Here is a 109,917-nt window from a genome sequence, read left to right on the forward strand (position 1 = left end):
ATTTTTCTCCTGTTAGCACAGGCTATTCACAGCCAAAAAAGTGAGTCTTCCAAAGCCCCGCCTGGGCGGCTATCGAAAAAGGAACAAAAATCGAAGCGCAAAATCGCAGTTGTATTAAAACGAATGTCACATCTCTAACAGACAGGCTGAAAAAGTATCCCTTCAATGTGGCATCCCGGATTCAGGTTGTTTCTTTTAATCGTGGAATTTATTTATTGGATAGACAAATGGTAGAACAAGACAGTTTACCTCGAATCAATGACTCTATCATTTATGCAAAACTTCAAGAGATCAAAACATTAACCCATTTCCGGGTTGATCAACTGACTGATCTTTTCTATAATTATGGATACAAAGGGCCAATTTCACGTTTTAGTGAAGCGGGTTGTTATATGCCGAGAAACGCTATTCTTTTTTTAGACCCAAACGGTAAGATCATAGAGCTGATCGAAATCTGTTTTGAATGTGGCAAAATGTATGCGAGTTCTGAGAACGTATCTTTTGGAGATATGTGCGATCAGAAAATGGATATGCTATTTGATTTGTTTAAAAAAGCTGGCATAGCATACGGGATAACCAAGGGCAGATTTTTTGGTAATGAACGATAATGTAGTTGGGAAAAAATAAATTATGATAGAATGGAGGCCCATATCTTTAATAGAGCTTTATGATCAGATTTACAAAACGGAAACAAATCTGAATGGCGAGCTATGGAATTTTTGGCAACTGATTAAAATTGGACCTGTAAAATGGATAGAGACTGGATATGGTAGTGAGGGTGGTGGTTTTTGGGTGGTGGCCATTTGCGGAACGAAAATTATTTGGTACAATGATATCGAAGAAGGATTCAATATATCCAATTACAATGTCTATGGTGAGATCGATGGATATTTCTGTAACCAGGATGAATTAAATGAAGCAGTAACCCGGCTGTTTGACTTGGTAAAATTTGGCGGTGATGTTATTGGGCACGGAAGTTCACCTATAAATTTGGATTGAAATACTCTTTATAAATGAAAACACCGCAAGGCAATAGGTATCAGACGGGCACCAAACGATTGTTGGCTGCAATTATTGATGGCTTAGTTTTTATTCCCCTTCTCTTAATGGAGGATTGGATAGCTAAGAATGCTGCTCTTTCAATAGCGGTTGGCAGCATAATTATAATGGCGTTGCTACCTTTGGTATATTCAATTTTTTTACATTATAGATACGGGCAGACATTAGGAAAATGGATGGTGGGGGTGAAGGTATTGGATTCGACAGAAACAAGACGCTTAACATTAAAGCAGTCGGTGTTTAGGGATAGTTTTTTTCTGATCATTGAAATAGTTACGTTAGTGTATTTTTTATTTCAGGCTAACAAATTAAATTATCTGGAGGATGGATATAATGATTTCGCCGCTCAGCCTGTTTTCTGGTGGACCATTGTTGAGCTGGAGACCATGTTGACTAACAAAAAGAGAAGGTCAATACATGATTGGCTGGCGAGGTCAGTTGTTGTAAGATTGTAGATGCTGTTTTGTTTTTTAGAAAGGGAGGAAGCAACCGAATTGTGGTCTGTATAAATGATTAAAACAGTTGAGGGGATGTAAATGATATTAAATCGGGATTTAAAGGGTAGACGAGAAGTGCGATCAATCACATTCTATGAAAGAGGCTGTAGTATCAGTCCTGTTAGAGACGATATCTTGGTAGTTGATTCAAGGACGATTGCCCTGCGTGCCGTAGGTACGCAACCATAAGATTTTTATCTGTTATAGGGGAATTTACTTTGGGCGATAGGTTTTGTTTTGGGCGCTCAACCTATTCGGCGGGGTTCTTTATATATCCGATGGGGTTCTAAACCCCTCGCTTGGGGTTCTGAACCACTCCGTTGAGGTTGATGAACCTGTATTTTGGGGTTGTACAACCTCAACTTCGGGGTCTGGAACCACAAATCCGGGGTTCGGAACCGCAAAAATGAGGTTGCATAACCCCAGCGGACCTGCAAAAGACCGCTCCGGACATCTGTTTTATACATCCGGAGTAGTTGTGAACTCCGCCGGATAGGCTTTGTACCCCGCTGTTGAGGTTGAAAACCGAAACGGATAGGTTGCTCAGCCCCGATCGACAGGTGTCAAACCCGCTAGGAGCGGTTGTGTACATGTCGGGATCTATCTTGTATAACATCCTAAGCAGTAATGAACCCCATTGGATGAGTGTAGAATTCGCTGCCATAGTTATAAATGCAGGAAAAACAGCTAAATTAGCAAAACTGTTGAGGGCTGCAAGCGCGCCAAATTTCTAAACTGTCAATTGCTATTGTATGAAAGCTATAATCATAACACCGCTACTTTTATTTTTTGCATCGTATCTTTTTGCACAAACCCCTGTTATAAAATATCATGATAATGGAATAAAGAAATCGGAAGGATATGTAAAGAATGATGTTTATGACAGTACATTTATTTCTTACTACAGTAATGGTAACAAAGAGTCGGAAGGCAGTTTTAAAAACTGTAGCTACCGCACTAGTTCTTTGGCTATTGTACAGGCACCATTTTGCTATGTAGGTGAGGGTACAACGAAGCCGCTTAAAGGCATTAAAAATGGAGAGTGGAAATATTATTACGCTAATGGGATAGTTAAAAATATTGAAAACTTCAATTGTGGTATTAGTGTAGGGCAGGAGCTCCTGTACGATTCTGAAGGCAGGCTACTGGAGCGTGCGTTTTATAATGCCGGTGATTTAATTCAGCTACAGGAATATTACCCCGACGGAACCTTGAAAATGAGCTCCACCAAAGTATATGAAATAGACGAAAAAGGGCGTAAAAAGAATGGGTTCAAAGAAAACATATCGGAGTATTATGAAACCGGAATTCTTAAATGTTTAAAAACCGTTAATGAGGCCGGCCTGCCAACCAGCAGATATGTGGAGTACTGGGCTAACGGGTTTGTGAAAATGGAGGGCAATTACAGGGGCGGTAAAAAAGAGGGTGTTTTTAAAGAATACTATGAAAACGGAAATACAAAGTTTGAAGGTGTTATCAAAAGCGATATACCGCAAGACAAACAGTACTTTTCAAATGAGAAGGGCTCCGTTACGAAAGTAGAAACCTGGGAAAAGGGTAAACTGGTAAAGACTGAAGATAAGAGCGGGAGCTGATGTGAACTGAAATTCAAAATCATCAGTAAAATGCATATAGATAAACTTAAATCATTTTTAGAATTACAAATAATCTGGAAGGATGATAATATGTTTGAATTAAAAGTAACGGCTTCAAATGGTCGCTATTTTGGAATAACGGAAGTTTATGATACAACCGAGTCGCTGTTTAATTTTTCTCAAATGCTGATTAATTTTCCGCACGAAAACAATAAGGCATTTCATGAAGCGGGCTATAGAGAGAGTTATGCTTATTTTTCTGTGAGTTTTTATTGTATTGATAATGCAGGGCATATTGGAGTTCAGGTAAGTTTAGAAGATAGCGTAGCAACAGAATTCAGGCCAGAAGAAAAACATAAATTGAAATTAGAGATCGTTGTAGAACCTCAAGCAATTGTCGAATTTCAAAAACAATTAAGCCGACTTGCAATAAAACAGGAAGGTATAGTAACGCTTTATGGTAGGGATAATAGAATCGAGTATAGATAAATAAGATGAAAGGAGTTTTTACATTCATCATATTGTCACTATTTACTGTTAAAGTATTCTCACAGACCTCCATGCGTACAATTGAACAACTTATTGATACAACTGACCCCGGATGGCCATTGGTAAAGCAATGGATCGGCTCGGCAAAGAATAAGGTAGAAGTATTACCTGTTGATACGACAAAAGCAAAAGTGGCTTTGTACAACACACAGGTTACAACCCGCTCGCCGATGGGAGCCGTTGTATATATGACAGGCGGAATATTAGTTGACGATGGATGGATACGAATATTGGGTTCCGGAAGTGAAAAGCTGAGCAGATCTTTGCCGGAATGGAACAAAGGGAAGGCATTTAAAACGTATGGAGAACGGCCTCCATTTTTATTGATTGCGGATGATGTATTAGGTGGCTTCTTTATGATTAACGGAGGCGCTTTGGGCAGCGATCTGGGTAAAGTGTATTATTTAGCTCCAGATAATTTGGAGTACGAGCCACTAGATCTCACCTATACTGAGTTTTTAAACTTTTGCTTTAATAACGATCTGGAGGATTTTTACATAGGGTATCGCTGGCGCAACTGGAAAAACGATGTTTCAAAACTTACCGGAGACCAGGTATTTAATTTCTTCCCTTACCTATGGTCAAAAGAAGGGAAAGATATGAGTCGAGTTTCACGAAAGGCCGTTCCGGTTGAAGAGCAATATAATTTGAATCTTGATTTTAGAAAACAGCTTGGACCTGATAAAAAGTAAGGTGTAATTTTCAAAACAAAATATGATGGACCAAAACCACGAAACATTTGATACCTGGAACAAAATTGCATCCATATACCAGGATAAGTTTATGGACTTAAGCTTATATAACGAAACCTATGATTATATCTGTAATGCGGTGACTACTCCTAAAGCCAAATTATTAGAGATTGGCTGCGGACCGGGAAATATTACGAAGTATCTTTTATCTAAGCGGCCCGACTTTGATATTTTAGGAATTGATATTGCGCCCAATATGGTTGAGCTGGCAAAATCAAATAACCCCACAGCTCAGTTCGCCGTTATGGACACACGGGAGATTATATCCCTTGCCACAAAATACGACGCCATCATTGGAGGATTTTGTATGCCTTATTTATCACCTGTTGAAAGTGATGAATTAGTGACTCATTGTTATGATTTATTAAACGGGAACGGGTTGATTTATCTAAGCTTTGTAGAAGGCGAGCCTGCTCAATCTGGTTTTAAAGAAAGTAGCTATGGCCGGGTTTACTTCCATTATCATAATTTAGATAAGCTGAAAGCACAACTTGTTGCAACAGGATTTGGCGAAATAGAAATTTTCAAAGTGCCTTATAAAACATCGGACATAGATTTTGATATGCATACGATATTGATAGCTAGAAGAACTTCAATCTGATTTCTACTGGTAGAAAAAAATCCCCAATTAGAAACATAAAATATTTTCCTTAGTTTTGTATCCTGTAGGATACAATTTTAAAAATGTACTTTATTGAGAAAACACCAGAATTTGACAAGTGGTTCAGGAAGCTGAACGACTTGAAAGCAAAAGCAAAAATTTTGTTCAGACTTCAAAAATTGGAGGATGATGAATATTTTGGAGATTGTAAATCGGTCGGAAATGGAGTCAGTGAACTGAAAATAAACTATGCGAAAGGGTATAGAATTTATTTCAAAGAGACGCATGGAAGGATTATTATTTTGTTAATGGGTGGAGACAAATCAACTCAACAAGAAGATATCAAAAAAGCAAAAGAGATTTGGGAGAGATTAAAAAAGTAAAAAATGGGAACATCAAAATTTGATATAGCAGATTATTTGGATAGTAGCGAAATGATCGCCGAATATCTAAATACCGCTTTGGAAGAAGGAAATGACACTGAGATTGTAACGGCGATCGGCAATGTAGCTAAAGCCATCGGTATGACTAAAATAGCCGAACAAACCGGCATGAGCAGACCTAGTTTGTACAAGGCATTATCTGACGGGGGCAAACCACAATTTTCAACCATCATGAAAGTTTTAAAAGCTGTTGGCGGACAAATTAGAGTGGATCCGATATCTGCTTAATAAAACTACATCGATAATAACCCCGCTATGCGCATTTTTTAAAGATAGACATTGGTGGACATTACGCACATTCAAAATAAATCTGTTCAGGTTGAAAATTACCAAACAACTTTTCTGACGCTAAAAGTTGATGGCCGATTATTTCGTTTAGACTTTATTGATAAAAAGGAGTTCAAATTGAAAAAAGGTATACTTGGGCAACTTAGGATTTATGAAACCCGTCCATTACTTATTGATTACAACGAAAATATTGTGACGGCCTATATAAACTCAAAGCCAGAGCATTTTGATGATTTTGTAGCAGACTTTGCAAACGCAATAAACGAAATAACTAAAGGTTGGCGTAGCTGGGCAAATTATGTAACGGACAGAAAAATAAACTCTACACTAAACAATTTCTTAAACAATGTCAAAAGAGGAATAGGAAAATTGATGGAAGCTCCTTTTTCAATTACACAAATAGCAATCAAAGTCTGCGATAAACATAATGTTGCCACAAAGATGTTTGGAAATGAGTTAAAACGGGAGAATTTTAAATTAATGCTAATTGGTGGTGATAATTATGTAATTGCAAAGGAGTTTAGAATACGACAAAATTAACGATGGAAATAAATGCTATTGTGCGTTAAGTTCAGTCGGTTATAAATTGTAAATAGAGCAGAATACCTTTAATGTTAGCGGTGGTATGCTTGCTTCTCTCCTCAAAATCGAACTCAAAATCAAGCAGTTTTTTAGGGTGTATCTCTAGTCCCTGGGCAATCGCTACTAAAATAGATAAAGTAGCACTATGTTCTCCATTAATAATTCTGTACACCTGTTTGGTTTCAATACCTCCTAAAGCGGCCACCACTTCTGCAGTTTTTCGTTTTTGCTTAATGAGCTCCTTTAAGTGAGCACCAAATGCATTCAGGTATTTTTGATTTCTGACTTTCACTAAATGAAAGTGAAATTTATTTGCAGAAATAAATTGTCAAATTTGACAATTTAAAAATATTCTCTTAGCTTTACTATGTAATATATTTGCGATTCTTCATAAACTAATTTGAAGCAGTTCGCTTTGAGTCTCGCTTTTGAAACCTCGGAAATTTCTATAGCAACGAGATGATAAGATGAATAGCTCACGAACCTAGGCGTGAGCTCTCTTATTCGTTGCTGGGCCTCCGAGGGCCTCAAAAGCGGTAAGTTGAGCGCCACGCCTTTTTTGTGCGGGTGCTTTTAAAACCACCTGTTATGAACGCCGTTACTACACCTACACCACAACACCACTCTTTTAACGAGACCCAATGGCTGCGTATTTTATTTCTCATTGCCGATACGGAGCAATGGTTACAGCAATTGCATAAAGATATCTTTTACCAGCTGCCACTCAAACAGCATAAAAAGCTATTGCGTAATAACTGGTACCTGGGCCCCAGCACATTGGCGCATATACTGGAGCGGCATTACGCGCCTATGGCCCGCCACCCTGGCGCGGGTAAGTTTACTATTAGCGTGGAGCGAATTGTTTCAATTATCAAAGAGGCTTTTGCAGCCACGCCACAGCCCGTTCCGCAAAGCTGCCATTACCAAAGGGTTTGGAATGCGGGTAGTATCATCGGCTATGATGTGGCGGGGACTGCTACACAGTGGGTTACGGTTATTGCGGATGCCGCGGGGAGGATTGTTACGGCGTTTCCGGGAGTAATAGTTGACAGCTCACCGCCGTAATTGATCAATTAAATATTGTAGGGATGTCTAAGCTTGTTGAATACTTAACATGTATATACCCGATGTAAAATTTGTTTTTCCACGTTTTTTGCTTGCCCAAAAAGTGGAGCAAAAAGGGCACCGCCAATCGGTTGCCAGGGCGATTGGCGGGGGATATCTATTGAGCGGTGTGCTTGGCAAATGATCTATTAATATTTGCTGACACACGCCAGCTGCCTACCTACTTGCAATTAAAACACATTTAAGCCAAACGGATGCCAGGCGGCCTTAATGTATGAGCGTTAAGAAAATGGATGAAGTGGAGCGTAAAAATGCCTGCTGTCCGAGCCCGCGTGAACCTGGTGCCTGCCTCGCTCTGCGAAGCGAGTTCAGGCATTTTAGCGCAACGCAATTCATTTTTAGCGCAGACATCACAGCCCCGTCCGACCGGGTCATCCGGGCGGGCTTGATTTTTGGCTCCACCTTTTTATCCCCGCCTGACCACCAATGATATTTTGGTATGTAGTCGGGCAGGAAGAAAAAGGTGGAAAGATAAAAACGGGTTCGGATTTCAAAATCGGAACTGTAAAGCATATACGTTGGTGAGCCACCATACGCCGTAGGCAAAACCTGCACAAACAGTATAGCAGCTAACTGTAGAAACACTTGTTGCACATTAGAGATCTAAGAACTTTAAAATTGTTTTCGATTTCAGACATGGTTCGTCGCGTCCATCATGACATTGCTTTATAAATCAGCCCAACTTCCCTTATCTGCAATACAAAATCTTAAATCAACCATCATGAAAAAACACTTTCACTTTCACTTAATCCGCATAGAGGCAACATACAAAGGCAATCCATTAAAAGCATCGCCAATAGGCATATTACAAGAGTTCTTCAACTATGCTACGGCAGCAGAACATGCCAAAGCCTTTGATGAATTTTGCCTGGCCGCGCTCAGTAATCAGTATAGCTGGCGCAGGGGCAGCCCGGGCAATGCCCTGTTTTATAGCGAGCAGCTGGAGCTGTTAATAGAAGCGGCTTACTTGCTGCATCAGCAACCCGAACTCAAGGGCAGGCGTTTTAAGATGTTAAGAGACACGCTGCAATCCTTTTTCAATTATGCTTCATTAGCGAATTGGAAAAACGGCATTATGCTTTTACCCACGCTGCGCTTTCTAATAGTTCCGTGGCCGATGAGTTACCTTCTACAGTCATATACAAGCATATCGCTTATATGAAGAGATTGGTAACAGCGGCTGAAGAAATTATATTAGCGAACCATTAAAAGTTTTTAGAAATACCTATGCTGGCAGTTTTCCCAAAGGAAAGGCCAAAAGAGCTGGGCTTTTTATCACTATCTTTTTGTCCATATTTCTGGTACTCTATGCCGCCAATAGATACATTTAAACCAAAGTTCTTTTTGATATTGACAAATACAGCGGGAAATAGTCTCAACCGTACACCGTTAAAAGAGGATTCTTCCCTGGTTAGCTGGGTTACACCTTCCGGGTAGTCAGCGGAATAGCTCGTTTTCGTACCTAAATCTCTCTTCCCACTCATATAAAGACCTTCCAATTGGCCAAATACCGAAAAAATATCTGATAGTTTCTCAGTGTACCTTAAAAAAGGGCCCATAATCCAGTCTTTCCCTTTGGAGGTTGTTTCAAAATTCATATACCCAACACCCATGTAGTAAACGTCCCTGACATTTTCGTATTTACTTGATATTACAGAGAGCGTAGCACCCGCCGTCAGTTTTTCACTAAACTGGTAGCCGATATAGGGAGATAACTCACTGGAGCGACTGGTACCATTCGTTTCGGAGGTGGTGCCCATGATCAATATGTTATCCGTTTTTTTGAACTCAATATTTCCACCTATTAAAACCGTTCCTTTTTGAGCAAAGCTGATATTGCCTAGAGCAATACTCCTGCGGTTAGCAACAAAATTTTTTCATAATTTGTTAGTTTGATTTTGCTGCGCAAGATAACAAATTGCCTCTTTATGGGCAAAGACCGATGTTGAGGAAAAAATGTTTGCTGAAATTGCCGGTTTGGCATAAATTTAAATGGGAATACTATTGTTAAGCCATTTAAATTCAATTAAAAAGCGAAAATTATCATTTCCTTATCTGGCAATTGAAAAACTATAAAATAGAATCATATGAAATTATCTGAACTGAAAACCGGCGACTGGATATTATTAAACGACAATGGTGTGGAAAGGGAAGGCACTGTTTTACGTGTAAGCAATGAAGACAATAAAGTGTGTGTGGATAATGGGATACAGGAATTTTGGTATGAACTGGAATACATCAAGCCGCTTCCATTGAATGAAGAGCAGCTATTAAATCTTGGCTTTGAAAAACTGGATGTCGGAAATGGCGTAAAATATGGCAAAGGCGCCTTTAGAGTACATGTGCCATCTGAAACTGATTTTTCAAAAGTAGAAGTATGGTACCGTGAAGACCGGCGATTTTTCGATCATCCGATGTATGTACACCAGCTTCAAAATATTCATTTAGACATGACCAAAGTGCAGTTAGAAGCCTGATTATCAACAATTATATAAAAATATTAGTTGAGATGTGGAAGAAATTCCTGTAAACTTTTCAACATATCAACTTTTTTCTTACTTTGCGTAAGCGAAAGGCCTGTTCTGAAATTTATCGGAACAGGTTTTTTTATTCACCCAATCTCCGTATCTTTGCACCCCTAAAATTTTTATGGCTAAACAACCCTTAATAAAGCAAGACGGAGTCATTTTGGAAGCCTTGTCCAACGCAATGTTCAGGGTGAAACTGGACAATGGACATGAAATTTTAGCGACCATTTCAGGAAAGATGAGGATGCACTACATTCGTATTTTACCTGGTGACAAAGTAGGATTAGAAATGTCGCCTTACGATTTAACCCGCGGGCGCATCAATTTTAGGTATAAAAATTAAGCTTCAGATCTTAAAAACAAACAAGATGAGAGTAAGAGCATCAATAAAAAAACGCAGCGCGGATTGCAAAATTGTACGCCGTAAAGGAAAGCTGTACATCATTAACAAAAAGAATCCTCGTTACAAACAACGTCAGGGTTAATTTTTGATATTAGTATTTAAACTTTAGAATTTAATATTTATTTATGGCACGTATTGCCGGTGTTGATTTACCAAAAAATAAAAGGGGCGAAATAGGTTTGACCTATATCTACGGAATTGGCCCTTCTACGGCTAAATATATTCTGGATAAGAATAGCATTGACCGTAACAAAAAAGTAAATGATTGGAATGATGACGATTTGAACGCCATCCGTACCACTATTACTGAAGAGCTGAAAGTAGAAGGACAACTGCGTAGCGAAACCCAAATGAACATCAAACGTTTATTGGATATCGCTTGCTACCGTGGTCTTCGTCACAGAAAAGGGTTACCTGTTCGTGGTCAGCGTACTAAAACTAACAGCCGTACTCGTAAAGGTAAACGTAAGACAGTTGCCGGTAAGAAGAAAGCTGCTAAGAAATAATTAGTTAGTGAGTTAACAAGTTGATCAGTTGACAAGGTTGGTTATACCTGCTTTGTGAACCTTTCAACTTGTTAGCTTTTTTACTATATAGGCTTCACATTACTCAACTTCTCCGGATCGCAACCGAGGCCTGCGGGAGGGTAGGTTGGGGGTTCTGTTTCGAGGCTTCGGAACGGAATTTTATTATTTAATTTAAAGATTACCTCAGTTCTCATGGCAAAAGCACAATTAAGCGCGAAAGCAGCCGCAAAGAAAAGGATCGTAAAAGTAGATGCCTTCGGCGATGCGCACATTTCCGCAACATTCAACAACATTATCATCAGTCTTACCAACAAAACAGGCCAGGTTATTTCCTGGAGCAGTGCTGGTAAAATGGGCTTCCGTGGTTCTAAAAAGAACACTCCTTACGCGGCTCAGATGGCTGCTGCAGATGCTGCAAAAGTAGCATTGGATGCAGGTTTGAAAAGAGTAGACGTTTTCGTTAAAGGTCCTGGTTCTGGTAGAGAAGGTGCTATCCGCTCTTTATCTCAGTCTGGTATCGAGATCGTTACTATTAAAGATGTAACGCCGCTTCCGCACAACGGATGCCGTCCGCCTAAAAAGAGAAGAGTTTAATTTTATGTACGATGTGAGATGTACGGTGTGCGTTTTCGTATATCAAACATCTCACATCGTACATCTTACATATTTTTGAGCCATTTCGGTTTCATTTTTAATAAAGGGTACGCAATTAATTTTTTCCAAGGCTTTTTATCGATTGCAGTACCGGTTTCTAAAAAAGCTTAAATGAAAGTATAATTATGGCACGTTACAATGGTCCTAAGACCAAAATCTCCCGTATTTTCGGAGAGCCTATTTTAGGTAATGGTAAATGGTTGGGTAAAAACAGTAACCCTCCCGGTCAGCACGGTGAAAAACGCAAACGTAAAACTTTAGGTGAGTACGCTTTGCAGTTGCGCGAAAAACAAAAAGCTAAATACACTTATGGTGTTTTAGAGAAACAATTCCGCAAAACTTACGAAGAAGCTAACCGTCGTAAAGGTGTTACCGGTGAAAACCTTATCAAATTACTTGAGTCTCGTTTAGACAACACGGTATTCCGCATGGGTATTGCTCTAGCCGTCCTGCAGCACGCCAGTTGGTGAGCCACAAGCACATCGAAGTAAACGGCGAAGTAGTGAACATTCCTAGCTATTTATTAAAAGCTGGCGACGTTATCACTATTAAAGAAGGAAGCAGAAGCCGTACTTCTATTACCAGTGTTGTTACTCCTAAAAACCCTAAGTTCAGCTGGGTAGATTTTAACGAGACGACTCTTACCGGTACTTTCATCACTTATCCTGAAAGGGAAAGCGTTCCTGAGAACATTAAGGAACAACTGATTGTTGAATTGTATAACAAGTAATTTGTGTGAATGGTCAATAGTGAATGGTCAATTACTATTCTCACTATTCACTAATCACTACTCACTATAAAAATCTAAAATAGGTATGGCAATTTTGAATTTTCAGCAGCCTGATAAAATCATTTTACAAAAAGCATCTGATTTTGAAGCCCAGTTTGAGTTTGCACCATTGGAGCCAGGTTATGGCGTAACCGTTGGTAATGCACTTCGCCGGGTTTTATTAAGCTCTTTGGAAGGTTATGCTATTTCGGCTATTAAAATAGAAGGTGTTGACCATGAATTTGCTACCATCAAAGGTATCAGCGAAGACCTGGTTGAGATCATCCTGAACTTAAAACAAGTTCGTTTTAAGAAACTGGTTGATCATGAGGTAGCTAACGAGAAGATTTCATTGTCAGTTAAAAATCAGGCTCAGTTTACCGCAGGCGCAATCGCCGATGGTACTCAGTCTTTCCAGATCATGAATCCTGAGCTGGTAATCTGTACTTTAGATTCTTCTGCCAAACTGGACATCGAACTGACTATCGGTAAAGGCCGCGGTTATGTTCCTGCTGAAGAAAATGCAGTGAAAGATGCACCGGTTGGTTTAATTCCTATCGACTCTATTTACACTCCTATTAAGAATGTAAAATACAGCATCGAAAATACCCGTGTGGAACAACGTACTGACTATGAAAAATTAGTTATGGAAGTTGTTACAGATGGCACCATCCATCCTGAAGATGCGGTAAAGCAAGCTAGCCGTATCCTTATTCAGCACCTGATGATCATCACTGATGAGAACATCACTTTCGATAACAAAGAAGAGAAGAAAGAAGACTTAGTGGATGAGAATACGTTGCAATTGCGCAAAGTATTGAAAACTCCATTAGAAGATCTGGATCTTTCTGTACGTGCATTTAACTGCCTGAAAGCCGCTAAGATCAACTCTCTGAGCGAGCTGGTACAGTATGAGCAGGAAGACCTGATGAAGTTTAGAAACTTCGGTCAGAAATCTCTTTCTGAGATCGAGCAGGTATTAAACGAAAGAGGTCTTGGTTTCGGAATGGATCTTCAGAAATTAGGTATCGATAAAGACGATTATTAAAAAGAACAATTAGCTAATATGCTAATGTGGCAATTTGCTAATAAAAGCACGTTACAACATCAGCATATTAGCACATTAAATAGTAGGCTGCAATTCCCTGACTACGGTGCAGTTGAAATTATTAACCGGTTTGATTTTTTAACCTTAAACATCAAACCTTAAACAAGAACAAGTCATGCGTCACGGAGACAAAATCAAAAATTTAAGCCGCACTAAAGCGCACAGAGAAGCATTATTGGCTAATCTTTCTAATCAATTAATTGAGCACAAACGTATCGTAACTACTTTGGCTAAAGCTAAAGCATTGCGTGTGTTTGTTGAGCCTTTGATCACTAAAAGTAAGGAGAACACTACACATCAGCGTCGTATTGTTTTTAGTCACCTACAAGACAAAGAAACAGTTAAAGAATTATTTGACAATATTGCTGCTAAAGTAGGCGGTCGTCCTGGTGGTTATACCCGTATCATTAAACTAGGCGCTCGTCCTGGTGATAATGCGGAAAAAGCGATGATCGAATTAGTAGACTACAACGAAATTTACGGAAACGGTGTAGGCGAAGAAAAAACTGCTGCTAAGAAAACACGTCGTCGTGGTGGTAGCGGTAAAAAAGCTACAGCGGCTCCTGCTGAGAATGCAGAAGTAGTTGCAGAAGCTCCGGTAGTAGCTGAAGAAGCAAAAGCTGAAGAAGTAGTAGCTGCTGCACCTGCAGTAGAAGAAGCTCCTGAAGTTCCTGCTCAAGAAACAAAAGAAGAAGGTAACGAAGAAGCGAAAGCTTAATTGTAACCAGACTAATAAAGTTTAGCGCCTCACGAAAGTGGGGCGTTTTTTATTGCCATATAAAGAATGTCTCCGTATTATTGCAATTGTAGTACTGGATTGTTATGGCAAAAAGTGTTTGTTGAAGACAGAGGGTTTAATTACAGAAATCTGATATGCTTTATAATTATTTATAATAGGGGAGGCGATCAGCAAAGTAGCCAGTCGTTGGTGTTAACTTAGTAATACAATGATCCGGTACTGGTTTGGATTTGATTTTAGCAACTATAATCGAACAATACCACCGGGCCTAAGGTGGGGTTGCGGTATAACTGCGTATAATTATGAGCACGCCTTGATGTTATTGAAAAGCAAAGTGTTTAAGAATGATATATTGCCGGAGACCTTTAAATATATAAAGAATGTAAACATTAATACACTGGATCAGGGACATGTTATTTCCAATATGAAGCCTCCGATTTACTTGGGCGTTTGGTTTCCTATCGGATTTGATTAAAGCTGAAGCCGGGATTAACTATTCAAGAAAAGGCAATATTATGAATGTAGAGGAATTAAAGACGATATTAAAAAGCTTGAATGTACCAGACCAATGGTACGCTATAAATGATGGGTTAAAAGCAGATGCCTTGATATTGTACGAAAACTATAAGTGCTGGGAACTTTTTTATTATAGCGAAAGAGGAGATAGGCTAGATCATAAAGTGTTTGAAACGGAAGAGGAGGCCTGTTTGTATTTATTGGAGAGAATTAAAACACAGGCTAGCTTCTTAAAGCGGTAAGCGTTGTGTTAATTACACAAATAAAAAGAGGAGCCTGAAGACTCCTCTTTTATTTATAAATAATAGTTAAGGTTGGTTATAACCAACTTCCAACAAAGGACTCGCTAGCTCCTTTATCATTGGCTAGTTTTCTTCTCCTCGCATTTACTTTACGTTTCTGCCTGAACATGGTAATAAACATCAACGGGATAAAAAGGAAGATAGCTGGAGGAATTCCCAGGAAGGATATCCATTTACCGCCATACTGCTTCTGCATCGGACGTTTTAATCTTTCTGCAATCAGGTACATACTTGGTACCATAAACAGTGTCATAAAGAATGCGAAGATCAGACCGAAAATGATGGTCCAGGAAAGCGGCTTCCAGAAAGTTACGTTGTCACCTCCAAAGAAGATCCTTGGATTCAACTCTGCAAACAAAGTAACAAAGTTGATATTGAAACCAACGGCTAGCGGGATCAGGGCCAATATAGCGGCTAATGCGGTAAGTAATACCGGGATGATACGGGTTTTACCGGCTTCAATAACAGCCTCCCTGGTTTTCATGCCACGCGATCTTAACTCATCGGCAAACTCAATTACGAGGATACCATTCTTAATAACAATACCAGCCAGGCCGAGAATACCTACACCTGTCATCACCACTGAAACAGTCATGCCGGTCAATGTAAAGCCAAGCAATACACCAATGATACTAAAGACAATTTCAGTGAGGATGATAACGGATTTACTCATTGAATTAAACTGCATCACCAATATTAACAGGATAAGACCCAAGGCAATTACCAGGGCTTTACCTAAAAATGCTCCTGTTTCAGCCTGCTGCTCACCCTCACCGGTTTGTTTAATGGTAACGTCATCGCCGGTTTTACGGAATCCTTCAATGGCGTTAGCTATATCGGCATTTACTGCGGTTGGAGTATAGCCAGATAGTACGTTGCTTCTTAAAGTGATCACACGTTTCTGATTCTTACGCTGAACACTACCCAAGGTGTTGGAGTAATCAACCGTTACCAATGAACTGATCGGAACGCTTTTAACCTGGCCGCTTGCCATATCTCTAAAGCGAATGGTCATGTTCAGTAAATCGGTAAGACTTTTACGCTGTACTTCATTGCTGCGTACATATATTTTATACTCATCTTCACCATCTTTTATCTTACTGGCTTCATTTCCAAAAAGGGCTGTACGCAATTGCATGCCTATCTGTGCAGAAGAAACCCCTTCGCTTAAGGCACGCTCCCGATTTACGGTTAAAGCAATCTCAGGGCTAGCCAGATCCACGTTCATTTTCAACTCTTCCACACCGGGAACCTGTACGCTATCCAGGAAGTTTTTCAGGTCAACTGCTGTTTTGATCATATCATCAAACTGCTCGCTGGCTACTTCAATATTTACAGGCGGGTCAGTAGGTGGACCGTTTTGTTCCTGCTCTACCGATACCTCAGCCCCTGGTATATTTTTGATGGCGGCACGTATCTTATCCAGGTAAGGTCCTGTTTTTACGCCATGCCTTTTTTCATATTCTACAAATGATACCTGTACACGTCAAGCTCGCTTCGCGTACTCCTGTCTCCACTGTTAGGGTCTGCGGCACCTACAGCTACGTTGGCGATCACACTTTCGACAACCGGGTTTTTCTTGTTTTTAGCAGGATCAATCTCTAATGCCTGGTTTACTCTTGTTTCCAGATACCTGGTAACAGAATCGGTATACTCAACATCAGTACCTGTAGGCAGTTTCAAGTAAACATAAATAAAGTTGGGATCAGAGCTGGGGAAAAATACTACCTGCGTTCTGCCGCTTGCACTCGACATGCCGAACATGATAACCGACACAACCAGGAGGCCAAATGCCCCAACCAGCAACCATACCGGCTTCCAGCCATTTACGGCCCATTTTAGTAGAGACTCATAATGGTCCATGATCCAGGGGAGTACCCTGTTCTGGAAATTATGTATCCATCCTGTAAAGAAATAAGAGTTTAATGCAGTCAGTATTGCTAAGGCCAGCGATAAATTACCCACAAAGAAGAACATGCCGCCTTCAGGTCTTGAAGCAAAGCCTAGCAAATCGAACAGGATGCCTATTGCCACCATAACGATAAAGGCCCTGGATTTGAAAACATCTGATTTTTTCTTTTCATGATGATCTTCAGCATGGTTCATAAAATCTACTGCAAACACAGGGTTCATGATAAATGCTACCAGGAGAGATGCGGCTAAAGTAAAGATGAGCATCAACGGCAGGTAAACCATGAACTTTCCAATAATTCCGGGCCAGAACAATAGCGGGAAGAACGGAGCCAGCGTTGTTGCTGTACCAGCTAATACAGGAACAAATACTTCACCGGCCGCCATCATTGCAGATTTCTGGGAATCGAGTTTTCCTTTGGCCTCAACAAATATGCGGTGCGTATTTTCGATTACTACAATCGCATCATCCACGATAATGCCCAGGCCAAACAACAGCGCAAAGAGTACCATGAAGTTCAGCGTAATGCTACCTCCGATAATGATCTCTCCCAACGGGATAAACATAAAGGCCACGAACATACTTAGCGGTACACTCAATGCCACAAAGAAGGCGTTGGTTAATCCCATAAAGAACATCAGGATCACTAATACCAGTATAAACCCAATTACAATAGAGTTTACCAGGTCGTTAAAAGAAGTACGTGTAGAAATACTCTGGTCACCCGTAATCACAACGTTCAGATCTTTAGGAAAAAGATCTGCTTTCATTTCCTCGGTGATCTTCTTTACCGCATCACTGGTTTCTATCAGGTTCTCACCCGAACGTTTTACGATATTTAAGGTAACCACATTTTTGCCATCCAGGCGCGCATAGCTTTCGGTTTCTTTAATAGTATCTTTTATCGATGCGATATCTTTCAAATAAACCGGGTTGCCGCTGGTGTTACGTAGTATTACCTTTTCTATGTCGTAGGCTGTTTTAAACTGACCTTTCAGTTGCAGGTTACGTCTCATGTTACCCACCTCCAACAAGCCGCCACTAATATCCATGTTCTCATATTTAATGGCATTGGCAATGTCATCAAATGTAATGCCTGCAGCTTGCATGCGGGCATTATCCACGTTTACCTGGAACTCTCTTTCCGGTGCACCCACCATATCTACCCTGGTAATTTGAGGCAGCTCTTCCAGTCGATCCTGCATTTTGTCCGCGTATTCTTTCAGTCTTACTCCATCATAATCACCACTCAGGTTCACATACATGATGGGCATTTCTGAAAGGCTCACTTCCATGGCCGTAGGCTCCTGGGTTAGATCCGTTGGTAAATCCTGTTTGGCTTTGTCAATCGCATCTTTTACTTTTTGAACGGCTACATCCACCTTCACATCGGTTCCAAATTCTACCTGTATCGCAGAGTAATCCTGCACAGAGGTACTGGTTACTTTAGATACCTTTACGCCTGTGATACCTTTGATCTGTTTCTCAATAGGCTGCGTAACGAGGTTTTCCATATCCTTAGGTGAGTTACCTACGTATATAGTGGAAACATATACGGTAGGGATCACCACATCGGGAAAGCTTTCTTTAGGAAGGGTAACAAAAGTAGTTACTCCGAATATTGACACAAAAAGTATAAGCAGGTAAACCGTGGTGCGGTTTTTAACCGACCAGCTGGTAGGCTTAAACTCCTTGAATTTTTCAGTGAAATTTTCTAAAACACTCATATCCGAGTTTGTTTATAGTTTGAAATTATGTTTCAATAACAACAGTTGCCATAGTCAACTATCAACTGCATACCGGCAACTTATTGAACCGGTGTGGTAGTAATTACCTGACCATCATATACGCTCTGAAATCCTTCAGTGATTAACTGATCGCCATTGGCAAGCCCTGATTTGATTTCCAGCCGGTCTTTGTACAATTCACCCGGTATAACTCTTTTTTACGCGCAACTAGCTTTTTGTTTTCTGTAATGGCTACCAAAACGAACTTGCCCTGCTGGTCAGTTTGCAAAGTATTTACCGGAACCGTGATTGCATCCGGCCTTGAATAATCTTCAATCTGAACTCTTGCAATCTGGTTAGCACGGATAGCCGGATCAGAAGGTACATTAGCTTCAACATAAAAGCTACGTGTAGATGGGTCGATCAGCTTACTTACCACTGAAGCTTTAGTTTCAATTTTCTTGTCATTTGCTTCAGGTAATGTGACAGTGATAGAGGAACCCACATTAACACGGTCCAGGTAGTTCTCAGGTACATTTACCAACAGCTTGAGCTGAGAAGTATTTACAATGGAGATTTGTGCACCCGTAGCGCCCATACCTGTAAAAAGCTCACCCACTTTTATATTCAACTGGTCAATAGTACCATCGATATCTGCAGTGACATTCGAGAAGCTTAACTGCTCGCGTGCTGCACCAGCCTGTGCTTCTGCTGCCTGTACCTGAGCCGTTAGCTGATCTACATTGGCCTTGGCCTGTATCACCTGCATTTCAGCGCCAATATTATTATCCCAAAGATTTTTTTGACGCTGGTAAGTGGTTTTAGCCAGCTCCAGTTGCGTTTTAACTGTAGCTACTTGTTGTTGTGCTGCAGTTACCTGTTGGCGTAATAAGGCATCATCCAATTTAAGAAGGGTTTGTCCTCTTCTAACGCGGTCGCCCTGTTTTACATACAATGCGCGTACGATACCTCCCTGGCCGTTACGTGGAGCAACATAGGCATTTTTACGCGCATCAATTTTACCTTGCAAGTCAATGAAATGATCAAAATTGTCACTGCCGATTTTTTCAACGGATACCAGTTTTGCTTTTACGAAACCGGGGTCTAAAGCGGCAATTTCATCGTTCAATTTATTAATCTGATCCGATATTTTCTTTTGCTCGCCTTTTAGTTTTTCCAGCTCTACTTTTTTATCGTTTAGTGCGCTGTTTTGTTCTTTTTTACCACCACCGCAGGATGCTAAGATGGCCGTGAAGGCAACTATCGATGTTAGTTTTAATATATACTGCATATGAATTGATTTATAGTTTGGGGTTTATGGTTTATAGTTTGCCCGATGCTTTCAGGAAATCGACTTTTGCTATTACTGCATTATAGAGCGCATTGTAGTAGTTTGTTTGCGAAGATTGCAATTGTACACGGGCAGCGTCAATTTCTATTTGGCTGCCAGTTCCAATTTCATATTTCTTTTTAGTTTGTTGGTATACCTTTTCGGCCAATTGCATATTATTTTTCTGATAGTCCATATCTGTTAAGGCAGATCGGAAAGTGTTTAAAGCAGCTTCGCGCTCATTATCTATATTGTTTTTCAACGCCTCTACCTGGTTTTGGGTTTGTCTGAATTTAATCCTTGCCTGTTCTACACGAGCATTTGTGGCAAACCCATTAAAAATGGGTACTGATAATTTCAGAGAGAGGGCACTTACAGGGAACCAGAAGGCACTGGAATTATACATTTTTCCCAGAGTGCTCGCCATCGTCATTTGGTTCCAATATCCCGAGAAGGCTAGCGTTGGAATTTTACTTTTTATAACGCTGAATATCGTATTCATTTAATTTAAGGCCAAGCTCAGCGGTTTGATAATCCAGGCGTTGGGCATAATTAAAGCTGCCTGTTTCCAATGCCCCTTCTTTAATTTCATCATCACTTAAGTCGTCTGTCAGGATCAATTGATCTTTCACTGGCATACCCATTAAAACTTTTAGTCCGAGATAGCCATTATTAACCGAATTTAATACCTGAATTCGCTGGGACCTTACATTTGAAAGTTGTACTTCGAGCTTATCTATTTCCAGCTTTTCAACGAAACCATTGTCATACATGATCTTGGTATCATGTATGTTTTTCTCAATCAGCTTCATGTTAGAGTCGAGCAGAGCAATCTGTACCCTGCTTAACACAAGCTGGTAATAGACTTTAGTTAGAGAGGTGCGTATCTGTTCAGCTGTAACTTCGGCATTCTTTTCTTTAAAGTCAATAAGTGTCTTTCTTGCTTGCAAGCCTGTAAAAACCTGCCCGTCAAAGAGTATCTGGCTTACAGAAACACCTGCGGAGCTATTCCATTTGATGCCAAAAGCAAGTCGAAAATCTTCCGTACTGGGGGCCCCATTCTCGCCAAATCCGGGTGTTCCGGCAGGAATAATCGAGAATGGTATTTTCAGATTATCAGTAACATCTGCGCTTCCATTAATCTGAGGAAAGGCAGTTCCTGTTACTTCTCGGTTTACCTGCTCTTGCAATTTAATATCCAACAAAGCATTTTTCACCTGCACATTATTTTTTTGTGCATACTCTAAAGCCTGTTGCAGGGTAAATTGATGGGTTTGCTGGGAAAAGGTTGTTTGAGCAAAGACGATAAGCAGCAATGCCACCGTCGCTATTTTAGTTCGTATCATCAGTAAGTGGTTTTATTGGTTCGGTTTTGTATTTATTGATCATTCGGGTACCTTTTGGTGTTGCAATTCCGTAAAGGAACAGGATGAATATTTCTTTTTGTAAAGTGCCCAGGTCTGTTTTCATAGCGTCGTAAAAGCTGCGCTGAAAAGGCAAATTGATACTTTCTACTCTCAACCGGCTCACAAGGGCTACATCAACATCTTCTCTGAACAATCCATCCTTAACACCCCATTCTATGCTTTGATGAATGAATTTGTACAGGTAATCTTCTTTAAATTTTAAGAACTTTCTATACGCCGCAGGGTAATATTTCTGCATATCAAACAAGAGCACGGGATTCAATCTACGCATCATTTCAGATACAGAGGCTGTAGCCAAAAAACCTTCATGGATCGCATTTTTGGCTTTTTGCCTGCAGTTTTCACAATTGGCATGGTTGGTTTCCAGGATCATGCCGATGGTATCTGCAACCAGGGTTTCCTTATCGGTGTAATACTGATAAAGCGTCTTTTTGCTCATTCCTGTTGCAGCTGCAATATCATCCATGCTCACCCGCCGCATACCCAGTTGCATAAACAGTTCTTTTGCTTTTTCTCTTATCCTTGTTTTATTGTCTACCACCATTGCCATCGTGCCGCGAAACTAAGGAAACTTTTTCGGGGCTATAGTTTCCTTACGAAATTATTTTTTACCTGCACTGGTTTTGAAAACGGGCTCAAAAATAAATTACCTTAAAAAAGAACAAATATTTTTAGGTCAATGACCGTTTAAAGGGGGTAGGTGGTAAAATGGTCTCATTCCAGATCAATAAAAGATATAGTATCTTGCGCCTCAAATGCCTAAATATCTTTCCCATACCCCTAAGGATACCGTCCTGAAAACCTTGTTTCGCTACTTTGTTCAGGGGGTGATCATTCTTGCGCCTGTTACCATTACTGCCTATATTCTGTATGTTGTGTTCGACTGGATCGACAGCCTGCTGAGACCAGTATTCACTACGCCGGGAGTAGGTTTTGTGTTGATTATCGCATTTATTATTTTTATCGGTTGGTTAAGTAGCTACTTCATTATGGAGAGTGTGATCAACTTTTTTGATCATTGGCTGGAGCGGACACCAGGCATTAAGCTAATTTATAAATCGATCAAAGATTTTTTCCAGGCTTTTGCCGGGGATAAAAAGAAGTTTACCAAAGCCGTACTTGCTAACGTATTTAACAACGATGTCTGGATCGTAGGCTTCCTAACGGATGACGAAATGGATAAGTTTAATATGGGACATGAAATGGTAGGGGTGTATGTGCCTCAGGCATATAATTTTGCCGGCCAGTTATATATTTTGCCAAAAGAACGCGTAAAGCCTATTGAAAACCTTACTGCCGGCGATGCCATGAAGTATACAGTAACAGGCGGGGTGGTAGAAAGTTAGTTAGTATTAAATATATGGGAAGGAAAATTCTGATAGCAATAACTGGGGCAAGCGGATCTATTTACCCTGCCCAGATGATTGATAGGCTTTTAAAGCTAAAGGATCAATGGGAAACACTTGCGGTAGTGGCTACAGATAATGCCATGGAAGTGTGGCGGGTAGAAATGCAGGAGGCTTTTAAAGAAAAAGAAGGGGTCTTGTATTTTAATAAGCATGATTTCTCAGCGCCTTTTGCATCAGGTAGTGGCCAGTATGATACCATGATCATTGCTCCCTGCTCTATGGGTACTTTGGGGCGTATTGCGAACGGCATTTCCAATGATCTGATCACACGTGCGGCTGACGTGGTTCTGAAAGAACGCCGGAAGCTGATATGCGTGGCGAGGGAAACACCTTACAACCTGGTGCATATTCAAAATATGGAAAGGATCACCTTAGCCGGCGGGATCATCTGCCCGGCTACACCTTCATTCTACAGCTTGCCGCAAACTATTGAAGAGTTGGCTGCGACCGTAACAGATAGGGTATTGGATTTGGCGGGGTTCGATATTCAGAGCTTTAGATGGGGGCAGTAAAAAGCCGGCTCCTTTTAAGAAACCAGCTTATATATCTTAGGCGCCGTTTTACTTAGCCTAAATCGACTTTGAACGGAACTTTTTTAGGAGGCAGACACTGTTTGTCATCACATGTCTGATAAGTAACAGTTCCCGAAATATTAGTTTTGGCTGCCGCCTTCAGCGTTATTTTCTGAACAAAATTTACTGTTTTCGAGTATTGATTGGCACTGGCGCCTACGCTGGCATCATGAAACTTTTCCATTTTACCCACTTCTTTCACAGCTCCCTCCAGCTTCACTAACGGATTGCCGGTAAATGAAAACTTGGTCGGAATGTTGATCGCATCAGCAGGCTGTGTCTGCGAATACAAATGCCATCCATTATCCATAACGGCAGTCATGTGTATTTCGTAAACCTTTGCAGATATTTTTTGCTGGTAAATTTCCAGCTTACCGGATTCAATTGCGCTTGAGCAGCAGTAACCACTAATATGGTTGTCAAAAGGAAAACTAACTTTTTCATCTATACATTTATGTTTTTAAAGCAAATTAAGATACAAAATTAACTACTTGTAGATGCTTTTTACGCATCTTTGGTTGTCTTATGCCAGAGGATAACAATTTCAACTGCTTTTTGTTTTTTAAAACCTTGCAGCATTGGCATTAGCTACCACAAATTACTATACAGCTGATTGGCTACGATAAAAGCTATGGTTAGCCAAAATGATATTTTCGGGTATAGTTTTAATTCTGCATTTAAATAGCCATAGCCATGAAATGCAGCAACGGGCACTAAGGCTAACACCAGGTTTTCTGATGTTTTTCGATATCGAATAACCCCGCAACTATCGTCACTGCCAGGTAGCCAAGAAATAAGTACCACCCCTTTCGTATATGAACCAACATTTTAGCCGAATTAGCCTGCACATAATACATGCCGGCCAGTAATGGCGCCAGAAGCAAAAATAAAGCGCCGGCATGCCAAAGCGAATACCTGATGTCTGAACTCAGAAAAGAAAAGTGGTAAAAGTAGGAGGGTACTTCCAGCTTATCATTTAAAAACAAATAGGTACCATAGAAGTAATAAGGACTGATTAATCCTAACAAAAGTATAATCCAGTCCGAAAGCCTGAAAGGTCTTAGTACTAATAAAGCTAAAAAAGCCCAGGCGACGAAAAAGAGTGCCGGGAAGAAGAACAAAGAAGCCAGCCCAATAAGCAACGATGCATTGAAAATATGGTTTTTTACATGGTGCGATTGATAAAGCAACTTAAATGCTGTTAGCAATAATACAGATGCTACCAGGTTAGATGACAACATATTAAATGAAGGCAAAAAGGAGGTAATGAGCATATAAGCCATTCCAGACAGGAAATTAGGCTTATTCATAAAGCGGTCGGTGTTGATAAAGCTGTTCAGTATAAATGCAATCAACAGGTTCAGGCCAAAAGCGATTACAGCAAAAACAAAACCGCTGCCGTTAGTGACACGATCTAAAAAGCCGGTTAAATTGGTATAAAAGATACCATCGCTTTGCTTTATAATAAATCCCTTTGCATGAAAAAATGCAGGCAGTTTTATGAAAATGCCTAAAATGATCAGTAATATAATATTGCCCGGCGTTTTTTGCCTGAAGATGCCCGTCATGAGCAGTTTTGTATTTCAACACAAATAAAGTCAATAAATCGGACTAATACATACATTCATGCTGAAATAACCTGTATAAATGGTGTAAAGAGCATTTGTAAGCGTTGCTAACCTGGATTTGAATCGGTATGAAAAAACTCCGGCCACAATTAGCCGGAGTTTCTAAATAATGATATGTTACGTGTTTATCGTTCTTTATAGTTCTACTTTGGCAAAAGAAATATTTCTTTTGTACGAGTAGGGAATGATCAATTCTCCCGGCCCGGTTTGCTTACCATATTTGGGCATAAAGTTCAGGCGTTTCTCCGGGGCTTTTATTGGCTGCCCTTTACGGATGGTGCCATCGTTGCTGATCATAATATTTTCCAGATCGGATATTTTTCCTGAATTGTTCATTAAGAAAACGATACCATTAGAGCCGGGAAGTACCTGGTAGGAGATACTGCCATCAGTATTGTTTTCGCTCTGCGATTTTACGATAACATTATCCCAGGTTTTATTACCCTGTGCATCGAAGGAGAATATAGCAATATTACCAGCATTAAATTGTTGTGAGTTGCCTCCCCATGCGGATCCACCCCAACCGGGTCCCCATCCGCCCCACCAGTAGCTGCGATAGAAGAAAGGTGAATAATAAGAATAGGGCCACCAGCCACCCCAACGGCCCCATCCCCATCCCCAGCCAGGTCCCCAACCGCCCCACATGCCCATGCCCATTCCCATACCTCCCCATCCCCAACTACCAGCACCCCATCCGCCCCAGCGATCCCAGTCGTTGGTATTATACAGGGCTTCAGATGCTACGGTAAAACTACCGTCGTCATTTACAATGATATTATTGATGAAAAAGTTATTGAAGGCGCTTTTGCCCGATCGTCCTCTTGCTCTTTTTTCAGATCTTCATCAAATAAAGTAGTTTTTTCGAAAGCTGCTTTACCCGTGTTTTTTCCAGCCCGTAAACATACAGCCCTTCAATATCACCACGTTTTTTGGTGCTGTAAAAGGAAGATAGCAGGTAACGGCCGCTGGCATCATCTACCATCAGCTTGATGTCGTCAAGGAAAAGGTCATTTACATTCAGCTTGTGCTCCTCATAAGTGTCTTTGCCCGCCGGTTTTTCAATTAAAGCGGCGTCAACAATATTGCCATTTGTCTGGCGATGGTATTTAATAAACGAATAGCTACCATCATTTGCTACACTATGGCCTGTTAAATAATCACCTTTATATTCCATCGGCAACGAAAAACGGCTTTCACTTATGGGCTGTAGTGAGGCATTAAAAAGTTTGGTAGTAAAACGAAAAAGGCTTTTATCTTTTTTATTGATTTTGAAAACCATTAGCCTACTACCATCATTACTCGTAACAATGCTGTATATTTTATTATCCGTTTTGTAAGCGATCATGGTAGTGTCTAAAACGGTGGGCTCACTTAAGATGCGACCATTAGCTTCAATAGGTACTGATTTTAAATATACCACATCTCCCTCCTGGTGTTGAAACAGGAGGTGACGATGATTATCTATATTATAAAATGAAATATCCAGTATATCATCCCTTTTAGGAAGAATAGTCAACGGCACTTCCTCTCTCAATTGCATATTGTGATCATATACCGAAATACGATGATTGCCTTTTACTTCTTTGTAAACGAGATAGTTATCAGCGGCTTTGCCTAAAATCTCAAAATTCATTCGCTCTACATCCTCTTTGTTCACGGGCGCATACCTGATCGATTGCGCGTAAATGGAGAGAGAAAAAGAGCAAATGCAAGTATGGATAGAAATATGCGTTTCATTCGTTTGTTTTTATGTTGAACTTTGGCCTGATATATACCCTGTTTGATGCTATTTATGGTCAATACCTTCCAGGAACGCTCCTGATTTAACCAATTTTATACCATAAAGTTACGAATACATTGAGTATCGATTTCTAGCGAAGTCAGCTAATGCAAATTATAACTTTTCTTTTCAAAATATAAGGGTAAGTAATTAAAAATAAAGTTTTTTTCATTTGAAGCCTTTTATATAAACTTTGTATTCTTTTATTAAAAACTAAGAGATCTTATCTGGTGAAAGCTCACACTAATAAAGCAACTGCGGCGGGACTGCTTATTGCTTTAGGTATCATTTACGGTGATATTGGAACATCTCCTTTATATGTATTTAATGCTATTATCGGTAACCGGCAGATTACCGAACAGTTGATAGTAGGTACGTTATCCTGCATTATCTGGACCTTGACGCTACAGACAACCATCAAGTATGTTATTTTGATTTTACGGGCGGATAATAAGGGTGAGGGGGGACCTTTGCTTTGTATGCATTGGTAAGACGACGACGAAAATGGCTGGTGATTCCGGCTATGATAGGGGGCTGCGCTGATAGCCGATGGTATCATTACTCCTCCTATGACCATTACTTCTGCTATAGAGGGTTTGAAAATCCTTCCTGCTCTTAAAGATTTGCCTACTTCCACAATAGTCTGGATCGTTCTCGGTATTTTAGCCGCCTTCTTTTTCTACAACAGTTCGGAACCGCTTCTATCGGTAAAATCTTCGGCCCCATCATGTTTATCTGGTTTACCATGCTGGCGGTGTTCGGTGCCCTGCATATTGCAGACGATCTAACTATATTTAAGGCGTTGAGCCCGTACTATGCGATTGAATTTTTAATTACCTATCCGCATGGGTTTTGGTTGCTAGGCGCTGTTTTTCTTTGTACTACCGGTGCGGAGGCGCTTTATAGTGACCTCGGGCATTGCGGCAGAGATAATATTCGTTATTCCTGGATATATGTAAAAGCCTGTTTGCTGATTAACTATTTTGGACAGGGGGCCTTTTTACTTTCGCACTATAATAAACTCACTGTTACCGATGATATAAGGCAGGCTGTAGGTATCAACGCCTTTTTTAACCTGATGCCGGAGTGGTTTATTTTGCCTGGGGTGGTGATTGCGACAACAGCGGCGATAATAGCGAGCCAGGCGATGCTTTCAGGAGCTTATACGCTTATCAGTGAAGCTATCCGTTTAAACCTGTGGCCTAAACTCAGGATCCAGTATCCGTCAGAGGCAAAAGGGCAATTGTTTATTCCGGCTGTAAATACTATTTTGTTTAGCGGTTGCGTTTTTGTGGTGCTGTATTTTCAAAAGTCTTCTAAAATGGAAGCGGCTTATGGGTTAGCCATCATTGTAACCATGATTACCACCACAATTCTTTTTGCCAATTACATGGTATTAAGAAGGATCAATAAGGCATTTATCTACGTGTTTCTAATAGGCTTTTTTATAGTAGAAACTGCTTACCTCGTTGCACTGCTGGAGAAGTTCTCTCATGGCGGTTATATTACACTGATGATTGGAGGTATTATGTTCCTGGTAATGTATGTGTGGTTCAGGGCCCGGAAAATCAAAAACCGATATGTAGAGTTTGTGCGGATGGAGCACTATATATCTAAAATTCAGGAGCTCAGCAACGACAAAAGTGTAGCCAAGCATGCTACACACTTAATCTACCTGACCAGTGCAGATAATCCGAAGGAAATTGAGCACAAAATCATCTACTCCATACTCAATAAAAAGCCTAAGAGAGCTGATATCTATTGGTTTGTACATGTGGATACGGTAGATGATCCTTACACATCAGAATATAAAGTTGATCATATTATACCAAATGATATCATCCGTGTTGATTTCAGGCTGGGATTCAGAATACAACCTCGTATCAACCTTTTATTTAAGAAGGTAGTGGAAGACCTGGTGCAGAATAAGGAAGTGAATATTATGAGCCGTTACGAAAGTCTGGCTAGCAGTAATACAGTAGGCGATTTTCAGTTTATGGTAATGGAGAAGTACCTGAGTTTGGATAATGACCTGCCGTTTATTGAGAAGGTAATTATGAAGCTTCATTTCATGATAAAGCATATCAGCCTGTCAGAAGAGAAAAACTTCGGGCTCGATTTATCGAATGTCACGGTAGAAAAGTTCCCTCTGGTGGTTTCGCCCGTGACCAATGTAAAGTTAACCAGGATCGACCAGTGGACTGATCGTGTTTAAGAGGCTTTAATATCTTCTATACGCAGCTGTAGTGTTTTTTGACCATTCCATTCGTTTTCGTCAATTTTAAATACTACATCAAAAGGCTGTCGATCTTTAACCAGGGCGAACTTATCAGCCATATTAAAGCCTATCCCGGTAAGGGTAATGTCATCTTGTTTTACTACGAGGCGCAGGTGATTTTCTTTTACAATTTTGCTGTAGCCTGTATCTACTACTTTTCGGACAATAAAAACCGGCGTCATATTTTCCGGTCCAAAAGGTTCCATCTGGCGCAGTATATTGTAGAAAGATGTGGTTATTTCTTTGAAGGAGATTTCTGCATCTATTACTATTTCCGGGATCAGGTGCTCCTGGCGGATAGATGCAGACACCACCTCTTCAAACTTGTTCCTAAAGAGGTCTACATTATGCTTTTCAAGTGTAAGCCCGGCTGCAGCAAAATGTCCTCCGTATGCAAGCAGGTACTCTCTACAGGCGTGAATAGCTTCATACAAGTTAAACCCAGGCACGCTTCTGGCGCTTCCCGCCGCATAGTCGCCACTTTCGGTTAACACTACTGTGGGTTTGTAATGATGCTCTATTAACCGGGAAGCAACAATGCCAACAACGCCTTTGTGCCAATGGGACTGGTATACAACGGTCGATTTCTTTTCAACCCAATGTTGATTTTCTGAAATGATGGCCAATGCTTCTGCTGTAATATCGGTGTCGGCTTCTTTCCTGTCTGTATTATCACTGTGTAGTAGTTCAGCATAGTGCAAAGCTTCTTCGTAGGTGTTGGCAATAAAAAGTTGTACCGCTTTGCTGGCATCATCCATCCGGCCGGCCGCATTAACCCGCGGGGCTATCATAAATACCAGGTCGTTGATATGTAAGGGTTGCTTAGCTCCGCCTAATGTAGCCAATGCTTTTATTCCCAGGTTGGGGGTTGTATTAGCTTTTATTAATCCATAAAATGCCAGTACCCTGTTTTCTCCGTTCATGGGAACAATGTCGGCGGCAATGGCAGTGGCTACAAGGTCCAGGTATTCATAAGCGTTCTCTAACGGAATATTCATTTGTTCACACAAAGCACACATGAGCTTAAATCCTACGCCGCAACCGCAAAGTTCTTTAAAAGGATAGTTACAGTCTTTCTGTTTGGGATTCAACACAGCAACTGCATCAGGTATTATTTCATCCGGCATGTGGTGATCGCAAACAATAAAATCGATACCCATGGTGTTGGCATATTTGATGAGCTCTACAGATTTTATGCCGCAGTCTAGCGTAATCACCAGCGAAAAATTGTTATCCCTGGCAAAGTCTATTCCTGCTTTGCTGACACCATAGCCTTCTTTGTAGCGATGAGGAATGTAAAAACCTACTTCGGCATGTAGTTTTTTAATAAAACTGTACATGCTAGCCACAGACGTTGTGCCATCAACATCATAGTCTCCAAACACTAATATTTTTCGTTGGCATCAAAAGCCTTCAGAATACGACTTACGGCCTTGGTCATATCCTTCATTATCCATGGGTTGTGCAGGTGCGAAAGTTTTGGCCGGAAATAATCCCTCGCTTGTTCGAAATTTTGCACGCCCCGTTGTACCAGGATGCGGCAAAGCGTTGCGTTTATTTTAAGCGCTTCTTGTAATGATGATACATTATTGGGATCAGCTTCCAGTATATTCCAGCGTTTGGTCAAAATATTTGCATTGAAAATGGTTAACAAAAGATTGTTGTTCATGGGTTATCTATGAGATACAGCTTGAATAGCACTATCTAGCATAAAGTTCTTATTTCTATCTTATATAGCAATAGGAATAATGGTCCCATCTGCTAATATTTTCTTTCCGTCACATAGTCTACCAGGTCTTTCAAACCCTGGCGATATTCGTTATCAGGAAATTGCATTAAGATATCAAGCGCTTCTTTTTGTATTCATACATCTTTTCAGTGGCGTACTGTATACCACCTGTGCTTTTCACTACCTCCAGCACCCATGCAACTTTCTGCTTGTCGTTATTATTGTTTTTTACGATGCTGATCACTTTTTGACGGGTTGATTTGTCGGCGTTATTGAGGGTATAAATCAGGGGGAGCGTCATTTTCTTTTCCTTAATATCATTTCCGGTGGGTTTGCCCACATCTTCACTGGCATAATCAAAGAGGTCATCCTTAATCTGGAAGGCAATGCCGGTTTTTTCACCAAATAGTCTCATTTTTTCAGCATCCTCGTCATTTTGGGTGGCCGACCATGCGCGGCGCTACACGCTGAAGCCAGTAACGAAGCAGTTTTATTTTTGATGATCTCGTAATAAATGTCTTCCCTTAAATTAAGATTGCGTGCTTTTTCGAGCTGAAGTAGCTCTCCTTCACTCATTTTTTTACTGCATCGGTTAAAATGTGAAGAATTCTGTAATCGTGGTTTTCGAGAGAGAGGATGAGACCTTTAGCCAAAAGGTAATCTCCCACCAATACTGATGCCTTATTTTTCCAAAGCGCATATACGGAAAAAAACCTCTCCTTTCCAACGAATCATCCACCACATCGTCATGAACGAGCGTAGCTGTATGCAATATTTCAACAAGCGAGGCTGCCCGGTAAGTGGCTTCGGTAGGCGTTCCTAGTAATTTGGCGGATAAAAAAACAAACATCGGCCGCATTTGTTTACCCTTTCTTTTTACTATATATCGCAATATACTATTAAGGAGCGGGGTTGGACTTTTAACGGCCGTTTTGAATCGCTCTTCGAAACTATCTAATTCATTTTTTATTAAAGAAATGGGTAAATTCATAATAATAATTGAGCAAAATAAGGAATTTAAAGGGGCATTTTTGATTTTTTTGCATAGTATTTGCTTAGCAGTGCATACAGCAGATTTAATTATTTTTTAGGTTAAAATTTGTTTATTTAACAAATGGCTCTAAATTTGCTGAACTTATTAAGAAAATCATTTTAAATCTTAATCCTTAGTTATGACAAGCAAAAAGTACCAATTACTAGCAGGCCTTAGTTGCCTGGTTGCGTCAACAGGCTTTGCCCAGGTGAGCCCGTCGCACCCTTACACCGCCCCACATCCGGTGTATGGCACATTTTCTGTGACAGATTCTAATTATTACAACAGCAAACAATTGTCTCAGCACAATGAGTTTATGGTTGGAAACTACGACTATCCTGCAAAACCAAAAGACATGTGGGAAATCGGCATTAAAGGTGGTTCCTTCTCTATTCCTGTAGCTGACGTTGATGCTAGATATTTAAACTCTTTCGGTTTCGGCGGACATATCCGTAAATCTTTGGGACATGTGATGTCTTTAAGATTAGAGTACGTTTATGGTGTTGCTCAGGGGTTGAACTGGAGACCGTCAACACAAAGTTATATGGCTGAAGGAGCAAACTCTCCTTGGGCTGGTTACGGTGGCCGCCAGATATACCATAATTATAAAACAAAATCTCAAGATCTTTCTTTGCAGGCTTTGTTTAACTTAGGTAATATCCGTTTTTACAAAAATCAAACTGGTGCAACAGTTTATGCTTTAGCGGGTGTGGGTGTTAATACATTCAAAACAAGTGTTAATGCTTTAAATGGCAGCAGCCAATATACTAACTTCCCATCTCAGGGAGATGTTTACGACAATCGTAAAGATCAGTTAGACGCGATCAAGAATATTTTAGATGATTCTTATGAAAGCCGCGCTACAATAGATGCTTCTAAAAAATGGAGCAAAACATTTGCTGGATACATAACTCCTTCTGCAACAGTTGGTGCAGGCGTTGCTTTCCGTCTTTCTTCTCGCGTTAATCTGGCTCTTGAAGATCGTTTGATCTTTAACGGTTCTGATATGTTAGATGGTGTTCGTCGTGACGAGAGCGGAACTTTGAGCCCTGATAAAGATTGGTTCAACTACCTTTCTTTAGGTCTTAACTTCAACTTAGGTAGCAAAGCGAAAAGAGTTGAGCCTCTTTACTGGTTGAACCCATTAAATTATGCTTACGGAGAATTACGCAGAGTTCCTGAAATCGTTCTTCCAGATGCTGATGGTGACGGTGTAACTGACCAATTTGACCAAGAGCAAACTCCTGCTGGTTGCCCTGTTGATACTCATGGTGTAAGCCGCGATACTGACGGTGACGGTGTACCTGATTGTAAAGATAAAGAGTTGATCACTCCAACATATTGCCAGCCGGTTGATGCTGATGGCGTAGGTAAATGTCCTTGTCCAGAAGGTTGCGCTCCTGCTCAAAGCGATTGCGCTACTTCTTTAGGTGCTTTACCAAGCATTCACTTCGCAGCAAACTCTAACAAACTTTCTGATGATGCAGCTGGTACTTTAGCAACTGTAGCATCTAAACTGAAAGCTAATCCAAACTGTAAAGTAGTAGTAGTAGGTTACTGCGCAGCTACTAAACGTCAGCAGCAATTAAGCTGGGATCACGTAAATAAAGTGATTTCTCACTTAGTTGAAAAAGAAGGCGTAAGCAGCGACAGATTTATCTTCAGCTCAGGTCAGGAAGGTGGTGATTGCGATGCAGTTGACATCCGTGCAGCTGCTCCTGGAGAAGACGGTCCAAATACTGTAGCTCCTCCACATCCAAATCTTCGCAAAAACTAATTAGTTTTTTACTAAAGTATATCAGCCCTTCTCGAAAGAGAGGGGCTTTTTTTGTGCATCATGTTCTAGCTACAATGCAATATTTAAGATCCAATTAAATGATATTGGGGCTTTCTTTATTTGGTACTATTGGCTCTATATCAGGCATTTATATAGATTGCTTAACTTCAGTGTATAGTGACATTCATTGGCCTTTATGCATGTATTTTATCATTTTGTGACATACTTTTTTGTATTGTCTGCAAAATGTTGGAGAATAACTGAGCGAAACTCTTAATTCTCCTGATTATAGTTTATATGATTGTACTTTACATCAGTTACTTCGTTATCTGTGTTTGTAAGTTATAAAGTGGTAAGCTGACTTTGGGTTTGCTCAAAAATCAGAAGTGCACTCAATCTTATAACGGGCTCTTGGTTTATTGACGCGTTGTCGTGAGCAGGCGCATAAAAAGATCGGATGCTACTTGAGCATCCGATCTTTTTAATGTAATATTCTTTTTGTTTTGGGGAGTTAATCTTCCATCTCCTCTCTTATTTCTTCGCTAATTTTAACCAGCACCTTATCAATTCGATGGCCATCCATGTCCATTATTTCAAAATCAAAGCCGTTCCATTCCATTTTATCCGAAGCAATAGGAATGCGTTTCAATTTATGTAATATAAAGCCTGCAATAGTATCAAATTCCTGTCCCCCTCATTCATCCAGTCTGTCTTATCAAAGTACGAAAGGAAGTCATAAAAAGGAAGTTGCCCGTCCACCAAAAATGTTCCATCATCTCTTCTGATTACCTCGTATTCGTCATCGTCGTGCTGAGGCATATCGCCAATGATGGCTTCCAATATATCTTTAAGCGTAATCATTCCTAATACGCTTCCATATTCATCTACAATAAAGCAGGAGTGCAGCTGCGATTCTTTGAACTTCTCCATCACCTTAAACGCTGTATTGTTATCCGGAACAAAAAGTGCTGGCCGCATCAGGTTTTTGAAGGGGATATTGTCATTGTTAGTATACAGGTCCTTAAGAGAAATAACACCCTTTATATTGTCTATTTCGCCTTCACAGATAGGATAGATGGAATGAGGTTCTTTTAAGATTTTTCCCTGATAGTCTCTTCTGTATCCGTTGTGTTGAACCAAACTATATCGCTTCTGTGCGTCATCAGCGAAGTAATATTACGATCACTTAGATGGAATACGCGTTCAATAATTTCCTGCTCTGTCTCTTCCAGGGTACCTTGTTCTGTCCCTTCATTAATAATTGCTTTTATTTCCTCTTCGGTAACCTGCGAGTCGTCCGATTTTACGTTGAATATTTTGGTGATAAGCCTGGTAGATTGTGTAAGTAACCAAATAAACGGGAAGGTGACCCAGCTAACAACGCGCATAGGACCTGCAACAAACTTGGCTATTTTTTCAGGAGATGCTAAGCCAATTCTTTTTGGGATCAATTCTCCAAAAACCAGTGAAAAATAAGTGATTAAAATAACCACCACGGTAGTCGAAATGCCTTTACTGTAGGGTGCCAGCGAGGGGAACTGTGAAACAAAAAGCTCAACATCCCCGGTTATTTTGTCGCCTGAATAAATACCCGTTAAAATACCGATTAGCGTGATCCCGATTTGTACAGTGGAGAGAAAATGATCAGGGTGATTGGCAAGTGCCAGTGCATCTTTAGCCTTTTTGTCGCCTTTGTTCGCCTGGGCTTCTAAACGAGCCTTACGGGCTGATACAAGAGCTATTTCAGCCATAGAGAAAACCCCGTTTAATAAAATAAGTAGGGCAATTATGAGTATTTCCATTAATTTAAAATTGATTGCTTATCGAATTTAGGAAATCCGAATTTTTTGTTGAATAAATAACCAGATAGTGAACCAATTAAAATGCCCAGGAGCGTACCCGATACTACATCAAAAGGATAGTGCACACCAACATATATCTGGGCAACTCCGATGATGCCAGCCCACACAAAGAGAACCCAGGCATATCGGAAAAAGCTTTTAAAAGTTACAAAAAGAAGGTAGCAATGCCAAAATGATTAATGGCGTGATTAGAAACAAAGCTAAAGCCACCACTACACCTGCCCAAAACCATTCGTACATGTCCAATCATCTCCGGGTCATTGCAAGGCCTTAGCCGTTCAAAACCTTCTTTGAAGATCCGGGCTCCCACAATATCAGTGCAGGCCGCTGTGGCTAATGCAAGTGCCAGCCACCACCAGCCGTTCCTTTTAAAATTAATTACAGTAAAAGCTGCAATGAAAAGATAGAGAGGTCCCCAGGTAAATGCATTACGCATAACAGGCATGAAGCTATCGAAGAGGGAGTTGGCCAATTTTATATTGATCCATTCAAATAACCATCGGTCAGCACTTACAAACCAATCCGGTAAGGGAATATAACCAGGTATATCCATAAGATGCAAAAATAGTGATACTCGTTAAATTTGATGTTAAGTCGGCCAAATATATAATGTGTTGATCGAATAAATCCCGATTCAGAATTTACAACTTCCTATCTTAGCGTTTATGAAACGTAAAAAATTTATTACCTCGGCTGTTGCAATGGCTTCGGTACCTTTTTTACATATTGATGCCCGACCGGCCATAAATAATAAAAGTATAATTCCTCCTTATCTGAAGCCTGGCGATTTGATTGGTATTACATCACCCGCAGGTTATACTACGCGGGAAGGAATTATTCCTGCTGCTACTTTATTACAACAATGGGGCTATAAAATTCGTGTTGGGTTTACTATTGGTAAGCGCGATCACACATTTGGGGGCACAGACGCAGAACGATTGTCAGATATGCAGGCAATGTTAGATGACCCACAGGTAAAGGCCATAATGTGTGCCAGGGGTGGTTATGGAAGTGTAAGAATTGTGGACGGATTGAACTGGGACAAATTCAAAGCCAATCCTAAATGGATTATTGGCTTTAGTGACATCACCGTGTTGCATTCCCATCTTCAAAAAATATGGGAATAGCTTCTATTCACTCTAAAATGTGTAACAGCTTTCCTGATGTATGGGCCAATGCAGATCCTTTACAAAAAGATACTATTGAGTCGATACAGCGCGCTTTGAGCGGCCAGCGTATGGAGTATACGGCTCCCTTCAGTAATTATAATCGTACCGGGAAGGCAAAGGGGATACTGGTTGGAGGTAACCTGAAGACTTTAGAGAGCCTTGCAGGTTCGGCATCTGATATTGATACGGATGGAAAAGTACTCTTTGTAGAAGATACCGGTGAATATTTGTATAGTATAGACCGTATGTTCTGGAATTTAAAGCGAACCGGCAAATTGTCCAAGCTGGCAGGATTGGTAATTGGGGGTATTAAGGTGAAACAGGATGATCCCTCGGAATATTTTGGACAAACTATTTATGATATTATCGCAGATAAGGTAAAAGGTTACAGCTATCCGGTTTGTTTCGATTTTCCAGTCGGGCATCAAGTTGATAATTTCGCTCTAAAATGTGGAGTTATACATGAGCTTTTCGTTCAATCAGCGGGGAGCAATTTAAAAGAGATCTAAAAAAATAAATTGATTTTTTGTCGATGATTATAAAGACGCCTCCCTATTTACAACCGGGAGATACCATTGGGATTGTATGCCCGGCAGGATATATGGCATTTGAGAAAGCTGCCGAATGTGTGAGGATTTTGCAGGAGGAATGGGGGTATAAAGTAAAAGTAGGCAGCACATTAGGTAGTAAGTCGGAGAATTATTTTGCCGGAACAGATGGAGAGCGGTTAAACGATTTTCAGACGATGCTCGATGATGATGAGGTACAGGCCGTACTATGCGGAAGAGGTGGTTATGGAATGGGACGAATTATAGACCAGGTCAACTTTAAAAAATTTAAAAAGAAACCCAAATGGGTAATTGGTTTTAGTGATATTACCATTTTTCACTCTCATTTGTATTCCAACTATCATATTGCATCTTTACATGCGCCCATGGCTGCAGCCTTTAATGATGAGGGATATCTAGACAAGTATGTCATTTCTCTAAAAGATGCGCTGGAGGGTAAGTGGGCCAGGTATACCTGTGAACCTCATGACCTGAACAGGAATGGGGAAGCAATAGGTGAATTGGTAGGTGGAAATTTAGCCTTGCTGGTAAACGGAATTGGTACGCCTTCTGAAATTAAAACCAAAGGCCGGATACTTTTTATAGAAGACATAGGTGAGCAGAAGTATGCTATAGACAGGATGATGCAGCAATTGAAAAGAAGCGGCAAGCTTAAGAAGCTTGCCGGCCTCGTAGTGGGTTGTTTTGCTGATACCAAGGATACGGATCGTCCCTTTGGTGCGACCATTCAGGAAATCATTTTAGATGCTGTTAAGGAGTTTGACTATCCCATTTGTTTTGAGTTCCCTGTAAGTCACAATAAAGAAAATTTTGCTTTAAAAATCGGTGTCGGATATAAACTACGTGTTAACTCAAAAAAGGTATCGCTCGATGAATAAGGGGGATCGCCGATCCTAATCCCTGACAACTTTTATGACCCTGGAATAAGTAGGCGAACCGTTATCTACGTCATGTTGAATAATCCTCAAAAAAACCGGTTGATTATCATACTGTGGATTATTAGATTCTTTCGCACAGGAATAAACAGCCATTACAGCCAGTAAGAGGATGCCAATACGCACCATACGGTTTTTGAAAAAAGAAAGTAGCAGTATTGCAATTGATAATCCCCTAAAACGGCGGAGTTGCCCGAAAAGCTATAATTTAAAGGTATATCTGAATTGCCTGACAGGGCTATGGAAGAAACTTTTCCAATTGTATGCCATTCTGTTGCATTTGATGATACCTGAATCTCGTAGTCTTTACAATTGGTTTCCCTAAGACTTTGCCAACTTACCTGCAAAGTGCTATTTTTCATTCTGGCATTAATTTCTCCAAACTGAATAGGCAGTACAGAGCAACTATTATTAATTTCCCTTACAAAAGCGTCATTAAAAATGGTGGTAGTTCCATCGCTATTGGTAATTATTATATTTTTAATGACCAAAAAAAGGTTCCTGTTCTTAAGTATAGGGTCGGCCGATATTGAGGTAGGATAATAAAGCGTGTTATTGTTGATGGTTAATGGGGAGTTAGAGCCGGCAAGGTGGTAGTTAATGTCACCATCGGAATCGATGGCAGGCGCATCATCTATAATATTGAAAAGCCCGTCCCCGTTTCGATCTACATATACGTCGATGTTTACATCCGCGGCTGTACTGCTTGCATCTTTCGCTATTGTAAAGGACAGCAAATTTGCAGGTGTAGCACAGGTTACTGCACCACTCGCTATTGGACCTAGCGCCCCAAAAGTAAAGCCCGGCATTGCGCATTGGACCTGGTTAGCACTAGCACCATTGGTTGACCACGCATCACCGGTAAATGTAGGAAGTGTGCCGACACATGGCCCCGGCAATGTTATTTTTACGTTTTCTATCAGATACCTGCTGGTAGTGCCGTTAAGAGGTGTTTCTGTTACAGTAATGCCCGGCATGGTACTGGCATTGGCCATGGGCACAGTGGCATCGGGAGGATAATTGGTGTAGAACGTGGATGGATTATCAAAGCTGTTGATACCAATGTTAACCAAAGAACTGTAAAGGATTCCTGATGACGATCCGGCGTTATCTACAGGCAGGGTTGCGTAAGCGAATGGTAATGCAGTTCCTCCGGAGCCAAAATGATACTTACTTTGCTCCCATAAATGAACAAAAATATATTTGTTCCCTCCGTTGACCTGAATGTCAAACTCAAGATTAACGAGATATTCACATTGCCCTGTAGAGGAATTGGAAGTAATGCTGACGAATTGAACTGTAGGACTTACGAAGGTGCAGGATTGTGCGAATAAACGAGTCGCAAGCAGTACCAAAGAAACTGCTACGGTTACGGTAAACAAATTTTTACGAATGGCAAGCTTCATAGTTCAGGCATTTTGGATTAATAATCGGGAGGCGCAAAGCGCCCCTATTTGCCTGATGAAATTAGAAAAGCATTGAACTTATTATAAAAAATTCTATGAATTGGCCCGGCAAAACGTTGAAGTGCCTGTTTTTTTCAATAAGCCATTGGGTGATCTGAAAACTAGTGGATTTGTAACAAGAAGTTAGTTTGGGGTACTAATGAAGGAGGACATACACCAGAATATGATGTTGATTTGTGCTGAATTTTTATAGTTTGTATCCATAAAAAAGCCGATTCCAGAATTTCCTGAAGCGTCAAAATAGTAGTGAACGGAGTAGACCTACAAAAAATCCCCAACATTAAAGATGTTGGGGACTTCATCAAAAACCATTAACCATTAAACCTTATCCTATGAAAATTCAATTCAAAATTACGAAATAAATTATATTCATGCAAACGATTGTTATTTATTTTTGTAAATTTTCACATTTTTTTATGATTTAATTGTCGGATTATCAGATGTTTCCCCCTTGCTGCGCTAAATCGGCTCAAAAGCCTCTTAAAAAGTGCTTTGGAGTATATAAAATCCGAGGGAATAGATGTTTAAACAGGGATTACTTTAGTTTAATTCAATCATTCCTAAAGTAGAACTATGCAATTGGTATTACCCAGAATAGCAGGGACCTGATTCGTTTTCCAATTAATTGGCTGGTATTGTGTGAATGGTCGTTTGGGCGGCTTAGGGCGCTGAGGTCTTCGTGGCGGCGCACAGGCAGATAATAGTATGATTGATATAGCTAAAATTGAGCACATCAAACGATTATAGAGGGTATTCATAATTTCATTTTTGTACCAATGATGCAACAAGTAGGCCAATTGAAATTACTTTAATGGGCGATAATTTTAAATAGAAAACCGCCCTTTAGAAAAGGCGGTTTGAATAATGTTCCAGTAATATGTATCTTAGAAAGTATACCTGGCGGATACACCTACGTTCGGGTAAAAATTATTGTATCCATTATAGTCGAATGCCTCAACAATATTGAAAGTCGGTCTAATATCTGCTGAAACAGCTAATGGAATTTTTTAAATTTATAGTCTGCACCTCCGGTTGGGAATAATCCAACGCCAAATCCTTTGTAGTAATCGTTATTCGAGAAAGTATTCGATACTACTACTCCACCACCCACGAACCATTTTAGGCCATCGACTGGTTTAATGTCGAAATGATGTTGATACGCTCCTGAAGCGGCCACATTTGTCCATCTCGTTCCCCCAAATCTTTCGGGACGAATACCTAAGTTGAATTCAAGTGCAGATGCATCATTCAAAAATGTTTTATAAGCTGCCGAAGCAATGTCATAATAACCGCTCCCAAGGCGAAGGCCAATAGATTGTTTGTAACTGCTTTGCGCAAAAAGAGCCGAGCTTAATGAAAGTAACGCTAATACAAGTGTCAATTTGATTTTCATAAATATGTGATTTGTTTAAAGGTCGCAAATGTAATCTATTTCTGCCTTAATAAAATACCAAGATCTAGGTAGATGTTAGAATGCTATTTGCTATATACCAACAACTTCAATAGGTATGTAAACGAAAAAAGTTTGCATAGTACTATGCAAACTTTTTTAAATCTGGTATTAATATACTTTATTAATAGTCTTTGTTGTAGTCGCTGCTACGGTCGCGATATCCGCCGCCGCCGCCATAACCGCCGCCGCTTTTTCTGTAACCGCCGCTGCCGCCGCTGTTACCACCACCGCCAAAGCTTCTTTTTTGTAACCACCGCCACCAGCGCTGCTACCGCCTTCTTTTGGACGGCTTTCGTTTACTACGATATTTCTACCGTCAACTTCTTCCGTTTAAAGCAGTGATTGCAGCTTGTGCTTCGTCATCATTAGCCATTTCTACGAAACCAAAGCCTTTGCTACGGTTAGTGAATTTGTCTAAAACGATTTTAGCAGAAGTTACTTCACCATGCGAGCTGAATAAATTCTGTAAGTCCTGGTCTTTCAAGTTCCAGCTTAAGTTACCAACGTAAATGTTCATTTTTTTGTTTTAAGAAATTTTAAAGAAAGTGAGAAACAGTAACCAAGATCAATGAACATTTATGTAACATGGAACTTTAATACTGAATATACACCATAATAATATTACAAATATACTGGTAAATTCATCGTATCCCCAATAATTTTATTTTATCAAATAATTACTAAAAACGCCCGACCTAAAAGGACGGGCGCTGTAAAACATTCTGAGAAGGAGCAATTACTCTGCAATCACTTCAAAATCAAGTTCGGTGGAATGACCGTTTCCGAAATCGATAGTAGCTTTATGCGTACCTAATTCTTTTTTCTTCGTTAATGTGAATTTTTTACGGTCGATTTCATAACCTTTTTGCTCGCGGATCGCTCTGCTCAGCTGTAAGTTGGTTACGCTACCGAAAATTTTACCAGATGTACCGGTTTTAGCTCCGATTTTAAGAGGAGATGCGCTTAGTTTGCTAATAACATCGTTAATAGCAGCTAACATAGCATCTTCTTTTTCTTAGCTTGTTTCAGCCTTTCTTCCAGCTGTTTTTTGTTGCGGCGCTGTTTTCAACCGCTAATTTGCGAGGTAATAAAAAGTTACGTGCGTAACCATTTTTTACAGTTACTACTTCGTTAACACCACCCAAATTATCTACATCCTGTATTAAAATTACTTCCATTGTACTATTTTTTAGTTCCCTTTTGCCCAATCGATGAATTGTGACTGTCTCCACCGGTGTGGATTAGGGAAGGTTACTAATATTAAGCTAGTAGGGGATAGCTGGTAGTAAGAAGAATATTCTACTGGCTACCTACTATTTTCTACTTGCCGTTTTTCTATTTCAAAAGATCCGTTACGTAAGGTAAAAGAGCCAACTGGCGTGCTTTCTTAACAGCATCAGATACTCTGCGCTGAAATTTTAAGCTATTACCCGTTAAACGGCGGGGTAACAATTTACCTTGTTCGTTCAGGAATTTTTTAAGGAACTCTATGTCTTTATAATCAACATAGCGGATGCCATATTTTTTAAAGCGGCAGAATTTTTTTACGCGCTTGTCAGTCTTAATGGCCGTCAGGTATTTTATTTCATTCTTTGCCATAATATTAAGCCTCCACTGCTTTTTCGGTTCCTGTTTTCACGCCTTTAGCCTTTTTAGCATTATACTCAACGGCGTATTTGTCGAGTTTAGTGCATAATTGACGAAGTACTGATTCGTCGCGAAGAAGCTGTATTTTCAGCTTCTCATTGAAGTCGGATGGCGCAGTATATTCCATAACCCAGTATAAACCAGTGGTTTTTTTCTGGATCGGATACGCCAGTGATTTCAGTCCCCATGGGTTTTCGTGAACGATAGATCCACCAGCTTCAGTTACCATACCGGCAAACTTTTTCTGAGCAGCTTTAAACTCGTCTTCACTTAAAACAGGGGTAAAAATCACCATCAATTCATAATTGTTCATTACCCTGAAATTTGGTTAAAAAATAAAAAAATATCCCCAGCTTTCGCTAAGGGGCTGCAAAGATACAGTTTTTAACCGAAATCTGAAAAGCCTTGATGAGGGCGAGTACCACTGGGAGATTTTGTATTTTAACTTATTGAAAATAAATATGTTACTTTTCGTAATTGATAACCAGCTTGCCAATAGTGCTTCCGCTTTCTAACTGCCGGTGGGCCGTTTTTAAATTGTCAGCCGAAAGGCCATCTAAAGTTGCTGTCAGAGTGGTTTGCAGGATACCCTTATCAAAATATTCGGAGGCTTTGTTAAGAATATAATGCTGCTCTGCAATATCCTTTGTTTGAAACATAGAGCGGGTAAACATCAACTCCCAGTGAAAACTCACGCTTTTAGATTTGAGCTGACGAAGATTAACGGGTTGCGTTGGGTCACTAATGGAGCCGATGGCGCCCTGTGGGCTAATTAATTCCGCGAAAGAATCCCAGTATTGGTTGACATCAACGAAGTCGAGGATAAAATCCACCTGCTGGAATCCGGCGTTCCTTACTTCATTGACCAGATCGCGGTGATTCACTACATAATCAGCACCCTGTTGTTTGCACCACTCAACAGATTCTGCCCTTGACGCAGTAGCCAGTACCGTTAATCCAGCGATTTTTTTGGCTATTTGAATGGCAATTGAGCCTACACCACCGGCCCCGCCAATGATCAGGATAGTTTTACCCTGGTCTTTTTCATTAATGCGCATCCGGTCAAATAGAATTTCCCAGGCAGTTAATGTAGTAAGGGGCATTGCTGCCGCTTCGTTATAAGTAAGCTTTGCCGGTTTTTTACCCACAATGCGTTCGTCTACTATTTGGAATTCAGAATTGGAGCCGCTTTTTGTGATATCTCCTGCATAGTATACTTCATCGCCTTTTTTGAAAAGGGTTACGCTGTCTCCAATCTCTTCAACAATACCTGCTGCGTCCCATCCTATAACCTTTGGGTCTTGCAGCATTTTTTTTTTTTGTGCTGTTTTGTCTTATTTTATAGTCTACAGGGTTTACACCTGCTGCCTTTACTTTTACCAGTATTTCATATCCCTTGGGCTTCGGTACTTCCATTTCAAATTCAATAAAACTATTGGGTTCATCAATGGGAAGTGAGGTTTTAAATCCTACGGCTTTCATGTTAATATTAATTTTTTGACGATAATTCGTAGTACTAAAACAGGAGAGACTTTGAAATTGTTTAGGTTGCGGACTAGCAGATACAAAAAAGTTCTTCCTTCGAAGAACTTTACTACTCAGCCTAATTAAGGATTATTGATTATCGCCCAGGCTGTACTCATTGTTTTCTTCATCCTCTTCCCCGATATCTTCGTTCTCATCATCGGCTTCCTGCCCAGGAACATCGAGGTCTTTACCGTCCTGCGTGGTTTTTTCGTTCAGCTTCTCGCCCTCGAAATCCCTGTCATCGAGCCTGGCCCGCTTTAAATCGTCGTCATCGTCTGTACCAACGGTCTCAGTTTCTCGTAGTAATTCCCGTTCCTGGCGTGTAACATTGGTGTCATCATTTTGATAGATATCTTCATTCTCCGTTTCTTCTTCTTCTTCAAAAATGCCCACTCCTTCCTCATCATCCGACGCCAGGGTCAGATCTTCTTCCTGGTTGGCTTCCGGCGGTTTCACATTGGCCTGCCCCGGAATATCCTCTACATCAGGCAAGTCGATAACTGTTTCTTCAGGCTGTAACTTTTCTTTGTCTTTTTCCGAATCATGTATATCGGACGTATTTAAGTTTGTCATAGATAAAAGGTTTAGTGAATAACTTAGGAAGACAAATACAATGCCACGCCTAACAGTTAATTCAACGAAAAAGCCCGGCTACGTTGGCCGGGCTTAAGATCTGACTTCAATACTTTATTTGATCTCCTCTTTAATATCTTCCATTAGCTTGTGAGCTATATGATTGGCTTTACTTTCAAAATCACTTTCAGAATAGATGCGGATAATAGGCTCAGTATTAGAGGTGCGTAAGTGAACCCAGTCGTTATCAAATTCTATTTTTAATCCATCCTCATCATTAATCGGATTTTTAGCATATTTCTTTTTGATGCTCTTAAAGATAGATGCTACATCAATACTGCTATCCAGCTCAATTTTGTTTTTGCTGATAAAGTAATCAGGATACTGACGGCGCAAAGAACCAATGCTGCCTTTTTGGTTTGCTAAGTGAGATAAAAACAGGGCAATGCCAATCAGTGCATCACGGCCGTAGTGAAAGTCGGGTACAATAATACCGCCATTACCTTCTCCGCCAATTACTGCATTAGTCTCCTTCATCTTTTTCACCACGTTCACTTCACCCACAGCAGAAGGTGCATAAGCGCCACCTCGTTTCAGTGTTACTTCTTTCAACGCTTTTGTGCTGCTCATGTTACTTACAGTGTTGCCCTGGCGCAGGGATAATATGTAATCAGCAACTGCTACTAATGTGTACTCTTCGCCAAACATGCTGCCATCTTCACAAACAAAACAGAGACGGTCTACATCAGGATCTACAGCAATGCCCAAATCGGCTTTTTCTTTAACCACGGTGTTGCTCAATTCAGTTAAATGATGAGGCAATGGCTCGGGGTTATGTGCAAAATTGCCAGTCACCTCCTTATTTAACACAACGATATTATCAATACCTAGTGCGTTTAATAATGCCGGAACAAAAGTAGCGCCTGTAGAATTGATCGCATCTACTACTACTTTAAAGTTTTTGGCGGCAATAGCTTCTTTGTTTACCAGGGGATAGTTTAAAATTGCATCAATATGCTTCTGCATGTAGGAGTCATCTTTTGTAATCTTTCCCAGTTTGTCTACCGGTACAAAATTAAAATCCTCCGCTTCAGCAATACGTAACAATTCCTGGCCCGTCTCGGCAGAAATAAACTCGCCTTTTTCATTTAACAGCTTTAAAGCATTCCACTCTTTGGGGTTATGGCTGGCCGTTAAAATAATACCACCATCAGCGGCTTCCAAAGGAACCGCTATCTCAACCGTGGGAGTGGTACTGAGGTCAAGATCAACTACATCGATGCCCATTGCCGATAAAGTAGACTGCACCAGGTTGCTCACCATAGCGCCGCTGATGCGGCCATCGCGGCCAATCACCACTTTTACTTTTTTATCTTTTTCTGCGTTCTTTTTAAGGATAGCGCCGTAAGCTGCAGTAAACTTTACCACGTCAACCGGTGATAAGGTATCCCCGGTTTTTCCGCCAATAGTACCACGAATACCAGATATACTTTTGATAAGAGGCATATACTTATTATGATTTTTTTATATGATCAGGGCTGCAAATTTACGAGCGATGCACTTATTAGCGGAAAATTGTGGATAATATTAATGTTAGAAAAGATAGAAAGTTGAGTGGATAGCGATGTTGAAAGCAGTAGTTAAAACGAAGTTCGGGGAAAACGAACGATCGTTGTAGTTGAGTTAAGGATGCAGTTCCGGGGGCTATATTCTGCTGCTTACTCAATAATAATTACTTTTGCAGGCTAATTATAAGTATTAAGAAGGTTATGACTGAATTTAAAAGAGTACTGGTTACCGCTGCATTGCCTTATGCCAACGGTCCCATACATATAGGCCATTTAGCAGGCTGTTATATTCCTGCAGATATTTACGTGAGATTTCAACGTGCGCAAAATAAAGATGTGAAGTTTATTGGCGGAAGCGATGAACATGGTGTGCCGATCACTATACGTGCTATGAAAGAAGGTGTATCTCCACAACAGATTGTAGACCGGTACCACGAGCAGATAAAGCACAGCTTTGAACAAATGGGTATCTCGTTCGATATTTACTCCCGCACATCAAGTCCTGTTCACATGAAACAGCTGCTGCTTTCTTTAAGAAATTATATGACGATGGATTGTTTGAGGAGAAAGAAAGTGAGCAATATTATGATGAGAAAACAAATACTTTTTTAGCCGATCGTTATATAGTGGGTACCTGCCCGGTTTGTGGTAATGATAACGCTTATGGAGATCAGTGTGAGAAGTGCGGAAGCTCCTTATCTCCTGAGCAATTGATCAACCCGCGCAGTGCGTTAAGCGATGCCATACCGATTAAGAGAAAAACAAAGCATTGGTACTTTCCCTTACAGAACTATGAGGAGTTTCTGAAAAAATGGATCCTGGAAGGACATACCGAATGGAAGAATAATGTATTTGGTCAGTGTAAAAGCTGGTTGGATAGCGGCCTGCAAAGCCGGGCTATGACACGGGACAGTAGCTGGGGCATTAAAGTGCCTTTGCCTGATGCAGAAGGTAAAGTATTATATGTTTGGTTCGATGCTCCCATCGGCTATATATCTGCAACCAAAGAATTAACAGAGAACTGGGCCGATTACTGGTGTAAAGAAGATACCAAGTTGGTTCATTTTATAGGGAAAGATAATATTGTATTTCACTGTATCATCTTCCCGGCTATGCTAAAGGCACATGGTAATTTTGTATTGCCTGATAATGTACCTGCGAATGAATTTTTGAATATTGAAGGTGATAAAGTGTCTACCAGCCGTAATTGGGCGGTTTGGGTGCACGAGTACATTAAAGATTTTCCGGGCTGTGAAGATGTATTGCGCTATGTGCTTTGTGCCAACGCGCCGGAGAACAAGGATAACGATTTTACCTGGAAGGATTTCCAGGACAGGAACAATAATGAACTGGCATCGATCTTCGGCAACTTTGTGAACCGCACATTTGTTTTAATGCACAAGCTATGTGGCGGTAAAGTGCCTAAGCTGCATACCGATGTGCTGGACGAAAAAGATAAATCAATTATTGCTGATATTGAAGCAGCAAAAGGTAAGGTTCAAACCGCTTTGGAGAACTACCGGTTTAGAGATGCTTTATATGAAGCCATTGATTTAAGCCGCAAGGGTAATAAATACATGCAGGAAAAAGAGCCCTGGATTGTGGCTAAAAAGCTGGCTGAAGATCCTGAAGCTCAGAAAAGCATTGATAACTGTTTGCATTTATGTTTGCAACTAACGGCCAACCTGGCTATCCTGGTTAATCCGTTTCTACCGGCAACGGCTAAAAAAATGCTGAACATGATGAAAGTGGTGGATAAAATGCTGGACTGGGATAATGCCGGAAAAATTAACTTATTGAGCGTTGGTTATTCTTTGCGTGCGCCGGAAATTTTATTCCGGAAAATTGAAGATGCTGAAATTGAGGCCCAGATCCAGAAATTAAAAGCAGGTAGCCAGCAAAAGCCCGAAGCGCCTGCAAAAGCAGTAGAGAAAGTGGAGAGCGCTGAAGCCGTATCTGAACTAAAACCAGAGATCGTTTTTGATGACTTTGCTAAAATAGACTTAAGGTCGGGCACTATATTATCAGCAGAAAAAGTGGAGAAGGCTGATAAGCTCTTAAAATTGCAGGTAGATCTTGGTTTTGAAAAGAGAACCATCGTGTCGGGTATTGCTCAGCATTTTGATGCAGCAACAATAGTAGGCAAAAGGGTTGTAGTAGTAGCTAACCTGGCTCCCCGTAAAATGCGAGGTATAGAGAGCAATGGTATGATCCTTATGGCAGAAGATGCAACAGGCAAGCTGATATTTGTAAATGGTGAAGAGGGAGCCGTTAACGGCAGCAAAGTGAGCTAGTGTAAACATATAATAAGACTGTAAAAGGCTTCTCATTTTTGGGGAAGCCTTTTTCTTTAGGGATACTGCTATATGGATCATCGATGTAACAAATGTAAAAGGCGACAAAAGCTTTTGGTAGACGTACATCATGTTGATCGACCGTATCCGGTTATCTGTCCACTTGTTGCAGACATCAATCTATTATTGGTTTTTAAAGGTTTCCGGTGAGATAGTTTTACAGCAGTAACAATTTTTAACTTCTAAAATATCTGCAATGAAAGCTATAAAAATAATCCTGCTGGCTTGCCTCCTTGTTATAGGATCAACCGTTATGGGGCAAAGCAAAAGTATAAAGATAAAGCCCTGGGTATGTACCAATGGGTTCTGGGTTGTAGAAAGCAATGTTAAAATGCCTCTTTTAAATAAGATACGGTTTTATACCAACAGCGGTTTGCTGGTGGAAGAAAAAGAAATGAATGGTACGCGGCTAAATGTTAAGAGACGAAAAGTAAAAATAGAATTAAAGCAAATGCTGGAAACCGTTATGTTGGCCTATGAGCAACAGCATAAAAGTGAATGGGCAAAAAGACATTAATATTTTTCTTTAGCACAATTGGCCCCGTGTCTTTCCAGGCATGGGGCATTTTCAATTAAATGCGTTGGTCGACGAAAATTGCGGTTTGGACAACTATTCCTGCAAATACTTTTTTCAGCCAGGCTTCCATCGTAATTTTAAAATGATTCATGGAAAAGTATCCTTTTATATTTTCTGACGAAAGAAAGTATCGTGTCAGGCGACATGTAGCTTTTTGGACATTCTGGTGGATATTCCAGGCTTTTTTATATTCTTTTATCGCCTGGAACAGCAATGGACGATATAATGAGCGATTGATCATTGCTTTCGTAGAGTCGTTCGTATTCACCTGGAGCCACATGTTTCTAGCGTATATGCTGATGTATTTGGTGATACCCCGTTTCCTGCTAAAGCAGCGATATTGGACTACTGCCCTTCTAACCGTAGCTTTGTTTTTTGCTACTGCATGGCTTTCAATGTTGCTCGGTAATTATATTATCAACCCGGTTATTAATATTATGGCCGATCTCGGCTATGTTTTCCGGGATGAGATGAAACCGATCATTATTCACCGGTCGATGATGGGTGGACTTAGAGGAGGCCTTACTACGGCGGGTATTGCTGCCGCCATTAAGCTAATGAAGCATTGGTATGTCAAAGAGCAGCGTAACCTGCAGCTGCAAAAGAAAATGTGGAGTCGCAGCTCCAGTTATTAAAAGCACAGGTGCATCCCCATTTTTTATTTAATACGCTCAATAATATCTATTCTCATACACAGGATACTGCGCGGTGGCAGCCAAACTCATTACAGGTTTATCTGATATACTCCGTTTTATCCTGTATGAAGGTAGTAACGCTGTGGTTCCGCTGTCTAAGGAGCTGCAAATGATACGCGATTATATCGACCTCGAAAAAGTAAGATATGGAAACCGGCTAGAGTTGCATTTGGATCTGCCTGATGATACGGAGGACTTGTATATAACGCCTTTGCTTTTGTTACCGCTGGTCGAAAATTCTTTCAAACATGGAGCCAGCAGCATGTTAGATCAGCCCTGGATCAATATGAGGGTAAGCCTGCACAATAATCGCATGCAGTTGAAGCTGGTTAATGGTAAGGCAAGCATTTCGCAGCCATTAAAGTCTTCAGGGATTGGCATACAAAATGTAAAGACTAGACTGGCATTGTTGTATCCGGGCAAGCATGAATTTAATATCACTAATGAGGAAGAAGTATTTATTTTGAATATGAAAATAGAACTGGAAAAGAAACCCAAAATGGCTGTAGTGAAAAATATCTCCCCGGTAGTTGAAAATCTGCAAAAACAAGTATGATACGTTGCCTGATAGTTGATGACGAGCCGCTCGCAAGGGATGTGATCCGGAGATATATTTCGGAAATTCCTACGCTGGAACTGGTTGGAGAATGTGCCAACGCCATCCAGGCTTTCACTGCTTTGCAGCAGCAAGCTATTGACCTGCTTTTCCTGGATATACGTATGCCTCAGCTAAATGGAAACGATTTTTTGAAAGCGTTGAAAAATCCACCCAAAGTGATTTTTACCACTGCATTTTCAGAATATGCTTTGGAAGGTTATGAGCTGGATGTAGTAGATTACCTGGTTAAGCCTATTCCATTCGAACGATTTCTGAAAGCCATTAACAAGGCCTTCCATTTTAGCGATGTTAAATCAGCTGCACGCCCGGTGATCGAGGATAAACGATCAGAGTCGTTTGTATACTTCAGGGTTGATCGTAAAATGGTAAAAGTAATGCTGGGGGATATTTTGTATATCGAGAGTATGAAAGACTATGTAAAAGTATTTACCCCCGCTGCTAAGATTGTTACCAAACAGTCGATAAGTTCGGTAGAAGAAATGCTGCCTGAGCAGGATTTTATCAGAACGCACCGCTCGTTTATTGTATCTGTTCAAAAAATCACTTCTTACACACAGGAACTTTTAGAGGTCGATAAAACAGAGATTCCCATAGGTAAGTTATACCGGAACGAGGTAATGAAAATGCTGGACCATCGATCCGATCACCTGAAGACACATTAATCAATGGGGCGTGGTATTTTAAATGTACTATGAAATCTAATCGAACGATAGCCTGTTATTACTGTTTTCATTGAGATCTTCGGCATTATATTCGGTCTTTTGTGTATATTTAATTATATGCGCCTGCCTTCGGCATATAAATTGACTATCTAAAGAGGCCAAATAGCAATACTTGAAGAAGAAGATTAATTTAAGAGAACTAAAGCTAAAGAGACTCCGGTTTAAAAGGCTTAGGTACCGTACCCTGCTTATTCTGCTGGGTATTGTAGCTACTGTTGTTCTTGCATTTAATTTCTGGTTTATCGATCATGCCGAAGAAGCGCTTGAGCAAATTGTGTATTCACAATCAAAAGGCAAATTAAAGTTAAAAGTATCCAAGTTTAAATTTAACTGGATTAAAAACAAAATCGAACTGCAGGAGGCATCCATTTTCAGTACCGATACAACAGCTGCCACCAGCTATGCCGTTAATACAAAAAACATAAGTATTAAAGCCAGGGGATTTTTACCCTTACTTTTTAAAAGAGAAATTTTAATTGATTCTATAAGATTAGTATCTCCGGGTTTGGTTTTTACGCGCAACAAACCCCGGAATAAAGTAAAGGATACTACCAACGATAATACTTTTTCTGTAGCGGAGGAGATGGGGCGTATATCTAAATCGATAACGGATGCGATCAATGTGCTGCAGATAGATAAGTTCAGGCTCGATGATGGCAGCTTTTCTCTTATCGATAAAACCAGGGCCGGCGAGCAACCTTTTGCCGTAAACAATATTTACATACAGCTCGACAATTTGCAGGTAGATACCACCACCGGTAAAAAAGGGCAACAAAAAATATCTTTCACTGACAATATAGCCGTAAGAACTTTTAATCAGACTATTGCTTTTCCCGGGGACGGCATTTTATTGCGTTTAAAGACTTCAGGGTAAACCTGCAGAACCAGCGTGTGGAGTTTGACAGTTGTACTTTAAGAGCCGTAAAGGGGACAGTTCCCGAACGGCATTCAGGATATTTTTTGATAAACTACAGTTAACCAATATCGATTTCGATTCTTTATACAGCTCTGAAACAATTATCGCAGATTCGGTGTATTGTAGTCGCCCGCAAATTTTCCTGGATATCGACGGGGACCGGAAAGATAATAGCAAAAAGAAAGAGAAGAAAGTTGGCGTAGAGCGTGTTGATGCTGTAATACAGCAATTGCTGGGAGATATGCGATTAGGATATGTGGGTGTGAAGAACTCAGATATTGACGTCAACACTATTAAGAACGGGCGAACCAGTACTTTTTCTTCCAGGGACAACAGCTTTGAAATATACAAACTGGCAGTACGACAAAATGATCTGCGGCCGATTTCACTGGAGAAGTTTGTAATGTCCTTGCACAATTACGAGAATGTGATACGCGATGGTCGTTATGCAATTGCTTTTGACAGCATACGTTTTGAAGATGACATTATCAATTTGAGCCAGTTTAATTTTAAAGAGCTGGATAAAGGTAAAGTGGTAAAAAGCCTGGCCATGCCCAGCTTCCAGGTAAGGGGACTTTCGTGGGAGTCGCTTTTATACGAAAATGTATTCTCGGCGCAAAGTGCTACTTTCTACGATCCTAAAGTAAATTATACTCTTAACGGTAGCAGTAAGAAAGGACGGGCCAAGAGTTTATTTGAAACACTAAATAATATAGATGATGTAATGGATCTGCAAAACCTGGGCATCTACCGCGGTGATATTCAATTGAACTTTAGTAAGGGCGGTTCTTTACGTCTTACCAATACAAACCTGGATCTTCGTGCCAATGATTTTACCAGTGCAGATAAGATAAAAAATGTACAGCGATCTGTAAATGTTTTGAGCTTCGATAAAGGCCGTTTTACAAAGGGAGATCTGGTGGCCGATTTGAACAAGGTGCATCTCTCAGAGAATAAAAGCGGTTTACGTGCCGCCAGCATGGAAGTGAGGGGCAATGGCATAAAGGCTAATGCACACAATATTTTTATAGGTTCAGTTATTTTAGACAGTGCCAGCCAAAGCATATTGGTGGATGGCGTGAAATGGAATAAAGCAACGGTGCACATGTCGCCGGGCGCTAAAAAAACGCAGGGGCTAAGGAAAAAAGAGCAAAACGCCGCTGGTACTACGGGGGATCCAAGGAGCTAATACCTCTCTTGATCTTACTTTAAAAAACAACCATATTACCGGTAGTTTTAACACCATACTACTTCAGGAGTTTACAAAAAATGCAGCAGGCAAGCCCGAGATCAAGGGATTGAGCCTTGACGGTGAAAAAGTGCTGTTGTTAGGACCTGATCTTCGGGTGTCGGTAGACAGGCTCGATATTAAAGACAGGAATCATAGCGTTATAGAAGGGATTGAAGTACAGCAGCAAAACGAATTTGATACGATTATGGCTGTTGTACCCAGGCTTACTATTATTCCGAACATAACTGAGGTAGTAAGCGGCAATCTTACCCTGCAAGGATTAGTGTTGCAGGAGCCACGGGTGAGGGCTACTATTGGAAATAAAGATAGTACTGCTAAAAAAGATAAAAAGTCTACCACTATAGAGATTGGAAGCGCACTACTGCAAAAGCCAGACATCGACTTAACGCTGATTAATAAACAGGACTCTGCCAGCTATATACGTTGGGATGGCACAAAGCTGAACAGTTATCTAAAGATCACCAATCTGAAATCTACGCCGGAAGCTCCGTTGAAGGCAGATCAGATTAAAATGTACCTCACCAACTTTGAGTTCATTACGGCCAAAGCCAGGAAGTATGCCACCAACGATAATAAACTCAATATTGAACTCAATGATGTTTTGCTGGCTAAGAACAGCGATGGCAAAATGGATTGGAAAACCAACCTTAATATTCTCTCCCTAGATCAATTGGCTTTTGACAGCCTTGGTAAGAATAATGCAATACTAGAGTTAGATAAAGGCGATGTAAGAAATGTAGCATTAAATTCAAAGTATATTGGCAGTGTGGGTGATATTATTACCAACAGTACACATCTGAGTATCAATGGTACCAACGGTAAATTTGCTACAGGCAAAAATACGCTGCAGTGGTATGGCTTTACAGTGAAGGATCGCGTGCTGGGAGTTGATTCATTCAGCCTGGTGCCCAAACAATCTGTTGAGGAATACCGTATAGCAAAAGCCTACAATGAAGATTACCTGAGCATTAAAACCGGAAAGATAGTAGGAGGGCCTATTGATCTTGAAAAGTATAATCATGACAGTATTTTAAGTATTGGGCGGATAGAGTTGAACGATGTAGATCTTTTTACCTTTAAAGACAAGCTACAGCCTGATACCGCCAAGCGCTACAAGCCATTGCCTGTAGAAATGCTGCTAGGTTTAAAAAGCAGTTTGAATATCGATAGTGTGAAGCTGAACAATATGCATGTAACTTATTGGGAGATCAACCCTAACACCGACACATTAGGTATTATACCGGTTTCTAATCTCAATGTGTTGATGCGGAATATCAAAAATTATAATATCAAGCCTAACGATAGTATTTATATACTGGCCTCTGCAGATGTACTCGACCAGTTGCATACTACTTTAGACGTAAGCCAGTCCTATAGTGATACTACCGGGTACATGCGGATGAACCTCACAACCGGCCCGATGGATCTTGCTAAATTCAACACAGTATTGGTTCCCCTGGTGGGCGCTAAAGTTTTTGATGGGCAGTTGCAAAGCCTGCAGGTAAACGCTATCGGAACCAATGATGCAGCAATAGGTACAGCACACATGTATTACAGGGGATTGAAGATCGGTCTGCTTAATAAAAAGGATTTGCCTAACCAGACCTTTATGAATAAACTCGTGAGCAGACTAGCCATGGCATTGATTGTGCGGAAAAATAACCGGGGAAAAGAATCGCTGGTGTTTTTGAACGCTGGCAGGATAAATCGCCCATTAACTATATCATCAAAACAACGCTCGAAGGCATAAAGTCGGGTATTGGTTTGCCAGGCGCCAAAAAGAAGCTTAGGAAGTACAACAAGAAAGTTGCGGCGGAGAAAAACTAAGTTTTATTTAAATTGCCAGGAGCCTCCAGTAAGATGAGGTATGGATTGCTCTGTTATTCGGCAATAAATTAGTCCTATAGAGACTTCATATTGATAATAATATTTTACAAACAGAGCCTAACCACGTAGGGGTGGCAGATTAAAAAAATAAGAAGAGTAGTATGAGCTTAGTTTCTATGCCGGATGACCTTTATTTTAAAGGCTACCGGTTTTCTTTTAATAAACAGGCAATTCCCAAAAATGTAGTGTTCCGGTACCTGTCTGGAGAAAGCTACTGGGCTAAAGACATTTCAATCGAAATGGTAGAACGATCTATAGAAAATTCGATCTGCCTGGGCATTTATGATAAAGACGGATTGTTGGCAGGTTTCGGTCGCATGATCACTGATCGGGCAGTATTTGCTTACCTGGCTGATGTTTTTATATTGGAAACCCACCGTGGTCAAGGGCTTTCGAAAATAATGGTTCAGGCATTTTGCGATCTGGCGGAACAATTCCAGGTGAGGCGCACCATGCTGGCCACTCTGGATGCCCACGGGTTATACGCTCAGTTTGATTTTGAACAACTGCCTAATCCTGAATGTTTCATGACCCGGAAAGGGGTTACTTATTAGCACCTCGGTTTATTTGTTTTATTTGCGGTAACTTTGCAGGCTTTAATCGCCCGGCTTTGTTATGGAAAGAATTTATTTAGATAATGCAGCAACTACCTCGTTGGATAAAGAGGTGCTGGACGCTATGTTACCTTATATGACCACTCATTTTGGTAACCCTTCTTCTATTTATTCGTATGGAAGAGAGACCCGTTTGGCTGTGGAAAATGCGCGTAAAACCGTGGCGAGGTTACTGGGGGCACATCCTGGTGAGATTTTTTTACCAGCGGCGGCACAGAGGCTAACAATACGGCAATTTTGGCTTCGTTAAGAGACCTGGGCTGCAAACATATCATTACCTCTCCAATTGAGCATCATGCAGTATTACATACGGTTTCGCATTACAGCAATGATGGAATATCTCATAGCTATGTAAAACTATTACCCGACGGGCATGTTGATTTAAAAAACCTGGAAGAGCAGTTGTCCAATGCAGGTGTAAAATGCCTGGTGAGCCTGATGCATGCGAATAATGAGATCGGCAATCTCTTAAGCATGAATGCGGTGAGTGCTCTTTGCAAAAATTATGATGCCCTGTTTCACTCAGACTGTGTGCAAACGGTAGGGCATTATCCCATAGACTTAAGCCGTACACCAGTAGATTTTATTTCAGCGGCCGGTCATAAATTTCATGGTCCTAAAGGAACGGGTATTTTATATGTGAGTCGCGAACTGCAGATAAAACCAATGATACATGGTGGCGGTCAGGAACGTAATATGCGGGCGGGCACTGAAAACATTTATGGCATTGTAGGGTTTGCCAAAGCTTTAGAACTGGCTATGGCCAACTATGAGAAAGATTCCGCCTATATTAAATCACTCAAGGCTTATATGGCAGCACAGCTGCTAGAAAAAATACCTGCAGTAACTTTCAACGGGGACTATGCAGGTAGTTGTTATACACGGTATTAAATGCATCCTTTCCCTTAACAGAAAGATCGGAGATGTTATTATTCAATCTTGATATCAATAATATTTGTGTTTCAGGAGGCAGTGCTTGCAGCAGCGGCGCCAACCAGGGCTCGCATGTAATTAATATAATTAGCGGCGACCCCAATAAAGTAGCTATACGTTTTTCCTTTTGCAAGCATAATACAAAAGAAGAGATTGACCTGGTGATTGATAGATTGAAAGAATTATTATAATCACATTGGAATGATCAGTAAATAAGAACACCGCCTTCGGGCGGTTTTTACTTTTCGGTTACCCGGTATTCGGGATCATCCATAATGTCTACCTCGATTACACCCCCGGCATTGGCTAACAAACGTCGGCAATCTGCGCTCAGGTGCCTTAATCTTACCGTCTTGCCCAGGTCGGCATAGCGCTTGCTTAGTTTATGCACAGCGTCGATGGCGCTCATATCGCTGATGCGGCTTTCTTTAAAATCGATGATCACGTTTGGAGGGTCATTTGCCACATCGAACTTTTCGGAAAATGCTGTAGTAGAACCGAAGAACAAAGGCCCATAAATTTCATAGTGTTTAACACCTTCGGCATCGGTATATTTTTTGGCCCTGATGCGTTTGGCACTTTCCCAGGCAAAAACAAGGGCAGCGATAATCACGCCTATCAACACAGCCAACGCCAGGTTGTGTAGCCATACAGTTATAGCGGCTACCAGTATGCCCACTATAATATCCGCCTTCGGCATTTTGTTGATGATACGAAAGCTGGCCCATTCAAAAGTGCCAATGGCTACCATCATCATAACACCTGTTAATGCGGCCATGGGCACGCGGCCAATAATGGGTGCGCCAAATAGTATAATGGCTAAAATGGTTAATGCCGCAATGATGCCTGATAAACGGGCCCTTGCTCCAGCCGACAAATTCACAAATGTTTGCGCGATCATAGGACAACCACCCATGCCGGTAAAAAAGCCATTAAGCAGGTTGGCGGTGCCTTGTGCCAGGCACTCCCGGTTACTGTTGCCTTTGGTGCCGGTGATCTCGTCTACCAGGTTTAAGGTCAGTAATCCTTCTGTTAAACCCACACAGGCCATCACCAGGGCGTAGGGGGAAATGATCTGTAAGGTCTCCAGGTTAAAAGGAACCGAGGGGATATGAAAGGGAGGAAACCCGCCGGCGACCGATGCAATATCTGAAACGGTTTTGGTGGAGATACCGAAAATTTCTACTACCGCAAATACTGCTGCAATGGCAACCAATGATGAAGGTATTGCTTTAGTTATCTTAGGAAAAAAATAACAATGGCAATGGTCAGCGCTACCAGCCCGATCATACCGTACAAAGGCATTCCTGAGAGCCAGGCATCTCCACCAGCTGTTTTAAATTGATTAAGCTGCGACATGAAGATGATAACGGCCAATCCGTTGACAAAGCCATACATCACCGGTTGTGGCACCAGTCGAATAAACTTGCCCAGTTTCAGCAGGCCTATCAATAGCTGAATAATGCCAGCCAACGCAACAGCAGCAAATACATAGTCAATTCCGTTCGACTTCATCAATGCAATCAAGGTAACCACGGTCGCGCCTGCTCCGCCAGAAACCAGTCCTGGACGGCCTCCCAATACAGCTGTCACTAACCCCATAATAAAAGCTGCATATAATCCAGTTAGTGGGTTAAAGCCAGCCAGTATGGCAAAGGACAGGGATTCCGGGATCATCGTCATGGCCACGGTAAGTCCCGCCAGTATTTCGGTACGATAGTTTACTTTTTGAGAAAAGTCGAACAAACGGAGAATAGGGGTCATATTTTAAAAAGTTGCAAAGGTAAAGAAAGGCAATTACTGCATAAACTGGCTTATTTTTAAGCAATAACGATTGTTGATGACCGCTTAAATATTTTATATGAAGACCTCCATCAAACATATGGCTTGGGTAATGGCATGGGTAGCTTGCTGGTTTACCAACAGCGTGAGCGGACAGGCTGCTGGTAATAATTTCAGGGTGATAGCTTATTATGCATCCAATGCTGCGAATATTGACAGTTTTGCGATTGATCAGCTAACGCATATTATTTACAGCTTTTGCCATCTGAAGGGCAATCGCCTGGAAGTAGATAATAAAGGAGATTCTCTTACTATACAAAAGCTGGTATCATTGAAAGTGAAATATCCCAAGCTTAAAGTGTTGCTGTCCCTGGGTGGTTGGGGTGGTTGTAAAACCTGCTCCGGTGTTTTTGATACAGACGAAGGCCGAAAAGAGTTCGCAACGTCCGTAAAAGAACTGGCTGATTATTTCAAAACAGATGGCATTGACCTGGATTGGGAATACCCCGCCATAGAAGGGTATCCTGGTCATCCGTTTAAACCGGAGGATAAAAACAACTTTACGGCATTGGTAAAAGCCTTAAGAGTTTCGCTAGGCCAGGAACAGGAAATCAGTTTTGCGGCCGGAGCGTTTCCGAAATTCCTGGAACAGTCCATCGATTGGGCTAAGGTAATGCCTGTAGTAGATTATGTAAACCTGATGAATTATGATATGGTGCATGGTAATACCCCACATACAGGTCATCATACACCTTTGTACAGTACGGATGATCAAAAAGAATCAGTACATGCCTGCGTAAGTTACCTGGAATCTATTGGAGTTTCTCGTCAGCAAATGGTAATTGGCGCTGCCTTTTATGGAAGGAGCTGGGGCCAGGTTGAGAATGTCAACCATGGGTTGTATCAGCCAGGAGTATTTAAAAACTTTTTATCACATAATATTTTTGACCGGATCGTTAATAAAAGGATGGATTTGCTTTTTATTATGACGAAAAAGCGCAGGCTAGCTATGCCTATAATAAAGAGCAAAAAATCTTTGTAACCTTTGATGATGCGGCGTCCATCCGTAAGAAAACGCAATATGCGTTGGATAAGGGCCTGGGTGGTATTATGTTTTGGGAATTGAGTATTGATAAGAAAGAGAATGGTTACCTGAGGGTGATCGATGCTGTGGTGAAGGGAAGGATAGTTGACTAGTTGGTTGGTCTGTTGATAAGTTGACTGGTTGACATGGGACGGAGCTTGTCAATTAATTAAATACCCGAGATGTCTGAAGCGATCGGTTTTGGATATTTGGTCGCCCCTAGTCAACTATTTTAACTTGTTAATTAGCTCACTACTTGTGGTTGACGCGAAAGAATTTTTGATACTAGTGAAAAACTAAAAATGCCCGGAGCGTGTAACTCCGGGCATTTTATTTTAAATGTTTTGAGGAAATTTCCCGTCAACTATTGAATCTGTCAACCGTCCTCTTCCCTAAGTAGCCCATCCTTTATCGCCTTTTTGATAAGGCATGCAGCCATCATATTTCCCCGGAACGGCAGAATAACGCAATGCTTTCGTAGCGCCCGGCTCAGAAGTAAAGAAGCCCAGTAATGTCAATTCCTTCATCATACTAAAATAATGTTTTGACATACGCGCTTTTCCATAGCCGAAGTTTCCTTTCGATCTTTCTACCGAATCCTTGGCATTTTCTTCTTTATCGAGCGCCGCTTGCTTCGTTTTATAATCGTCCGTGCCGGTATATTCTTTAGCCTCTTTATCGAGGGCCGTCAGCAATTCTGTTCTTTGCTGTGGCTGCATTTGCATAAAGCCATTCTTGTATTTATCCTTGCTTATTTTCTCGATGGTACTAAGTCCGTCTTTAAAAACTTGCTGGTCCTGCGGTGTATAACAATCGCGTACCATCGCATGCATAAATTCGCCCACTCTAGCATCTTTGGCTCCAGGAGTTGTTGTTTTGGGTAAAATAGTTTCCGCTATTTCATCCAGGTAAGCTATTTCATCCTTGGTGAAAAAATCAGGAAGTACTTCGGCCCCTGCTTCAGCGGCTTCTTTTTTAGGGGTGGTTTTACAACCCGTCTGAATGAACAATTCTGCTCCCAAAACAGTGCCGCCCACTAGTAGCGCAACTTTTTGTACTGCTTGTCTTCTGTTCATGTTAATTTATTTAAAGATGACAGATGATAGTTGACGGATGATGGTCCTGAAAATCTACTCTGTCGTTTAAAGTGATACTTAGTTTATTAGTAAGCTTGCGATTGAAGTGGCCCAATAGTGTGCTCGTCAATTGCGTACTTTGTTACAAATTTCCTTTCTTAAGTTCGTTTACTGCAAAATCTGCTGCGCGGGCGGTAAGTGCCATATATGTAAGTGATGGGTTCACACAAGCCGCACTGGTCATGCAGGCGCCATCGGTTACAAATACATTTTTAGCATCCCATACCTGGTTGTTGCCGTTTAGTACAGAGGTTTTAGGATCACGTCCCATACGGGCGGTGCCCATTTCATGTATGCCCTGGCCAAAGCCGTATACACTATCATAAGTATGTACATCTTTCAACCCGGCTGCCTCCAGCATTTCAGCAGCATCATTCATCATATCGGCACGCATTTTCATTTCATTTTCTTTGATCTCTGCGTCGATATTCAAAACCGGCAAGCCCCATTTGTCTTTCACATTCTTATCCAGCGTTATTTTATTGTCATGATAAGGCAGTATCTCTCCGAACGCACCTAGACCCATGGTCCATGATCCGGGTTCAGATAATGCTTCTTTCAACTCAGCGCCTACACTATATTCTGCAATAGTACGCTGCCAGTTCTGACGGCTGGCGCCACCCTGGTAGCCAAAGCCACGCAGGTACTCTCTTTTATCATTACCAATATTTCTGAAACGCGGGATATAGATACCACCTGGCTTGCGCCCGAAGTAGTATTTATCTTCGTATCCCTCTACTTTACCCGAAGCGCCACAACGGAAATGATGGTCCATCAAGTTATGACCTAACTCGCCGCTGCTGCTGCCCAAACCACCTTCCCACACATCTGTTGCGGAGTTCATCAGCACCCAGGTAGAGTTCATTGCAGAGGCGCAAACAAAAACCACTTTAGCAAAATACTCATAGGTTTGGTTTGTTTCCGCATCAATGATCTCCACCCCTTTTGCTTTCTGCGTGTCTTTATCGTAAATGATCTTTGTTACAATGGAAAACGGTCTTAGTGTAAGATTACCGGTTTTCATAGCCGCAGGCAGGGTAGAAGATTGCGTACTGAAATAAGCACCGAATGGACATCCCAGCCAGCATTTATTGCGATATTGGCAGGCTGTCCGACCAGGCAACGGCTGTGTAATATTGGCAACCCTTGCGTTCGTCATAATACGCGAGCCTTTGTAATGTTTTTTAACCGGTCTGCTACATCTTTCTCTACACAGTTCATCGGCATAGCCGGCATCAGGTGACCATTCGGATATCCCGGAAAATCTTCGTTGGTACCATTAATACCCGCAAATTTTTCTGCATAAGTATACCAGGCGTCCAGTTCTGCGTGCCGAATGGGCCAGTCTACGCCCACTCCGTCCTTGGCATTTGCCTCAAAGTCGATATCACTATGGCGATAGCTTTGACGTCCCCACATTAATGACCGTCCCCCTACATGGTAGCCACGGTACCAGTCAAAGCGCTTGGTTTCGGTGTAAGGGCATTCTTTTTCATTTACCCAATAATCAAGATTGGTTTCATTTAAAGGATAGTCTCTTTTTAAAACCGGATGATCTTTGATCATTTCCTGTGTACGTCCGCCACGATGTGGGAAATCCCAGGGATTTTTATTAGCATTTACGTAGTCCTGTACGTGCTTAATATCACGCCCTCGTTCCAGCATAATGGTTTTCAATCCTTTTTCGGTCAGTTCCTTTGCGGCCCATCCTCCCGAAATACCACTGCCAATAACAATAGCGTCATAAGTGTTATCTGCCATATAGAAGTTTTCTTTTAAATATAGTTTTCGAATAGTATAACAAGCTGTTTCATTGCAAGCAGGTTTTAAAGATATTCAAAAACACCGAAATCAACCTGTATGTGAAAATATTTTCCTTTGGAGCATGAAAAAGCCCGGGGTTAACCGGGCTATATATTATAATTATTCCTAACGCTGAAAGATATATACTTCTCTACCTGTTGCAGTAGAACGCTGAAGTGTCATTTTTGCAAAAGAGCCGGCCAGGTTTTCCTGGATTTTAAATTCGTCTCCTCCATAAAGAATGGACTTTGTATCGAGGAAAGAATAAGTTTTTGCATCTGCCGGATTTTCCACACCACTGGAGTTATAAAAATGAACCTTATTATCCGATTTAAATTCAGCGTATGCAGCTCCCTCTGTAAGATTATTGGAAGTTGTTGGTTCGGAAGAACTACCCAGGTAAATTTGATGCGTTACTTCCCATTTACCCGCTCTTGCATTATTCCGGATGGTATCCAGTCCAAGCCCATCGCGGGTTTTGCTACAGGAAGCAAATGAAAATGAGGCGATTGCCGCCAATAAATAGCACACTGTGATTTTTTTCATTACAAGTTTTTTTATTACGGATTTTAGCTCGCTAAATACAAGGAGTGCGCCAGGCAAAAATTGGTTGCATTGGCTCAAATAAACAAGGATATTTTAAAAAAATTATCTTTGCAGCATGCAAAACAACACAGATACAAGGTTTCAGGAAGATGTGGATGTAATGACGCTCACAGCTTCATCCTGCCAGCTGATTGTTTGGAATGATGAAGTGAATACTTTTGAATGGGTGATCGAAACATTAATGGAAATATGCGGGCATAGTTTTGAACAGGCAGAGCAATGTGCTTATATTATTCATTTTAAAGGTAAATATGCGGTAAAAAATGGTCCCTTTGATGACCTGAAGCCTATGTGTGAAGCTATTATCGACAGAGGTATTAATGCTACAGTAGAAGAAGTGGTATCTTAATCTAACTGCTTTTTTCATTTTTCTATCTCTCATTTTTAAGAACAATAATGGCAATTTTTGCCCTTGATGAATCCATACATTTTCCTCCCGTTCACCTAGCCGAACCAGATGGTTTACTGGCAATTGGCGGTGACTTATCGAATGAGCGGCTTTTGCTTGCCTACCGGTCAGGAATCTTTCCCTGGTATAGCCAGCCGCCGATACTTTGGTGGTGCCCCGACCCTAGATTTGTGCTTTTCCCTAAAGAATTAAAGATCAGCAAAAGCCTGAAGCCTTTATTGAATCGAAATGCGTTTGAGTTTACAGTGAACAAAGCTTTCAGACAGGTGATCAGTCATTGTAAAAATGTAGACCGTCCCGGTCAGCCAGGTACCTGGATTGGTGAAGAGATAGTTGAGGCCTACTGCAGGCTGCACGAATTGGGGTATGCGCATAGTGCGGAGGTTTGGCAGGAAGGAAAGCTGGTAGGTGGGCTTTATGGCATCAGGTTGGGGAAAGTGTTTTTGGAGAAAGTATGTTTAGCCTGGTTAGTAACGCGTCCAAGTATGCTTTTACCCGGTATGTACAACAATTGATAAGCGAAGATGTACAGATGATAGACTGTCAGGTGCATACCGAATACCTGGAGAGCCTTGGTGCTGTCATGATCGCGGGAACCGAATTTCAAGAATTGTTGAAGCATTAATTGTATAGCGAATCCGGAGGAATCAAAAATCCCGGCAATCGCCGGGATTTTGAAACAAACTAAAACCTCGTTGAGAAAATATTGGGTAACATATCGCGCCAGGTGGGCCAATCATGCTTATAGTTTTCGCCCCAGTTATCAAAGTCGTAAGGAATGCCTTTATCATATAAGGTTTTTGCAAACTCTCCGCCTGCCCGGGGATCTTCGTAAGAACCGCTACCCGTTAAAATATGCATATGATTACTGCGCCTGATGTTTTCCAGTATATGGTGATCTGAAAGATTGGGCATATAATGTTGCGGGCTGTTGAAGTACACATTGTCATCCATATAGCCGTTACTATAATAGGTGAGATCATAAACGCCGCTCATCGCTATCACACCGTTGATCAGGTCCGGGCGTTTTAAGAATAAATTCATACTGTGCAGTGCTCCAAATGAAGCGCCGCTAATGAATACAGGGGTGTCCGGGCTGGTTTCGCTTTTGATGTAAGGGATTACTTCGTTGTATATATAATTATTCCATTGTACATGGCGATTCGATTTGTCCCATGGCGCCATGTTATTATTCATCCAGCTTTCGTTGTTCACACTGTCTACTGAAAACACTTTCATTTTTCCCCGTTAATGAAAGGTGCCAGTGAATCGATCAGTTGAAAACGCTCATATTCCAGGTAATCTGCAGCAGCAGTAGGTACCAGCAATAATGCAAAGCCATAATTGCCATAGCTGACAATGGGCATTTCTTTATTTAAAGATGGACTGTGCCAGCCAAAAACCTTTCTATTCATATATTAATTTAATGTTTTGTGTAAAATAAAATATTAATGCCATATTCGGCAATATTTTACCCGTTTGAAAATAAAAAACGGTTTAATGTGAATAATTGCGGCTGATAAGAATTGATAATACCAGGCTGAGTTCTGCCGGTTATCGACCTGATTCTGCTAATTTTGGCGTTTATTAAAAAGTTGAGGAAATGAAGTTGATACAAACCGCGGAAAGAGTGTCGCAATTGGATGCATCAGATAACTATGTTTACCAAAGATCACTGTTGGCTTATGATGAGGCAGCCAGACTGGTGTCGGGAGATGTATTGGAGATTGGCACTGGAAGTGGCTATGGGATTGAGCTAATTGCCTCCAAAGTAAACCGTTTTGTTACTATTGATAAGTTTGAAAATGACAATGTAGCTCCGCTATTAAAGAAGTATTCCAATATCAAGTTTCTGAAAATGAATATTCCTCCTTTTGAGGGTATTCCGGATAATACTTTTGACTTTGTGATCACCTTTCAGGTAATTGAGCATATAAAGAACGATCAACTATTTACCAAAGAGATCCACCGTGTATTAAAACCCGGCGGTAAGCTGATTGTGACTACACCTAATAAAAGTATGTCGCTCACACGTAATCCCTGGCATATCAGGGAATACCTGGTCCCCGAATTAAGAGATCTGCTATTAAAGAATTTTGCCAGCGTAAAAGCCCTGGGCGTATATGGTGATGATACGGCGATGGAATATTATCATGCGAATAAAAAGGCAGTGGAAAGGATCACCCGCTTTGATTTTTTGAATCTTCAGCACAATTTGCCCCGTTGGGTATTACAGGTGCCTTATGATTTGCTGAATCGCTGGAACCGTAAAAAGATGCTAAGCAGTGATAATGAAATGGTGGCCAAGATCAAAATGAGCGACTTTTTTATTGCAGAAGCTGGTAATGACTGCCTGGACCTGTTTTACGTTGCAGAAAAATAATTTAGTAAATTTGAGTACTAAATGATTAAGATATGAGTGTACTGGAAATGCAATTGGCAGCGATAAAAGAAATTACAAAGCTGGAAGACGAAAATGCGCTGAGGGAAGTGCTGGAACACCTGGCTAAAATATCATCAAAAGAAGAACAAAAGCCGTTAAATCTATCTCAGCATTATAATAAAGTTAAAGAGCAATACGGCAATGTATTGCAAAAACTTGCGCAATGATATCTCTTGAGGATATACTAGTATTGCATGATTTGTCAATAATGGACTATGGTGGTTCTAAAGGGTTACGTGATAAAGGCCTTTTAGAGCCTGCCATAACACGACGGTTTCAGACCTTTGGAGGCGTGGATTTATATCCCTCGGCTTTTGAAAAGGCAGCTGCAATAATGGAGAGCATTATTGTTAACCATCCTTTTTCCTTTTGTAGATGGTAATAAAAGAACCGGAGTTCTGGCTGCAATAACGTTGTTGCTGGAGTATTCCCAACAGGTAAATGCCAACGAGGTAAACCTATATGATTTTGTTATAAAGGTATCAACCGGGGAAGCTAAATTTGATGATATTGTGCAATGGCTCAAAGCTAACACATCAGCCGTTTAGCACGTCTTTTATTGCCTGTGCTTTAAGCAGGCTTTCTTCCCACTCTTTTTCAGCATCGCTATAAATCGTAATTCCTCCGCCAGCCTGAAAAGAAAGGTATTGGGTAGTTTGATTATACATAATACTCTGATTACTACATTGAAGTCGAAATCTCCCCTGGTTGTATATAGCCTAATGCTCCTGAAAAAATACCCCGCCTGCTTTTTTCATATTGATCAATCAGCTGCATCACCTTTATTTTAGGTGCACCGGTCATGGAGCCCATGGGGAAAGTGGCGTTAATAATATCCGCAAAGTTTGTTCCCTTGTTTACTATTCCGCTGATAGTAGAGATCATCTGGTGTACCTGCGGAAAGCTATAGATGCCAAAAAGCTCGTCTACCTGCACAGAACCTTCTTCACAGATACGGGAAAGATCATTGCGTACCAGATCTACGATCATCACATTCTCCGCGCGATCTTTTTCACTTTGAGCCAGCGATTGTCTTTCTTCCTCTAAATGATCGGTAGCATTTGTTCGACGTAGCGTGCCTTTTATTGGCTGACTGAAAATGCGGTCATTTTCTTTTCGGATAAATCTTTCCGGGCTGGCGCATAATAACCATTTATCGTCTAGCCGGTATAGCGCAGAGAAAGGGTTGGGTGATTTCTGGTTGAGTTTTTCGAATAAAAAGAATGGATCTGTATCTGCCTGGTCAATAAAAAATTCCTGGCAAAAATTGATCTCATAACAATCGCCACGTTGTATATGTTTTTTTAATTGCTCAATGGTGGCAATATATGCTTCGCGCGTCATCCTGCTTTGCACAGGAGGAAGTGGCTTTTCTTCGCCTTTTGCAACCGCTACAGAAGCCTTGTTAATAGTCGTAAATACCTCAGCAGGATCGTTAGCTTCAATCGCAAGCCTATGGGCCTTACAGGTTATCAGAATCTCTGGTTCGAAGAAAAATATGTTGGGAAAGAGAAGGGCGTCTTCTTTTTCGGAATGGCTGATTTTTTCGGAGGTGTTCAGCTCATATCCTAAATGTCCAAACAGCCATCGCTTACTTTGGTTGTTAAATGCCCGGAACCCTTCCAGTGCATTGGTTTCGGAAGATTGAAACATGGCATTAGCACCTGCCGCAACCACGAAGTCGTACTCGCCCTGGTATTGGCTGCTGTCTAAAAAGCAAAAAGTGTTGAACTGTTTTAACCAATTCAACACTTTTTGTTTAAAAACATTAATATCTTCTACTACAAAATTGCTGTGCAATTGAGCTGATCAAATAAAAGGTTTATTAATAATCATCATCTTCGTCATCGAAATCGTCCTTACCACCGCCGCCAAACAAATCTTTGAACTCATCGTCAACTTTAAAGTCGTCGTCATCATCAAAAGATTTTTTGCCGCCGCCAGATTTACCTTTTGATTTTGGAAGATCGAATTCGTCAAAGTCTTTGTCCCAATCTTCGCTTTCTTCGGGCTTTTCCCAATCGTCATCCTGGTCTTCCACATCATCATCGTCATCCTCTCCTTTAGCAGCTTTTCCTTTTTAGGGGTTGCTTCTTCGTCAAGGAAGTCTTCGTCCTCGTCAAAGTCTTCTTCGTTTTTCGATTTTGATGAAGTTTTTTTACAGGCTTTTCTTCATCGTAAGCCTTATCCGTTTCACTTGCTTTGGATTTATTTGATTTCGCCATGATCTAATAAATTATACTGTAAATTTTATTCTAAGTTTTTAAATAGCCAAATTTTTAAAAATAATTTTTCCAAAAAAATTATACAACGATCAGTTGATCTCTTTCCGGTCCGTTCGATATAAAATCTACGTTTACGCCCAGGTATTTATTAATAAAAGCGATATAGGATTTTGCTTTTTCAGGAAGTGTCTCAAAGTCTTTTATCTGGGTGATATCGGTATTCCAGCCTTCAAATTTCTCCAATACGGGAACATAGTGATCCAAGTCGAGGCGCAAAGGAATTTCCGTTAATTCTTTGCCTCCTTTGCTGTAAGCTGTGCAAACCTGCAATTCTTCAAAACTGTCCAGTACATCTGCTTTAGTCATTACAATTTTAGTAACACCATTAATCATGCAGGCAAAGTCTAAAGCTACCAGGTCAATCCAACCGCAACGGCGCGGTCTGCCTGTTGTTGCGCCATATTCATTACCTACATCACGCAGTTTTTGCCCGTCTGCATTTTCCAGCTCCGTAGGGAAGGGGCCGCTACCTACACGGGTGCAATAAGCCTTGGTAATACCAATAACCTCTTTTATGTGCTGAGGTGCGATACCCAAACCACTGCAAACGCCGGCTGAAATAGTATTAGAAGAGGTTACAAATGGGAATGTACCAAAATCAATATCCAACATACTTCCCTGCGCGCCTTCGGCCAGTACTTTTTTCCTTCTTTTATAAGCTTGTTCAGGAAATATTCACCGTTAACGATATTCAGTTCCTTCAAAAACTCTACTGCTTCGAAAAATTCTTTTTCATCGGTACTGATATCTTCGGTAAAATGATATGTATTGATCATTACCTGGTGCTTCTGACGCAGCTGCTCGTACAATTCTTTGAAATTGTCCTGCAGTAAATCACCTACGCGTAAAGCATTTCTGCCGGTTTTATCCATGTAAGCAGGGCCGATGCCTTTTTCAGTGTTGAACCGATTTTGCTTTTACCTTTTGCCTGCTCCGAAGCCTTATCCAGCGCCCTGTGAGTAGGTACAATGATATTGGTACGTTCTGAAATGAAAAGGTTCTTTTTAAGATCAATACCAAACTCTGCTACCTTTTCGCATTCTTTTTTAAGTGTAATAGGATCTAACACAACACCATTACCAATGATGTTTATTTTTCCTTCGTGAAAAATACCTGATGGTATCTGGTGCAGCACCAGTTTCTTGCCATCCTTGTATAAAGTGTGACCAGCGTTAGGGCCACCCTGAAAACGGGCTATAACATCGTAATCCTTAGCAAAATAATCCACAATTTTACCTTTCCCCTCATCACCCCACTGTAGCCCTAAAATTACATCTACCATCTATTGTATTTTTTGGTTTTAAAAATTGAAGTGCAAAAATAAGGGTTCGGATTACGAAAAAGAAAATCAAATGGACTGTTGAAAAATATATAAAAATGCCGCCGATCCTGTATCAGCACTATTCATACGCCTATGATACTTTCTCGGCAGGTAATTGTAGAATATTTTGAACTAACGCCTGTTATTTTGGTAAATCTTCCGTATCAAAACGTTCAACCGATTCTATTCCTCCCACTTCCAGCAGCCTGTTTACCAACACATCCAATTCCTCCTTGTCGTGAACGAAAACTTTGATATTGCCCTCAAATACTCCTTCGGTTGCCTCAATAGTGAGTGCGGCAATATTGATCTTTAAATCTCCTGAAATAAGATTAGTGATCTTACTCACCATACCCACATCGTCAATACCTATTATTCTAACACCTGTAAGGAACGAAATCTCTTTGTTTTTAGCCCATTTGGTTTTTACAATGCGGTGCCCGTAGTTGGCCATCAATTTAGCCGCGTTGGGGCAGTTGGTTCTGTGAATAGTAAGGCCTTTTCCTGTAGTAACAAAGCCAAAAACGTCATCACCCGGTATTGGTTTACAGCAATTAGCCAGGTTGTACATGATTTTGTCACTGCTTTCTCCAAAAATAATTAACTCAGCATCTTTGGGATTATGAGCCGGCGTTGCATGAGGCGTTTCATGTTTTATTTCTGTAATTCTGACAGGCTGCGGCGCTTCTAAACGGTCGCCATGTACTTTAAAGTCTCTTAGTTCTCTTAAGTCAATATTTTTTATAGCTATCTGGTAAAATAATTCCAGGTTAGACTGAAGCTTATAAAACTGGGCAATTGTTTCAATATTACCCTGGTACATAGTAACGCCCATCCCTTCAAACTTCCGCTGCAGGGTGTATTTTCCTTCGTCGGCCACCTTCTTCTTCTCCTCCTTCAGGGCTTCTTTTACCTTGTTCTTAGCCTTTGCGGTTACTACAAATTTTAACCAGTCTTCCGAAGGTGTTTGCTTGTTACTGGTAATGATTTCAATCTGGTCCCCGCTGCTAAGTTTGTGACTGATAGGCACCAATTTATGATTGACTTTGGCGCCAATCGTTTTGGCCCCAATGGCAGAGTGAATAGCAAAAGCAAAATCAAGTGCGCTGCTACCTGCCGGTAACATTTTAATATCCCCTTCGGCGTATAAACATAAATTTCCTCGGTCAGGAAGCTCGTTTTAAAGTCCTGCAGAAAATTAACGCTGTCCAGGTCTTCGTTATTAAGCGACTCTCTTATTTGCTGGAACCATTTGTCAAAGCGGTTTTCGCTGGCGGTACCTTCTTTGTATTTCCAATGCGCCGCGAGGCCCTTTTCCGCTATTTCGTTCATGCGTTTGGTGCGGATCTGCACTTCAACCCATTTACCGCGGGGACCCATTACCGTTGTGTGCAATGCCTCATAACCATTGGCTTTTGGATTGCTCACCCAATCGCGTAAACGCTCGATAGAAGGAGTGTACTCATCTGTGATCAACGAGTAAACCTTCCAGCATTCCTCTTTTTCTTTTTCCTGTGGGCTATCTAGTATAATACGGATGGCAAAAAGATCGTAGACTTCTTCAAAAGAAACCTGCTTTTTCTTCATCTTATTCCAGATGGAGTGAATGTTTTTGGGGCGCCCGTAAATCTCAAAATTAAAATGGTTTTTTTCCAGTTTTTCCCTGATCGGCTTGATAAACTCATTTATGTATCGGGTGCGCTCTCTTCTTGATTCGGCCAATCTCCTGGCGATATCTTTATAAATATCCGGTTCCAGGTATTTCATCGCCAGATCCTCGAATTCGGTTTTTATGCCATATAAGCCCATCCTGTGGGCAAGCGGTGCAAAAATGTAAACTGTTTCGGAGGATATCTTTAGCTGCTTTTCGCGCTTCATGCTGTCCATGGTGCGCATATTGTTGAGGCGATCGGCCAGCTTGATCAAAATAACCCGGGGGTCATCGGTAAGTGTTAGCAAGATCTTTTGAAATTATCAGCCTGCTGAGATGTAGTGGTGTCAATAACATTGGAGATCTTGGTCAACCCATCTACAATGCGCGAAATCTCAGAGCCAAATTCTTTTTCAATATCCTGTAGTGTGACGTCCGTATCTTCCACTGTGTCGTGCAAAAGAGCACAAATAGTAGAGCGCACCCCCAGTCCAATTTCCTCTACGCAAATTTTAGCTACTGCAATGGGGTGTAAGATATAGGGTTCGCCACTTTTGCGGCGCATACTGCTATGCGCTTCTGCCGCCATTTCAAAGGCACGACGTATTAAGTCTTTATCTCCCGGTTTCAGCTTATCCTTAAGGAGCCGCAGTAAGGAGCGATACTCTCTCACAATAAGCTTTTTTTCTTCCTCTTCGTTTAAGTTGTATTTAGGTTTTTGCTCTATAGTCTTCATTGTCTGTCTGCTGCGTCTGTTCTTTATATAACTTATCTAATATGCGCTGTATGCGGCTTTATAAATGTAATATATAGAAATATAACAATTTCAAAGCAAGAAAGATGTTAGTTGCACTGCAATAATCATGTCATAAATTGTGATAACAAATTGCATTACAAGGCATATTTTGCTTTATAACCGCTGCGGAAGCATTACGCGTTAAAGCTGTGAATTAAAAATTGCAATATTAAATAAAAGCCGTACTTTTGCTGCCCTTCCGATGAAATATCGGGATTTTGTTCTTTCCGGATGTGGTGAAATTGGTAGACACGTCAGACTTAGGATCTGATGCCGCAAGGTGTGGGGGTTCGAGTCCCTTCATCCGGACTTTATAAATGTTTAATGTTTTAGGTTAAAAGCCCGCCTGATCGGACGCCCGCCTGACCGGACGGGCAGGGGCAGGTTTAAAGTCAGTAACCTTGAACTTTAAACTTTTTAATTTTAAACACAATCATGGCTACAATTACTAAAGAATCAATAGGCCAGTTACACGAAAAGATCAGTGTAAAAATTGACAAGGCCGATTATTTCCCTTCTTTCGAAAAATCTCTAAAAGAATACAGCAAAAAGGCAAGCATACAAGGTTTCAGACCTGGTAAGGTTCCTGCTGGTTTGATCAAAAAATGTATGGTCCTTCTTTATTTACCGACGAAATATTAAAGTCTGTTGATAAAGAACTGATTAATCATCTGCAAACAGAAAAAGCCGAGATTTTTGGGCAACCGCTTCCTATGGAAATGGAAGTGCCCGCATTTGATCTGAACAATCCGGGAGAATATACTTTTAATTTTGAAATCGGTTTGAAACCCGAGTTTGAATTAGCTGATTTAGCAAAAGCTGACATTACCGGCTATAATATCGATATTACTGATGAGATGCTGAATGAAGAAATTGAAAGACTTCAGAACCGCTACGGTAATATGACAGATAAAGAAGCAGTAGACGGAGCCAACAATGTTTTAAACGTAACATTTGAAGAGGTAGATGCTGACGGAAATGTGGTTGAAGGAGGTCTTAAAAAAGATAACTCTTTGCTGTTAAGCTATTTTGCCGAAGCGGTTCAAAAAGAACTGAACGGTAAAAAAGCGGGCGATAGCTTCAATATTATTTTAGCTGATGCTTTTGAAGATAAAGAATTAGAATTTATCGCTTCTGATTTGGGCCTGAACAAGGATAACGAATCAGATAAAAAGAAAACTTTCAAACTAGACATCACTAAAGTATCTGAACTGGAAAAAAGAGAGTTGAATGAGGAGTTCTTCAATCAGCTTTTCCCGGATGGTAATGTAAAGACTGAAGAAGATTTCCGTGCGGCTGTAAAAGATCAGGCTTTCAATTACTGGGCTTCTCAAAGCCGTAACCAGATCCAGGACCAGATCTTCCATAAACTGGTAGAGAATACAACTATTTCATTCCCTGAACCATTTCTACGTAAATGGCTGATCACACAGAATGCGCAGGAGCAGGAAGGTCAACCTGCTAAAACTGAAGAGCAGATCGACCAGGAAATGCCTACTTTCCTGAACCAGTTAAAATGGACGCTGATCTCTGAAAAAATTATGAGAGACCAGAAGATCGAGGTAAAACAGGATGAATTAAAAGCTTTCGCCCAGGCACAGTTGTTCAGCTATATGGGTGGCATGATGCCGAACGATACAGAACAGCCATGGGTGAATGATTATATAGACAGGATGATGAAGGATCGTAAGTATGTAGAAGATGCTTACAACCGTATCCAGTCTCAGAAAGTATTTGAGTGGGCTGAAACACAGATCAAACCTGTTGCACAGCAAATCAGTGCTGAAGACTTCTCTAAAATGGTAAACGAGCATCAACACGCTCACCGTTAATGGAGGTTTAATATATTAATTCTAAGGCGCTTTTTAAGCGCCTTTTTTATGGAGTCAGCCCAATGCTTTCAGAATGTTTTAGCGCCTCGCTACTATCTAAAAAGTAACAAACAGGGATCTCTGCCCGAGACCTGATCCAACTCAACCATTACCGCCTGCTTTCGCCGCCTGCCCACACATCTTATATAAACACAGGAAATAAGCTCCGGGAAATTTTTTACCAGCGAGCTATATATGTAAGGGTCGTGTTGAGAATCATCTCCCAGTAAAACAAAACGTTGGGTGGGATAAGCTTCCAAAATTCTTACGATACGCGCAAATTTACTCGCGTGATTTTTCTGTCCGCTTTTGAACACATTGGAGAGGTTCTGTATTTGATTCAAAAGGCAAATCCCATCAGGCATAGCATTCTTTTCAATAAACTTTCTGATAAAATCGTATAAATTCCATTCACTGCTGCTTACGTAAAAGAATGGATTGGGCTTGTCATAAGTTGTTTGGGCCAATTGCAAAGCCTGGTAGTGTTTCACTACCCCGTCAAAGGGTTTACGACTATGTGCATTACGGGTCAGTAGCAATTTCAGGCGCTTTAAAATAGACTCGAATGGGATATTAAGAAAGTATCATCGATGTCTGAAATAAAAGCGAACTGATTGGTTTGGGGTATTATGATATGGGAAATCGCGGTGTTCAACAATTGCTGGTCAGCGTTACCTTTTAGTGCCACTTCTACCTTGTATTTGCCGGGCTCCAGCGGCTGTTCGTTGGGCAAATCAACAATAAAAAATCCATCCGCTGCCGCATTGGTTTCAACTATCTTTCCTTGCCATTTTACCTCGATCAATGCATCTGGCATTGTTTTTATCATAAATGTTTTGAGCAATGCAAGGGTATTGTGGAAAAAGCCGTTTTTGTAGATTTCCCTGGGTGATGCAGACTGTGTTAATGCATGGCCCATCAATGTGCAGTGAGTGCTGTTGCCAAAACCTTCGTAAACCTTCAAATGAGGCTTTTTGATGAGGTGTAATTTTTTATGAATGGCTTCTTTAAACACGTAGTATATTTTATGCAGGACAAAATTTTATTTGTAGTAAATGAAAGCTCGGGCGAAAACAATAACGACTGGCAGACAGATATTGAATCCTATTTCAAAGAGAAAGACGTAACATTGGATTTTTACTATCTTCCTGATCCCGTTGATTGCGATTCGCTTGATCAGTACATAAAAAGTGCCAAAGCAACTAAAGTAGTTGCGGTTGGCGGCGACGGTACAATTTCGCTGGTTGCAAAATCTATAAAGGGTACAGATATAATCCTGGGTATTGTGCCTGCCGGCTCTGCCAATGGAATGGCCAAAGAGCTGATGATACCTGCAAAGCTTGAAGAAGCCCTGCAAATAATTGAAAGTGGCAGGCAAACAAGTATGGATACCATTCTTTTGAATAATAAGCACCTTTGCCTGCATTTAAGCGATGTTGGTATTAACGCGCAGCTGATCAAAAATTTTGAAGATGGTGATACCCGGGGAAAATCGGTTATTTTAAAGTAGCCTGGAAAACAATAGTGCGGAGGCAGATATTAGAAGTGACCATAAAAAAGAGGAAAAAGCTTTTGCCACAAAGCCATTATGGTCGTTATTGCCAATGCAGGCAAGTATGGTACCGGTGCTGTTATTAACCCGGATGGCGAAATTGATGACGGCTTATTCGAAATTGTGGTAGTAAAACGCCTTACATTTTGGGGATTTGTAAAGATCATGCTCTCCTGGGTTTCGACAATAAGAATATCGAGATTCATCAAACCAGGTCTGTGGACATACTGGCCAAACACCGGGCGCATTTCCAGGTAGATGGTGAATACATCGGGAAAGTAGATAAAATAACAGCAGTTATCCAACCTGGCAACCTGCAAATTATGCTGCCTTCAATTTAGCCTGATCTGAACGATAACTGCCCAATTGGCCCATATAATACCGGCCATTCAGTCAACATGTCACAGTTTTTTTGTGTTTTTGTAAGTGGATAGATATTTGATCGCATCCACTTGTACATTTTTCATTATTAGGGTTTAAACCGAATGAAAAATTTTATGTACGTTTACTAATAATCAATTTTAGAGACTTATGACCTTTAATTCAGAATTTGAAAAATACGCCGTAAAGCATAAGGGCATTTCAAGTAATACCCTGCATAGCTACGGTAATCATTTGGTTACAGCACTTACGCCTAATATAATAGAGGAGCGTCCCATGAATGTAGCGGTTATGGATGTTTATAGCCGGCTCATGATGGATCGTATCATATTTTTGGGCTATCCTGTTACCGACGAAGTGGCCAACATTATCACTGCCCAGCTATTGTTTCTCGACAGTACTGACCGTGTGCGCGATATCAATATGTATATCAACAGCCCGGGTGGCAGCGTATATGCCGGATTAGGTGTTTATGATACTATGCAGTACGTATCGCCTGATGTGGCAACTATTTGTATCGGAATGGCAGCTTCTATGGCCTGTGTGTTACTGGGGGCAGGTACCAAGGGCAAGCGTGCAGCACTGAAACATTCCCGTATTATGATGCATCAGCCAAGTGGCGCTATCGGAGGACAAGCCAGCGATATCGAAATTACGGTGAACGAAATCCGCAAGCTTAAAAATGATCTGTATGAAATCGTGAACGACCATACCGGCAAACCTATTGAGCAAATTGAAAGAGATTTTGAACGTGATAAATGGATGACTGCTCCCGAAGCAAAAGAATACGGCTTGATCGATGAAGTGTTATTAGTTAACAAAAAGAAATAAGTAATACAATGAACTTTTCAAATATATATAACAATAAATGGGCGCGTCCCATCGTAAGCGATGACGAGGGTGAAGAAGAAGAGCCCAAAGAGCCACAAGATAAGCGCGATGATTTGATGATGTTGAATAAGCGTCTGGAGCAGATGTTCTTTGATAAAAGAGCCGTGTATTTGTGGGGTGTGGTAGATGATAAAAGCGCCCGCGAAGTAACGACCAAGCTATTATTGCTGGAAGCAGACAAGCCTGGTACGCCGATCAATTTCTACATCAACAGCCCGGGTGGAGTGGTTACCAGCGGAATGGTAATATATGATACTATGAAAATGATCACCAGCCCGGTGCACACCATTTGTATGGGCCTGGCGGCTTCCATGGGAAGTATCCTGTTAAGCGGAGGTGAGAAAGGTAACCGTTACATTTATCCTCATGGAGAAGTAATGATCCACCAGCCATCATTGGGCGGCTATATACGTGGTGTGAGCTCTGACCTGGAAATACAGGCTAAACAGACGCAGCGTGTAAAACATATCGGTGCGAAAATACTCGCGGACAACTGCGGTAAAACCATAGAGGAGATCATGCGCGATTTCGACCGCGACTACTGGATGGATGCTGAAGAAGCTATCAAATACGGTATCGCGGACAAAATAGTAGAAAAATTATAACTTTTATAACAACTACTTGAGACTCTGCGTAGATTAATCTATTGAATTTTAAATAATTAATCGATTTTGTTAGCAAAACTTTAAGTAGGTAATACTTTTTAAAAAACCACTTGTTACAGGTGGTTTTTTTAACTTTGTGATTATATATGAAGGAAAAAATATCAGGTTCTGTTTTACACTGTTCGTTTTGTGGTCGTAGCCGCGATGAGGTAGAAATACTTATTGCGGGACAGGATGGTCATATTTGCGAGAATTGTGTAGAACATGCCCAGGAAATAATAGACCAGGAACTACATCTTAAAGAAAATCCCCAGGCCCAGGGTTTTTCGCTGAACGTGAAAAAGCCCATGGAAATCAAGACTTTTTAGATGAATATGTGATAGGCCAGGACGATGCCAAGAAAGTATTGGCAGTTGCCGTTTATAATCATTTTAAAAGGTTAAAACAACGGTCTGGTAGAGATATCGATCCACATAATGAAGTGGAGATTGAAAAAAGCAATATCGTAATGGTTGGAGAAACCGGTACGGGTAAAACTTTGCTGGCGCGAAGTATTGCTAAAGTGTTGAATGTGCCTTTTGCAATTGTGGATGCAACCGTGTTTACTGAAGCCGGTTATGTAGGTGAAGATGTAGAGAGTATTTTGACCCGTTTGTTACAGGTTTGTAATTATGACGTGGAGGCTGCTGAGCGTGGTATTGTATACATTGATGAGATCGATAAAGTAGCCCGTAAAAGCGATAATCCAAGCATTACCCGCGATGTAAGTGGTGAAGGGGTACAACAGGGGCTGCTGAAACTGCTGGAAGGGACTGATGTTTTGGTTCCGCCACAGGGAGGCCGCAAGCATCCTGATCAGAAGCTGATCAAGGTAAATACACACAATATCTTATTTATTTGTGGTGGTGCTTTTGATGGAGTAGATAGGATTATCGGTCGCCGGATTCAAACCAATACGATCGGTTTTAATGTGGATAAGGCCCAACAGGAGGAGATGAAAAAGAACCTGTTGAAGTTCGTCAATTCGCAGGATTTGAAAACCTTTGGATTAATCCCCGAGCTTTTAGGAAGGTTGCCTGTAGTAACCCACCTGGAGCCATTGGATGCAGACACGCTCAGGGACATTCTTACAGAGCCGAAGAACGCTTTAATGAAGCAGTATAAGAAGCTATTTGAACTGGAAGGTATTGAGTTAAAGGTGGAGAAAGAGGTATACGATTTCATGGTTGAAAAAGCGGTAGAATATAAACTGGGGGCCAGGGGCCTGAGAAGCATTTGTGAGAGTATACTTACGGATGCCATGTATGAACTGCCTTCTTCTTCTGAAAAGTCCTTTACGCTTACCAAAGACTACGCCGAGCGTAAATTCAGCAAGAGTAAGATGGGGTTGGTAAAAGCAGCTTAACAAAATATCCTATTGTAAATTCAAAATAAAATTTAAAAATGAACGAATTAGTAGAAAAGTTAAAGGCAGAAGCAGGGCTGACAGATGAGCAGGCCGCCAAAGCTCTCGAAGCCATTAAGAGTTATGTGGTTGAAAAATTTCCCATGCTGGAAGGTGCTGTAGGTAATCTTTTCGGTAGCGGTAACTAACAATATAAGTTTTAAACTTAATTTTATAGCAGGCCATGGCCTGCTATTTTAATTTCATCATATGCCAACATTCGATCCCAAAGTAGACGCTTACATAGCCAGGGCTGCTGATTTTGCAAAACCAGTATTGGAGCATTTCAGAGCCATCGTACATAAGGCTTCGCCTGATATCACTGAATCTATTAAATGGGGCGTTCCCTCCTTCGATTACAAAGGGAAAATGCTATGTAGCCTGGCGGCATTTAAACAGCATTGCGCATTAGGTTTTTGGCTGGGTGCCCAGATAAAGACTTTACAGCCGTACCTGGTAGAAGTGGAAGACCGGGCTTCTGAGTTTGGCCGGATTGCCCATATTAAGTCAGTGAAGGACCTTCCCAAAAATATGGATCTGTTGGCCGCCGTTAAAGAAGCCATTGCATTGGCGGATGCGGGTGTGACTTTAAAACGTGCCCCGGCAAAAAAATGGCGGAACCAGCGGTTCCGGAAGTACTGGCCAAAGCTTTGGCAAAGAATAAGACAGCGAAAGCCGTCTTCGAAAAATTTGCGCCTTCGCACCGTAAAGAATATATACAGTGGATAACCGAAGCCAAAACAGACGCAACACGCGATAAGCGCATCACATCTGCCATAGAATGGATTGCCGAAGGAAAAGGTCGAAACTGGAAATATGAACGGAAATAAGCTAACTATATAAGCCGCCCATAAAAGGATCGGTAACAGATATACGTCCTGTTTCTACATGGCCGGCATATTGCTTTTTGAATACCTTATTGCCATTTATTGCTAATGTAAAGTCGTACCATCCGCTGCTTTTTTCAGATCTATTTTTATCGACTTGTTAGCACCAGCACCAATAGTATATTGTTGAAGCCCTTTGCCATAAGCATTGTCAGTCAATGATAGTGTTACCCCGGTACTGCTGCTGTTTGAAATCTCCAATATTACATTTCCGGTATAGCGGCACTCAAGCCCTTATTCTCTTCGTATTTGCAGTTGATACTCAATGCCGGATCCTGCGTATCGCCCTTGTAATGTCTGAAAAAGCCGTTTGCACCATGTATACAGAGATCGTAGATTTGGCGATCAAAACTGTTCAGATCAAGGCTATCCGTCAGCACATCTTTTTCTTTTACGGTGTAAAACCAATTTCTACCGGCTTCCTTTTTATAAGTTGAAGGAGTGTAAACATTGAAAGCGGTGCCAATACCCTGCTCATTAGCCCCTGCATTAAATTGTAATTCAACTGTGTTCTTGTTTTTATCAAGATGGCAATCGGCGTAGAGTATGTAGGGAAGTGCACAGGCAGGCCGGGTGCCTTTTTCCTGTTCTGCCATCCACTTTGATGATTGCCCGGAAAATGACTGGTTCTTATTGATGCTCTGAATGGCAGCTTCCGATAAAGGTTTCGGAACCACCTGCGCAGGTTTGTTTTTTGCATTCTGAATACCGTCAATTACCTGTGTTTTCTTTAGAAAATCGGGCAAAGGATAACGCTCGCCATTGTAGGGCCTGAATACAGAACTAAGGTCTCCACAAACATGTCTGCGCCAGCTACTGATATTGTTGGAGACAATATTTTTCCCGGTTTTCTTTTGCAGGAATTTTTCCAGGAACATTAATGTAGATGTGTGATCATGTATCTGAGAATTAACAAAACCACCCCTGCTCCAGGGAGAAGCAACAATCATCGGTACCCGGTAGCCAAGACCAATAGGCCATTTCTTCATCCTGTCAAAGTCGGAGTCAATATCAATGCCTGCAGATACTTTACCGGTTGTTGGGTCGCCTGGGTTAGGCACTACAAAAGGTGGAAGATGATCATAGTAACCATCGTTCTCATCGTAATTCAAAATAAAAATGGTTTTCTTCCATACCTCCGGATTTTTGGTAAGTATATTCAATGCTTCAGAAACATACCAGGTGCCGTATAGCGGAGAGCTGGTATGGTCAGAAAATGCTTGAGGTGCCGCCAACCAGGAAACAGTAGGTAGGTTACCTGAGTCTACATCTTTCCTGAACTGGTGGAAAATATCACCGGCAGGTATATTTATCGTTTGCTCGGTGCCTTTATCATCAGTAAAACTGTAGGATCTTAACTGTAGGTATTCTTCCACTTCCATATTATTAGAGAATGCCTTGTCAATTAAATTCTTTTCCTTTTGGCTAAGCTGATTGTATTGTGCCAATACTTCGTCTGCTGCTAATGCAGGCTTCGCTCTTGCATTTCCGTGTTTGCGAAAGTAGGCTGCCAGTTGTACACGATGTCGTTTCACATATTCAATGGCATTATCGCCGTAATTACCCAGCCAGTAATCTGTTCGGTCATCCAGTTTTGCTGTCCAAATCTCGTTCTGGTAGATCTTCCAGCTGATATCATTATCTTCCAGTAACTCCGGGAAACTGCTCCAGTCAACATAAGCGCCATTGCGAGATTCTGCCTGAGAATTATTTACGGCAGGAGTGGTGTCGCCGGTTAAACGCTCCCTGATAGTGCCCGTCCAGAAAAATAAACGGTTGGGTGTTGTGCCGGTGAGCGAAGAGCAGAAATAGTGATCGCAAAGTGTAAAAGCATCGGCCATTGCATAATAAAAAGGCACATCTGCACGATTGAAATAACCCATGCACATTTCTGTTTTTTGCGGTATCCATTGATCGTACTTGCCGTTATTTCTTGCCCGGCTTTGGTCTGGCCAGGAATGAGGAAGCCCTCCTGCCAGGTTACCTTGGTTTTATTGATGTCTATATGAAAAGGTGCATGGGCATCGCCGTTTTTTGCCTTTTGTATCCAGGCTTTGTTTTTGTCGGGCAGGGTTTTAATTCGGGGATCGTTAAATCCACGTACTCCTTTCATACAACCAAATATATGATCGAAGGAGCGGTTCTCCTGCATCAGAAAAACAATATGTTCTGCATCGTAAAAGCTAGTGCCCTCTGGGGCGTTAATGGAAAGGGCTCTTTTAATACTCGATGGCAATACGTTATTTAAACCGGCAGCTCCTGAAAGTACGGCTGCATTCTTTAAAAAATCTCTTCTACCCTTGATCATATGGCGCTGTTTTTTGATAATTGTAATACACTTCTAAAGATATAAGACCCGGTTGGGAATAAAGAGGTTGTCCTAAAAATCCCGGACAACCTCTTTTTATTCGGTAAGGTAATGGTAAGTGGAATCTGTAATGACTAGTAAAGCAGAGCCTCCCGAATGTAATCTTATAAATTAATTATAAAATTGGCCTGCGATACCCAGGTGCCATTGTCATTATAATATACGGTAATTGATCTTGCCTGACTACAACCTGCCTCTGCTTTAAAAAAAACACCAAAGATGTTTTCTGCGGATGTAACTGCTGTATATGTAACCGGACTGCCATTGACTACGGTATAAAAGGGACACCCGTCATCGCTTACCACTTTAAATTTATTACCAACATTTAGGTTGTTATACTTAAAGTAAACCGATTTTGTGTAAGGTGATGGAGGAGCGGGAGCAGGGTGAACTGTAATGCCCGTAAGCTTACTTTCCTTTGAACTGGTTGCGTCATTGCCTTTGATAGCTATATCCATGTTCGATATGGATACTGGTATGTAAGAGGTGAGCGAAAGAGAGAAAATCAGCAATGCGATAATTGATAGGTTCTTTTTCATGTTGTTGTGTTTAGGTGATAAAAATTAAAGAGTGCTAAGATTGATCTGTTGTTTAGTATTGAAAAGGCCTCTCGGTGTTCACGTTTTAAGAAACATACAGTAACATGTTAACCTTCACAAGAGAAGGTTAACATATCATTATTTTACTCCCACCCATACGGCTGCTGTAATTTGGGGTTTTGTGTTGTTTGAGAGACTGGTATCGGAAAGTAATAGTATTTGGGTGCTACAAATGTTCTTGGAGCTACTCCCGTTACAATAGCACCGCCGGTTTCTCCATTTTCCAAAGGAATGCTACCCGATTGACCAAAAGTTCCTATTCTATAATATACAAGTGTTACTCCAAGTGAGTTTTTTATTCTTTGATCAACTGGCGGAATAGTAGCGGCTCTACTGATCAGAATAATGTCGGGAATATTATCACCGGTCAGGTCATACTGGCCCAATCCAGAGAAATACATGCCCTTAGGATATTGCTCAAACACCTTGCCTCCGTTCCAGCGCATCAAATCATCATACCGGCGACCTTCAAAAGCAAATTCAACTCTTTTCTCTCTTCTTATCTCCAGGATTACTCCTTTATTTGCGCCAGTTACATCTGGGAATTTATTCGCTAAAACAGGATCAGGGTTTGCATTTGCGGTAGCCATACTAAGAGTAGGTATACCCGCTCTTGTTCTTAATAAACTCACGGACTTGTCTATATCTGCCTGGGTAAGGGTGCCTAACTCTGCGCTCGCTTCTGCATAGGTAAGCAATACTTCTGCATATCGTAATTCAGGAACGTCAGCACCTCCCCTGATATTAGGATCCACACTGTTTTGATAACCTTTCTTTTGATAATACCCTGTAAATCCGGCACTCAGCAGAGGCACAAGAGGCGTCGTAGCCGGGAGTCTTACAAATCCGGGAGCCATAAAGGCAACATATATTCTTGGATCGCGGTTCTTGAACTCATCAACATATAACGTTTGCTGATAATTGGGGATGCTTGTAAATCTAGATCCGTCAGCCATCAGATATTCCTGCACCAAGTCTCTTGATGGCGATTGCTCATAGTTGGCAGATACTACACTGTTGATATCTGAGCCGCTTTGTTTTGCTACATCATAAATTGTATTGAGAATGACTTCCTTGTTGGCATTCAGATCCTGACTTACAAATAGGTCTCCATAATTAGGCGTCAATGAAAATTTTCCTGAAGCTATGATATCATTCGCCTGACTTTTAGCAAGATCCAGAAAGCGGGTGGCGGTGCTTTGCAAGCTTAGCTCCGAATGATACTTTCTGTATGTACCTTCATGCAGTGCCAAACGTGCGTACATGGTTTTCACGGCCCAAAGTCCGGGTGTTCCTGTTGGTACGCTCTCTTTTACGTTATTTGCAGCAAAATCAAGGTCCTTGAAAATGCTATCTATTATAAGTGTTCTTGGGTCGCTTGCTTTATACAGGCTTGCGGAATCTGAAGCTTCAATTGCATGGCTGTACCAGGGAACGTTAGAGTATACTTTTACTTTGTCCATATAAAACAATGCCCTGTAGTATCTGGCTAAACCTGCGTAATGATTTTTTATATCAGCCGAGGCATTTGCGGAGGAGTAATTATCTAAAAAGTAGTTGATATTCCTCAAGGTAGACCATCCCCAAAAGCTTGGCGTATTGTCTGGCGATATATTTCCCGAGAGCATATTTTTCATCCTTACGTTCCCGGTAGTAGCGTAGTCGTCTGTTGATTGCTCGTCACTGTTTACGTAAATGCTGGTTCCTCTCTTGCTCAGCATCCCATTCACATACAGGTTTAAGTCACTTTCTGTTTTAAAATATAATTGGGGAGAGATGGCTGTTTGTGGATATCGGTCCAGAAATTCCTTTTTGCATGAAGTCATTGCTATAAGCGATAGACATATGTATATGTAGTTTCTCATTTCTTTTGCTTTAAAATTTGCACGATAGAATTTAAAACGTAACATTTAGGCCCAAAGAATATTTTCTTTGGTATGGATAAGCCCATCCATACCCGTCAATTATCGATTCAGGGTCTAGATACTTTTTGATTTTAGAAAATTCAGTGATGTTATCACCGGTAAAGAATAATCTCAGACGGTCAATTCCAACTTTCTTCGTTAACTGGTGGGGAAGAGTATATCCTACAGTTATATTTTTAACCCGTAAGTACGCTGCATTCAGCAAATATTTTGTTTGTGCGAGATCCAGCCCGTAGTCCTTTCCTCCTTCATGGTAATTGTTGTCAGCCAGCCACGATTGTAGTACCGGGTAGTAAGAATTCAAATTCGCATCGGCGAGCCCTGCGTCAATATATGCTTTAGGAAGCCGGCTCTCTCTTCTGCAGAGGCTGCTTCAGGACGGTAGAAATCAAGTAACCAGGGATACATGTTAGCATAGGGTTGCTGATACAAACCCCAGAATAGATAATGTTGAGGATAGTAATCCATTTTGCCTACGCCTTGTAGAAACACGGATAGGTCGATATTATTCCATGACATATCAATGTTAAAGGAATACCGATACCTGGCCTGACTGTTACCAATTACACGTAAGTCTTTTGGATCTTTGTCGCTAAGACCTTGTATTATTTTTGTCACCATCCTGATCTATATATTTAGGCCAGCCAGGCATGATTTCGAGGGCTCCCCATGGAATTATTGCCGATTGATCTAAGCTTTTAATATCTTCCTCGTCTTTAAAAAATCCATCGCTTTCCAGCCCCCAAATTTCTCCAACTGTTTGTCCTTGTCTCCATGAAGCAGAGAACAGGCCAAGAGGATTATCGTATTTAGTAATTTTACTCTTACTATCCCATAATTGAGCTTTCAAATTATACGTGAATGGTTTGTTGGCAATTATAAAGCTGTTATTATATCCAACAGTTAATTCCCAACCGTTTGTTGACATATCAGCAGCATTTTGTTGGGGTGCGTTGCTGCCTAAAACCGCTGGTAAAACTTTTGCAGGTCCCAACATACCTGTAGTTTTTCTTATGTAATAATCAAAGGTGATGTTTAAATGATTCTTAAGCAGTCCTATGTCTGTTCCAAAGTTGTTTGAAGTAACGCTTTCCCATGTATAATTGTTGGGATCAACAGAGAGGTTGGGAGCCGCTGTAACGGGTAGGCGGTTACCACCTATAAGATAACCGGAAGTTCCGATTGGCAGATTCTGAAGATAACCATAATAGGACACAGACTGATTACCTTGCTTAGCGTAAGATGCACGTAATTTGAAATTGGAAATTGCATTATTTAGACCATTCCAGAAATTTTCTTTGTTGACAACCCAGGCACCTGAAACTCCCGGAGTAAACGCCCATCTGTTATTAGAGGGGAATCTGGATGATCCATCTCTGCGGCCAATAAAGTCAAGTATATAGCGATCTTTAAAAGAATAGTTTAGACGACCAAAATAGCTTCGGATTGCATAGTCATAATAAGAGCTGCCAAAGCCAGATTGAGAAATTGATGCAGAAGTATTGTCAACTGTTAACGAGATATAAGGCAGGTCTCTTGAGATAAGCTGGTTGCGGCTTGCTGAAGTAGGGTCCCATTGATAATATTCCTGGTTGTAGCCGGCAGTTAGTCCAAAACTGTGTTCTCCTATTTTTTTATTGTAGTTAGCAAATAGGTCATAAATGTCTTGCACAACAGTTCCATTTACCGCAGAAATAGACCCCGGTGAATTGACCAGTCGAACGTCATTAGGGCCGTATCCAACCTGAAATGGAAGGCTGGAATAGTTGCCCTTCCAGAGTTCGCGCTTATTGCTCATCGATCCTGTAATAACAAGGCTTTTATCAAAGAAATTAAGGACACCTCTGAGAATGTTGTTAAATCCGAAGCGGGTTTCCAGGTTTCTGCCTCCGTCAACCAATCCGGCGGCTAATAGACCCGCGCTGTTGTTGGCCCAGGTGCCATCCGGATTTTTAACTACGTTAACGGGTTGGGTGTAATAAACGTCAGTTACATTATAAGTGGGTAAATCTTTTTCAATTGGTAGATGGTCATGTTGTCTTCGATTTTTAACCATGACAAAGGACTTATACCAATATTCCCTCTAAATCCACTTCTTGTCCAATCATTCTTTGTTATTTTGATCAGACCATTTTCTTTTGTATAGTCAGCAGACAGGAGGTAAGTAATAGGCATTTTTCCTGTAGAAGATCCGCTGAAGGCAAGATTTTGATAATGCGAGAAATTGCTCTTGCTAAAAAAGTAGTCGTTAAAATTATTACTTCCCATGTAGGCCCACTGTGTTGGGTCGTCCGGGTTGGGTCTTACGTCCTCAATAGAAGGGTCTTCTGAGCGTTGCTTCGCCCATTCTTGTTCCCAGGGAAAGAAGGTTCCATAAGAGTTGTCGTTCCAGGGGAGTTTTCAAGAGCTACCCGTCGTAGTTTTTTATAAATATAAGGATCGGTGATTGGGTCAGGCATAACCGTACGTTTTGATAACGCAAAGTAGTTATTGTACGAGATCGTCTGGCGTCCCCCAAGCTTTCCTTTTTTGTTTCGATCATTAGAACCCCGAAGGCGGCACGTGCGCCGTAAATAGCGGCAGTTCCACCATCTCTTAATGTAGTGATTGATTCTATATCGGTGGGATTTAACCTTAACATATCGTCTATTTGAGAAGCTATCCCGTCAATTAAAATCAAAGGTGAGCCGCCGCCGCCGTTGATAGATCCCATGCCCCGAATATTGATGTTGGGTGTGGCACCGGGTGCACCGCCGGCATAGGAGATATTAAGGCCGGCACTCAGCCCTTGTAGGCCTTGCAACACGTTGGCAACAGGACGGTCTGAAATCTTTTTCCCTGCAATCTGATCTACAGCGCCTGCAACATTTGTTCTTTTACGGGTGCCGTATCCCACTACCACTACTTCGTCCAGCCCCTGCGCATTTTTTTAAGAATAATGTTTAGAGCACCTGATGTACCGGTTTCAAAATCTTCGGTAGAGTAGCCAATTGCCGAAACCGTTAATAAATCTCTTGAATCTGCCGATACATTAAAAACGCCCGTACTGTCGGCCTTCACAGCTATACTGGTTCCCTTTACGGAAATAGTGGCACCTGGTATAGGAGCGCCTGTTTCATCCTTTACGGTACCTGTTACCGGCCTGGTTTGTGCAATAGCCGATGTAACCGCAAATAAAAAAAACAGCAAAGTAGATAGTTTTAATTTACTCATTGCAATTGTTTTTAAACTGAAAAAATATTTTAGCGATAGATATGATGGTGAGTCTTCTTTTATTCAGCGTCGTAAGCAATTTCACAAAGTACCATAACCGGTAAACACTGGCGCAGCAGGAGGATGTAGTTCGAGACTCGAAAATAACACACCTCTGTTTGTTAATGCAAATATAAATTGAATGAACATTCAATTTATATTAAAATTCAATGTTGCGCAAACGTTTGCATTGGCTGGTTAGCCTTGCTCCTGCTTCCGCAAAGCTGTGGTATGTATTCCTTTTGTGTTCAGGCAGATAATGCGTGTAAAATAGAGCTCTCATATTTTTATGGTTTAAACATTTAAAGGGCCTTAGGGCGCACTTTCAAAGAAAGAACAGTTTTCTTTTGTAATCAAAAAATAGTTTTCACGTAAGGAAATCGAATGCACTGTATCGGTACGTCAAAAATATATGGCAATACAATAGTAAAAAAATTAATTGAATGAACATTCAATTAATTTAATATTAATTTTGTGTTATCTGTTTTTTATTGATGAATTATGTCTATATTTATTTTTAGTTACCTTCTGGCAAAACGATATTGTTTGCTGATTATTTACAGGTTTTGACACCAGCTCTAATATAACCAATATGGGAAGACGAAGCTTAAAAGACGCGCGACAAAAAGAAATTATTGAAGTGTTTTACCAGATAGCTAAACAGGAAGGCCTGGAGAATGCTTCATTAGCCAAAACGGCAGAACGGGCGGGTATGAACCCCAGTTTGATCATACATTATTTCAAAAGCCGGGAGCAGCTTGTTTATGGGCTTATTGAATTTATACTGGATCGATACCTGGAAATATTTAATGTGCCCGTTTCCGCCAATAGTACGCCAAAGACTATATTGCTTAAAATTATTGATAACGTTTTTTCAAAGAAATGGAATGTTCTGTTTGATGATAGCGTTTCTTATAGTTGCTATGCATTAGCTTTACGCGACGAAACTATAGCGGGTCGTTACAGACAATTGCTAGAAACGCTTCGTAAAAACATGGAACAGTATATTAGGGCCTGTAAAAAAGAAGGGTTGCTTCAGGTTGCTAACCCGGCAGTTACAGCGGATCTTATTTTTGTATTAGTAGACGGCGCCTATTATTATCTGAGTTTGGTAAAACAAGAAAAGGAATACGAAGCAGGACTCAAGCGTTATAAAAAGCAGGCTATAGCCTTACTTAATTTTGTTTAGCTTTTCTAAAAAGATCGCTATAATCGCAATGACAGCTATGGAAAGCCATGCTAGATTGCATATTAAATTGGGGCCATCATTCATATAAACCGCATGAATAATCAAACCCAGCGCGCCCAGTATATTCAACACATGATAAGCAGGTTTATTAGCCTTTACTTTATTGAAACTTACCAGCAAATACGCAAGCAGGTAGAACCCGGTACCCACCCAGCCAACAAGGGAAGATACTGATTCACTTACGAAAGCTTTTAATAGTATGGCGGTTGTCAAATCAATGCAATACATAATAGTACTTTAATTTATTTGCGTTCGTCTGAGCTCTAAAAGATTTAAGGCGTTGGGAGGAAAGCCCGACACATTTTTTTGTACCAGGTGTATCACTTTATCGTACCACAGTGGTACTACAGGGGCGTCGTTAATAACTATCTGATCTGCCTGCCGGTATAACGTGTACCTGATCGAATCATTCGTTTCTTTTATTGCCTGTTCAAATACTTTGTCAAAAACCGGGTTCTTGTACCGGGTATAATTGGGTGGTGCCGGGTTTTTTGAATAAAAAACAGAGAGATAGTTTTCCGCATCCGGGTAATCGGCAATCCATCCACCTCTGAAGAAGGCTGCTTTGGAGCCTGAGGTCATTTCGAATAGCAATGATTTTTGTACTACTTCTACTTGTACCGGTATGCCTATTTCCTCCAGTTGCCGGGCTATAAAATTGCCAAAATCGGCATAAATAGAAATAGTTAACAGCTTAACCGGCTTTAAACCTTTTCCTCCCGGGAACCCGGCTTCCTGTAATAACTGAGCAGCCTTGTTCGGGTCATAGGTGTAGCCTTTCACCAGCGAATCGTTGAATGACGGGAGGCCCATCGGTACAAAACCGCTTTCAGCAGGAGTGCCTAAAGAATTTCTTAAATAAAGGATCATCTTACGCCGGTCAAAACCGTAGTTAATGGCCTGCCGGATCTTTCTCAGCCGGAGCGCTGAGTTTTTGACAATGGGGCTGCTGCTATCTACTAAAATTCCAAGGTATTCTATGTTTAAATAAGGCTGGGTTTGCAGTTCGATTTTATTTTTCCATATATCGCGAAGCGTTCCTTTTTGGTAAGCACTTCGTCTTTGAAACTGGGGTCGAGCTCATTGATAAAGTCTAGCTGGCCCTGACGAAATAAAAGGAATTCTGTGGCACGGCTATCTTTAAAGCTTATTTTAATGCCGTCGAGATAAGGTAAACGGTTACCGGTACTGTCTTCTTCAAAGTAGTGCTCGTTTTTTCCAAAGATCAAGGCCTGACCCTCTTCCCATTTCACAAATTTAAAAGGTCCGCTACCTACCGGGTGTTGGCGAAAATCCTTGCCGTATAACCGGACTGCTTCCGGAGCCACAATAGAGCAATACTGCATAGATAAAATGCCAAGGATCGGTTGGTAAGGCTGTAAAAGCTTTAGCTGGAATACCGTATCGTTGAGGGCCGTAAAGGGTTGAATACTGTCGGCTTTGCCGTTAAAGATCCACGCGCCTGGACTGGCTGTGGACGGGTCGATGATGCGGTTGAGGCTAAACACTACATCTGATGCAATCAGCCGCCGCCCTTTGCTTTGAGGAAAGCAGGCATCATTATGAAACAATACATCCTGCCGTAAATAAAAGGTGTACACTCTTTTATCGTCAGAGATCTCCCATCTTGTGGCAATGGAGGGGCTGATATTAAGGCTATCATCAATTTCTACCAGTGTGTTAAATAGCTGGTGGGCCGGCCACATGGTAGACTGGTTTTTGGCAAAAGCAGGATCAAGAGATGCGATGCCCGTGTACTCGTTATAATGAAAGATTTTTTTGCCGGACCTGTTTTTGGTGGAGCAGGAGCTGATAAAGAGTACGATGCAGGCAGCTACCCAAAGCACATGTGAGGCCCGCCTGCGGGCACGCCATAAATCAGCTGAATAATATACACGACCGTTTATCAATTTATAAAACAGATTTAATGTTGAACGGTTAAATTTACAATTCAATCAGGGGTATATGTTTAAAAACTTTTCCAAAATAGTTGTTTTATTTTTTATGACCATATCTGTGTTACCGTCACAGGCACAGCTTGGCATTTCTAAAAAAGTATTCGCCAGGCAGGATACGCTGCGAGGCAGCAATGGTGTGGGAAGGATAGGATGGGATGTATTACGTTATGATATTTCAGTAAAACCCGATTTTGTGTTAAAGACCATCAAGGGGGAAAATAAGATTACGTTCTACGACTCGGGCGCAAAATCGATGCAAATTGATTTGCAGGAGCCTATGTTGATTGACAGCGTTGTGTTTAACGGAAAACAATTGTTGAAAAAACGGGAAGGAAACGTTTATTGGGTCGAGTTCAGAAAACCTGGAGTTAAATACAAGATAAAGCCTGGTCCACAGGAAATTACCGTCTATTTTCATGGAACGCCTAAGGCCGCAAAGAATGCGCCCTGGGACGGAGGTTGGATCTGGCGCAACGATGAAAAGGGCCGTGACTGGATCAGCGTGGCTTGCCAGGGCCTGGGCGCCAGTGTTTGGTATCCTTGTAAAGATTACCAGGGAGATGAACCAGATAAAGGTGCTTCTTTAGCCATAACGGTACCCGATACACTAGTGGCGGTTGGTAATGGCCGCCTGGCAGGTGAGAAAAAATGGCGATGGTACGGCTACCTGGACCTGGGCAGTGAAGAATCCTATTAACAATTATAATATCATTCCTTACATAGGTAGGTATGTCAATTTCAAAGACCAAATGAAGGGGGAAAAGGGCGTACTCGACCTGGACTACTGGGTATTAGATTACAACCTGGAAAAAGCTAAAAAGCATTTTGAAGTGGTAAAACCTATGGTCACCTGTTTTGAGAGCTGGATGGGGCCTTATCCTTTTTATGAAGACAGCTACAAGCTGGTAGATGCTCCTCATTTGGGCATGGAACACCAGAGTGCTGTGGCTTATGGTAATAAGTATGGTATGGGGTACCTGGGAAAGGATTTAAGCGGAAGCGGCTGGGGATTGAAATTTGATTTTATTATTATTCATGAAAGCGGGCATGAATGGTTTGCCAATAATATTTCTTCGAAGGATATTGCCGACATGTGGATACATGAAAGCTTTACTAATTATAGCGAAACGATGTTTACGGAATGCCAATTTGGAAAGAAAGCCGGAAGCGAATATGTGATCGGAACCCGTAAAAATATAGCCAACGATATACCCATCATTGGCGTTTATGGAGTGAACGAGGAGGGTAGCGGGGACATGTATTATAAGGGAGGCAATATTACACACCATCCGGCAGGTGATTGACAACGATGCATTGTTTAAAAATATACTACGCGGACTGAACAAAGATTTTTATCACCAGACAGTAACAACACAGCAGGTGGAGCGCTACATGATTCAGAAAAGTAAAAAAGATCTGAGTAAGATCTTTGATCAATACCTGCGTACTACCCAGATCCCCCAGCTGGAATATAAGGTAGAGGGAGACGCCTTATTATACAAATGGGCAAATACCGTAAAGGGTTTTAATATGCCTGTTTTACTAACCAATGGACGTTGGCTGCATCCTTCAGAGTCCTTTCAAAAAGTAAGCCTTAAAGAAGCAGGAGGTAAAATAAACGTGATCCCGGATTTTTATATAACCGTTAAAGAAATATGATTTTAAGGGATGCTTTTTAGTTTGCAACTTAAAATGTTTTAAGTTTGGAGATTGACCTAAAGGTCATTTAAAACGTAAACCGGCAACTTTACAATGAGTTCAAAAATCAGGCGGCAAAGTATTGTTTCATCATTGGTTGTTTATTTTGGCTTTTCAGTTGGTCTACTAAATACATTCTTTTTGCAAAAGAAGGTTTATTCTCAAGTACAGAATTTGGGCTCACCAAAATCTTTATAGATGTTGCTGCTTTAATGGCTTCGTTGTCTACCCTTGCAATGCCATCGTTTATATATAAGTTCTACCCTTATTATAATGATAATTTAAAACCTAGCAAAAATGACATGCTGGCCTGGGCACTTGTGGTTAGCCTGGTTGGCTTTGCTGCTGTAACTATCCTTGGTGTTGCTTTTCAGGACCTTGTATTTAAGAAATACAGCGAAAACTCTCCCCTGTTTGTGACTTATTATTATTGGGTGTTCCCAATGGGTTTGGGCCTCACTTTATTCAACATACTGGAGGCTTTTGCCTGGAATTTACATAAATCGGTTTTTACCTCTTTTTTAAAAGAGGTAGAGTGGCGATTATTAGTGACCATCATCATTGTTCTGTTTTTTTCAATATTATTCCCGATTTTGACTTATTTATTAAGTTATACGCTTTTACTTACCTGGGCATAGCCGCAACGCTTTTGGGCTACCTTGTTCTTACTAAAAAGGCTCATTTTACTTTTCGGGTGAGCCGCGTAACAAAAAAATTTCTGAAGAAGATTACTCGATTTTGTTTCTTTATGTATGGCACCAGCGTTATTGTAACTTTATCTACCGTTTTTGATTCCTTTGTTATAGGTGCTACGCTTGATGATGGGATGGCGAAGGTGGGTATTTTTACCCTGGCATATACACTTACGAGCCTTATCCAGGCTCCCCAGCGAGGTATTATCGCTGCTACCATTCCTCATCTTGCGCGGGCATGGAAAGATAAAAACATGCAATCTATCCAAAATATTTATCACCGGTCTTCAATTAACCAGCTAATTTTTGCGGTACTCATACTTATATTAATCACATTAAATTACCAAAATGCTGTTATTACTTTTAAGCTAAAAGCTGACTACCTGCTAGGCTTTAATGCATTTGTTATTCTGGGTCTTACACGCCTTGTTGATATGGGAACTGGTGTTAATGCGCAAATTATTGGTACATCCAATTATTGGCGGTTTGAATTACTAAGTGGTTTAGTGTTGCTTGTTCTTATGCTTCCTCTCAATTACCTGCTTACAAAGCGGTTGGATATTATCGGTCCCTCGTTGGCAAACCTTATTTCTTTTTCTATTTATAATATGGTTAGAGTTGTGTTTCTCTGGAAAAAGTTCAGATTGTTTCCCTTTACGATGAAGTCACTTTATACGATATTGCTGGGGCTTGGCGTGTATATTATTGCCTGGTTATTATTTGATAAGCTGGGTGGGTGGACAGGTTTATTCGCGCGATCTATTTTTGTACTGATATTATTTGCTACTGGAATCTTTTTCTTAAAGCCTTCACCTGATATTAAGCCAGTTTTAGACTCGTTGCTAGATCGGGTATTTCCAGGTAGAAAGAGAAAGTAAATAGTTATACACCTATGAACCGTCGAAAATTTACAAAAATACTGGCCTGCCTGGGTGGTGCCTCGGCATTAACGGGCTTATATGCCTGGCAGGTAGAGCCCTTTAGATTAGAGTTTGTTAGAAATAAAATGCCGGTACAAAATCTGCCTGCTTCACTGCATGGTAAAATACTCATGCAAATAAGCGACATGCATGTGGGTAGGGTAGATAAAGCTTACCTGATTCAATCACTAAAGGAAGCGCAGGCCTATCAGCCGGATATTGTTGTTTACACGGGGGATTTTATTACCGAAAATGACGGGTTGGAGTTTGATGAATTACAGGATGTGCTCAGTCATAAAGTGAAGGGAAAGCTGGGGACTGTTGGCATCCTGGGTAATCATGATTACGGCAAAGGCTGGTCGCAGCAAGAAGTGGGTGACAGGGTAACGCGGTTGGCGACAGAAGCAGGCATTACCATTTTAAGAAATAACGCTGTAACAATAGAAGGATTAAAGATTATCGGGATCGATGATTTGTGGGGCACCAATTACCAGCCTGAGATTGCTATGGCACATTACATTCCTGGTGCTGCAACTGTTGTGCTTAGTCATAATCCTGATACCTGTGATGAAGACATTTGGAACAATTACAAGGGATGGATATTGTCAGGACATACACATGGCGGGCAGGTAAAACCTCCGTTTTTAAAAGCGCCCATTGTTCCTGTAAATAATAAAAAATATACGGCGGGAGAGATTCAACTTGAAGATGGCAGAACCTTGTATATTAACCGAGCATTAGGGTATAAATGGCAGGTACGATTTAATGTACGACCCGAAATAACCATTTTTGAGCTAGAACCCAGTTAAAACTCTACCACAATACATTGGAAGGAGCCAGTTCATAAATAACACCAAAACCAAAGCTATAATATATATTGGGATTATTAATGCCGCTGCCGGTACGACCATCCAGGTTTTTAGAGAATAACCTCGCATTACCCTCGGCCAATAATTTTACACGACTACTTACCTTGTATTTCACACCGCCGCCAACAGGCATTACAAATCCTATTTTATCACTGCTCTCTTTGGTAGCCATGGTAGAGGAGTAATTAAACAAAGTGTAAGCCCCGACACCCAGGTTAACAAAAGGCGTTACCTTATGACTTTGCAAATCAATAAAATCGTACTCTCCTTTAACCGTAAGTTCAGCCATTTCTGTTTGAAACTGACCATTAGGCTTATAAGCCTGTGATGCTACATTGGAATTATCAGCTCTCATACGGCCGCCAAACGCCTCAGCACGTAAAAATAGTTTATCCCAAACTTTATGTCGGTATACAATTGATGTATATAGTGATGTGTGACTGGCAAAAGATGCATCAACTGCAAAGCGGCCTGAATAACCAAGAGCTCCGAAATTAACACCGATACTATTCTTTTGTGGGCTAAATTTCTGCGAAAAAGCGCTTAAAGAGCTGACAATTATTGCTGAAACTATTACGATTTTTTTTAGAGAGATGGTCATAAGGAACGAGATTAGGGTCACACAATCTTACTTAGCCCAATTTTTTGAGCTTAAGTTATTAAGTTGTTTCTGGATGATTTCTGCCTGGTCTGCTTTTAAAGGAGTATTGCTAAACCCATTCTCAGCATCCAGCGACGATTTCTGGATAGTGCTTTCAAAAAGCCTGTTTTCAAAAACTTCTTCCCAGGTTACGTAACCTGATATGTTAAGTGGATTAGTAATATTATTACGTACCAAGGCTTTACGCAGGTCAGGGTAATAAACCCAAAAAACGGCATGTTCGCTGTTTTCCATCGTATAACCGTCAGAACTTGTGTAGCTGGCTAAGGGGGCAATACCCAGAATTCTTACGTAAGTTTTGCCATCGGTTTGTTAAATATCCACTCTTCCTTTAAACGGAATTTGTAAATAGAATCAGGAGCGACATCCCTCGCTCTCACCTGGTAGCCAGCTATATTACCTTCCATATCGTATTTAGCTACGGTGTCCACGCCGCCGCCAAATCCGGCAACAGCTTCGTCAAAGCTAATAGGTGTGGTAAAACGGTCATCTACGTTACTGAAGGCCTGTACACTATCATCTTTAATAGCACGTAACAGAATATTGATGAGTCGTTTATCATCGTCACCATCAATCGATTTATTGTAAAAGTAGCGCGCGTTTTTTTGTGTCCTTGCATCTATTGTACGCCAAACCCTTACCCTGTACATGGCATCTGCAGCATATAATTGTGTATAGGCTAATGGAGTAGCAGCGCTATCCGTATGATCGTCTTCAAGAATATTGTCTTTTCTCATGGATTGCTTAGACGTACCGTATAATCCACCCTCACCCTGATCTTCTACAACTTCAATAGGAAGGTCCGGAGCCCTGTTGTATTCTCCACTTTCTCCAGACTGAGCAGGAGTAGTTTTGCTTTTAGCGTCTCCTTTTTTGGTATCTGCAGTCTTTGTATTAGTTGTTTTTGTAGGAGTGGACGGGCTGTTGTCGTAAGCGCTCCTTCGCTGAGCTACCAACGAACTGCTGATCATTAAAAACAATACTATACTACAAGTAATACGAAATTTCATTTCTTCAATTTTTATAAGTATTCATGGCTCACAGACGAATATTTTCATATCCCGGTTGCCCAATGTGATAAACTAACCCGCAAACATTAAACCAAATCGTATATTTAGAAAAGGTTAAATGCTATTGGAGGTAATGTCCTGGTACCGCCAGGGCCGGAAGCTTTTATTTCATCAATGGTAATGGTACTTCCTGGTCGGGCTCTTTCGATAAGACTACGTGCCGCATTAAAAGAATTGCCTGAAACTGCTTTATGCATAAACTCAGGATAGCCTGCACCCGTAAATGTCATCGTATATTCTACCACTGTAAACTTAACTCCTTCAAATACAAAGTTTTCTAATTCAGCTCTAACTCCCGCCTGGGCCTTAAATTCGTTTACGCGCATACGGCCACCGCGGCTTGCACCCACCATGGCTGTAGGTGTAGGTACTGATTTTACACGGAAATCGAAGCTTGTAGATTGTTTACCATCATTGATAGTAACTTTTGCAGTTCCAGGTGTAGTAACCTTAGCAATATATTTACCACCGCTGCCCGAAATAGAGCCCTGGCTGATAGATACACGCAAATTGGCCGCATTGGTTCCACTTCCGCCACCTACAGAGATGGGGTTGTCCAGTCCTACATATAATACTTTTACTGCGTCTGCGCTTACGGTAAGGCCCGTAGGAGAAGCTACAGTATAGGTAATGTCTTTTGAAAGAGTTGCCGTTGTTCCATCGGGTTTTACAAAAGAAATATTTACTTTCCTGGTATAAGTACCCGGTCCACCTGCTGTTGTTTTGTATTCTGCAAGGCCGTTTGCATTCAATGGTACTGCAGCTCCATCGATTGTTACCGTGGGTTTGGCATTTTTACTGAAAGCTCCAACACCTGCGGTAATCGTGAATTCGCTACCTGGTAAAAGGAACTGCGCATTGGCTGTAGCCAAAGCCTGGAACTCATCATACACCACCTGAACTTCACCGATCTGGTTGTGGCAGTATTCAACTACCTGAGCTTCAGCATTTTTGATATCACTTTGGAATTTTGAAAGAACTGTAATCGCAGCAATGGCCGGGGTTCTTCTAAAATAAGCATCTTCCCAGTTTTTGTTGCTTTTGTTTTGCACGTCAGGCATGGTTAAATCAAGCGGTAAACTGTTTTGAAACTGTGCATTGATTTTAGCATCAATTCCAAGCAAGCTCTTTTTATAATCGTTCAATTTGTTAAACAGTTGCTGACCACCATCTCCGTCTACCAATATTTTAGTAGCAGCATTGGTATTTTTGGCGTTAAAATGCCCTCCATTTGCTCCACCTGCTTCGTTTGTTATCTGGCTCTTTACATTATCTATATAAGCCACCATTTCGTCTGATAGTTGTTTGGCACGCTCTGCCTTAGGCTTCCATACTGCGGCCAGATCTCTTGTCTTGGGATCATTTAGCTTGCCTTCAAGTGATGCAAATATGGTTGCTGTTTTTTTGTCGATTGTAGCGTTGGCATTGGAAAAGCTTTTATCCATTGTTTTAAAAGCATTTAATACCTCGCTCGATATATTTAGTGCCAGCAATGCTGTGAGCACCAAATACATCACGTTAATCATTTTTTGCCGGGGCTCTTTAGGTAAAGCCATAAATTATTCCTGATTTATGAGTTTTGATTTGAGACACAGAGTGCTCCTATTCAATTTTATATTTTGAAAACCTTATGCGCCAACGCTATCGTTTTAATGCAATAAAGCTCTTAAGAAAAATACCGATATACTGTTACGTTACAATAATCGGTAGCATCATTATCTATGCGCCTTTCATTTGCATAGCAGAGATCATGCTGCTGTACACCTGGTTTAGTTTGGCAAGATTTTTTGCCAGTTCCGCCATCTCTTTTTGAGTTGCTTTTGCATCTTCAGCACTGTTAATCAATGCATGAGAAGTTTCTGCCAGCTTATTATAATAAGTATTCACCCTGTGTATTGACAGCGTAGCTTCTTTTACCTGCTTGGCGTATTCTTCAGTTTCTACCACGCTGTTCGAAGCGCTGCTTATCTTATTGATATTAGATTCAAGCGATCTAAAGCCCTCGCTTAAGCGGTTTAAAGAGTCAGGAGTAATATCTGCGGCTTGCAACATTTCGTCCATAGAGGCTAATGCACTGCCGGTACGCGATGTTTTGGCAGGACCAGCTTCAACTACTGCAACTGTAGGGTTGTCGTCCAATACCTCAGGCTTAAAGGCATACACTAATGCATATATTAAAAATACCAATGCCTCTGTGTACATACCAAACTTCAACCAGGTGTCAGGATCTCCGATAGAGTGTGTATTAGTTAATTTGAACAGCGCTCCTAATAACACGGGCACAGCGCCTAAGGAGAAGAAAATATTCAAATAACGCTGAATGTTGGAGTTTTTTTCTGCCGGCATATACTTTATTTTTATTATGTTTTTTTGATTTTATTGATATTGTAATTTATTCGGGAAGGTTAATTACTACGCGGAAGCCGATATAAGAGTGCGTAGCATCCATATCCTCGTAAGAACGGTTGCCGGTGGTTACCATGGAGGGAGAATCTTTCCAGCTGCCACCTCTTAAAACCTTTCTTCTTTCGAACTTTGATTGAGATTGCGGTGTACCAAATTGTATATCCGGGTTGAACCGGTTCTGGAAGTTTTCACCGCCTTCATAATAAGAGGTAATCATCCATTCTGATACGTTATCGGCCATATTATATAAACCGGCCTGCCCTTTTTTACTGTCATTCACAAATACAGGGAAGATTTTACCCTGGGCTTCAACATTGCCATTTTCATCATCCGAAGATTTTGAATTTTTAGATGATTTCTTTTTCTCGTTACCCGCAATATCCAGGCTGGCTGCGTAGGACCACTCGGCTTCTGTTGGGAGACGACATTTACCACCTTCAGCCATTTTGTTTTTAGCCTGGTAAGAATTAATTTTTTGCTTGGTCATCCAATCACAAAAGGCATTTGCCTGGTTCCAGCTTACGCCTACAACCGGGTAATTCTGGAATTTCGGGCTGCTGAAATAGCCTACGGCCATCTGCTCGTTGTTGGAGTAACCAAAATCCCTCATCCACGACAATGTGTCCGGGTAAACAGGAACGGAGTATTTGTAAATAAATTCACTGGGTGCTTTGTCTTTATTCTCTTTTTTGCAGCTTCCTGGTAGTTAAATCCTTGTAACAGGTACACCAATTTAAGAGGATCAATAGCTCTTTTGTTATTGATGGTTTTAGACGGGTCCATTAACAAATCGCCCAGCTGACTCATGATCTGCGGATCCGAATAGTTGATTTTTGACGCTAATTTCCAGTTTACCGCAGTATCGCCGGCAACAATAGTAACATATTCGCCGCCCAGAGTACGCGCCGCGATAGAATCTCTTACCCAGTAAACAAATTCTTTGTATTGCGCATTCGTGATCTCAGTCTGAGAAAGATAAAAACCACTGATAAGTGCCGGTTTAGATAGTTCTTTTTCAAAACGGACGAGGTGTCAGATTGGTCCCCCATTATAAAAGTGCCGGTAGGGATTTCAACAACTGATAGCGGCAGGGTTGCAGAGATATCAGATTTTTTACTAACTAGTTTTTTTAATCGCTGTCCTTTTTGTGCGTAGGAAAAGTTTGTCGCCAGAAAAAGAACAAATACTACAGCCAGAAGTCTCTTCATGTTATATCAGATAAGGTTTAAAACTTAACAAAACTCCTTTTTTGAGCAAAACATATACCAAAAAACAGTTTTGTTTCGCAAATATAAGCGTTGAGCAACATTTTAAATCCTGCGATTGGTTGGAGGCGGCTTTAAATTGGATAAAACCCTCGTTTTAACAGACCAAAGCTGTTTTAGGTAACGATTTTTAATAATTAATTTATAAAGAAATTTTTATATCCGGGCAGACTGAAGCAAAGCCTGTTGAAGGTCTTTTATTAAATAATCTGCATCTTCCAGCCCGAAATAAAGTCGTACGTGGCGATGACTTTCATTATCCTCCTGGTAAACGTCTTCTTTTACAAAGGCACAGCGGGGAATTACCAGGCTTTCATGCCCTCCCCAGCTTACGGCCATTAAAAAATGCCGGAGGCTTTCACAAAATTTGACAATAGCCGCCCGTTTCCTGTTTTTAATTACAATGGTTACCAATCCCAAAGCTGCTTTCATTTGTTTTTTGGCGAGCTCGTACTGGTCAAAGGATGGATGAAAGGGGAAAATAATTCGTTCAATTTCCTCATGCGATTCTAAAAACGGATAATTTGAGCAGTTGTCTGGTTGATGCGTTCCAGCCGCATGGGGAGCGTTCGCAGGCCCCGCAACAACAGCCAGCCATTAAATGGTTGCAATCCGCTGCCAATGGTCATGAATTCCGTATCAAAAATTTTCTTCATCATGGCGTTCGTGCCACAAAGAACACCACCCAGGGTGTCGCTGTGACCACCAATGTATTTGGTCGCTGTTTGCATGGCAATATCAATACCTAGTTCCATTACATTCTGATAAATAGGTGTGCAATACGTATTGTCAATAAACGTAATGATATTGCTGTGTCGGGCAAATTGGGCAATCTCCTGCAGGGGCTGTAGCTCGTAGGTCCAGCTATTGGGCGATTCAAGATAAAACAAAACAGTATGCTCCCGGGTAGCCTCTTTCCAATTATCCAGCAGTTTACCATCAATATAAGTTACCGTTACATTAAAGCGTGGTAAAATGGAATCAAACATTTTTTTAGCTGAGCTGTAGGGGTTTCTAACCGATACAATATGATCTCCGGCTTTTACGTTGGCCAAAACTCCCGCGAAAATAGCTGCTGCGCCACTGCTAAAAAGTAAACAATCTTCGGACCCTTCCAAAGCTGCCAGCTTTTTACGTAATATATCGGTGGTGGGGTTAATGCCACGGCTGTAGATATAGTCATTCCTTTCGTCTTCGAAGGCATTGCTAAAGCTATCCACATCCTTAAAAGAAAAATTGCTTGCCTGCCAAATAGGAGGTGCTACGGCATTAAAGTATTGATCCCTGTTTTCTCCTAATTCGGTTATTATATGTGAGAGGTCCATTTTACGACAACGTTTTTTTATTTTTTCTATAGAAAAGAAAATAGATGGCTATAAAAAATGCCAATACAATCAAGCCCGTTAAGGCTGCATGGTCATTTTTTGGTAATCTACCGCGATACTGATGGCCAGAAAAGCGTAAGCCGCGATAAAGATAACCGGCAAAAGCGGATAAAGCTTCATGCTATAGATCCCTGTACCGTCCAGATGCCGGGTTTTTCGCCTGAAATAAAAAATGCTTCCGGCTGAGAGTGCCATTCCAAAGCAGTCGAGAAAAATTGAAAAACTCAGGATACGGTCAAATTCTTCCGCCCAGAAAACGACCAGTACTGCGATCATGGAAAAAACGGTAAGTGATGAAGTGAGCACTCCGTTTTTATTGGTTTTAGAAAATAAAGCGGGTAGTACTTTGTCATTGCTCATGGCATACATTACCCGGGGGTTGCTTAACAGAGAGCCGTTGATATAGCCTAAGACACCCAGGAACAATAATACCGACAGGATATTTTCTGCTTTTGTTCCCAATACCTTTGAGGCCATAATGGCTGCAATGTTTTTACTGTCTTTCAACTGCTCAAAACCAATTACCCGTACATAAGCATAATTTACCAGCAGGTACAAGGACACGATAATAAAAATTCCCCAGAAGATGCTACGCGGCACGGTGCGCGAAGGGTCCCTGACTTCTTCTCCAAAATTGATCGTTTGCTGGTAACCGCCATAGGTAAAGCTCACTGCTACCAGGCCGATGCCAAATGCTTTAATATAATCACTGAAAGAACCGGAAGCAGCACTATCTGCCTGTATAACGGGAGCGGCAGGCGCAAATACAACCGAAACGATCAGCAATAAAACCATTCCGATTTTGATTACCATTAAAATGTTCTGGGCTCGTGAGCTTAATTTAAGTCCCAGCATATTCACCCCATAGAAAATAACAATGGCCACGATAGCGAATAACAGCTCTATTGTTTTGATATCTTTTGAGGCAGGAAATAGCACGCCCGAGAGATATTCGCTGCCCACTAAAGCTACCATAGCCAGGGATGCCGCATTGCTTACCAGAATAATACAATTTATGGCAAAAGCAATGGAAGGGTGGTAGGCATAAGAGAAAACTTTATAGTATCCGCCTGTGGCAGGCGTTCGGGACCCTATTTCTGCATAGGTAAGTGCTCCGCAAAAGGCAACAATACCTCCAGCCAGCCAGCATAGAAAATAAGTAAGAACATCAGGAGTTGCTTTTGCTACATTTACAGGCGCCCTAAAGATACCCATACCGATTACAAAGGACACACAGATCATGGTGAGGTCGAAAAGACCAAGCTGTTTTTTCATTCGTGAATTTTTGTGGGCAGCAAAGCTGCAATGGTGGTGATACGCTGTTTTCTCAAGAATTGTTTTTAAAAACGAATGATTGCCGCCAGCAGTTGAGGTTTCTAAAGGCGTTTTGTTAGCATTGAAGATAAAGAATTATTTGAAAGCAATATCATTCTTTGGTTCCCCGAAATAAGGAGGAAATGATAGGTGTAAATCATAGGGAATTATAGTCCCCTCAATTGTATTCCTGATTAAATACGCATATTTGTATATTGATATATGGAGATTGCCGGCTACATCACTGCATTATTAATTGGTTTAACGCTAGGCCTTATTGGCGGCGGCGGCTCTATATTAACGGTACCTATACTGGTATATCTTTTCCAGGTATCGCCGGTACTGGCTACCTCCTATTCATTGTTTATTGTAGGCGTAACCAGCCTGGTGGGTTCTGTAAGCAGCTTTGCCAATAAAAAGGTAGATATTAAAACGGTAGTTGTATTTGGAACCTTATCAATAATTACGGTTTTCTGTATCCGTCATTACCTGATACCGCATTTGCCTGTTTTCATAATGATTAATGATCAGGAGGTGCCGGTCTCGCTTGTTACCATGTTGCTATTTGCCATCTTAATGATCGCTTCTTCTTTTTCAATGATAAGAGGAGAGCCTGATAAAAACAAGACTGTGGTGCATAAGGCCGGGATTGCCAAGATAGCTTTATATGGTATAGCTGTTGGACTAGTAACGGGTTTGTTGGGCGCCGGCGGTGGTTTTCTGCTCATACCTGCTTTAACGGTGTTGCTCCGGCTTTCTATAAGGAAAGCCATTGGCACTTCGCTGGTGATTATCACACTCAATAGCCTGATAGGTTTTGCCGATGATGTAACCCATCATGAAATGGATTGGCCATTACTACTAAAGATAACAGGGATATCTGTTTTGGGAATCCTGCTCGGTTCTATGCTGGGGCAAAAACTGGATGGGGGCTTTTTAAAAAAGGGTTTCGGATGGTTTGTGTTATTAATGGGCATTTATATTCTCGTTCATGAGCTGACAGGTATTGCAGGGTTATAGCCGAACAGTTAATTGAATTATCTTTATAGACATGATAGAACTGATCAAAAAGCCCTGGCCCTGGTATGTGGCCGGCCCTTTAATAGGACTTATCGTACCTGCCTTGCTGTTGTTAGGTAATAAGCATTTTGGAATATCTGCCAACCTGAGGCATATATGTGCAGCCTGTTTCCCGGCTAATATCCCGTTCTTTCAATACAATTGGAAAAAAGAAATCTGGAACCTGTTCTTCGTAGGTGGTATTCTCACAGGTGGGTATATAGCCGCGCAATGGCTCTCTGATGGCAATGCGGTTTCCATTGCACCTGCGCTGGCTTCAGAACTTCGTTCATATAATATTACCGATACCCAACACTTGTTGCCTCAGGAGATTTTTAGCTGGGAGCATTTATTGACCCTGAGAAGCTTTATACTGCTGGTTGTGGGAGGTTTTTTGGTAGGATTTGGTACCCGTTATGCGGGTGGCTGCACCAGTGGTCACGCTATCATGGGACTGAGCAACCTGCAATGGCCCTCCCTGGTAGCTACTATTTGTTTTATGGCAGGTGGCTTTGTAATGGCTAATGTTTTACTGCCTTTTATTCTGAATTTATAAAAATAACCCGATGAGTGATAAGATTACTGATTATGAAGTTCAATCATCAGAGAGCTCCATGCCTGTCAATACCAGCACAATGCATAATTTAAGGTACGCGTTGGTCGGCATTGTGTTTGGAATTGTATTTGTAAGGGCCGAGATCGTTTCCTGGTTCCGGATACAGGAAATGTTCCGGTTGCAAAGTTTTCACATGTACGGAGTAATAGGAAGTGCAGTGCTGGTAGGTATGATCTCAGTGTGGCTGATAAAGAAATCAGGTGTGAAAGCCATAGATGGTATGCCGGTAACCTTTCAGCCAAAGAAATTTCATAAAGGACAGATTTTCGGCGGACTAATGTTTGGACTAGGCTGGGCTATGACAGGTGCCTGTCCTGGCCCTCTGTTTGCGCAGATCGGATCGGGTGTAACCGTTGTGCTGGTTGTATTATTGAGTGCCGTTGCCGGTACCTGGATGTATGGCTATCTAAAAGAAAAGCTTCCTCACTAAGAGAAAGCTTTCTGAGACTATGAGCCGATCCTAAAATATTGTAAATACTTCCATCTTTTGTATTTTATCTGCCTCCTCCCGGGCCAGCACTTCCGCCTGCGCTGGTAACCATTGATGATGTTGTAAATGTAGTGCCCGAAGCTGCGCTGCCTTTCATGTAAGAGCCGCTGGTATACAAACCATTTAAGTTGGTGCCACCGGTTACAGCGCCTCCTGTATATACAGTATAAGAAGTGCTGGCTTTTAATTTAGGACTCGAAAATAATAGGGTCGTATAAGTTCGGGGTACTGTAAAAGTTAATGCTTCACTGGAGCCGTCGGTGGCTTCTATGTGAATAAGCTGGCTGGCGCTTGCGCCTCCCAATCTTACTGAACGTTGTGTACTTACATTTGCTGTTGGCATGCTGGTTGCCCCTCCTATGCCTACGATAATTCCTCCCGTAATTTTAAAAGTATTGTTATCGCAATCAAAGCCTTCTTCTGGTGAGCCGGCTCCTACAGATACTGTTTTACCACCGGTTATTGTTAAAATTCCATTGGAGTCGATGCCGTCATTGTTACTGCTATATACATAAGTAGTGCCTCCATTAATGTAAAGGGCTTTGCCGGCATTTAAGCCATCGTCGTAGGTCTTCAGTACAAGTGTACCATTGTTCAGCGTTAAAGTGCTCTTGCTCTCAATACCTTCACCACTTGTTGTGGTAATATTAAAAGTACCGCCATTGATGGTCACATAGGGGTCGATGGTAGCATCGGTATCGTATGAGGCCGCTATGCCATCGTCGCCGGTTTGTAAGGTAAAAGAGCCATCGTTAATTACGATATAACCTTCTTCGCACTCAATACCATCACTGGTTGCCTTAATATTCAGGGTTCCTCCATCCGCAATAAATGCATCATTCGTGTGTATGCCGTCTGTAGCCGCGCCGGTGATATTGATGTTGCCGCTGCGTACCCGTACATAGTCATCACTAACGATACCATGTTTATAATTGCCTTTTACATTCAGGGTTCCGTTGCCACTAAAAATCATTTGTCCTTCGCTGAAAATGGTTCCTTTCATGTCTTCGGTGCTGGTTGCATAACTAAAGCCATCTGTAAGTGTATTAGTTGTATTGTCAGCAAGCACAATAAAAGATCTTTTACTCGATTGAATATTAATGGCGGGTCCGTCATTATTGGTAATGCTCACTCCGTTAAGCGTCAGTTTAAACTTATTGTCGCTGTATATTTTAAGCGATCCGTTTGTTGTAGTTCCTGAAACAATATATTCTACGGCTTTAGCGGTTGATGTGATAATGACGTCGCCATTCGTTTCGGTGATGCTCACTCCCGATGCTGCCAGCGGATTAGTGATCGTGTTAGTTGTTCCAAACGAAATAGATACAGTGCTGGTAAATGATGAGTTCTCAATCAGGTCATCTGCATTGTAAGCGCTATCTGTATTACCCTCCTTCGCCGTACTGATAGTAGCCACATCTTCAATGTTCAGACTGGTGCTGCTATTTCCCTGACCATTGTTTTCAGAATTGCCGTTCTCTTCCTCTGTTTCGCCTGAAGTGATATCAGATTTAGAGCAGCTAATTGCAAATGCACTTAGAAATATTGCACAAATTATCAGTCTGATGTTTAATTGTATGTTCATATCTGTTGATTTTAAAATTCGGATAAAGCGTGTCTATACGGGTAACTCTATTAATAGAAGAATAGATTCTTTACCTAAAGATTCTATACCCAGTGAATGCGTGTTCCATACATTCAAAGCATCCGCTCATGCAGCAGCCTTCCTTCAATTTCGAATGATCCCTGTATGACAAAGCAAAAACTGGATCGGTGATGTTGGTCTGAATAACAGGTTGTCTCTCTTCTCATTTCAAATTTCCCAAGAGATAGTTTGACCCTCTCTTTATTAAATACATCGACCAATTCATTTTTACTATCATCAAGATTAAATGCATACCTGCTATTGCCACTGTTTTGGAAGGTATTGTTATCAAGGTATAATAGTATAAAATTGACAAGATGTTCTTTGTAGGGATTAAGCACTTTCAATGCGGTACCGGCATCTATTATAATGAGTTCTCCGCAGGCTATTTCAGTCTCTGTACTATCGGTTTCGGCGATAATACTTCCTACAATAGGTATCAGTATGATAAACCCTGTTGAATGGTATACGGCTGATTTCCCGCCTGCCAGCGTTTCATCTCTCATTGCCGTAAGATTTTTGAAAGCGGTTTGCTCCCTAAGAATGCTGATACTGCGCCAGTCCTCTGTTTGAAAAATGCGATGCCCGTCAGCTAAGAATATTGTTGCTGATGATTGATGTTGCATGATGTTGGTATTGAATAGAGTAAATGCTAAGAAATGGCTGGAGTTTAATTAGTTCCGTTTGTACCATTTTCCTCTCATTGTTGTTGTTGTCCGGATCAAGGGAAACCAGCAGGTGCTCTCCGATTATCTCATGTAAAACAACGGGGGCGCTATAAAAGATAACAGCCACTCTGTGCGCGTTCTTGTTATTGATGTTGGAGTCAATGATCTCAAACCTGTAAAGGTTGAAGGGGAGAACGGTTATGCCCAACGTATTTTGCACATATGGTATTTTCCCGAGCAGGGATATATGGCCCGCGATAGCCGCACTGACAAGAAAATGCAGTTTTTCTGCTTCCGGTACCTGGGCAACCAGTTGAGAAAATGTAATATGCTTTTTATCAGTATTAAATAACTGGAATTGCATTCGCAACTCTTTATAAGAGTCTTCAAATACATAGCGTTCCCAATGAGCCTTGCTTTCTATATCTATTACCCTGCGATAAGCGAGTTGTATTAATTTCATTGCAAATAATTTTACAATCAGGTAATTGAACAGTTAACCATTTACATTAATGGTATGCGTTAATGTATAGCCATTGGAAATGGTTCCTGTTACAGTAGCCAACTCCAGCGAAAGGGAATCAGAGAAAACATTATCTCTCGAATTCTGTGTGTCCTGTGTACCTCTCGAACTGTATGGACTAGCCGTTGTATAAACAGTATTGCATACGTCTGTCGGGAAAGCAATTTGTGTAACAAGCAAAGAAGTACCGCTTGCATTGTAAACATGCACGTGAATATGTGGCGCCCTGCCCGAGTACCATCCCGGGAAAATAGAGGTGAAAGTAACAAGCCCATCGGTACCGGTGGTTTGTCTGCCCCGTAACCAATGTACAGACGTGTAATTAGTAGATTGCATACCCGAACCGCCATATTCAGAATAGTTGCCGGCTGCATCGCAATGCCATACATCTACCATGGCGCCTGCCAGCGCTGCGCAATTATTGTTTTTGTTGGTGATCTTTATTTTCGCCGTCAGCACGACTCCGGTTCTGTCGCCTGTAATATTGGATTGTACCAGCGAAGAGGGGGTCTTTGTAGGAAAAGGTCCCTCGGTTTCGGTAGGCGTTGTAGTACAACTACTATCGATGGCTTCTTCCGTTTCGCTGTCTATTACATCGTTTTTAGAGCAAGCTTTCGCCATGGGAGCTACAAATGCCACACCAAGTGCAGTTAACCCTTTTGATAAAAATTGTTTTCTTTCCATAACCTTGATTTTTTCGTTCCATACAAGGTTACAACCCCGCAGAAGCGAATAAAAATCCGATAGGTGAAATGGAAAAATGTATCGGCGAATCACCTAAAAACTTGTTAACGGGGCTTGATCCTGGTGAGTACATCAGGCAAATAGCTCTCACTCACAGGAAGCTCCAACCCTGTAGAAAGCCTGATTTTCTACCCGATAAAGAGGCCAGGTGATCCGTGGCTACAATATAACTTCTGTGTACGCGTATAAATTTTTTAGGGGAGAGCTTGAGCGCTATTTTCTTTAAAGACATCAATGTCATTACCGGCTTGCTGTTACTAAGATGTATTTTGATATAATCGTCGAGGCTTTCGATGTAAACAATATCGCGGAAGTCTATTTTTATCATCCGGTATTCCGAATAAACAAAGAAGGGTTCCAGTTCATCAGCGGTGTTGCCTATTTGATACCTGGATAAAGCCTTTTGAAAAGCTTTTTCAAAACGGTCAAAACTAAAAGGTTTGAGCAGGTAATCTATGGCCTCCAGCTCAAAACCCTCCAGGGCAAACTCTTTATATGCAGTTGTAAAAATGATCATAGGTCTTGATTGCAACTGATTCACCAGGTCAATCCCATTGATGTCCGGCATATCTATATCGATAAACAGCAAAGAAGGCCGGTGCCGGTTGATGTAATCC

134 protein-coding genes, 1 tRNA gene and 12 pseudogenes (1 of these 147 only partly in view) are annotated in these 109,917 nt (G+C 41.1%); 72 read left to right on the forward strand and 75 right to left on the reverse strand.

Features of this window, described 5'->3' with window-relative positions; translation table 11 throughout:
- Positions 1-167 precede the first annotated feature (167 nt).
- From MKP07_RS12085 to MKP07_RS12130, 10 genes are all read left to right on the forward strand, one after another.
- The gene (locus tag MKP07_RS12085; RefSeq protein ID WP_240847424.1) at positions 168-608 is read left to right on the forward strand and encodes a hypothetical protein; all 441 of its coding nucleotides are present in this window, start codon (positions 168-170) and stop codon (positions 606-608) included.
- A 22-nt stretch (positions 609-630) separates the two neighbouring features.
- The gene (locus MKP07_RS12090) at positions 631-999 is read left to right on the forward strand and encodes a hypothetical protein (RefSeq protein WP_240847425.1); all 369 of its coding nucleotides are present in this window, start codon (positions 631-633) and stop codon (positions 997-999) included.
- Positions 1,000-1,013: 14 nt separating this feature from the next.
- Positions 1,014-1,514, forward strand: coding sequence for an RDD family protein (locus tag MKP07_RS12095; protein WP_240847426.1), 501 nt, complete (start codon positions 1,014-1,016; stop codon positions 1,512-1,514).
- Positions 1,515-2,308: 794 nt separating this feature from the next.
- Positions 2,309-3,151, forward strand: a complete 843-nt coding sequence (locus MKP07_RS12100; protein ID WP_240847427.1) for a toxin-antitoxin system YwqK family antitoxin — start codon at positions 2,309-2,311, stop codon at positions 3,149-3,151.
- Between the two features lie 30 nt (positions 3,152-3,181).
- Positions 3,182-3,640, forward strand: coding sequence for a hypothetical protein (locus MKP07_RS12105; protein ID WP_240847428.1), 459 nt, complete (start codon positions 3,182-3,184; stop codon positions 3,638-3,640).
- A 5-nt stretch (positions 3,641-3,645) separates the two neighbouring features.
- Positions 3,646-4,392, forward strand: coding sequence for a DUF2625 domain-containing protein (locus tag MKP07_RS12110; RefSeq protein WP_240847429.1), 747 nt, complete (start codon positions 3,646-3,648; stop codon positions 4,390-4,392).
- Between the two features lie 22 nt (positions 4,393-4,414).
- Complete coding sequence (locus MKP07_RS12115; protein ID WP_240847430.1) at positions 4,415-5,053, forward strand: class I SAM-dependent DNA methyltransferase; 639 nt, start codon at positions 4,415-4,417, stop codon at positions 5,051-5,053.
- A gap of 83 nt (positions 5,054-5,136) precedes the next feature.
- A complete protein-coding gene (locus MKP07_RS12120) occupies positions 5,137-5,436 on the forward strand; it encodes a type II toxin-antitoxin system RelE/ParE family toxin (RefSeq protein ID WP_240847431.1) in 300 nt (99 codons plus the stop codon).
- Positions 5,437-5,439: 3 nt separating this feature from the next.
- Positions 5,440-5,724, forward strand: coding sequence for an addiction module antidote protein (locus MKP07_RS12125; RefSeq protein WP_240847432.1), 285 nt, complete (start codon positions 5,440-5,442; stop codon positions 5,722-5,724).
- Between the two features lie 51 nt (positions 5,725-5,775).
- Complete coding sequence (locus MKP07_RS12130; RefSeq protein WP_240847433.1) at positions 5,776-6,324, forward strand: hypothetical protein; 549 nt, start codon at positions 5,776-5,778, stop codon at positions 6,322-6,324.
- Between the two features lie 31 nt (positions 6,325-6,355).
- Here MKP07_RS12130 and MKP07_RS12135 read toward each other — a convergent pair whose 3' ends face one another.
- A complete protein-coding gene (locus MKP07_RS12135) occupies positions 6,356-6,658 on the reverse strand; it encodes a helix-turn-helix domain-containing protein (RefSeq protein ID WP_240847434.1) in 303 nt (100 codons plus the stop codon).
- A 296-nt stretch (positions 6,659-6,954) separates the two neighbouring features.
- Between MKP07_RS12135 and MKP07_RS12140 the strand changes: the two genes are divergently transcribed.
- Complete coding sequence (locus tag MKP07_RS12140) at positions 6,955-7,431, forward strand: hypothetical protein (RefSeq protein ID WP_240847435.1); 477 nt, start codon at positions 6,955-6,957, stop codon at positions 7,429-7,431.
- A gap of 781 nt (positions 7,432-8,212) precedes the next feature.
- Positions 8,213-8,653, forward strand: a complete 441-nt coding sequence (locus MKP07_RS12145) for a hypothetical protein (protein ID WP_240847436.1) — start codon at positions 8,213-8,215, stop codon at positions 8,651-8,653.
- 43 nt (positions 8,654-8,696) lie between these two features.
- Here the strand turns inward: MKP07_RS12145 and MKP07_RS12150 are convergent, their stop codons facing one another.
- Entirely contained in the window at positions 8,697-9,251 is a 555-nt protein-coding gene (locus MKP07_RS12150) for a hypothetical protein (protein ID WP_240847437.1), read from the reverse strand.
- 327 nt (positions 9,252-9,578) lie between these two features.
- Between MKP07_RS12150 and MKP07_RS12155 the strand changes: the two genes are divergently transcribed.
- From MKP07_RS12155 to MKP07_RS12195, 10 genes are all read left to right on the forward strand, one after another.
- A complete protein-coding gene (locus MKP07_RS12155; protein ID WP_240847438.1) occupies positions 9,579-9,968 on the forward strand; it encodes a hypothetical protein in 390 nt (129 codons plus the stop codon).
- Positions 9,969-10,140: 172 nt separating this feature from the next.
- Positions 10,141-10,362, forward strand: coding sequence for a translation initiation factor IF-1 (gene infA, locus MKP07_RS12160; RefSeq protein ID WP_240847439.1), 222 nt, complete (start codon positions 10,141-10,143; stop codon positions 10,360-10,362).
- Positions 10,363-10,387: 25 nt separating this feature from the next.
- On the forward strand, positions 10,388-10,504 hold the full coding sequence (gene rpmJ / locus MKP07_RS12165) for a 50S ribosomal protein L36 (protein WP_240847440.1): 117 nt from the start codon (positions 10,388-10,390) through the stop codon (positions 10,502-10,504).
- 43 nt (positions 10,505-10,547) lie between these two features.
- The gene (rpsM, locus tag MKP07_RS12170; protein ID WP_240847441.1) at positions 10,548-10,928 is read left to right on the forward strand and encodes a 30S ribosomal protein S13; all 381 of its coding nucleotides are present in this window, start codon (positions 10,548-10,550) and stop codon (positions 10,926-10,928) included.
- 213 nt (positions 10,929-11,141) lie between these two features.
- Entirely contained in the window at positions 11,142-11,543 is a 402-nt protein-coding gene (gene rpsK, locus MKP07_RS12175; protein ID WP_240847442.1) for a 30S ribosomal protein S11, read from the forward strand.
- Between the two features lie 185 nt (positions 11,544-11,728).
- Positions 11,729-12,073 carry a 30S ribosomal protein S4 gene (gene rpsD, locus MKP07_RS43740; protein ID WP_449588943.1) on the forward strand — a complete coding sequence of 115 codons (345 nt, stop codon included), beginning with the start codon at positions 11,729-11,731 and terminating at the stop codon, positions 12,071-12,073.
- On the forward strand, positions 12,070-12,333 hold the full coding sequence (locus tag MKP07_RS43745) for a S4 domain-containing protein (RefSeq protein ID WP_449588945.1): 264 nt from the start codon (positions 12,070-12,072) through the stop codon (positions 12,331-12,333). The genes rpsD and MKP07_RS43745 overlap by 4 nt, the downstream gene beginning before the upstream one ends.
- An 85-nt stretch (positions 12,334-12,418) precedes the next feature.
- Positions 12,419-13,420, forward strand: a complete 1,002-nt coding sequence (locus MKP07_RS12185) for a DNA-directed RNA polymerase subunit alpha (protein ID WP_240847443.1) — start codon at positions 12,419-12,421, stop codon at positions 13,418-13,420.
- Between the two features lie 175 nt (positions 13,421-13,595).
- Complete coding sequence (rplQ, locus tag MKP07_RS12190; RefSeq protein ID WP_240847444.1) at positions 13,596-14,198, forward strand: 50S ribosomal protein L17; 603 nt, start codon at positions 13,596-13,598, stop codon at positions 14,196-14,198.
- Positions 14,199-14,734: 536 nt separating this feature from the next.
- Positions 14,735-14,977, forward strand: a complete 243-nt coding sequence (locus MKP07_RS12195; RefSeq protein WP_240847445.1) for a hypothetical protein — start codon at positions 14,735-14,737, stop codon at positions 14,975-14,977.
- 76 nt (positions 14,978-15,053) lie between these two features.
- Here the strand turns inward: MKP07_RS12195 and MKP07_RS12200 are convergent, their stop codons facing one another.
- The 6 genes from MKP07_RS12200 to MKP07_RS12225 form a co-directional block, all read right to left on the reverse strand.
- Positions 15,054-16,463 (reverse strand): efflux RND transporter permease subunit, encoded by a 1,410-nt coding sequence (locus MKP07_RS12200; protein WP_262919716.1) that lies wholly within the window; start codon positions 16,461-16,463, stop codon positions 15,054-15,056.
- Positions 16,464-16,501: 38 nt separating this feature from the next.
- A complete protein-coding gene (locus tag MKP07_RS12205; protein WP_240847446.1) occupies positions 16,502-18,676 on the reverse strand; it encodes an efflux RND transporter permease subunit in 2,175 nt (724 codons plus the stop codon).
- A 142-nt stretch (positions 18,677-18,818) separates the two neighbouring features.
- Entirely contained in the window at positions 18,819-19,967 is a 1,149-nt protein-coding gene (locus tag MKP07_RS12210; RefSeq protein WP_240847447.1) for an efflux RND transporter periplasmic adaptor subunit, read from the reverse strand.
- A gap of 31 nt (positions 19,968-19,998) precedes the next feature.
- On the reverse strand, positions 19,999-20,433 hold the full coding sequence (locus tag MKP07_RS12215; RefSeq protein ID WP_240847448.1) for a TolC family protein: 435 nt from the start codon (positions 20,431-20,433) through the stop codon (positions 19,999-20,001).
- A gap of 43 nt (positions 20,434-20,476) precedes the next feature.
- On the reverse strand, positions 20,477-21,352 hold the full coding sequence (locus MKP07_RS12220; protein WP_240847449.1) for a TolC family protein: 876 nt from the start codon (positions 21,350-21,352) through the stop codon (positions 20,477-20,479).
- Complete coding sequence (locus tag MKP07_RS12225; RefSeq protein WP_240847450.1) at positions 21,339-21,977, reverse strand: TetR/AcrR family transcriptional regulator; 639 nt, start codon at positions 21,975-21,977, stop codon at positions 21,339-21,341. The genes MKP07_RS12220 and MKP07_RS12225 overlap by 14 nt, the downstream gene beginning before the upstream one ends.
- 259 nt (positions 21,978-22,236) lie before the next feature.
- Here MKP07_RS12225 and MKP07_RS12230 point away from each other — a divergent pair, with 259 nt between their 5' ends.
- Together MKP07_RS12230 and MKP07_RS12235 are read left to right on the forward strand one after the other, a co-directional pair.
- Complete coding sequence (locus tag MKP07_RS12230; protein WP_240847451.1) at positions 22,237-22,779, forward strand: DUF502 domain-containing protein; 543 nt, start codon at positions 22,237-22,239, stop codon at positions 22,777-22,779.
- A 14-nt stretch (positions 22,780-22,793) separates the two neighbouring features.
- A complete protein-coding gene (locus MKP07_RS12235) occupies positions 22,794-23,354 on the forward strand; it encodes a UbiX family flavin prenyltransferase (protein ID WP_240847452.1) in 561 nt (186 codons plus the stop codon).
- Positions 23,355-23,406: 52 nt separating this feature from the next.
- Here the strand turns inward: MKP07_RS12235 and MKP07_RS12240 are convergent, their stop codons facing one another.
- The 4 genes from MKP07_RS12240 to MKP07_RS12255 all read right to left on the reverse strand — a co-directional run bounded on the left by MKP07_RS12240 (position 23,407) and on the right by MKP07_RS12255 (position 26,675).
- Positions 23,407-23,736 (reverse strand): protein-disulfide reductase DsbD domain-containing protein, encoded by a 330-nt coding sequence (locus MKP07_RS12240; protein ID WP_240847453.1) that lies wholly within the window; start codon positions 23,734-23,736, stop codon positions 23,407-23,409.
- A gap of 397 nt (positions 23,737-24,133) precedes the next feature.
- Positions 24,134-24,982, reverse strand: coding sequence for a hypothetical protein (locus MKP07_RS12245; RefSeq protein ID WP_240847454.1), 849 nt, complete (start codon positions 24,980-24,982; stop codon positions 24,134-24,136).
- Between the two features lie 195 nt (positions 24,983-25,177).
- Positions 25,178-25,705 (reverse strand): hypothetical protein, encoded by a 528-nt coding sequence (locus tag MKP07_RS12250; protein WP_240847455.1) that lies wholly within the window; start codon positions 25,703-25,705, stop codon positions 25,178-25,180.
- A 169-nt stretch (positions 25,706-25,874) separates the two neighbouring features.
- A complete protein-coding gene (locus tag MKP07_RS12255; RefSeq protein WP_240847456.1) occupies positions 25,875-26,675 on the reverse strand; it encodes a hypothetical protein in 801 nt (266 codons plus the stop codon).
- 377 nt (positions 26,676-27,052) lie between these two features.
- Between MKP07_RS12255 and MKP07_RS12260 the strand changes: the two are divergent.
- Positions 27,053-28,353: pseudogene (locus MKP07_RS12260) on the forward strand (KUP/HAK/KT family potassium transporter); the annotation flags it as partial.
- Positions 28,354-28,419: 66 nt separating this feature from the next.
- The gene (locus MKP07_RS42415) at positions 28,420-29,037 is read left to right on the forward strand and encodes a KUP/HAK/KT family potassium transporter (protein ID WP_394803649.1); all 618 of its coding nucleotides are present in this window, start codon (positions 28,420-28,422) and stop codon (positions 29,035-29,037) included.
- Here the strand turns inward: MKP07_RS42415 and recJ are convergent.
- The 5 genes from recJ to MKP07_RS38405 form a co-directional block, all read right to left on the reverse strand.
- Complete coding sequence (gene recJ, locus MKP07_RS12265; RefSeq protein ID WP_240847457.1) at positions 29,034-30,485, reverse strand: single-stranded-DNA-specific exonuclease RecJ; 1,452 nt, start codon at positions 30,483-30,485, stop codon at positions 29,034-29,036. The genes MKP07_RS42415 and recJ overlap by 4 nt on opposite strands.
- On the reverse strand, positions 30,485-30,769 hold the full coding sequence (locus MKP07_RS12270) for a hypothetical protein (RefSeq protein ID WP_240847458.1): 285 nt from the start codon (positions 30,767-30,769) through the stop codon (positions 30,485-30,487). Before MKP07_RS12270 ends, recJ begins: the two co-directional genes overlap by 1 nt.
- A gap of 166 nt (positions 30,770-30,935) precedes the next feature.
- Entirely contained in the window at positions 30,936-31,244 is a 309-nt protein-coding gene (locus MKP07_RS38395) for a polyprenyl synthetase family protein (protein ID WP_262919269.1), read from the reverse strand.
- Entirely contained in the window at positions 31,241-31,405 is a 165-nt protein-coding gene (locus MKP07_RS38400) for a polyprenyl synthetase family protein (protein WP_262919270.1), read from the reverse strand. Before MKP07_RS38400 ends, MKP07_RS38395 begins: the two co-directional genes overlap by 4 nt.
- A gap of 16 nt (positions 31,406-31,421) precedes the next feature.
- Entirely contained in the window at positions 31,422-31,679 is a 258-nt protein-coding gene (locus MKP07_RS38405) for a polyprenyl synthetase family protein (RefSeq protein WP_262919271.1), read from the reverse strand.
- Between the two features lie 322 nt (positions 31,680-32,001).
- Between MKP07_RS38405 and MKP07_RS12280 the strand changes: the two genes are divergently transcribed.
- The gene (locus tag MKP07_RS12280) at positions 32,002-33,639 is read left to right on the forward strand and encodes an OmpA family protein (protein ID WP_240847459.1); all 1,638 of its coding nucleotides are present in this window, start codon (positions 32,002-32,004) and stop codon (positions 33,637-33,639) included.
- Positions 33,640-34,150: 511 nt separating this feature from the next.
- Here MKP07_RS12280 and MKP07_RS12285 read toward each other — a convergent pair.
- The 5 genes from MKP07_RS12285 to MKP07_RS12305 are packed head-to-tail and all read right to left on the reverse strand — an operon-like array spanning position 34,151 to position 36,054.
- Entirely contained in the window at positions 34,151-34,288 is a 138-nt protein-coding gene (locus MKP07_RS12285) for a transporter associated domain-containing protein (protein WP_240847460.1), read from the reverse strand.
- On the reverse strand, positions 34,285-34,779 hold the full coding sequence (locus tag MKP07_RS12290) for a CBS domain-containing protein (protein WP_240847461.1): 495 nt from the start codon (positions 34,777-34,779) through the stop codon (positions 34,285-34,287). Before MKP07_RS12290 ends, MKP07_RS12285 begins: the two co-directional genes overlap by 4 nt.
- Positions 34,731-35,441, reverse strand: coding sequence for a hemolysin family protein (locus tag MKP07_RS12295; RefSeq protein ID WP_240847462.1), 711 nt, complete (start codon positions 35,439-35,441; stop codon positions 34,731-34,733). Before MKP07_RS12295 ends, MKP07_RS12290 begins: the two co-directional genes overlap by 49 nt.
- Positions 35,441-35,608 (reverse strand): phosphatase PAP2 family protein, encoded by a 168-nt coding sequence (locus MKP07_RS12300; RefSeq protein ID WP_240847463.1) that lies wholly within the window; start codon positions 35,606-35,608, stop codon positions 35,441-35,443. The genes MKP07_RS12295 and MKP07_RS12300 overlap by 1 nt, the downstream gene beginning before the upstream one ends.
- 38 nt (positions 35,609-35,646) lie before the next feature.
- Positions 35,647-36,054 (reverse strand): phosphatase PAP2 family protein, encoded by a 408-nt coding sequence (locus MKP07_RS12305; protein ID WP_240847464.1) that lies wholly within the window; start codon positions 36,052-36,054, stop codon positions 35,647-35,649.
- 112 nt (positions 36,055-36,166) lie between these two features.
- Between MKP07_RS12305 and MKP07_RS12310 the strand changes: the two genes are divergently transcribed.
- Genes MKP07_RS12310 through MKP07_RS12320 form a run of 3 tightly spaced genes read left to right on the forward strand, consistent with a single transcriptional unit; the run spans position 36,167 to position 38,117 of the window.
- Entirely contained in the window at positions 36,167-36,628 is a 462-nt protein-coding gene (locus MKP07_RS12310; protein WP_240847465.1) for a S66 peptidase family protein, read from the forward strand.
- Positions 36,619-37,179, forward strand: coding sequence for a S66 peptidase family protein (locus MKP07_RS12315; RefSeq protein WP_240847466.1), 561 nt, complete (start codon positions 36,619-36,621; stop codon positions 37,177-37,179). The genes MKP07_RS12310 and MKP07_RS12315 overlap by 10 nt, the downstream gene beginning before the upstream one ends.
- Before the next feature lie 23 nt (positions 37,180-37,202).
- On the forward strand, positions 37,203-38,117 hold the full coding sequence (locus MKP07_RS12320; protein ID WP_240850795.1) for a S66 peptidase family protein: 915 nt from the start codon (positions 37,203-37,205) through the stop codon (positions 38,115-38,117).
- Between the two features lie 152 nt (positions 38,118-38,269).
- Here the strand turns inward: MKP07_RS12320 and MKP07_RS12325 are convergent, their stop codons facing one another.
- The 11 genes from MKP07_RS12325 to glmM all read right to left on the reverse strand — a co-directional run bounded on the left by MKP07_RS12325 (position 38,270) and on the right by glmM (position 46,346).
- Positions 38,270-39,580 carry a hypothetical protein gene (locus MKP07_RS12325; RefSeq protein WP_240847467.1) on the reverse strand — a complete coding sequence of 437 codons (1,311 nt, stop codon included), beginning with the start codon at positions 39,578-39,580 and terminating at the stop codon, positions 38,270-38,272.
- 1,054 nt (positions 39,581-40,634) lie between these two features.
- Positions 40,635-41,033, reverse strand: coding sequence for a hypothetical protein (locus MKP07_RS12330; protein WP_240847468.1), 399 nt, complete (start codon positions 41,031-41,033; stop codon positions 40,635-40,637).
- Between the two features lie 376 nt (positions 41,034-41,409).
- Positions 41,410-41,610, reverse strand: coding sequence for an RNA recognition motif domain-containing protein (locus tag MKP07_RS12335; protein ID WP_240847469.1), 201 nt, complete (start codon positions 41,608-41,610; stop codon positions 41,410-41,412).
- 219 nt (positions 41,611-41,829) lie between these two features.
- Positions 41,830-42,093, reverse strand: coding sequence for a 50S ribosomal L9 C-terminal domain-containing protein (locus MKP07_RS42420; RefSeq protein WP_240847470.1), 264 nt, complete (start codon positions 42,091-42,093; stop codon positions 41,830-41,832).
- Positions 42,094-42,118: 25 nt separating this feature from the next.
- Positions 42,119-42,271, reverse strand: coding sequence for a hypothetical protein (locus MKP07_RS42425; RefSeq protein WP_240847471.1), 153 nt, complete (start codon positions 42,269-42,271; stop codon positions 42,119-42,121).
- Between the two features lie 157 nt (positions 42,272-42,428).
- Positions 42,429-42,692 (reverse strand): 30S ribosomal protein S18, encoded by a 264-nt coding sequence (gene rpsR, locus MKP07_RS12350; protein ID WP_240847472.1) that lies wholly within the window; start codon positions 42,690-42,692, stop codon positions 42,429-42,431.
- A 4-nt stretch (positions 42,693-42,696) separates the two neighbouring features.
- Positions 42,697-43,053 carry a 30S ribosomal protein S6 gene (rpsF, locus tag MKP07_RS12355; protein ID WP_240847473.1) on the reverse strand — a complete coding sequence of 119 codons (357 nt, stop codon included), beginning with the start codon at positions 43,051-43,053 and terminating at the stop codon, positions 42,697-42,699.
- A gap of 151 nt (positions 43,054-43,204) precedes the next feature.
- Positions 43,205-44,050, reverse strand: a complete 846-nt coding sequence (locus tag MKP07_RS12360; protein WP_240847474.1) for a zinc-binding alcohol dehydrogenase family protein — start codon at positions 44,048-44,050, stop codon at positions 43,205-43,207.
- Entirely contained in the window at positions 44,001-44,222 is a 222-nt protein-coding gene (locus MKP07_RS12365) for a hypothetical protein (protein WP_240847475.1), read from the reverse strand. Before MKP07_RS12365 ends, MKP07_RS12360 begins: the two co-directional genes overlap by 50 nt.
- Positions 44,223-44,354: 132 nt before the next feature.
- Positions 44,355-44,840: a hypothetical protein gene (locus tag MKP07_RS12370; RefSeq protein WP_240847476.1), complete on the reverse strand. Its 486-nt coding sequence runs from the start codon at positions 44,838-44,840 to the stop codon at positions 44,355-44,357.
- A gap of 114 nt (positions 44,841-44,954) precedes the next feature.
- Entirely contained in the window at positions 44,955-46,346 is a 1,392-nt protein-coding gene (glmM, locus tag MKP07_RS12375) for a phosphoglucosamine mutase (RefSeq protein WP_240847477.1), read from the reverse strand.
- 263 nt (positions 46,347-46,609) lie between these two features.
- Here glmM and metG point away from each other — a divergent pair.
- The 12 genes and pseudogenes from metG to MKP07_RS38420 all read left to right on the forward strand — a co-directional run bounded on the left by metG (position 46,610) and on the right by MKP07_RS38420 (position 57,168).
- Positions 46,610-48,702 (forward strand): annotated as a pseudogene (gene metG, locus MKP07_RS12380) (methionine--tRNA ligase).
- Between the two features lie 256 nt (positions 48,703-48,958).
- A complete protein-coding gene (locus tag MKP07_RS12385) occupies positions 48,959-49,279 on the forward strand; it encodes a hypothetical protein (protein WP_240847478.1) in 321 nt (106 codons plus the stop codon).
- A 149-nt stretch (positions 49,280-49,428) separates the two neighbouring features.
- Positions 49,429-49,974, forward strand: a complete 546-nt coding sequence (locus MKP07_RS12390; protein ID WP_240847479.1) for a hypothetical protein — start codon at positions 49,429-49,431, stop codon at positions 49,972-49,974.
- Between the two features lie 73 nt (positions 49,975-50,047).
- Positions 50,048-50,590, forward strand: coding sequence for a sensor histidine kinase (locus MKP07_RS12395; protein WP_317235806.1), 543 nt, complete (start codon positions 50,048-50,050; stop codon positions 50,588-50,590).
- The gene (locus MKP07_RS12400; RefSeq protein WP_240847480.1) at positions 50,587-51,315 is read left to right on the forward strand and encodes a LytR/AlgR family response regulator transcription factor; all 729 of its coding nucleotides are present in this window, start codon (positions 50,587-50,589) and stop codon (positions 51,313-51,315) included. The genes MKP07_RS12395 and MKP07_RS12400 overlap by 4 nt, the downstream gene beginning before the upstream one ends.
- Before the next feature lie 172 nt (positions 51,316-51,487).
- Entirely contained in the window at positions 51,488-52,249 is a 762-nt protein-coding gene (locus tag MKP07_RS12405; RefSeq protein WP_240847481.1) for an AsmA family protein, read from the forward strand.
- 31 nt (positions 52,250-52,280) lie between these two features.
- Positions 52,281-53,480, forward strand: coding sequence for a hypothetical protein (locus MKP07_RS12410; protein ID WP_240847482.1), 1,200 nt, complete (start codon positions 52,281-52,283; stop codon positions 53,478-53,480).
- Positions 53,481-53,589: 109 nt separating this feature from the next.
- Positions 53,590-55,293: a hypothetical protein gene (locus MKP07_RS12415; protein ID WP_240847483.1), complete on the forward strand. Its 1,704-nt coding sequence runs from the start codon at positions 53,590-53,592 to the stop codon at positions 55,291-55,293.
- A 238-nt stretch (positions 55,294-55,531) separates the two neighbouring features.
- Positions 55,532-55,984, forward strand: a complete 453-nt coding sequence (locus MKP07_RS12420; protein WP_240847484.1) for a GNAT family N-acetyltransferase — start codon at positions 55,532-55,534, stop codon at positions 55,982-55,984.
- Between the two features lie 61 nt (positions 55,985-56,045).
- Positions 56,046-56,294 (forward strand): aminotransferase class V-fold PLP-dependent enzyme, encoded by a 249-nt coding sequence (locus MKP07_RS38410; RefSeq protein ID WP_262919272.1) that lies wholly within the window; start codon positions 56,046-56,048, stop codon positions 56,292-56,294.
- Entirely contained in the window at positions 56,282-56,935 is a 654-nt protein-coding gene (locus tag MKP07_RS38415; RefSeq protein ID WP_262919273.1) for a cysteine desulfurase family protein, read from the forward strand. Before MKP07_RS38410 ends, MKP07_RS38415 begins: the two co-directional genes overlap by 13 nt.
- Positions 56,936-56,967: 32 nt before the next feature.
- Positions 56,968-57,168, forward strand: a complete 201-nt coding sequence (locus MKP07_RS38420; RefSeq protein WP_262919274.1) for an aminotransferase class V-fold PLP-dependent enzyme — start codon at positions 56,968-56,970, stop codon at positions 57,166-57,168.
- A gap of 47 nt (positions 57,169-57,215) precedes the next feature.
- Here MKP07_RS38420 and MKP07_RS12430 read toward each other — a convergent pair whose 3' ends face one another.
- Together MKP07_RS12430 and MKP07_RS12435 are read right to left on the reverse strand one after the other, a co-directional pair.
- Positions 57,216-58,193, reverse strand: coding sequence for a SulP family inorganic anion transporter (locus MKP07_RS12430; RefSeq protein ID WP_240847485.1), 978 nt, complete (start codon positions 58,191-58,193; stop codon positions 57,216-57,218).
- Between the two features lie 20 nt (positions 58,194-58,213).
- The gene (locus tag MKP07_RS12435) at positions 58,214-58,741 is read right to left on the reverse strand and encodes a SulP family inorganic anion transporter (protein WP_240847486.1); all 528 of its coding nucleotides are present in this window, start codon (positions 58,739-58,741) and stop codon (positions 58,214-58,216) included.
- A 97-nt stretch (positions 58,742-58,838) separates the two neighbouring features.
- On the opposite strand from MKP07_RS12435, the gene MKP07_RS12440 reads away from it, so the two are divergent.
- Positions 58,839-59,801, forward strand: coding sequence for a glycoside hydrolase family 18 protein (locus MKP07_RS12440; RefSeq protein WP_240847487.1), 963 nt, complete (start codon positions 58,839-58,841; stop codon positions 59,799-59,801).
- A 434-nt stretch (positions 59,802-60,235) separates the two neighbouring features.
- Here MKP07_RS12440 and MKP07_RS12445 read toward each other — a convergent pair whose 3' ends face one another.
- From MKP07_RS12445 to MKP07_RS12455, 3 genes and pseudogenes are all read right to left on the reverse strand, one after another.
- Positions 60,236-60,919, reverse strand: a complete 684-nt coding sequence (locus MKP07_RS12445) for a gluconate 2-dehydrogenase subunit 3 family protein (protein WP_240847488.1) — start codon at positions 60,917-60,919, stop codon at positions 60,236-60,238.
- Positions 60,920-61,061: 142 nt separating this feature from the next.
- Positions 61,062-62,740: pseudogene (locus MKP07_RS12450) on the reverse strand (GMC oxidoreductase).
- Positions 62,741-62,908: 168 nt separating this feature from the next.
- Complete coding sequence (locus tag MKP07_RS12455) at positions 62,909-63,328, reverse strand: hypothetical protein (RefSeq protein ID WP_240847489.1); 420 nt, start codon at positions 63,326-63,328, stop codon at positions 62,909-62,911.
- A gap of 115 nt (positions 63,329-63,443) precedes the next feature.
- Here MKP07_RS12455 and MKP07_RS12460 point away from each other — a divergent pair, with 115 nt between their 5' ends.
- Together MKP07_RS12460 and aat are read left to right on the forward strand one after the other, a co-directional pair.
- Positions 63,444-63,737, forward strand: a complete 294-nt coding sequence (locus MKP07_RS12460; RefSeq protein ID WP_240847490.1) for an ATP-dependent Clp protease adaptor ClpS — start codon at positions 63,444-63,446, stop codon at positions 63,735-63,737.
- A gap of 47 nt (positions 63,738-63,784) precedes the next feature.
- Positions 63,785-64,422 (forward strand): annotated as a pseudogene (gene aat, locus MKP07_RS12465) (leucyl/phenylalanyl-tRNA--protein transferase).
- 59 nt (positions 64,423-64,481) lie between these two features.
- Here the strand turns inward: aat and MKP07_RS12470 are convergent.
- Positions 64,482-65,036 (reverse strand): alpha/beta hydrolase-fold protein, encoded by a 555-nt coding sequence (locus MKP07_RS12470; RefSeq protein ID WP_240847491.1) that lies wholly within the window; start codon positions 65,034-65,036, stop codon positions 64,482-64,484.
- On the reverse strand, positions 65,033-65,212 hold the full coding sequence (locus tag MKP07_RS12475; RefSeq protein WP_240847492.1) for a hypothetical protein: 180 nt from the start codon (positions 65,210-65,212) through the stop codon (positions 65,033-65,035). Before MKP07_RS12475 ends, MKP07_RS12470 begins: the two co-directional genes overlap by 4 nt.
- Before the next feature lie 188 nt (positions 65,213-65,400).
- Here MKP07_RS12475 and MKP07_RS12480 point away from each other — a divergent pair, with 188 nt between their 5' ends.
- From MKP07_RS12480 to MKP07_RS12490, 4 genes are read left to right on the forward strand one after another with little or no spacing between them, the layout of a single operon-like run.
- Positions 65,401-66,180, forward strand: a complete 780-nt coding sequence (locus MKP07_RS12480; RefSeq protein WP_240847493.1) for a class I SAM-dependent methyltransferase — start codon at positions 65,401-65,403, stop codon at positions 66,178-66,180.
- A gap of 32 nt (positions 66,181-66,212) precedes the next feature.
- Entirely contained in the window at positions 66,213-66,407 is a 195-nt protein-coding gene (locus MKP07_RS12485; RefSeq protein WP_240847494.1) for a hypothetical protein, read from the forward strand.
- A gap of 41 nt (positions 66,408-66,448) precedes the next feature.
- Positions 66,449-66,622 (forward strand): Fic family protein, encoded by a 174-nt coding sequence (locus MKP07_RS42430; RefSeq protein ID WP_394803650.1) that lies wholly within the window; start codon positions 66,449-66,451, stop codon positions 66,620-66,622.
- Positions 66,588-66,788, forward strand: coding sequence for a hypothetical protein (locus tag MKP07_RS12490; RefSeq protein ID WP_240847495.1), 201 nt, complete (start codon positions 66,588-66,590; stop codon positions 66,786-66,788). The genes MKP07_RS42430 and MKP07_RS12490 overlap by 35 nt, the downstream gene beginning before the upstream one ends.
- Here the strand turns inward: MKP07_RS12490 and MKP07_RS38425 are convergent.
- From MKP07_RS38425 to MKP07_RS42435, 8 genes and pseudogenes are all read right to left on the reverse strand, one after another.
- Positions 66,777-66,908: a chorismate-binding protein gene (locus MKP07_RS38425; protein WP_262919275.1), complete on the reverse strand. Its 132-nt coding sequence runs from the start codon at positions 66,906-66,908 to the stop codon at positions 66,777-66,779. The genes MKP07_RS12490 and MKP07_RS38425 overlap by 12 nt on opposite strands.
- Before the next feature lie 13 nt (positions 66,909-66,921).
- Complete coding sequence (locus tag MKP07_RS38430) at positions 66,922-68,040, reverse strand: anthranilate synthase component I family protein (RefSeq protein WP_262919276.1); 1,119 nt, start codon at positions 68,038-68,040, stop codon at positions 66,922-66,924.
- A 25-nt stretch (positions 68,041-68,065) separates the two neighbouring features.
- A complete protein-coding gene (locus MKP07_RS12500) occupies positions 68,066-68,281 on the reverse strand; it encodes a hypothetical protein (RefSeq protein ID WP_240847496.1) in 216 nt (71 codons plus the stop codon).
- A 262-nt stretch (positions 68,282-68,543) separates the two neighbouring features.
- A pseudogene (locus MKP07_RS12505) lies at positions 68,544-69,397 on the reverse strand (adenylosuccinate synthetase).
- Positions 69,364-69,807 (reverse strand): adenylosuccinate synthetase, encoded by a 444-nt coding sequence (locus tag MKP07_RS12515; protein ID WP_240847499.1) that lies wholly within the window; start codon positions 69,805-69,807, stop codon positions 69,364-69,366. The pseudogene MKP07_RS12505 and the gene MKP07_RS12515 overlap by 34 nt, the downstream one beginning before the upstream one ends.
- A gap of 181 nt (positions 69,808-69,988) precedes the next feature.
- Complete coding sequence (locus tag MKP07_RS12520) at positions 69,989-70,876, reverse strand: ACT domain-containing protein (protein WP_240850796.1); 888 nt, start codon at positions 70,874-70,876, stop codon at positions 69,989-69,991.
- 9 nt (positions 70,877-70,885) lie between these two features.
- Positions 70,886-70,972: pseudogene (locus MKP07_RS41125) on the reverse strand (TGS domain-containing protein); the annotation flags it as partial.
- A 212-nt stretch (positions 70,973-71,184) separates the two neighbouring features.
- A pseudogene (locus MKP07_RS42435) lies at positions 71,185-72,233 on the reverse strand (RelA/SpoT family protein); the annotation flags it as partial.
- A gap of 287 nt (positions 72,234-72,520) precedes the next feature.
- Between MKP07_RS42435 and MKP07_RS12535 the strand changes: the two are divergent.
- From MKP07_RS12535 to MKP07_RS12545, 3 genes and pseudogenes are all read left to right on the forward strand, one after another.
- A tRNA-Leu gene (locus MKP07_RS12535) sits at positions 72,521-72,602 on the forward strand.
- Between the two features lie 126 nt (positions 72,603-72,728).
- Positions 72,729-73,117, forward strand: a pseudogene (locus tag MKP07_RS12540) (trigger factor); the annotation flags it as partial.
- A 78-nt stretch (positions 73,118-73,195) separates the two neighbouring features.
- Positions 73,196-74,125, forward strand: coding sequence for a trigger factor (locus MKP07_RS12545; protein ID WP_240850798.1), 930 nt, complete (start codon positions 73,196-73,198; stop codon positions 74,123-74,125).
- Positions 74,126-74,217: 92 nt separating this feature from the next.
- Here the strand turns inward: MKP07_RS12545 and MKP07_RS12550 are convergent, their stop codons facing one another.
- A complete protein-coding gene (locus MKP07_RS12550; RefSeq protein ID WP_240847500.1) occupies positions 74,218-74,703 on the reverse strand; it encodes a phosphatase domain-containing protein in 486 nt (161 codons plus the stop codon).
- 11 nt (positions 74,704-74,714) lie between these two features.
- Entirely contained in the window at positions 74,715-75,179 is a 465-nt protein-coding gene (locus MKP07_RS12555; RefSeq protein ID WP_240847501.1) for a hypothetical protein, read from the reverse strand.
- Positions 75,180-75,191: 12 nt separating this feature from the next.
- Here MKP07_RS12555 and MKP07_RS12560 point away from each other — a divergent pair, with 12 nt between their 5' ends.
- The 10 genes and pseudogenes from MKP07_RS12560 to MKP07_RS42445 all read left to right on the forward strand — a co-directional run bounded on the left by MKP07_RS12560 (position 75,192) and on the right by MKP07_RS42445 (position 79,867).
- Positions 75,192-75,674 carry a diacylglycerol/lipid kinase family protein gene (locus MKP07_RS12560; RefSeq protein ID WP_240847502.1) on the forward strand — a complete coding sequence of 161 codons (483 nt, stop codon included), beginning with the start codon at positions 75,192-75,194 and terminating at the stop codon, positions 75,672-75,674.
- 78 nt (positions 75,675-75,752) lie between these two features.
- Positions 75,753-75,824 (forward strand): annotated as a pseudogene (locus tag MKP07_RS42440) (hypothetical protein); the annotation flags it as partial.
- Positions 75,825-75,862: 38 nt separating this feature from the next.
- The gene (locus MKP07_RS12565) at positions 75,863-76,057 is read left to right on the forward strand and encodes a hypothetical protein (protein WP_240847503.1); all 195 of its coding nucleotides are present in this window, start codon (positions 75,863-75,865) and stop codon (positions 76,055-76,057) included.
- A 190-nt stretch (positions 76,058-76,247) separates the two neighbouring features.
- Positions 76,248-76,928, forward strand: a complete 681-nt coding sequence (locus MKP07_RS12570) for a ClpP family protease (protein WP_262919279.1) — start codon at positions 76,248-76,250, stop codon at positions 76,926-76,928.
- An 8-nt stretch (positions 76,929-76,936) separates the two neighbouring features.
- The gene (locus tag MKP07_RS12575; RefSeq protein WP_240847504.1) at positions 76,937-77,593 is read left to right on the forward strand and encodes a ClpP family protease; all 657 of its coding nucleotides are present in this window, start codon (positions 76,937-76,939) and stop codon (positions 77,591-77,593) included.
- A gap of 146 nt (positions 77,594-77,739) precedes the next feature.
- Positions 77,740-77,961 (forward strand): ClpX C4-type zinc finger protein, encoded by a 222-nt coding sequence (locus MKP07_RS12580; protein WP_240847505.1) that lies wholly within the window; start codon positions 77,740-77,742, stop codon positions 77,959-77,961.
- Between the two features lie 8 nt (positions 77,962-77,969).
- Complete coding sequence (clpX, locus tag MKP07_RS12585) at positions 77,970-78,998, forward strand: ATP-dependent Clp protease ATP-binding subunit ClpX (protein WP_240847506.1); 1,029 nt, start codon at positions 77,970-77,972, stop codon at positions 78,996-78,998.
- A 38-nt stretch (positions 78,999-79,036) separates the two neighbouring features.
- The gene (locus tag MKP07_RS12590; RefSeq protein WP_170138321.1) at positions 79,037-79,186 is read left to right on the forward strand and encodes a hypothetical protein; all 150 of its coding nucleotides are present in this window, start codon (positions 79,037-79,039) and stop codon (positions 79,184-79,186) included.
- Between the two features lie 61 nt (positions 79,187-79,247).
- Positions 79,248-79,766, forward strand: coding sequence for a DUF1801 domain-containing protein (locus MKP07_RS12595; protein ID WP_240847507.1), 519 nt, complete (start codon positions 79,248-79,250; stop codon positions 79,764-79,766).
- Positions 79,688-79,867: a YdeI/OmpD-associated family protein gene (locus MKP07_RS42445; RefSeq protein WP_394803563.1), complete on the forward strand. Its 180-nt coding sequence runs from the start codon at positions 79,688-79,690 to the stop codon at positions 79,865-79,867. The genes MKP07_RS12595 and MKP07_RS42445 overlap by 79 nt, the downstream gene beginning before the upstream one ends.
- A 102-nt stretch (positions 79,868-79,969) precedes the next feature.
- Here the strand turns inward: MKP07_RS42445 and MKP07_RS12600 are convergent, their stop codons facing one another.
- The 10 genes and pseudogenes from MKP07_RS12600 to MKP07_RS12645 all read right to left on the reverse strand — a co-directional run bounded on the left by MKP07_RS12600 (position 79,970) and on the right by MKP07_RS12645 (position 88,029).
- Positions 79,970-80,125: a hypothetical protein gene (locus MKP07_RS12600; protein ID WP_240847508.1), complete on the reverse strand. Its 156-nt coding sequence runs from the start codon at positions 80,123-80,125 to the stop codon at positions 79,970-79,972.
- Between the two features lie 2 nt (positions 80,126-80,127).
- Positions 80,128-81,306 carry an alkaline phosphatase family protein gene (locus MKP07_RS12605; RefSeq protein WP_394803651.1) on the reverse strand — a complete coding sequence of 393 codons (1,179 nt, stop codon included), beginning with the start codon at positions 81,304-81,306 and terminating at the stop codon, positions 80,128-80,130.
- Between the two features lie 162 nt (positions 81,307-81,468).
- Positions 81,469-82,232 (reverse strand): annotated as a pseudogene (locus tag MKP07_RS42450) (alkaline phosphatase family protein); the annotation flags it as partial.
- Positions 82,233-82,396: 164 nt separating this feature from the next.
- A complete protein-coding gene (locus tag MKP07_RS12615; RefSeq protein WP_240847509.1) occupies positions 82,397-82,831 on the reverse strand; it encodes a hypothetical protein in 435 nt (144 codons plus the stop codon).
- A 143-nt stretch (positions 82,832-82,974) separates the two neighbouring features.
- Positions 82,975-84,756 carry a RagB/SusD family nutrient uptake outer membrane protein gene (locus MKP07_RS12620; protein WP_240847510.1) on the reverse strand — a complete coding sequence of 594 codons (1,782 nt, stop codon included), beginning with the start codon at positions 84,754-84,756 and terminating at the stop codon, positions 82,975-82,977.
- Between the two features lie 360 nt (positions 84,757-85,116).
- Positions 85,117-85,437, reverse strand: coding sequence for a hypothetical protein (locus MKP07_RS12625; RefSeq protein WP_240847511.1), 321 nt, complete (start codon positions 85,435-85,437; stop codon positions 85,117-85,119).
- The gene (locus tag MKP07_RS12630; protein WP_240847512.1) at positions 85,409-86,872 is read right to left on the reverse strand and encodes a TonB-dependent receptor domain-containing protein; all 1,464 of its coding nucleotides are present in this window, start codon (positions 86,870-86,872) and stop codon (positions 85,409-85,411) included. The genes MKP07_RS12625 and MKP07_RS12630 overlap by 29 nt, the downstream gene beginning before the upstream one ends.
- Complete coding sequence (locus tag MKP07_RS12635) at positions 86,806-87,084, reverse strand: hypothetical protein (RefSeq protein WP_240847513.1); 279 nt, start codon at positions 87,082-87,084, stop codon at positions 86,806-86,808. The genes MKP07_RS12630 and MKP07_RS12635 overlap by 67 nt, the downstream gene beginning before the upstream one ends.
- 139 nt (positions 87,085-87,223) lie before the next feature.
- Entirely contained in the window at positions 87,224-87,712 is a 489-nt protein-coding gene (locus MKP07_RS12640; protein ID WP_240847514.1) for a TonB-dependent receptor plug domain-containing protein, read from the reverse strand.
- Positions 87,713-87,717: 5 nt separating this feature from the next.
- Positions 87,718-88,029 (reverse strand): carboxypeptidase regulatory-like domain-containing protein, encoded by a 312-nt coding sequence (locus tag MKP07_RS12645; protein WP_240847515.1) that lies wholly within the window; start codon positions 88,027-88,029, stop codon positions 87,718-87,720.
- A gap of 631 nt (positions 88,030-88,660) precedes the next feature.
- On the opposite strand from MKP07_RS12645, the gene MKP07_RS12650 reads away from it, so the two are divergent.
- Positions 88,661-89,257, forward strand: coding sequence for a TetR family transcriptional regulator (locus tag MKP07_RS12650; protein WP_240847516.1), 597 nt, complete (start codon positions 88,661-88,663; stop codon positions 89,255-89,257).
- On the opposite strand, the gene MKP07_RS12655 is transcribed toward MKP07_RS12650, so the two are convergent.
- The 3 genes from MKP07_RS12655 to MKP07_RS38445 are packed head-to-tail and all read right to left on the reverse strand — an operon-like array spanning position 89,240 to position 91,227.
- Positions 89,240-89,545 carry a CBU_0592 family membrane protein gene (locus MKP07_RS12655; RefSeq protein WP_240847517.1) on the reverse strand — a complete coding sequence of 102 codons (306 nt, stop codon included), beginning with the start codon at positions 89,543-89,545 and terminating at the stop codon, positions 89,240-89,242. The genes MKP07_RS12650 and MKP07_RS12655 overlap by 18 nt on opposite strands.
- 9 nt (positions 89,546-89,554) lie before the next feature.
- Entirely contained in the window at positions 89,555-90,343 is a 789-nt protein-coding gene (locus MKP07_RS38440; RefSeq protein ID WP_317236005.1) for an ABC transporter substrate-binding protein, read from the reverse strand.
- A complete protein-coding gene (locus MKP07_RS38445) occupies positions 90,301-91,227 on the reverse strand; it encodes an ABC transporter substrate-binding protein (protein ID WP_262919281.1) in 927 nt (308 codons plus the stop codon). Before MKP07_RS38445 ends, MKP07_RS38440 begins: the two co-directional genes overlap by 43 nt.
- 94 nt (positions 91,228-91,321) lie before the next feature.
- Here MKP07_RS38445 and MKP07_RS12665 point away from each other — a divergent pair, with 94 nt between their 5' ends.
- The 6 genes from MKP07_RS12665 to MKP07_RS12690 all read left to right on the forward strand — a co-directional run bounded on the left by MKP07_RS12665 (position 91,322) and on the right by MKP07_RS12690 (position 95,394).
- Positions 91,322-91,972 (forward strand): gluzincin family metallopeptidase, encoded by a 651-nt coding sequence (locus MKP07_RS12665; protein WP_240847518.1) that lies wholly within the window; start codon positions 91,322-91,324, stop codon positions 91,970-91,972.
- The gene (locus MKP07_RS12670) at positions 91,899-92,579 is read left to right on the forward strand and encodes a M1 family aminopeptidase (RefSeq protein ID WP_240847519.1); all 681 of its coding nucleotides are present in this window, start codon (positions 91,899-91,901) and stop codon (positions 92,577-92,579) included. Before MKP07_RS12665 ends, MKP07_RS12670 begins: the two co-directional genes overlap by 74 nt.
- Positions 92,572-92,934, forward strand: coding sequence for a hypothetical protein (locus tag MKP07_RS12675; protein WP_240847520.1), 363 nt, complete (start codon positions 92,572-92,574; stop codon positions 92,932-92,934). The genes MKP07_RS12670 and MKP07_RS12675 overlap by 8 nt, the downstream gene beginning before the upstream one ends.
- A gap of 341 nt (positions 92,935-93,275) precedes the next feature.
- Entirely contained in the window at positions 93,276-93,611 is a 336-nt protein-coding gene (locus tag MKP07_RS12680) for a hypothetical protein (protein ID WP_240847521.1), read from the forward strand.
- 110 nt (positions 93,612-93,721) lie between these two features.
- Positions 93,722-94,543: a polysaccharide biosynthesis C-terminal domain-containing protein gene (locus MKP07_RS12685; protein ID WP_240847522.1), complete on the forward strand. Its 822-nt coding sequence runs from the start codon at positions 93,722-93,724 to the stop codon at positions 94,541-94,543.
- 14 nt (positions 94,544-94,557) lie between these two features.
- Positions 94,558-95,394 carry a metallophosphoesterase gene (locus MKP07_RS12690; protein WP_240847523.1) on the forward strand — a complete coding sequence of 279 codons (837 nt, stop codon included), beginning with the start codon at positions 94,558-94,560 and terminating at the stop codon, positions 95,392-95,394.
- A 4-nt stretch (positions 95,395-95,398) separates the two neighbouring features.
- On the opposite strand, the gene MKP07_RS12695 is transcribed toward MKP07_RS12690, so the two are convergent.
- The 7 genes and pseudogenes from MKP07_RS12695 to MKP07_RS12735 form a co-directional block, all read right to left on the reverse strand.
- Positions 95,399-96,055: a DUF6089 family protein gene (locus tag MKP07_RS12695; RefSeq protein WP_240847524.1), complete on the reverse strand. Its 657-nt coding sequence runs from the start codon at positions 96,053-96,055 to the stop codon at positions 95,399-95,401.
- A 27-nt stretch (positions 96,056-96,082) separates the two neighbouring features.
- Positions 96,083-97,125: pseudogene (gene porN / locus MKP07_RS12705) on the reverse strand (type IX secretion system ring protein PorN/GldN).
- A 104-nt stretch (positions 97,126-97,229) separates the two neighbouring features.
- A complete protein-coding gene (gene porM / locus MKP07_RS12710) occupies positions 97,230-98,741 on the reverse strand; it encodes a type IX secretion system motor protein PorM/GldM (RefSeq protein WP_240847526.1) in 1,512 nt (503 codons plus the stop codon).
- A 163-nt stretch (positions 98,742-98,904) separates the two neighbouring features.
- Positions 98,905-99,531 (reverse strand): GldL-related protein, encoded by a 627-nt coding sequence (locus tag MKP07_RS12715; RefSeq protein WP_240847527.1) that lies wholly within the window; start codon positions 99,529-99,531, stop codon positions 98,905-98,907.
- A gap of 46 nt (positions 99,532-99,577) precedes the next feature.
- Positions 99,578-100,201 (reverse strand): formylglycine-generating enzyme family protein, encoded by a 624-nt coding sequence (locus MKP07_RS12720; protein WP_240847528.1) that lies wholly within the window; start codon positions 100,199-100,201, stop codon positions 99,578-99,580.
- Between the two features lie 811 nt (positions 100,202-101,012).
- A pseudogene (locus MKP07_RS12730) lies at positions 101,013-102,181 on the reverse strand (trans-sulfuration enzyme family protein).
- A gap of 78 nt (positions 102,182-102,259) precedes the next feature.
- Complete coding sequence (locus tag MKP07_RS12735) at positions 102,260-103,516, reverse strand: APC family permease (RefSeq protein WP_240847530.1); 1,257 nt, start codon at positions 103,514-103,516, stop codon at positions 102,260-102,262.
- Positions 103,517-103,777: 261 nt separating this feature from the next.
- Between MKP07_RS12735 and MKP07_RS12740 the strand changes: the two genes are divergently transcribed.
- From MKP07_RS12740 to MKP07_RS12750, 3 genes are read left to right on the forward strand one after another with little or no spacing between them, the layout of a single operon-like run.
- On the forward strand, positions 103,778-104,575 hold the full coding sequence (locus tag MKP07_RS12740; RefSeq protein ID WP_240847531.1) for a sulfite exporter TauE/SafE family protein: 798 nt from the start codon (positions 103,778-103,780) through the stop codon (positions 104,573-104,575).
- Positions 104,576-104,606: 31 nt separating this feature from the next.
- Positions 104,607-105,170: a YeeE/YedE family protein gene (locus tag MKP07_RS12745; RefSeq protein ID WP_240847532.1), complete on the forward strand. Its 564-nt coding sequence runs from the start codon at positions 104,607-104,609 to the stop codon at positions 105,168-105,170.
- 10 nt (positions 105,171-105,180) lie between these two features.
- The gene (locus MKP07_RS12750; RefSeq protein WP_240847533.1) at positions 105,181-105,660 is read left to right on the forward strand and encodes a DUF6691 family protein; all 480 of its coding nucleotides are present in this window, start codon (positions 105,181-105,183) and stop codon (positions 105,658-105,660) included.
- 64 nt (positions 105,661-105,724) lie between these two features.
- Here MKP07_RS12750 and MKP07_RS12755 read toward each other — a convergent pair whose 3' ends face one another.
- From MKP07_RS12755 to MKP07_RS12775, 5 genes are all read right to left on the reverse strand, one after another.
- Positions 105,725-107,305 carry a carbohydrate-binding domain-containing protein gene (locus tag MKP07_RS12755; protein WP_240847534.1) on the reverse strand — a complete coding sequence of 527 codons (1,581 nt, stop codon included), beginning with the start codon at positions 107,303-107,305 and terminating at the stop codon, positions 105,725-105,727.
- Positions 107,306-107,418: 113 nt separating this feature from the next.
- The gene (locus MKP07_RS12760; protein WP_240847535.1) at positions 107,419-107,991 is read right to left on the reverse strand and encodes a hypothetical protein; all 573 of its coding nucleotides are present in this window, start codon (positions 107,989-107,991) and stop codon (positions 107,419-107,421) included.
- A complete protein-coding gene (locus MKP07_RS12765) occupies positions 107,954-108,496 on the reverse strand; it encodes a hypothetical protein (RefSeq protein ID WP_240847536.1) in 543 nt (180 codons plus the stop codon). Before MKP07_RS12765 ends, MKP07_RS12760 begins: the two co-directional genes overlap by 38 nt.
- Positions 108,497-108,529: 33 nt before the next feature.
- Positions 108,530-109,240 carry a dioxygenase family protein gene (locus MKP07_RS12770; protein ID WP_240847537.1) on the reverse strand — a complete coding sequence of 237 codons (711 nt, stop codon included), beginning with the start codon at positions 109,238-109,240 and terminating at the stop codon, positions 108,530-108,532.
- Between the two features lie 151 nt (positions 109,241-109,391).
- A protein-coding gene (locus tag MKP07_RS12775; RefSeq protein WP_240847538.1) for a LytR/AlgR family response regulator transcription factor crosses the window boundary here: on the reverse strand, positions 109,392-109,917 show its 3' portion. 122 nt of this gene lie beyond the right edge of the window; the window shows 526 of its 648 coding nt (coding positions 123-648); the start codon falls outside the window, past its right edge; the stop codon is at positions 109,392-109,394.

Source organism: Paraniabella hibiscisoli (assembly GCF_022512515.1).
Classification (GTDB): domain Bacteria; phylum Bacteroidota; class Bacteroidia; order Chitinophagales; family Chitinophagaceae; genus Niabella; species Niabella hibiscisoli.

Excerpts from the sequence above, each read along its gene's own strand:
- MKP07_RS12090 (WP_240847425.1), top strand. The coding sequence starts at position 631 with ATGATAGAATGGAGGCCCATATCTTTAATAGAGCTTTATGATCAGATT.
- MKP07_RS12095 (WP_240847426.1), top strand. The coding sequence starts at position 1,014 with ATGAAAACACCGCAAGGCAATAGGTATCAGACGGGCACCAAACGATTG.
- MKP07_RS12100 (WP_240847427.1), top strand. The coding sequence starts at position 2,309 with ATGAAAGCTATAATCATAACACCGCTACTTTTATTTTTTGCATCGTAT.
- MKP07_RS12105 (WP_240847428.1), top strand. The coding sequence starts at position 3,182 with ATGCATATAGATAAACTTAAATCATTTTTAGAATTACAAATAATCTGG.
- MKP07_RS12110 (WP_240847429.1), top strand. The coding sequence starts at position 3,646 with ATGAAAGGAGTTTTTACATTCATCATATTGTCACTATTTACTGTTAAA.
- MKP07_RS12115 (WP_240847430.1), top strand. The coding sequence starts at position 4,415 with ATGATGGACCAAAACCACGAAACATTTGATACCTGGAACAAAATTGCA.
- MKP07_RS12120 (WP_240847431.1), top strand. The coding sequence starts at position 5,137 with ATGTACTTTATTGAGAAAACACCAGAATTTGACAAGTGGTTCAGGAAG.
- MKP07_RS12125 (WP_240847432.1), top strand. The coding sequence starts at position 5,440 with ATGGGAACATCAAAATTTGATATAGCAGATTATTTGGATAGTAGCGAA.
- MKP07_RS12140 (WP_240847435.1), top strand. The coding sequence starts at position 6,955 with ATGAACGCCGTTACTACACCTACACCACAACACCACTCTTTTAACGAG.
- MKP07_RS12145 (WP_240847436.1), top strand. The coding sequence starts at position 8,213 with ATGAAAAAACACTTTCACTTTCACTTAATCCGCATAGAGGCAACATAC.
- MKP07_RS12150 (WP_240847437.1), bottom strand. The coding sequence starts at position 9,251 with ATGGGCACCACCTCCGAAACGAATGGTACCAGTCGCTCCAGTGAGTTA.
- MKP07_RS12155 (WP_240847438.1), top strand. The coding sequence starts at position 9,579 with ATGAAATTATCTGAACTGAAAACCGGCGACTGGATATTATTAAACGAC.
- infA (WP_240847439.1), top strand. The coding sequence starts at position 10,141 with ATGGCTAAACAACCCTTAATAAAGCAAGACGGAGTCATTTTGGAAGCC.
- rpmJ (WP_240847440.1), top strand. The coding sequence starts at position 10,388 with ATGAGAGTAAGAGCATCAATAAAAAAACGCAGCGCGGATTGCAAAATT.
- rpsM (WP_240847441.1), top strand. The coding sequence starts at position 10,548 with ATGGCACGTATTGCCGGTGTTGATTTACCAAAAAATAAAAGGGGCGAA.
- rpsK (WP_240847442.1), top strand. The coding sequence starts at position 11,142 with ATGGCAAAAGCACAATTAAGCGCGAAAGCAGCCGCAAAGAAAAGGATC.
- rpsD (WP_449588943.1), top strand. The coding sequence starts at position 11,729 with ATGGCACGTTACAATGGTCCTAAGACCAAAATCTCCCGTATTTTCGGA.
- MKP07_RS12185 (WP_240847443.1), top strand. The coding sequence starts at position 12,419 with ATGGCAATTTTGAATTTTCAGCAGCCTGATAAAATCATTTTACAAAAA.
- rplQ (WP_240847444.1), top strand. The coding sequence starts at position 13,596 with ATGCGTCACGGAGACAAAATCAAAAATTTAAGCCGCACTAAAGCGCAC.
- MKP07_RS12195 (WP_240847445.1), top strand. The coding sequence starts at position 14,735 with ATGAATGTAGAGGAATTAAAGACGATATTAAAAAGCTTGAATGTACCA.
- MKP07_RS12205 (WP_240847446.1), bottom strand. The coding sequence starts at position 18,676 with ATGAGTGTTTTAGAAAATTTCACTGAAAAATTCAAGGAGTTTAAGCCT.
- MKP07_RS12210 (WP_240847447.1), bottom strand. The coding sequence starts at position 19,967 with ATGCAGTATATATTAAAACTAACATCGATAGTTGCCTTCACGGCCATC.
- MKP07_RS12215 (WP_240847448.1), bottom strand. The coding sequence starts at position 20,433 with ATGGCGAGCACTCTGGGAAAAATGTATAATTCCAGTGCCTTCTGGTTC.
- MKP07_RS12220 (WP_240847449.1), bottom strand. The coding sequence starts at position 21,352 with ATGATACGAACTAAAATAGCGACGGTGGCATTGCTGCTTATCGTCTTT.
- MKP07_RS12225 (WP_240847450.1), bottom strand. The coding sequence starts at position 21,977 with ATGGTGGTAGACAATAAAACAAGGATAAGAGAAAAAGCAAAAGAACTG.
- MKP07_RS12235 (WP_240847452.1), top strand. The coding sequence starts at position 22,794 with ATGGGAAGGAAAATTCTGATAGCAATAACTGGGGCAAGCGGATCTATT.
- MKP07_RS12240 (WP_240847453.1), bottom strand. The coding sequence starts at position 23,736 with ATGACTGCCGTTATGGATAATGGATGGCATTTGTATTCGCAGACACAG.
- MKP07_RS12245 (WP_240847454.1), bottom strand. The coding sequence starts at position 24,982 with ATGACGGGCATCTTCAGGCAAAAAACGCCGGGCAATATTATATTACTG.
- MKP07_RS12250 (WP_240847455.1), bottom strand. The coding sequence starts at position 25,705 with ATGGGAATGGGCATGGGCATGTGGGGCGGTTGGGGACCTGGCTGGGGA.
- MKP07_RS12255 (WP_240847456.1), bottom strand. The coding sequence starts at position 26,675 with ATGAATTTTGAGATTTTAGGCAAAGCCGCTGATAACTATCTCGTTTAC.
- MKP07_RS42415 (WP_394803649.1), top strand. The coding sequence starts at position 28,420 with ATGGAGCACTATATATCTAAAATTCAGGAGCTCAGCAACGACAAAAGT.
- MKP07_RS12270 (WP_240847458.1), bottom strand. The coding sequence starts at position 30,769 with ATGAACAACAATCTTTTGTTAACCATTTTCAATGCAAATATTTTGACC.
- MKP07_RS38395 (WP_262919269.1), bottom strand. The coding sequence starts at position 31,244 with ATGAGACTATTTGGTGAAAAAACCGGCATTGCCTTCCAGATTAAGGAT.
- MKP07_RS38400 (WP_262919270.1), bottom strand. The coding sequence starts at position 31,405 with ATGAGTGAAGGAGAGCTACTTCAGCTCGAAAAAGCACGCAATCTTAAT.
- MKP07_RS38405 (WP_262919271.1), bottom strand. The coding sequence starts at position 31,679 with ATGTTTGTTTTTTTATCCGCCAAATTACTAGGAACGCCTACCGAAGCC.
- MKP07_RS12280 (WP_240847459.1), top strand. The coding sequence starts at position 32,002 with ATGACAAGCAAAAAGTACCAATTACTAGCAGGCCTTAGTTGCCTGGTT.
- MKP07_RS12295 (WP_240847462.1), bottom strand. The coding sequence starts at position 35,441 with ATGGAAATACTCATAATTGCCCTACTTATTTTATTAAACGGGGTTTTC.
- MKP07_RS12305 (WP_240847464.1), bottom strand. The coding sequence starts at position 36,054 with ATGGATATACCTGGTTATATTCCCTTACCGGATTGGTTTGTAAGTGCT.
- MKP07_RS12310 (WP_240847465.1), top strand. The coding sequence starts at position 36,167 with ATGAAACGTAAAAAATTTATTACCTCGGCTGTTGCAATGGCTTCGGTA.
- MKP07_RS12315 (WP_240847466.1), top strand. The coding sequence starts at position 36,619 with ATGGGAATAGCTTCTATTCACTCTAAAATGTGTAACAGCTTTCCTGAT.
- MKP07_RS12320 (WP_240850795.1), top strand. The coding sequence starts at position 37,203 with ATGATTATAAAGACGCCTCCCTATTTACAACCGGGAGATACCATTGGG.
- MKP07_RS12325 (WP_240847467.1), bottom strand. The coding sequence starts at position 39,580 with ATGAAGCTTGCCATTCGTAAAAATTTGTTTACCGTAACCGTAGCAGTT.
- MKP07_RS12330 (WP_240847468.1), bottom strand. The coding sequence starts at position 41,033 with ATGAAAATCAAATTGACACTTGTATTAGCGTTACTTTCATTAAGCTCG.
- MKP07_RS12335 (WP_240847469.1), bottom strand. The coding sequence starts at position 41,610 with ATGAACATTTACGTTGGTAACTTAAGCTGGAACTTGAAAGACCAGGAC.
- MKP07_RS42420 (WP_240847470.1), bottom strand. The coding sequence starts at position 42,093 with ATGTTAGCTGCTATTAACGATGTTATTAGCAAACTAAGCGCATCTCCT.
- MKP07_RS42425 (WP_240847471.1), bottom strand. The coding sequence starts at position 42,271 with ATGGAAGTAATTTTAATACAGGATGTAGATAATTTGGGTGGTGTTAAC.
- rpsR (WP_240847472.1), bottom strand. The coding sequence starts at position 42,692 with ATGGCAAAGAATGAAATAAAATACCTGACGGCCATTAAGACTGACAAG.
- rpsF (WP_240847473.1), bottom strand. The coding sequence starts at position 43,053 with ATGAACAATTATGAATTGATGGTGATTTTTACCCCTGTTTTAAGTGAA.
- MKP07_RS12360 (WP_240847474.1), bottom strand. The coding sequence starts at position 44,050 with ATGCTGCAAGACCCAAAGGTTATAGGATGGGACGCAGCAGGTATTGTT.
- MKP07_RS12365 (WP_240847475.1), bottom strand. The coding sequence starts at position 44,222 with ATGAAAGCCGTAGGATTTAAAACCTCACTTCCCATTGATGAACCCAAT.
- MKP07_RS12370 (WP_240847476.1), bottom strand. The coding sequence starts at position 44,840 with ATGACAAACTTAAATACGTCCGATATACATGATTCGGAAAAAGACAAA.
- glmM (WP_240847477.1), bottom strand. The coding sequence starts at position 46,346 with ATGCCTCTTATCAAAAGTATATCTGGTATTCGTGGTACTATTGGCGGA.
- MKP07_RS12385 (WP_240847478.1), top strand. The coding sequence starts at position 48,959 with ATGAAAGCTATAAAAATAATCCTGCTGGCTTGCCTCCTTGTTATAGGA.
- MKP07_RS12390 (WP_240847479.1), top strand. The coding sequence starts at position 49,429 with ATGGAAAAGTATCCTTTTATATTTTCTGACGAAAGAAAGTATCGTGTC.
- MKP07_RS12400 (WP_240847480.1), top strand. The coding sequence starts at position 50,587 with ATGATACGTTGCCTGATAGTTGATGACGAGCCGCTCGCAAGGGATGTG.
- MKP07_RS12420 (WP_240847484.1), top strand. The coding sequence starts at position 55,532 with ATGAGCTTAGTTTCTATGCCGGATGACCTTTATTTTAAAGGCTACCGG.
- MKP07_RS38410 (WP_262919272.1), top strand. The coding sequence starts at position 56,046 with ATGGAAAGAATTTATTTAGATAATGCAGCAACTACCTCGTTGGATAAA.
- MKP07_RS38420 (WP_262919274.1), top strand. The coding sequence starts at position 56,968 with ATGTTATTATTCAATCTTGATATCAATAATATTTGTGTTTCAGGAGGC.
- MKP07_RS12435 (WP_240847486.1), bottom strand. The coding sequence starts at position 58,741 with ATGACCCCTATTCTCCGTTTGTTCGACTTTTCTCAAAAAGTAAACTAT.
- MKP07_RS12440 (WP_240847487.1), top strand. The coding sequence starts at position 58,839 with ATGAAGACCTCCATCAAACATATGGCTTGGGTAATGGCATGGGTAGCT.
- MKP07_RS12445 (WP_240847488.1), bottom strand. The coding sequence starts at position 60,919 with ATGAACAGAAGACAAGCAGTACAAAAAGTTGCGCTACTAGTGGGCGGC.
- MKP07_RS12455 (WP_240847489.1), bottom strand. The coding sequence starts at position 63,328 with ATGAAAAAAATCACAGTGTGCTATTTATTGGCGGCAATCGCCTCATTT.
- MKP07_RS12460 (WP_240847490.1), top strand. The coding sequence starts at position 63,444 with ATGCAAAACAACACAGATACAAGGTTTCAGGAAGATGTGGATGTAATG.
- MKP07_RS12470 (WP_240847491.1), bottom strand. The coding sequence starts at position 65,036 with ATGAAAGTGTTTTCAGTAGACAGTGTGAACAACGAAAGCTGGATGAAT.
- MKP07_RS12475 (WP_240847492.1), bottom strand. The coding sequence starts at position 65,212 with ATGAATAGAAAGGTTTTTGGCTGGCACAGTCCATCTTTAAATAAAGAA.
- MKP07_RS12480 (WP_240847493.1), top strand. The coding sequence starts at position 65,401 with ATGAAGTTGATACAAACCGCGGAAAGAGTGTCGCAATTGGATGCATCA.
- MKP07_RS12485 (WP_240847494.1), top strand. The coding sequence starts at position 66,213 with ATGAGTGTACTGGAAATGCAATTGGCAGCGATAAAAGAAATTACAAAG.
- MKP07_RS42430 (WP_394803650.1), top strand. The coding sequence starts at position 66,449 with ATGGACTATGGTGGTTCTAAAGGGTTACGTGATAAAGGCCTTTTAGAG.
- MKP07_RS38425 (WP_262919275.1), bottom strand. The coding sequence starts at position 66,908 with ATGTATAATCAAACTACCCAATACCTTTCTTTTCAGGCTGGCGGAGGA.
- MKP07_RS12515 (WP_240847499.1), bottom strand. The coding sequence starts at position 69,807 with ATGGTAGATGTAATTTTAGGGCTACAGTGGGGTGATGAGGGGAAAGGT.
- MKP07_RS12545 (WP_240850798.1), top strand. The coding sequence starts at position 73,196 with ATGACAGATAAAGAAGCAGTAGACGGAGCCAACAATGTTTTAAACGTA.
- MKP07_RS12560 (WP_240847502.1), top strand. The coding sequence starts at position 75,192 with ATGCAGGACAAAATTTTATTTGTAGTAAATGAAAGCTCGGGCGAAAAC.
- MKP07_RS12570 (WP_262919279.1), top strand. The coding sequence starts at position 76,248 with ATGACCTTTAATTCAGAATTTGAAAAATACGCCGTAAAGCATAAGGGC.
- MKP07_RS12575 (WP_240847504.1), top strand. The coding sequence starts at position 76,937 with ATGAACTTTTCAAATATATATAACAATAAATGGGCGCGTCCCATCGTA.
- MKP07_RS12580 (WP_240847505.1), top strand. The coding sequence starts at position 77,740 with ATGAAGGAAAAAATATCAGGTTCTGTTTTACACTGTTCGTTTTGTGGT.
- MKP07_RS12590 (WP_170138321.1), top strand. The coding sequence starts at position 79,037 with ATGAACGAATTAGTAGAAAAGTTAAAGGCAGAAGCAGGGCTGACAGAT.
- MKP07_RS12595 (WP_240847507.1), top strand. The coding sequence starts at position 79,248 with ATGCCAACATTCGATCCCAAAGTAGACGCTTACATAGCCAGGGCTGCT.
- MKP07_RS12605 (WP_394803651.1), bottom strand. The coding sequence starts at position 81,306 with ATGGAAGTGGAAGAATACCTACAGTTAAGATCCTACAGTTTTACTGAT.
- MKP07_RS12615 (WP_240847509.1), bottom strand. The coding sequence starts at position 82,831 with ATGAAAAAGAACCTATCAATTATCGCATTGCTGATTTTCTCTCTTTCG.
- MKP07_RS12620 (WP_240847510.1), bottom strand. The coding sequence starts at position 84,756 with ATGAGAAACTACATATACATATGTCTATCGCTTATAGCAATGACTTCA.
- MKP07_RS12625 (WP_240847511.1), bottom strand. The coding sequence starts at position 85,437 with ATGGTGACAAAAATAATACAAGGTCTTAGCGACAAAGATCCAAAAGAC.
- MKP07_RS12630 (WP_240847512.1), bottom strand. The coding sequence starts at position 86,872 with ATGGTTAAAAATCGAAGACAACATGACCATCTACCAATTGAAAAAGAT.
- MKP07_RS12635 (WP_240847513.1), bottom strand. The coding sequence starts at position 87,084 with ATGGGAAGTAATAATTTTAACGACTACTTTTTTAGCAAGAGCAATTTC.
- MKP07_RS12645 (WP_240847515.1), bottom strand. The coding sequence starts at position 88,029 with ATGAGTAAATTAAAACTATCTACTTTGCTGTTTTTTTTATTTGCGGTT.
- MKP07_RS12650 (WP_240847516.1), top strand. The coding sequence starts at position 88,661 with ATGGGAAGACGAAGCTTAAAAGACGCGCGACAAAAAGAAATTATTGAA.
- MKP07_RS12655 (WP_240847517.1), bottom strand. The coding sequence starts at position 89,545 with ATGTATTGCATTGATTTGACAACCGCCATACTATTAAAAGCTTTCGTA.
- MKP07_RS12665 (WP_240847518.1), top strand. The coding sequence starts at position 91,322 with ATGACCATATCTGTGTTACCGTCACAGGCACAGCTTGGCATTTCTAAA.
- MKP07_RS12670 (WP_240847519.1), top strand. The coding sequence starts at position 91,899 with ATGGCCGCCTGGCAGGTGAGAAAAAATGGCGATGGTACGGCTACCTGG.
- MKP07_RS12680 (WP_240847521.1), top strand. The coding sequence starts at position 93,276 with ATGCTGGCCTGGGCACTTGTGGTTAGCCTGGTTGGCTTTGCTGCTGTA.
- MKP07_RS12685 (WP_240847522.1), top strand. The coding sequence starts at position 93,722 with ATGTATGGCACCAGCGTTATTGTAACTTTATCTACCGTTTTTGATTCC.
- MKP07_RS12690 (WP_240847523.1), top strand. The coding sequence starts at position 94,558 with ATGAACCGTCGAAAATTTACAAAAATACTGGCCTGCCTGGGTGGTGCC.
- MKP07_RS12695 (WP_240847524.1), bottom strand. The coding sequence starts at position 96,055 with ATGACCATCTCTCTAAAAAAAATCGTAATAGTTTCAGCAATAATTGTC.
- porM (WP_240847526.1), bottom strand. The coding sequence starts at position 98,741 with ATGGCTTTACCTAAAGAGCCCCGGCAAAAAATGATTAACGTGATGTAT.
- MKP07_RS12715 (WP_240847527.1), bottom strand. The coding sequence starts at position 99,531 with ATGCCGGCAGAAAAAAACTCCAACATTCAGCGTTATTTGAATATTTTC.
- MKP07_RS12720 (WP_240847528.1), bottom strand. The coding sequence starts at position 100,201 with ATGAGGGATTTTGGTTACTCCAACAACGAGCAGATGGCCGTAGGCTAT.
- MKP07_RS12735 (WP_240847530.1), bottom strand. The coding sequence starts at position 103,516 with ATGAAAAAACAGCTTGGTCTTTTCGACCTCACCATGATCTGTGTGTCC.
- MKP07_RS12740 (WP_240847531.1), top strand. The coding sequence starts at position 103,778 with ATGGAGATTGCCGGCTACATCACTGCATTATTAATTGGTTTAACGCTA.
- MKP07_RS12745 (WP_240847532.1), top strand. The coding sequence starts at position 104,607 with ATGATAGAACTGATCAAAAAGCCCTGGCCCTGGTATGTGGCCGGCCCT.
- MKP07_RS12750 (WP_240847533.1), top strand. The coding sequence starts at position 105,181 with ATGAGTGATAAGATTACTGATTATGAAGTTCAATCATCAGAGAGCTCC.
- MKP07_RS12755 (WP_240847534.1), bottom strand. The coding sequence starts at position 107,305 with ATGAACATACAATTAAACATCAGACTGATAATTTGTGCAATATTTCTA.
- MKP07_RS12760 (WP_240847535.1), bottom strand. The coding sequence starts at position 107,991 with ATGCAACATCAATCATCAGCAACAATATTCTTAGCTGACGGGCATCGC.
- MKP07_RS12765 (WP_240847536.1), bottom strand. The coding sequence starts at position 108,496 with ATGAAATTAATACAACTCGCTTATCGCAGGGTAATAGATATAGAAAGC.
- MKP07_RS12770 (WP_240847537.1), bottom strand. The coding sequence starts at position 109,240 with ATGGAAAGAAAACAATTTTTATCAAAAGGGTTAACTGCACTTGGTGTG.